This is a genomic window from Pseudomonas sp. BIGb0164, from assembly GCF_024810135.1.
In the GTDB taxonomy this organism is placed as follows: domain Bacteria; phylum Pseudomonadota; class Gammaproteobacteria; order Pseudomonadales; family Pseudomonadaceae; genus Aquipseudomonas.
Map to the genome: position 1 here is coordinate 684116 of NZ_JANUEA010000003.1, position 111956 is coordinate 796071.

General features: G+C 59.2%; 109 protein-coding genes and 2 pseudogenes (1 of these 111 cut by a window edge). 54 read left to right on the top strand and 57 right to left on the bottom strand.

The genetic code is table 11. From position 1 onward, the window contains the following. The 4 genes from trkA to def all read right to left on the bottom strand — a co-directional run. On the bottom strand, positions 1-223 hold the 5' end (the start) of the coding sequence (trkA, locus tag M2394_RS10945) for a Trk system potassium transporter TrkA (RefSeq protein ID WP_259172457.1). It extends 1151 nt beyond the left edge of the window; 223 of the gene's 1374 nt are visible here — the first part of the coding sequence; its start codon is at positions 221-223; its stop codon lies beyond the left edge, outside the window. 22 nt (positions 224-245) lie between these two features. After that, entirely contained in the window at positions 246-1556 is a 1311-nt protein-coding gene (gene rsmB / locus M2394_RS10950; RefSeq protein WP_178920904.1) for a 16S rRNA (cytosine(967)-C(5))-methyltransferase RsmB, read from the bottom strand. Then, the gene (gene fmt / locus M2394_RS10955; RefSeq protein WP_259172458.1) at positions 1553-2503 is read right to left on the bottom strand and encodes a methionyl-tRNA formyltransferase; all 951 of its coding nucleotides are present in this window, start codon (positions 2501-2503) and stop codon (positions 1553-1555) included. The genes rsmB and fmt overlap by 4 nt, the downstream gene beginning before the upstream one ends. Before the next feature lie 69 nt (positions 2504-2572). After that, on the bottom strand, positions 2573-3079 hold the full coding sequence (gene def / locus M2394_RS10960) for a peptide deformylase (RefSeq protein WP_016978734.1): 507 nt from the start codon (positions 3077-3079) through the stop codon (positions 2573-2575). 135 nt (positions 3080-3214) lie between these two features. On the opposite strand from def, the gene M2394_RS10965 reads away from it, so the two are divergent. The 3 genes from M2394_RS10965 to M2394_RS10975 all read left to right on the top strand — a co-directional run bounded on the left by M2394_RS10965 (position 3215) and on the right by M2394_RS10975 (position 5777). Continuing rightward, positions 3215-3991, top strand: a complete 777-nt coding sequence (locus M2394_RS10965) for a peptidoglycan-binding protein (protein ID WP_259172459.1) — start codon at positions 3215-3217, stop codon at positions 3989-3991. A gap of 63 nt (positions 3992-4054) precedes the next feature. Beyond that, on the top strand, positions 4055-5158 hold the full coding sequence (dprA, locus tag M2394_RS10970) for a DNA-processing protein DprA (RefSeq protein ID WP_259172460.1): 1104 nt from the start codon (positions 4055-4057) through the stop codon (positions 5156-5158). A gap of 61 nt (positions 5159-5219) precedes the next feature. After that, positions 5220-5777 (top strand): L-threonylcarbamoyladenylate synthase, encoded by a 558-nt coding sequence (locus M2394_RS10975; RefSeq protein WP_178925952.1) that lies wholly within the window; start codon positions 5220-5222, stop codon positions 5775-5777. A 121-nt stretch (positions 5778-5898) separates the two neighbouring features. Here the strand turns inward: M2394_RS10975 and M2394_RS10980 are convergent, their stop codons facing one another. Beyond that, positions 5899-6876, bottom strand: coding sequence for a quinone oxidoreductase (locus M2394_RS10980; protein WP_259172462.1), 978 nt, complete (start codon positions 6874-6876; stop codon positions 5899-5901). 160 nt (positions 6877-7036) lie between these two features. On the opposite strand from M2394_RS10980, the gene hemF reads away from it, so the two are divergent. Together hemF and aroE are read left to right on the top strand one after the other, a co-directional pair. Continuing rightward, positions 7037-7969 (top strand): oxygen-dependent coproporphyrinogen oxidase, encoded by a 933-nt coding sequence (hemF, locus tag M2394_RS10985; RefSeq protein ID WP_178925954.1) that lies wholly within the window; start codon positions 7037-7039, stop codon positions 7967-7969. Continuing rightward, positions 7969-8787, top strand: a complete 819-nt coding sequence (gene aroE / locus M2394_RS10990; protein WP_259172463.1) for a shikimate dehydrogenase — start codon at positions 7969-7971, stop codon at positions 8785-8787. The genes hemF and aroE overlap by 1 nt, the downstream gene beginning before the upstream one ends. Before the next feature lie 114 nt (positions 8788-8901). On the opposite strand, the gene M2394_RS10995 is transcribed toward aroE, so the two are convergent. From M2394_RS10995 to betC, 3 genes are all read right to left on the bottom strand, one after another. Next, on the bottom strand, positions 8902-10470 hold the full coding sequence (locus M2394_RS10995) for a SulP family inorganic anion transporter (RefSeq protein ID WP_259172464.1): 1569 nt from the start codon (positions 10468-10470) through the stop codon (positions 8902-8904). A gap of 158 nt (positions 10471-10628) precedes the next feature. Further along, a complete protein-coding gene (gene choX / locus M2394_RS11000) occupies positions 10629-11543 on the bottom strand; it encodes a choline ABC transporter substrate-binding protein (protein WP_178923989.1) in 915 nt (304 codons plus the stop codon). An 18-nt stretch (positions 11544-11561) separates the two neighbouring features. Then, complete coding sequence (gene betC / locus M2394_RS11005) at positions 11562-13076, bottom strand: choline-sulfatase (protein ID WP_259172465.1); 1515 nt, start codon at positions 13074-13076, stop codon at positions 11562-11564. 103 nt (positions 13077-13179) lie between these two features. On the opposite strand from betC, the gene M2394_RS11010 reads away from it, so the two are divergent. From M2394_RS11010 to M2394_RS11035, 6 genes are all read left to right on the top strand, one after another. Then, on the top strand, positions 13180-14130 hold the full coding sequence (locus tag M2394_RS11010; RefSeq protein WP_259172466.1) for a choline sulfate utilization transcriptional regulator: 951 nt from the start codon (positions 13180-13182) through the stop codon (positions 14128-14130). A 31-nt stretch (positions 14131-14161) separates the two neighbouring features. Beyond that, entirely contained in the window at positions 14162-14491 is a 330-nt protein-coding gene (locus tag M2394_RS11015) for a DOPA 4,5-dioxygenase family protein (protein ID WP_178923983.1), read from the top strand. 96 nt (positions 14492-14587) lie between these two features. Further along, positions 14588-15547: a 2-dehydro-3-deoxygalactonokinase gene (locus M2394_RS11020; protein ID WP_178923981.1), complete on the top strand. Its 960-nt coding sequence runs from the start codon at positions 14588-14590 to the stop codon at positions 15545-15547. Position 15548: 1 nt separating this feature from the next. Then, positions 15549-16169 carry a 2-dehydro-3-deoxy-6-phosphogalactonate aldolase gene (locus M2394_RS11025; protein WP_259172467.1) on the top strand — a complete coding sequence of 207 codons (621 nt, stop codon included), beginning with the start codon at positions 15549-15551 and terminating at the stop codon, positions 16167-16169. A gap of 48 nt (positions 16170-16217) precedes the next feature. Continuing rightward, positions 16218-17366, top strand: a complete 1149-nt coding sequence (gene dgoD / locus M2394_RS11030; RefSeq protein WP_178923977.1) for a galactonate dehydratase — start codon at positions 16218-16220, stop codon at positions 17364-17366. A 118-nt stretch (positions 17367-17484) separates the two neighbouring features. Next, entirely contained in the window at positions 17485-18789 is a 1305-nt protein-coding gene (locus tag M2394_RS11035) for an MFS transporter (protein ID WP_178923976.1), read from the top strand. Between the two features lie 38 nt (positions 18790-18827). On the opposite strand, the gene M2394_RS11040 is transcribed toward M2394_RS11035, so the two are convergent. The 4 genes from M2394_RS11040 to trpB form a co-directional block, all read right to left on the bottom strand. After that, complete coding sequence (locus M2394_RS11040) at positions 18828-20486, bottom strand: BBE domain-containing protein (RefSeq protein WP_259172469.1); 1659 nt, start codon at positions 20484-20486, stop codon at positions 18828-18830. A 171-nt stretch (positions 20487-20657) separates the two neighbouring features. Continuing rightward, a complete protein-coding gene (locus tag M2394_RS11045) occupies positions 20658-21095 on the bottom strand; it encodes an anti-virulence regulator CigR family protein (RefSeq protein ID WP_178923972.1) in 438 nt (145 codons plus the stop codon). Positions 21096-21233: 138 nt separating this feature from the next. Beyond that, the gene (gene trpA / locus M2394_RS11050; RefSeq protein ID WP_178923970.1) at positions 21234-22043 is read right to left on the bottom strand and encodes a tryptophan synthase subunit alpha; all 810 of its coding nucleotides are present in this window, start codon (positions 22041-22043) and stop codon (positions 21234-21236) included. Continuing rightward, a complete protein-coding gene (trpB, locus tag M2394_RS11055; RefSeq protein WP_178923968.1) occupies positions 22043-23269 on the bottom strand; it encodes a tryptophan synthase subunit beta in 1227 nt (408 codons plus the stop codon). The genes trpA and trpB overlap by 1 nt, the downstream gene beginning before the upstream one ends. A gap of 110 nt (positions 23270-23379) precedes the next feature. Here trpB and M2394_RS11060 point away from each other — a divergent pair, with 110 nt between their 5' ends. Next, complete coding sequence (locus M2394_RS11060; protein WP_259172470.1) at positions 23380-24276, top strand: LysR family transcriptional regulator; 897 nt, start codon at positions 23380-23382, stop codon at positions 24274-24276. On the opposite strand, the gene M2394_RS11065 is transcribed toward M2394_RS11060, so the two are convergent. Continuing rightward, on the bottom strand, positions 24273-24599 hold the full coding sequence (locus tag M2394_RS11065; RefSeq protein ID WP_003170746.1) for a YqjD family protein: 327 nt from the start codon (positions 24597-24599) through the stop codon (positions 24273-24275). The genes M2394_RS11060 and M2394_RS11065 overlap by 4 nt on opposite strands. A 156-nt stretch (positions 24600-24755) precedes the next feature. Between M2394_RS11065 and M2394_RS11070 the strand changes: the two genes are divergently transcribed. Both M2394_RS11070 and M2394_RS11075 read left to right on the top strand, forming a co-directional pair. After that, positions 24756-24971 (top strand): dodecin, encoded by a 216-nt coding sequence (locus M2394_RS11070; RefSeq protein WP_007953919.1) that lies wholly within the window; start codon positions 24756-24758, stop codon positions 24969-24971. A 116-nt stretch (positions 24972-25087) separates the two neighbouring features. After that, a complete protein-coding gene (locus M2394_RS11075; RefSeq protein WP_178923964.1) occupies positions 25088-25315 on the top strand; it encodes a DUF1161 domain-containing protein in 228 nt (75 codons plus the stop codon). A 151-nt stretch (positions 25316-25466) separates the two neighbouring features. Here the strand turns inward: M2394_RS11075 and M2394_RS11080 are convergent, their stop codons facing one another. Further along, a complete protein-coding gene (locus M2394_RS11080; RefSeq protein WP_021491416.1) occupies positions 25467-26468 on the bottom strand; it encodes an LLM class flavin-dependent oxidoreductase in 1002 nt (333 codons plus the stop codon). Positions 26469-26685: 217 nt separating this feature from the next. On the opposite strand from M2394_RS11080, the gene M2394_RS11085 reads away from it, so the two are divergent. Together M2394_RS11085 and M2394_RS11090 are read left to right on the top strand one after the other, a co-directional pair. Next, complete coding sequence (locus tag M2394_RS11085; protein ID WP_169876331.1) at positions 26686-27117, top strand: OsmC family protein; 432 nt, start codon at positions 26686-26688, stop codon at positions 27115-27117. Positions 27118-27323: 206 nt separating this feature from the next. Further along, positions 27324-27563 carry a DUF1161 domain-containing protein gene (locus tag M2394_RS11090; RefSeq protein WP_178923962.1) on the top strand — a complete coding sequence of 80 codons (240 nt, stop codon included), beginning with the start codon at positions 27324-27326 and terminating at the stop codon, positions 27561-27563. On the opposite strand, the gene M2394_RS11095 is transcribed toward M2394_RS11090, so the two are convergent. Next, positions 27564-27986: a hypothetical protein gene (locus M2394_RS11095; RefSeq protein WP_178923960.1), complete on the bottom strand. Its 423-nt coding sequence runs from the start codon at positions 27984-27986 to the stop codon at positions 27564-27566. It abuts the gene before it with no gap. 139 nt (positions 27987-28125) lie between these two features. Between M2394_RS11095 and M2394_RS11100 the strand changes: the two genes are divergently transcribed. Next, positions 28126-29169 carry an aminopeptidase gene (locus M2394_RS11100; protein ID WP_259172471.1) on the top strand — a complete coding sequence of 348 codons (1044 nt, stop codon included), beginning with the start codon at positions 28126-28128 and terminating at the stop codon, positions 29167-29169. A 95-nt stretch (positions 29170-29264) separates the two neighbouring features. On the opposite strand, the gene M2394_RS11105 is transcribed toward M2394_RS11100, so the two are convergent. Both M2394_RS11105 and M2394_RS11110 read right to left on the bottom strand, forming a co-directional pair. After that, positions 29265-29924: an HAD family hydrolase gene (locus M2394_RS11105; RefSeq protein ID WP_178923956.1), complete on the bottom strand. Its 660-nt coding sequence runs from the start codon at positions 29922-29924 to the stop codon at positions 29265-29267. Then, complete coding sequence (locus M2394_RS11110) at positions 29921-30463, bottom strand: gamma carbonic anhydrase family protein (protein WP_099550173.1); 543 nt, start codon at positions 30461-30463, stop codon at positions 29921-29923. Before M2394_RS11110 ends, M2394_RS11105 begins: the two co-directional genes overlap by 4 nt. 54 nt (positions 30464-30517) lie before the next feature. On the opposite strand from M2394_RS11110, the gene prlC reads away from it, so the two are divergent. The 3 genes from prlC (at position 30518) to M2394_RS11125 (ending at position 35018) form a co-directional block, all read left to right on the top strand. Then, the gene (gene prlC / locus M2394_RS11115; RefSeq protein WP_259172472.1) at positions 30518-32617 is read left to right on the top strand and encodes an oligopeptidase A; all 2100 of its coding nucleotides are present in this window, start codon (positions 30518-30520) and stop codon (positions 32615-32617) included. Then, complete coding sequence (locus M2394_RS11120) at positions 32614-32889, top strand: YheV family putative zinc ribbon protein (protein WP_010207776.1); 276 nt, start codon at positions 32614-32616, stop codon at positions 32887-32889. Before prlC ends, M2394_RS11120 begins: the two co-directional genes overlap by 4 nt. A gap of 125 nt (positions 32890-33014) precedes the next feature. Further along, on the top strand, positions 33015-35018 hold the full coding sequence (locus M2394_RS11125; RefSeq protein ID WP_259172473.1) for a M3 family metallopeptidase: 2004 nt from the start codon (positions 33015-33017) through the stop codon (positions 35016-35018). Positions 35019-35020: 2 nt separating this feature from the next. Here M2394_RS11125 and M2394_RS11130 read toward each other — a convergent pair whose 3' ends face one another. Continuing rightward, positions 35021-35668 carry a dual specificity protein phosphatase family protein gene (locus M2394_RS11130; RefSeq protein WP_178923950.1) on the bottom strand — a complete coding sequence of 216 codons (648 nt, stop codon included), beginning with the start codon at positions 35666-35668 and terminating at the stop codon, positions 35021-35023. A 273-nt stretch (positions 35669-35941) separates the two neighbouring features. Here M2394_RS11130 and M2394_RS11135 point away from each other — a divergent pair, with 273 nt between their 5' ends. The 6 genes and pseudogenes from M2394_RS11135 to M2394_RS11160 all read left to right on the top strand — a co-directional run bounded on the left by M2394_RS11135 (position 35942) and on the right by M2394_RS11160 (position 41861). Next, a complete protein-coding gene (locus M2394_RS11135) occupies positions 35942-36694 on the top strand; it encodes a gluconate 2-dehydrogenase subunit 3 family protein (protein WP_178923949.1) in 753 nt (250 codons plus the stop codon). Between the two features lie 2 nt (positions 36695-36696). Beyond that, the gene (locus tag M2394_RS11140; RefSeq protein WP_259172475.1) at positions 36697-38481 is read left to right on the top strand and encodes a GMC family oxidoreductase; all 1785 of its coding nucleotides are present in this window, start codon (positions 36697-36699) and stop codon (positions 38479-38481) included. Positions 38482-38493: 12 nt separating this feature from the next. After that, positions 38494-39792: a cytochrome c gene (locus M2394_RS11145; protein ID WP_259172476.1), complete on the top strand. Its 1299-nt coding sequence runs from the start codon at positions 38494-38496 to the stop codon at positions 39790-39792. Positions 39793-39873: 81 nt separating this feature from the next. Next, positions 39874-40110, top strand: a pseudogene (locus M2394_RS11150) (radical SAM protein); the annotation flags it as partial. 131 nt (positions 40111-40241) lie between these two features. Further along, on the top strand, positions 40242-40856 hold the full coding sequence (locus tag M2394_RS11155; protein ID WP_259172478.1) for a hypothetical protein: 615 nt from the start codon (positions 40242-40244) through the stop codon (positions 40854-40856). A 9-nt stretch (positions 40857-40865) separates the two neighbouring features. Beyond that, positions 40866-41861 (top strand): DUF4868 domain-containing protein, encoded by a 996-nt coding sequence (locus tag M2394_RS11160; protein WP_259172479.1) that lies wholly within the window; start codon positions 40866-40868, stop codon positions 41859-41861. Positions 41862-41988: 127 nt separating this feature from the next. On the opposite strand, the gene M2394_RS11165 is transcribed toward M2394_RS11160, so the two are convergent. From M2394_RS11165 to M2394_RS11185, 5 genes are all read right to left on the bottom strand, one after another. Beyond that, a complete protein-coding gene (locus tag M2394_RS11165; RefSeq protein WP_259172480.1) occupies positions 41989-42369 on the bottom strand; it encodes a hypothetical protein in 381 nt (126 codons plus the stop codon). A gap of 77 nt (positions 42370-42446) precedes the next feature. After that, positions 42447-42650 carry a hypothetical protein gene (locus M2394_RS11170; protein ID WP_259172481.1) on the bottom strand — a complete coding sequence of 68 codons (204 nt, stop codon included), beginning with the start codon at positions 42648-42650 and terminating at the stop codon, positions 42447-42449. Further along, entirely contained in the window at positions 42647-43297 is a 651-nt protein-coding gene (locus tag M2394_RS11175) for a replication/maintenance protein RepL (protein WP_259172482.1), read from the bottom strand. The genes M2394_RS11170 and M2394_RS11175 overlap by 4 nt, the downstream gene beginning before the upstream one ends. Positions 43298-43584: 287 nt before the next feature. Continuing rightward, positions 43585-45045 carry a hypothetical protein gene (locus M2394_RS11180; protein WP_259172483.1) on the bottom strand — a complete coding sequence of 487 codons (1461 nt, stop codon included), beginning with the start codon at positions 45043-45045 and terminating at the stop codon, positions 43585-43587. A gap of 377 nt (positions 45046-45422) precedes the next feature. After that, positions 45423-47174, bottom strand: a complete 1752-nt coding sequence (locus M2394_RS11185) for a recombinase family protein (RefSeq protein WP_259172486.1) — start codon at positions 47172-47174, stop codon at positions 45423-45425. A gap of 20 nt (positions 47175-47194) precedes the next feature. Between M2394_RS11185 and M2394_RS11190 the strand changes: the two are divergent. The 3 genes and pseudogenes from M2394_RS11190 to M2394_RS11200 form a co-directional block, all read left to right on the top strand. Beyond that, a pseudogene (locus M2394_RS11190) lies at positions 47195-48031 on the top strand (PA0069 family radical SAM protein); the annotation flags it as partial. Positions 48032-48261: 230 nt separating this feature from the next. Then, positions 48262-48993: a carbonic anhydrase gene (locus M2394_RS11195; RefSeq protein ID WP_178923945.1), complete on the top strand. Its 732-nt coding sequence runs from the start codon at positions 48262-48264 to the stop codon at positions 48991-48993. 85 nt (positions 48994-49078) lie between these two features. Further along, the gene (locus M2394_RS11200) at positions 49079-50620 is read left to right on the top strand and encodes a SulP family inorganic anion transporter (protein ID WP_259172487.1); all 1542 of its coding nucleotides are present in this window, start codon (positions 49079-49081) and stop codon (positions 50618-50620) included. 292 nt (positions 50621-50912) lie between these two features. On the opposite strand, the gene M2394_RS11205 is transcribed toward M2394_RS11200, so the two are convergent. Further along, positions 50913-51560, bottom strand: a complete 648-nt coding sequence (locus M2394_RS11205; RefSeq protein WP_178923943.1) for a hypothetical protein — start codon at positions 51558-51560, stop codon at positions 50913-50915. A gap of 369 nt (positions 51561-51929) precedes the next feature. On the opposite strand from M2394_RS11205, the gene coxB reads away from it, so the two are divergent. The 4 genes from coxB (at position 51930) to M2394_RS11225 (ending at position 56310) form a co-directional block, all read left to right on the top strand. After that, positions 51930-53057, top strand: coding sequence for a cytochrome c oxidase subunit II (coxB, locus tag M2394_RS11210; protein ID WP_178923942.1), 1128 nt, complete (start codon positions 51930-51932; stop codon positions 53055-53057). Between the two features lie 58 nt (positions 53058-53115). Beyond that, positions 53116-54699, top strand: coding sequence for a cytochrome c oxidase subunit I (ctaD, locus tag M2394_RS11215; protein ID WP_178923941.1), 1584 nt, complete (start codon positions 53116-53118; stop codon positions 54697-54699). A gap of 136 nt (positions 54700-54835) precedes the next feature. Then, the gene (locus M2394_RS11220; protein ID WP_176994625.1) at positions 54836-55387 is read left to right on the top strand and encodes a cytochrome c oxidase assembly protein; all 552 of its coding nucleotides are present in this window, start codon (positions 54836-54838) and stop codon (positions 55385-55387) included. Between the two features lie 35 nt (positions 55388-55422). Then, positions 55423-56310, top strand: a complete 888-nt coding sequence (locus tag M2394_RS11225; RefSeq protein WP_176994626.1) for a cytochrome c oxidase subunit 3 — start codon at positions 55423-55425, stop codon at positions 56308-56310. 6 nt (positions 56311-56316) lie between these two features. On the opposite strand, the gene M2394_RS11230 is transcribed toward M2394_RS11225, so the two are convergent. Continuing rightward, positions 56317-56520 carry a twin transmembrane helix small protein gene (locus M2394_RS11230; RefSeq protein ID WP_176994627.1) on the bottom strand — a complete coding sequence of 68 codons (204 nt, stop codon included), beginning with the start codon at positions 56518-56520 and terminating at the stop codon, positions 56317-56319. Positions 56521-56565: 45 nt separating this feature from the next. Here M2394_RS11230 and M2394_RS11235 point away from each other — a divergent pair, with 45 nt between their 5' ends. Genes M2394_RS11235 through M2394_RS11255 form a run of 5 tightly spaced genes read left to right on the top strand, consistent with a single transcriptional unit; the run spans position 56566 to position 60498 of the window. Continuing rightward, complete coding sequence (locus tag M2394_RS11235) at positions 56566-57330, top strand: SURF1 family protein (RefSeq protein WP_259172496.1); 765 nt, start codon at positions 56566-56568, stop codon at positions 57328-57330. Further along, positions 57296-57889 (top strand): hypothetical protein, encoded by a 594-nt coding sequence (locus M2394_RS11240; protein WP_178923939.1) that lies wholly within the window; start codon positions 57296-57298, stop codon positions 57887-57889. The genes M2394_RS11235 and M2394_RS11240 overlap by 35 nt, the downstream gene beginning before the upstream one ends. A 10-nt stretch (positions 57890-57899) precedes the next feature. Then, a complete protein-coding gene (locus M2394_RS11245; protein WP_178923938.1) occupies positions 57900-58979 on the top strand; it encodes a heme A synthase in 1080 nt (359 codons plus the stop codon). Next, a complete protein-coding gene (gene cyoE, locus M2394_RS11250; RefSeq protein WP_178923937.1) occupies positions 58967-59866 on the top strand; it encodes a heme o synthase in 900 nt (299 codons plus the stop codon). Before M2394_RS11245 ends, cyoE begins: the two co-directional genes overlap by 13 nt. Then, complete coding sequence (locus tag M2394_RS11255; protein ID WP_259172497.1) at positions 59863-60498, top strand: SCO family protein; 636 nt, start codon at positions 59863-59865, stop codon at positions 60496-60498. Before cyoE ends, M2394_RS11255 begins: the two co-directional genes overlap by 4 nt. A gap of 143 nt (positions 60499-60641) precedes the next feature. On the opposite strand, the gene M2394_RS11260 is transcribed toward M2394_RS11255, so the two are convergent. The 3 genes from M2394_RS11260 to M2394_RS11270 are packed head-to-tail and all read right to left on the bottom strand — an operon-like array spanning position 60642 to position 63145. Next, a complete protein-coding gene (locus tag M2394_RS11260) occupies positions 60642-61412 on the bottom strand; it encodes a MetQ/NlpA family ABC transporter substrate-binding protein (protein WP_092241435.1) in 771 nt (256 codons plus the stop codon). Positions 61413-61463: 51 nt separating this feature from the next. Then, complete coding sequence (locus M2394_RS11265; RefSeq protein ID WP_178923934.1) at positions 61464-62138, bottom strand: methionine ABC transporter permease; 675 nt, start codon at positions 62136-62138, stop codon at positions 61464-61466. Then, on the bottom strand, positions 62138-63145 hold the full coding sequence (locus M2394_RS11270; RefSeq protein WP_259172499.1) for a methionine ABC transporter ATP-binding protein: 1008 nt from the start codon (positions 63143-63145) through the stop codon (positions 62138-62140). Before M2394_RS11270 ends, M2394_RS11265 begins: the two co-directional genes overlap by 1 nt. A gap of 229 nt (positions 63146-63374) precedes the next feature. Between M2394_RS11270 and katE the strand changes: the two genes are divergently transcribed. Further along, a complete protein-coding gene (katE, locus tag M2394_RS11275) occupies positions 63375-65504 on the top strand; it encodes a catalase HPII (RefSeq protein ID WP_259172500.1) in 2130 nt (709 codons plus the stop codon). A gap of 106 nt (positions 65505-65610) precedes the next feature. Here the strand turns inward: katE and M2394_RS11280 are convergent, their stop codons facing one another. From M2394_RS11280 to M2394_RS11295, 4 genes are read right to left on the bottom strand one after another with little or no spacing between them, the layout of a single operon-like run. After that, complete coding sequence (locus M2394_RS11280; protein ID WP_178923928.1) at positions 65611-66330, bottom strand: PA5502 family lipoprotein; 720 nt, start codon at positions 66328-66330, stop codon at positions 65611-65613. A 37-nt stretch (positions 66331-66367) separates the two neighbouring features. After that, positions 66368-67156 (bottom strand): zinc ABC transporter permease subunit ZnuB, encoded by a 789-nt coding sequence (gene znuB, locus M2394_RS11285; RefSeq protein WP_016969536.1) that lies wholly within the window; start codon positions 67154-67156, stop codon positions 66368-66370. Further along, positions 67149-67934 (bottom strand): zinc ABC transporter ATP-binding protein ZnuC, encoded by a 786-nt coding sequence (gene znuC / locus M2394_RS11290; RefSeq protein WP_178923926.1) that lies wholly within the window; start codon positions 67932-67934, stop codon positions 67149-67151. The genes znuB and znuC overlap by 8 nt, the downstream gene beginning before the upstream one ends. Next, positions 67934-68416: a Fur family transcriptional regulator gene (locus M2394_RS11295; protein WP_372339939.1), complete on the bottom strand. Its 483-nt coding sequence runs from the start codon at positions 68414-68416 to the stop codon at positions 67934-67936. Before M2394_RS11295 ends, znuC begins: the two co-directional genes overlap by 1 nt. 58 nt (positions 68417-68474) lie before the next feature. On the opposite strand from M2394_RS11295, the gene M2394_RS11300 reads away from it, so the two are divergent. Further along, positions 68475-69404 (top strand): zinc ABC transporter substrate-binding protein, encoded by a 930-nt coding sequence (locus M2394_RS11300; protein WP_259172502.1) that lies wholly within the window; start codon positions 68475-68477, stop codon positions 69402-69404. A 128-nt stretch (positions 69405-69532) separates the two neighbouring features. Here M2394_RS11300 and M2394_RS11305 read toward each other — a convergent pair whose 3' ends face one another. Together M2394_RS11305 and M2394_RS11310 are read right to left on the bottom strand one after the other, a co-directional pair. Beyond that, positions 69533-70486 (bottom strand): homoserine kinase, encoded by a 954-nt coding sequence (locus tag M2394_RS11305; RefSeq protein ID WP_259172503.1) that lies wholly within the window; start codon positions 70484-70486, stop codon positions 69533-69535. A gap of 56 nt (positions 70487-70542) precedes the next feature. Beyond that, positions 70543-70833, bottom strand: a complete 291-nt coding sequence (locus tag M2394_RS11310; protein WP_016969541.1) for a DUF2782 domain-containing protein — start codon at positions 70831-70833, stop codon at positions 70543-70545. Between the two features lie 74 nt (positions 70834-70907). Between M2394_RS11310 and polA the strand changes: the two genes are divergently transcribed. Continuing rightward, entirely contained in the window at positions 70908-73691 is a 2784-nt protein-coding gene (gene polA, locus M2394_RS11315) for a DNA polymerase I (RefSeq protein WP_259172505.1), read from the top strand. A gap of 269 nt (positions 73692-73960) precedes the next feature. Here the strand turns inward: polA and yihA are convergent, their stop codons facing one another. Further along, entirely contained in the window at positions 73961-74602 is a 642-nt protein-coding gene (yihA, locus tag M2394_RS11320) for a ribosome biogenesis GTP-binding protein YihA/YsxC (protein WP_025854318.1), read from the bottom strand. A gap of 192 nt (positions 74603-74794) precedes the next feature. Between yihA and M2394_RS11325 the strand changes: the two genes are divergently transcribed. The 6 genes from M2394_RS11325 to M2394_RS11350 all read left to right on the top strand — a co-directional run bounded on the left by M2394_RS11325 (position 74795) and on the right by M2394_RS11350 (position 80371). Continuing rightward, the gene (locus M2394_RS11325) at positions 74795-75097 is read left to right on the top strand and encodes a cytochrome c5 family protein (protein ID WP_259172507.1); all 303 of its coding nucleotides are present in this window, start codon (positions 74795-74797) and stop codon (positions 75095-75097) included. 35 nt (positions 75098-75132) lie between these two features. Further along, positions 75133-75738 (top strand): cytochrome c, encoded by a 606-nt coding sequence (locus M2394_RS11330; protein ID WP_259172509.1) that lies wholly within the window; start codon positions 75133-75135, stop codon positions 75736-75738. Positions 75739-75906: 168 nt separating this feature from the next. Next, entirely contained in the window at positions 75907-76542 is a 636-nt protein-coding gene (gene dsbA, locus M2394_RS11335; protein ID WP_178923910.1) for a thiol:disulfide interchange protein DsbA, read from the top strand. Between the two features lie 7 nt (positions 76543-76549). Next, positions 76550-77431 carry an endonuclease/exonuclease/phosphatase family protein gene (locus M2394_RS11340; RefSeq protein ID WP_178923993.1) on the top strand — a complete coding sequence of 294 codons (882 nt, stop codon included), beginning with the start codon at positions 76550-76552 and terminating at the stop codon, positions 77429-77431. Continuing rightward, positions 77428-79506, top strand: a complete 2079-nt coding sequence (locus M2394_RS11345; protein WP_259172510.1) for a diguanylate cyclase — start codon at positions 77428-77430, stop codon at positions 79504-79506. The genes M2394_RS11340 and M2394_RS11345 overlap by 4 nt, the downstream gene beginning before the upstream one ends. 88 nt (positions 79507-79594) lie before the next feature. Further along, positions 79595-80371 (top strand): N-acetylmuramoyl-L-alanine amidase, encoded by a 777-nt coding sequence (locus tag M2394_RS11350; RefSeq protein ID WP_259172512.1) that lies wholly within the window; start codon positions 79595-79597, stop codon positions 80369-80371. Between the two features lie 123 nt (positions 80372-80494). Here M2394_RS11350 and M2394_RS11355 read toward each other — a convergent pair whose 3' ends face one another. Further along, the gene (locus tag M2394_RS11355; protein ID WP_259172514.1) at positions 80495-82282 is read right to left on the bottom strand and encodes a KinB sensor domain-containing domain; all 1788 of its coding nucleotides are present in this window, start codon (positions 82280-82282) and stop codon (positions 80495-80497) included. Between the two features lie 10 nt (positions 82283-82292). Next, a complete protein-coding gene (algB, locus tag M2394_RS11360) occupies positions 82293-83639 on the bottom strand; it encodes a sigma-54-dependent response regulator transcription factor AlgB (protein WP_078740007.1) in 1347 nt (448 codons plus the stop codon). A gap of 391 nt (positions 83640-84030) precedes the next feature. On the opposite strand from algB, the gene M2394_RS11365 reads away from it, so the two are divergent. From M2394_RS11365 to M2394_RS11385, 5 genes are all read left to right on the top strand, one after another. Beyond that, positions 84031-84315 (top strand): hypothetical protein, encoded by a 285-nt coding sequence (locus M2394_RS11365; protein WP_259172516.1) that lies wholly within the window; start codon positions 84031-84033, stop codon positions 84313-84315. 75 nt (positions 84316-84390) lie between these two features. Next, entirely contained in the window at positions 84391-84555 is a 165-nt protein-coding gene (locus M2394_RS11370; protein ID WP_003170804.1) for a DUF1328 domain-containing protein, read from the top strand. Positions 84556-84557: 2 nt separating this feature from the next. Further along, a complete protein-coding gene (locus M2394_RS11375) occupies positions 84558-85025 on the top strand; it encodes an inhibitor of vertebrate lysozyme family protein (RefSeq protein WP_176994649.1) in 468 nt (155 codons plus the stop codon). 717 nt (positions 85026-85742) lie between these two features. Then, positions 85743-87074, top strand: a complete 1332-nt coding sequence (gltP, locus tag M2394_RS11380; RefSeq protein ID WP_178923900.1) for a glutamate/aspartate:proton symporter GltP — start codon at positions 85743-85745, stop codon at positions 87072-87074. Between the two features lie 98 nt (positions 87075-87172). After that, complete coding sequence (locus tag M2394_RS11385; protein ID WP_178923898.1) at positions 87173-88402, top strand: nucleoside recognition domain-containing protein; 1230 nt, start codon at positions 87173-87175, stop codon at positions 88400-88402. Positions 88403-88442: 40 nt separating this feature from the next. Here the strand turns inward: M2394_RS11385 and M2394_RS11390 are convergent, their stop codons facing one another. The 20 genes from M2394_RS11390 to M2394_RS11485 form a co-directional block, all read right to left on the bottom strand. Next, on the bottom strand, positions 88443-89054 hold the full coding sequence (locus M2394_RS11390) for an ABC-type transport auxiliary lipoprotein family protein (RefSeq protein ID WP_259172521.1): 612 nt from the start codon (positions 89052-89054) through the stop codon (positions 88443-88445). Further along, positions 89051-89989, bottom strand: coding sequence for an MlaD family protein (locus tag M2394_RS11395; RefSeq protein WP_176994653.1), 939 nt, complete (start codon positions 89987-89989; stop codon positions 89051-89053). Before M2394_RS11395 ends, M2394_RS11390 begins: the two co-directional genes overlap by 4 nt. Before the next feature lies 1 nt (position 89990). Continuing rightward, complete coding sequence (locus M2394_RS11400) at positions 89991-90794, bottom strand: ABC transporter ATP-binding protein (protein WP_259172523.1); 804 nt, start codon at positions 90792-90794, stop codon at positions 89991-89993. Continuing rightward, entirely contained in the window at positions 90791-91939 is a 1149-nt protein-coding gene (locus M2394_RS11405) for an ABC transporter permease (protein ID WP_178923890.1), read from the bottom strand. Before M2394_RS11405 ends, M2394_RS11400 begins: the two co-directional genes overlap by 4 nt. A gap of 54 nt (positions 91940-91993) precedes the next feature. Beyond that, a complete protein-coding gene (locus M2394_RS11410; RefSeq protein ID WP_178923888.1) occupies positions 91994-93025 on the bottom strand; it encodes a DUF5924 family protein in 1032 nt (343 codons plus the stop codon). Positions 93026-93094: 69 nt separating this feature from the next. Beyond that, on the bottom strand, positions 93095-94477 hold the full coding sequence (locus tag M2394_RS11415; RefSeq protein ID WP_259172524.1) for a pitrilysin family protein: 1383 nt from the start codon (positions 94475-94477) through the stop codon (positions 93095-93097). Between the two features lie 58 nt (positions 94478-94535). After that, positions 94536-96194, bottom strand: coding sequence for a Na/Pi cotransporter family protein (locus M2394_RS11420; protein ID WP_178923884.1), 1659 nt, complete (start codon positions 96192-96194; stop codon positions 94536-94538). A gap of 212 nt (positions 96195-96406) precedes the next feature. Next, positions 96407-97174, bottom strand: coding sequence for a TerC family protein (locus tag M2394_RS11425; RefSeq protein ID WP_176994658.1), 768 nt, complete (start codon positions 97172-97174; stop codon positions 96407-96409). 65 nt (positions 97175-97239) lie between these two features. Then, complete coding sequence (locus tag M2394_RS11430; RefSeq protein ID WP_259172526.1) at positions 97240-98547, bottom strand: CitMHS family transporter; 1308 nt, start codon at positions 98545-98547, stop codon at positions 97240-97242. A 377-nt stretch (positions 98548-98924) separates the two neighbouring features. Further along, the gene (locus M2394_RS11435; protein ID WP_259172528.1) at positions 98925-100886 is read right to left on the bottom strand and encodes a DUF4105 domain-containing protein; all 1962 of its coding nucleotides are present in this window, start codon (positions 100884-100886) and stop codon (positions 98925-98927) included. Further along, on the bottom strand, positions 100883-101203 hold the full coding sequence (locus M2394_RS11440) for a DUF2388 domain-containing protein (protein ID WP_259172529.1): 321 nt from the start codon (positions 101201-101203) through the stop codon (positions 100883-100885). The genes M2394_RS11435 and M2394_RS11440 overlap by 4 nt, the downstream gene beginning before the upstream one ends. Positions 101204-101242: 39 nt before the next feature. Continuing rightward, complete coding sequence (locus M2394_RS11445) at positions 101243-101551, bottom strand: DUF2388 domain-containing protein (protein ID WP_176994662.1); 309 nt, start codon at positions 101549-101551, stop codon at positions 101243-101245. 106 nt (positions 101552-101657) lie between these two features. Then, positions 101658-101978 carry a DUF2388 domain-containing protein gene (locus M2394_RS11450; protein ID WP_178923876.1) on the bottom strand — a complete coding sequence of 107 codons (321 nt, stop codon included), beginning with the start codon at positions 101976-101978 and terminating at the stop codon, positions 101658-101660. Between the two features lie 159 nt (positions 101979-102137). Beyond that, entirely contained in the window at positions 102138-102323 is a 186-nt protein-coding gene (locus tag M2394_RS11455) for a DUF1127 domain-containing protein (protein WP_176994664.1), read from the bottom strand. Positions 102324-102586: 263 nt separating this feature from the next. Next, complete coding sequence (locus M2394_RS11460; protein ID WP_010168694.1) at positions 102587-102802, bottom strand: DUF1127 domain-containing protein; 216 nt, start codon at positions 102800-102802, stop codon at positions 102587-102589. A gap of 318 nt (positions 102803-103120) precedes the next feature. Further along, entirely contained in the window at positions 103121-104614 is a 1494-nt protein-coding gene (locus M2394_RS11465) for an acetyl-CoA hydrolase/transferase family protein (RefSeq protein WP_178923875.1), read from the bottom strand. Between the two features lie 179 nt (positions 104615-104793). Next, positions 104794-106230, bottom strand: coding sequence for an NAD(P)(+) transhydrogenase (Re/Si-specific) subunit beta (locus M2394_RS11470; protein WP_123716752.1), 1437 nt, complete (start codon positions 106228-106230; stop codon positions 104794-104796). Further along, positions 106230-106550 carry an NAD(P) transhydrogenase subunit alpha gene (locus tag M2394_RS11475; RefSeq protein WP_003220416.1) on the bottom strand — a complete coding sequence of 107 codons (321 nt, stop codon included), beginning with the start codon at positions 106548-106550 and terminating at the stop codon, positions 106230-106232. Before M2394_RS11475 ends, M2394_RS11470 begins: the two co-directional genes overlap by 1 nt. Before the next feature lie 15 nt (positions 106551-106565). Next, on the bottom strand, positions 106566-107687 hold the full coding sequence (locus tag M2394_RS11480) for a Re/Si-specific NAD(P)(+) transhydrogenase subunit alpha (RefSeq protein ID WP_259172534.1): 1122 nt from the start codon (positions 107685-107687) through the stop codon (positions 106566-106568). A gap of 452 nt (positions 107688-108139) precedes the next feature. Further along, positions 108140-109039, bottom strand: a complete 900-nt coding sequence (locus M2394_RS11485; RefSeq protein WP_178923871.1) for a LysR family transcriptional regulator — start codon at positions 109037-109039, stop codon at positions 108140-108142. Between the two features lie 156 nt (positions 109040-109195). Between M2394_RS11485 and M2394_RS11490 the strand changes: the two genes are divergently transcribed. After that, the gene (locus M2394_RS11490; protein WP_003187423.1) at positions 109196-110377 is read left to right on the top strand and encodes an acyl-CoA dehydrogenase; all 1182 of its coding nucleotides are present in this window, start codon (positions 109196-109198) and stop codon (positions 110375-110377) included. Positions 110378-110390: 13 nt separating this feature from the next. Further along, positions 110391-111611, top strand: a complete 1221-nt coding sequence (locus tag M2394_RS11495) for a CaiB/BaiF CoA-transferase family protein (protein WP_259172536.1) — start codon at positions 110391-110393, stop codon at positions 111609-111611. Positions 111612-111956 lie beyond the last annotated feature (345 nt).

The window sequence follows — 111956 nt, forward strand, 5'->3', positions numbered from 1 at the left end:
TGTTGGTCACCGCCACCAGCATGTCGGCGTCGTCGGCACCGGCTTGGCGCAGCACGGTCGGGAACGACGCGCGGCCTTGTACAGTGCGGATGTCCAGGCGGTCGCCGAGGTTGCGCAGGCGCTCGCTGTCGGTGTCGACCACCGTGATGTCGTTGGCTTCGCTGGCCAAATGTTCAGCCAGCGTGCCGCCGACCTGCCCTGCCCCAAGGATGATGATTTTCATCCGGTCACTCCCTTAAAACCGTTCAGCCGCGAGCGGCGGCGATCTTGATCAGTTTGGCGTAGTAGAAGCCGTCGTGGCCGCCTTCTTGGGCGAGCAATTGGCGACCGTGGGGCTGCTTGATGCCGGCCGTGGTAGCCAGGTCCAGTTCGCGTGCGCCGCTGGTACGGGCAAGGAAGGCTTCGATGACCTCAGTGTTCTCGGTCGGCAGCGTGGAGCAGGTGGCGTAGAGCAGGATGCCGCCGACTTCCAGGGTTGGCCACATCGCGTCGAGCAATTCGCCTTGCAGCACAGCCAGGGCGGCGATGTCGTCGGGTTGGCGCGTGAGCTTGATGTCCGGGTGACGGCGAATCACGCCGGTGGCGGAGCACGGCGCGTCCAGCAGGATGCGTTGGAAGGGTTTGCCGTCCCACCAGGTGGCGGTGTCGCGGCCGTCGGCAGCGATCAGCTCGGCGCTCAGGCCCAGGCGTGCAAGGTTCTCACGCACGCGCACCAGGCGCTTGGCTTCCAGGTCGACCGCGACCACACCGGCGAGGTCTTTTTCGACTTCCAGAATGTGACACGTCTTACCGCCCGGAGCGCAGCAGGCGTCGAGTACGCGTTGGCCGGGTGCCAGGTCGAGCAGATCGGCGGCCAGTTGCGCCGCTTCGTCCTGCACGCTGATCCAGCCTTCGGCAAAGCCCGGCAGGCTGCGCACATCGGTGGCGGCTTCGAGCACGATACCGTCGACGCTGTACACGCATGGCGTGGCGTTGATACCGGCGTTGGTGAGCAATTGCAGGTAGGCGTCGCGGCTGTGATGACGACGGTTGACCCGCAGGATCATCGGCGGGTGAGCGTTGTTGGCGGCGCAGATGGCTTCCCATTGCTCAGGCCAGAACGCCTTCAGCGATTTTTGCAGCCAACGCGGGTGGGAGGTACGCACCACCGGGTCATGCTCCAGCTCGGCCAGCAGCGCTTCGCTTTCGCGCTGGGCGCGGCGCAGCACGGCATTGAGCAGGGCCTTGGCCCACGGCTTTTTCAGTTTGTCGGCGCAACCCACGGTCTCGCCGATGGCGGCGTGGGCCGGCACGCGGGTGTAAAGCAGTTGGTAGAGGCCGACCAGCAACAGCGCTTCCACATCAGCATCCGCCGCCTTGAACGGTTTTTGCAGCAGCTTGGCTGCCAGCGCCGACAAGCGTGGCTGCCAACGGGCGGTGCCAAAGGCCAGGTCCTGGGTGAAACCTCGATCGCGGTCTTCAACCTTATCCAGCTGGGTGGGCAACGAACTGTTCAGCGAAGCCTTGCCGTTGAGGACGGCAGCCAAAGCCTTGGCGGCGGCCAGACGTGGGTTCATTGGGCCGCACCCAGGACGGTGCCTAGGGCAAATTTCTCACGACGGCTGTTGAACAAATCGCTGAAGTTAAGCGCCTTGCCGCCAGGCAATTGCAGACGGGTCAGGCACAGCGCCTGTTCACCGCAGGCCACCAACAGGCCCTCTTTGCTCGCGCCGATGATCTCGCCGGGTGCGCCTTTGCCTTCTGCCAGGGTCGCGGCCAGTACTTTCAAGGCTTCGCCGTTAAGGGTGCTGTGGCAGATTGGCCACGGGTTGAAGGCGCGTACCAGGCGCTCCAGCTCAACGGCCGGGCGGCTCCAATCGATGCGTGCTTCGTCCTTGTTCAGCTTGTGGGCGTAAGTGGCCAGGCCGTCGTCCTGCACTTCGCCTTCCAGGGTGCCAGCCGCCAAGCCGGCAATGGCCTGGATCACGGCGGGCGGGCCCAGCTCGGCGAGGCGGTCGTGCAGGCTGCCGCCGGTGTCTTGGCCGGTGATCGGGGTGGTCACCTTGAGCAGCATCGGGCCGGTGTCCAAACCCGCCTCCATGCGCATCACAGTCACACCGCTTTCGCTGTCGCCAGCTTCCACGGCGCGTTGGATCGGTGCCGCACCACGCCAGCGTGGCAGCAGCGAGGCGTGGCTGTTGATGCAGCCCAGGCGCGGGATATCCAGCACCGCTTGCGGCAGGATCAGGCCGTAGGCCACGACTACCAACAGGTCGGGTTTCAGAGCCGCCAACTCGGCCTGGGCCTCGGCGTTGCGCAGGGTCGGCGGTTGCAGTACGGGGAGGTTGTGTTCCAGCGCCAGTTGCTTGACCGGGCTCGGCATCAGTTTTTGCCCGCGACCGGCCGGGCGATCCGGTTGGGTGTACACCGCGACGATGTCATAAGGGCTGGCAAGCAGGGCCTTGAGGTGTTCGGCGGCAAATTCGGGAGTGCCGGCAAAAACAATGCGCAGTGGCTCGGTCATGGGAGGTCTCGGTTAAAAACAGTCACAAAAGAAAAAGGCTTGCCGCAGCAAGCCTTTGGAAGAGAGGCATCAAGCTTGCTGGCGATGCTTTTTTTCCAGCTTCTTCTTGATCCGGTCACGCTTGAGCGTGGACAGGTAATCGACAAACAGCTTGCCGTTGAGGTGGTCGCATTCGTGCTGGATGCACACCGCCAGCAGGCCTTCGGCGATCAGCTCGAACGGCTTGCCATCACGGTCCAGGGCCTTGATCTTCACGCGCAGCGGGCGTTCGACGTTCTCGTAGAACTCTGGCACCGACAGGCAGCCCTCCTGGTATTCACCCATCTCGTCGGTCAGCGGTTCGAACTCGGGGTTGATGTACACCATCGGTTCGCTGCGATCTTCCGACAGGTCCATGACCACGACACGCTGATGCACGTTGACCTGGGTCGCGGCGAGGCCGATGCCCGGGGCTTCATACATTGTTTCAAACATGTCATCGACCAACTGACGAACCTTGTCGTCCACTACGGCCACCGGTTTGGCGATCGTGCGCAGGCGCGAGTCGGGAAATTCGAGGATGTTCAAAATAGCCATAAGCGTAATTGCTGCACATGTGAGGTAGAGGCAAATCGGCGTTGGGATGGACCCAGACAGCCGGTGTGAAACGCCCAAAAGCCACGAAGGCACGGGGATTTCACGCGAACGCACATAATAAAGGAGATTCACCCCATGAGGAAATCGCTACTCGTCTTGCTGCTGTGGGCCCCTTTCGCCATGGCCCTGCTGCCCCCGCCCGCCCAGCGTCTGGATCAACCGACGCAACAGGCGATCCAACGCTTCCTGCTGCACAACCGCATTCTCGATACCCCGCAGGATTTGGACAATGCGCCGTACATCGTCGCGGCGGACGCCGGGCGTGTCCTGGGCGCCCATGACGAACGGGTGCATGCCCGGGGCCACCTGGACCCGGCCCTGCCCACCTATGGGATCTTTCGTCGGGGCAAGACCTACACCGACCCCGATACCCAGGAACTGCTGGGCGTAAACGCCGATGACGTCGGAACGGCTCGCTTTGTGACCGCGGGCGATCTCACCACCCTGGCGGTGCAGCGGGTGACACAGGAGGTGCGCCCCGGCGACCGCTTGCTGCGAACCGAAACCCCCATTGCGTTGGCAGATCTTGAAGTCGCGCAACGTGCGCCCTTCATCGAAGGAAAAATCATCGACATCCCCAAGGGCGTAACCCAGATCGGCGTGCTGGATGCCGTCACCCTGAACAAGGGTCGCCGCGATGGCCTGGTCGAAGGCCAATTGCTCACGGTGATCAAGGCCGGCGCCACCGTGCGCGACACCCTCACGGGCGCTCCGGTGAAGCTGCCCGACGAGCGCGCGGGCACCCTGCTGGTGTTTCGCATCTACGAAAAGCTCAGTTACGGCCTGGTACTCAGCGCCTCACGGCCACTGGCAGTCATGGACCGCTTCGAGACTGCCCATCAAACACAATAAATAGGCTGCTAAATAAGTTACCAACAGAGTTATCCACAGCTTGTTCCGGTCAAGGATGATCAGATGTATCCGATAAACAGCCATGAAATTTCTCCGTCAGAACTGGAAGCTCGTCTACGCTTGCACAGGCTGCCGGAACTGGGTCCGAAGCGTTTTCGCCTGTTGATCGAAGCGTTCGGCTCGGCCTCCAAGGCGATCAGCGCGCCGGCCAGTGCCTGGCGTTCCCTTGGGTTGCCCGCGATCAGTGCAGAGGCACGGCGCAGCCATGCAATACGCGACGGTGCCAGTGCTGCATTGGCCTGGCTGGCCCGCCCGGCCCAGCATTTGCTGATGTGGGACCAATCCGACTACCCGGCACTGCTCGCTCAGATCGACGATGCGCCACCGCTTTTATTCGTGGCCGGCAACCCCGCCATCCTCGAAAAACCGCAGTTGGCGATGGTCGGCAGCCGCCGTGCTTCTCGCCCTGGGATGGACACAGCCGCTGCGTTTTCTCGCAGCCTGGCGAGTGCCGGTTTTGTGATTACCAGCGGGTTGGCGCTGGGCATCGACGGGGCCGCGCACCAAGCGGCATTGGATGTCGGTGGGCATACCATCGGCGTGCTCGGTACCGGGCTGGAAAATTTTTATCCACAGCGCCACAGAAAGCTCGCCGACGCGATGATTGCCCAGGGCAGCGCCGTGGTTTCCGAGTTTCCGCTGGATGCCGCACCCCAGGCGGGCAACTTTCCACGGCGCAATCGGATCATCAGCGGCTTGTCCCTGGGTGTGCTGGTGGTGGAGGCCAGCATGGCCAGCGGTTCGTTGATCACCGCGAAGCTGGCGGCCGAGCAAGGGCGCGAGGTGTATGCGATTCCGGGCTCCATCCATCATCCTGGGGCCAAGGGCTGTCATCATCTGATCCGCGAGGGTGCGGTGCTGGTGGAAACCATCGAACACATTCTTGAAGGGTTGCGCGGTTGGCAGGCGCTGTCCCGCCCGGCGCCAGTGCCGGTGACCCATCCGCTGGTGGCCCTGTTGCATGCCGCACCCCATACCAGCGAAGCCTTGGCGATGGCCAGTGGGCGGCCTTTGTCCCAGGTGTTGGCAACCCTTACGGAACTGGAGCTTGAAGGTCAGGTGATCTGCGAAAGCGGGCGCTGGCTGGCGCGCTGTGCGCTTTCGTAGGGATGGGTTTTGTAACGAAGATCGGTAAACTGCGCAGAGCTTTAAGTCCGGAGAGTGAGCAATGGTCAACAGGTGGCGTGTGCTGGAAGCCGCACGAGAAATTCGCGCAGGCGCGGTGATTGCCTATCCGACCGAAGCGGTCTGGGGCCTGGGCTGCGACCCGTGGAATGAAGAAGCGGTGGACCGGTTGCTGGCGATCAAGAATCGCTCGGTGGACAAGGGCCTGATCCTGGTGGCGGACAACATCCGTCAGTTCGACTTCCTGTTCGAAGACTTCCCGGACGCCTGGATCGAACGCATGGCCAGTACCTGGCCGGGGCCGAACACCTGGCTGGTGCCCCATCAAGACTTGCTGCCCGAGTGGGTGACCGGTGTGCATGACACCGTGGCCCTGCGGGTCAGCGATCACCCGTTGGTGCGGGATTTGTGTTCGCTGGTCGGGCCGCTGATTTCGACGTCGGCCAACCCCCAGGGGCGGCCGTCTGCGCGCACGCGGCTTCGCGTGGAGCAGTATTTCCGCGGCCAGCTTGACCTGGTATTGGGCGGTGCTTTAGGTGGGCGCAAGAACCCGAGCCTGATTCGGGATTTGGCCACGGGTGAGGTGGTGCGCCCTTCCTGAGACCGAGGCGCGGCCATCGCGGGCAAGCCCGCTCCCACATTTTGACTGTATTCACAGATCCAAATGTGGGAGCCGGGCTTGCCCGCGAAGAGGCCCTCACAGACGCCGAAAACCCATAGTCTTAAGGCAGCAGAATGGTCGACCCCGTCGTCCGCCGCCCCGACAACTCCGTCTGTGCCTTCGCCGCATCCGCCAGCGCATACCGCTGGTTGATATCGATGCGTACCTTGCCGCTCTTGATCATCGAGAACAGATCATCGGCCATCGCCTGAAGGTTTTCCGGGTTATTGGCGTAAGTCGCCAGGGTTGGGCGCGTCACATACAACGAGCCTTTCGCCGCCAGGATCCCTAGGTTCACCCCGTCGACCGCACCCGACGCATTGCCAAAGCTCACCACCAACCCACGGGGTGCCACGCTGTCCAGCGAGGTCAGCCAGGTGTCCTTGCCGACGCCGTCGTACACCACCGGGACTTTCTTGCCGTCGGTCAATTCCAGCACGCGCTGTGCGACGTTTTCCTTGCTGTAGTCGATGGTTTCCCACGCGCCCAGGGATTTGGCCAGCGCGGCTTTTTCCGGCGAGCTGACGGTACCGATCAGCTTCACGCCCAGCGCCTTGGCCCACTGGCAGGCCAGGGAGCCCACGCCACCGGCAGCAGCATGGAACAGGATGGTTTCACCGCCCTTCAACTCATAGGTCTGGCGCAGCAGGTACTGCACGGTCAGGCCCTTGAGCATGGCGCCAGCGGCTTGTTCGAAGCTGATGTCGTCTGGCAGGTGCACCAGGTTGGCGGCAGGCAGCACGTGCAGTTGGCTGTAGGCTCCCAGTGGGCCACTGCCGTAGGCCACGCGGTCACCGACCTTGAATTGGGTGACTTCGCTGCCGACCGCGTCGACCACACCGGCGCCTTCTGCGCCCAGTCCCGACGGCAAGGCGGGCGGCGCGTACAGGCCGCTGCGGAAATAGGTGTCGATGAAGTTCAGGCCGATGGCCTCGTTACGCACGCGAACCTGTTGTGGGCCAGGCTCCGCTGGGGTGTAGTCCACATACTCAAGCACGTCGGGGCCGCCATGGGCACTGAACTGGATACGTTTGGCCATCTGCACTTCTCCTGGGTTCGAATTCGCGTAGCCCCCTATCGGACTCCTAAGCTTGATCTTCGTCAACTGCGGCACAGCGGGGTGCGGTGGTATCCTGTGCGCCCATTTGCCGCCGACGCCCAATGGCCTCGCGTAGCTTTGCCCGATTCAAGGTGATGCCATGACTACCCGCACCGAGGCTGTAAAGGCCTACCTGCTTGACCTGCAAGACCGCATTTGCAGCGCCCTGGAAACCTTCGAGACGGACACTCGCTTTATCGAAGACGCCTGGACCCGGCCTGCCGGTGGCGGTGGTCGCACCCGCGTGATCGCAGACGGTTCGGTGATCGAAAAAGGCGGCGTTAACTTTTCCCACGTGTTTGGCAGCGGTCTCCCACCGTCTGCCAGTGCCCATCGCCCCGAGTTGGCCGGCCGTGGTTTCGAAGCCTTGGGCGTATCGCTGGTGATCCACCCGCATAACCCGCACATACCTACTTCCCACGCCAACGTGCGCTTTTTCATCGCCGAAAAAGAAGGCGAAGAGCCGGTGTGGTGGTTCGGTGGCGGCTTCGACCTCACGCCCTACTACGGCAACGAAGAAGACTGCATTCACTGGCACCGCGTGGCCGAGCAGGCCTGTGCGCCGTTCGGCCCGGACGTGTATTCGCGCTACAAGGCCTGGTGCGACACCTACTTCCACATCAAGCATCGCAACGAACCGCGTGGCATCGGCGGCCTGTTCTTCGATGACTTGAACGAGTGGGACTTCGACACCTGCTTCGCCTTCATTCGCGCCATCGGTGACGCCTACATCGACGCCTACCTGCCGATCGTGCAGCGCCGCAAGGCCACGCCCTATACCGCGCAGCAGCGCGAGTTCCAGGAGTTCCGCCGTGGCCGCTACGTGGAATTCAACCTGGTCTACGACCGTGGCACGCTGTTCGGCCTGCAATCGGGCGGGCGCACCGAATCGATCCTGATGTCGCTGCCGCCGCAAGTGCGCTGGAGCTACGACTGGAAGGCCGAAGCCGGCAGCGAAGAAGCGCGACTTACCGACTACTTCTTGCAAGACCGTGACTGGCTGGGCCTCGCTGCGCCTAAGGCGGCTGTCTAATGGACCGTTATGTCGTGTTCGGCAACCCCATTGGCCACAGCAAATCGCCGTTGATCCACCGTATGTTCGCCGAGCAGACCGGCGAGCAACTGGACTACAGCACTTTGCTGGCGCCGCTGGAGGATTTCACCGGATGTGCCCGTGCCTTTTTTGCACAAGGCCGTGGCGCCAACGTCACCGTGCCGTTCAAGGAAGAAGCCTACCGCCTGGCCAACACCCTCACCGAGCGTGCTCAGCGCGCAGGCGCGGTGAACACCCTGAGCAAGCTGGCCGACGGCAGCCTGTTGGGTGACAACACCGACGGTGCCGGCCTGGTGCGCGACCTCACGGTGAATGCGGGGTTGAGCCTGCAAGGCAAACGCATCCTGTTACTGGGCGCCGGTGGGGCGGTACGTGGCGCGCTGGAGCCGTTGCTGGCCGAGCAGCCGGCTTCACTGATCATCGCCAACCGCACCGTGGAAAAGGCCGAAATGCTCGCTGAGTTGTTCGACGACCTGGGCCCGGTGTCTGCCAGCGGTTTCGACTGGCTGCGTGAGCCGGTGGACGTGATCATCAATGCCACGTCCGCCAGCCTGTCAGGCGATGTACCGCCGATTGCAGGCAGCCTGATTGAACCGGGCAAGACCTTTTGCTACGACATGATGTACGCCAAGGAACCGACGGCGTTTTGTCGCTGGGCCACTGAACAGGGCGCAGCCGTGGCAATGGATGGCCTGGGTATGCTGGTTGAGCAAGCGGCGGAAGCCTTCTTCCTGTGGCGCGGTGTGCGCCCGGAATCGGCGCCCGTACTGGCTGAACTCCGCCGCCAACTGGGCTGATACAGAACTAAATGTGGGAGCGGGCTTGCTCGCGAATGCGGTATGTCAGCCAAAAATTACTTAGCTGAACCACCGCATTCGCGAGCAAGCCCGCTCCCACATGTTTAACTGCGTTCAATCCTGAAAATTGATAGGGCAGCTGTCGGCCCCTTCCAGCTTTTTCAACTCTTCTACTACCTGCGGCCGCGCCCGCCGCAACGTCAGGCTGCGCCCCAGCCCACGCAACCGTCGCGCCTCCTGGTGCAGCATCTCCACCCCGGAGTAATCGATAAAGTTGATCTGCTGGGCCTCAATCACCACCCGCTCACCCTGCAGGCTCTGCAGGCGCACCTGCAGGTAGTGGCTGGCGCCGAAGAAGATCGACCCCCCTACCCGCAACACATCTTCATCGCCGTCACGCCATTGCTGCACTCGGGGTTGCGACGTGCGCTTGAGATAGAAAAACAGCGACGCCAGCACGCCCGCATAAATTGCTGTTTGCAGTTCCAGCAGCAAGGTGGCGATGCAGGTCAGGCTCATCACCACAAATTCGGCGCGACTGACGCGGAATAAGGCGCGAATGCCGCGACGGTCAACCAGCCCCCAACTGATCAGCAAGATGCTGGCGGCCATGCTCGGGATCGGAATGTGGGCGATCAACGCCGCGCCAAACAACGCAAACAGCGCCACCCACAAGGCAGAAAAGACGCCGGCCAACGGCGAACAGGCGCCCGCCTCGTAGCTCAGGCCGGAGCGGGTAAAGGAACCCGCTGACAAATACCCGGAGAAAAATCCGCCGACGATGTTGGATAACCCCTGCGCACGCACTTCCTGGTTGGCGTCGAGCAGCTGTTGCGAACGCGCCGACAGCGAGCGGGCGATCGACAGGCTGGTGACCAGCCCCAACATGCCCACCGCCACGGCGCTCGGCAGCAGGCGCAGGATCACATCCAGGTCCATGGGCAACGGGCTGAACGGCGGCAGTTTGCCGATAAACGAACTGACCAGTGCCACATGCCCGAACATCGCCGGCCATAACCAGGCGACCAGGCTGCCCAGCGCCAGCGCGATCAACAGGGTTGGCCAGCGTGGTACGAGGTATTTGAGCAGCGCGCCCACCAGTAACGTGCCTACTCCGAGGAGGAGTGAGGCATGGTCCCATTCGCCGCTGTGATGGACCAGTGCCAGCAGGCTGTTGATTGCTGTGGCCTGGCTCGGCAAATCCAGCCCCAGCAGATTGGGTAACTGTCCGAGCGCAATCACCACGGCTGCACCCAGGGTGAACCCGAGCACCACCGAATGGGAGACAAAATTCACCAGCGCGCCAAAGCGCAGCATGCCCAACAGCCACTGGAAAACCCCGGCGAGGAATGTCAGCAACAGGATCAAGGTGATGTAGTCCTGCGACCCCGGCACGGCCAATGGGCTGACGCTGGCGTAAAGAACAATGGAAATCGCCGCTGTGGGCCCACAGATCAGGTGCCACGACGAACCCCACAGGCACGCGATCAGCACCGGGATAATGGCCGCGTACAAGCCATATTCGGGTGGGAGACCGGCGATCAATGCGTAGGCAATCGACTGCGGCAGGGCGAGCACCGCGCCGCTGAGGCCGACGATTGCGTCCCGCCCCACGCTGGCGCGGGTTTGGCGCGGCAGCCAGCGCAGGAAGGGGAAAAGAGTGTGGCGGGTGGGCCGGGGCATCAGGGTCTCGGTTTGAAGGTTTTACGCAGAATATCAGTACATACAAAACCCTGTGGGAGCGGGCTTGCTCGCGAATGCGGTGGTTCAGCTAAGCAATTGTTGACTGACACGCCGCATTCGCGAGCAAGCCCGCTCCCACATTTGAATTGCATCAGGTCTTAGAGTTTTGCTTTAACTGCGGGCAATGCATCCTTGCCATCCACGGTCTTCACCCCCTCCAACCACTTATCCAGCACCGCCGGGTTAGCCTTGATCCACGCCTTCGCCGCGTCGGCGTTACTGACCTTGTTGTTGGCCACCTCGGCCATGATGCTGTTTTCCATGTCCTGGGTGAAACTCAGGTTGGTCAGCAGTTTGCCGACGTTCGGGCAGGCCTGTGCATAACCCTTGCGGGTCAGGGTGTACACGCTGCCTTTGTCACCAAAGTACTTTTCGCCACCGGTGAGGTAGTGCATTTTCAACTGCACGTTCATCGGGTGCGGCGTCCAGCCGAGGAAGGTGACGAACTTCTGTTTCTTCACTGCTCGCGACACTTCGGCCAGCATTGCCTGTTCACTGGACTCGATCAGCTTCCACTGGCCCAGGTCGAAGTCGTTTTTCTTGATGATGTCCTGCAACGAGATATTCGCTGGCGCGCCGGAGCCGATGCCGTAGATCTTTTTGTCGAACTTGTCGGCAAATTTGTTCAGGTCGGCGAAGTCATGTACGCCGGCGTCCCACACGTAGTCGGGCACGGCGAGGGTGAACTCGGTGCCTTCGAGGTTTTTCGCCAGTTGCACCACATCGCCATTGGCCACGAACTTGTCATAGAACCCTTGCTGCGCCGGCATCCAGTTGCCCAGGAACACATCCACCTGGCCGTCCTTGAGCCCGCCAAACGTGATCGGCACCGCCAGGGTGTCGACCTTGGCCTTGTAGCCCATGCCCGTCAGCAGGAAACCGGTGATGGCATTGGTGGCTGCGATATCGCTCCAGCCCGGATCGGCCATTTTCACCGTGTCACAGCGGGTGTCCGCGTACACATTGGCGCTGCTCAACGCCAGGGCTGCGAGTATCACCGTCAACTTTTGCATGGCCTTCCCTCTGTTTATTTATTGGTTTTGGCAGGGTTGTGGATAACGTGCCATGCGCTCCAGGTCGTCGAGGTCGATATGGTTGCGCATGTATTGCTGACTGGCGTCGACCAGTGGCTGGTGATCCCAGCTCTTCAGCTCTCCTTCGGTCAGTGCTTCAAACACCAGGCGACGGCGGCGTTGGCTGGCGAGCACCTGTTGGTGGATCGCCGGGATGTCCCATTTGGCTCGCGCCTCATTCAAAAACGCCTCGAACAGTGCCCGGTGTTCCGGTGACTGGCTGAGGTTCTCCCGCTCGTGCGGGTCGTTGTGCACATCGAACAGTAGACAAGGGTCGTCTTCGCTGTAGATGAATTTGTAGGCGCCACGGCGAATCATCATCAGCGGGCTGATGGTGCCTTCGGCCATGTATTCGCCAAAGACCTCGTCGTGCCCGCCCTGCCCTTGCAGGTGCGGCACCAGCGAGCGGCCGTCCAGCGGCAGGCGTGGGTCCAGCTCGCCACCGGCCAGTTCCACCAGCGTCGGCAACAGGTCAGCGGTGGACACGGCTTTGCCCACGCGGCCCGCCGCAAATTGCCCCGGTGCACTCACCAGCAGCGGCACGCGGGCGGCCATCTCAAACCAGTGCATTTTGTACCAGAGGCCACGCTCGCCGAGCATGTCGCCGTGGTCGCCGGAGAAGATGATGATCGTATTGTCCGCCAGGCCCGTGTCTTCTAGCGTTTGCAGCAGCTTGCCGACATTGCTGTCGATGTAGCTGCAGGCGCCGAAGTAGGCGCGCCGCGCATCGCGGATCTTGTCCACCGGCAGCGGTTTGTCCCACAGGTCGTAGACCTTGAGCAGACGCTGGGAATGCGGGTCGAGATCGGCTTGGTCGGGCGTCGTAGGCAAAGGGATATCGGCGTCGTCGTACAGGTCCCAGAACGGCTTCGGAATGGTGTACGGGTCGTGAGGATGGGTCATGGAGACGGTCAGGCAGAACGGTTGATCGCCGTCCTTGCGGATATGGTCGAACAGGTACTGCTGGGCCTTGAACACCACCTCTTCGTCGAAATCCAGCTGGTTGGTGCGCACGCATGGGCCGGCCTGCAACACCGAGGACATGTTGTGGTACCAGCTGGGGCGCACGTCCGGCTCATCCCAGTTCACTGCCCAGCCATAGTCGGCGGGGTAGATGTCGCTGGTAAGGCGTTGTTCGTAGCCGTGCAACTGGTCCGGGCCACAGAAGTGCATCTTGCCTGACAGCGCGGTGCGGTAGCCGAGACGGCGCAGGTAGTGGGCGTAGGTCGGCACATCGGCGGGGAAATCGGCGGCATTGTCGTAGGCGCCGATCTTGCTCGGCAGTTGGCCACTCACCAGGGTAAAGCGCGACGGCGCGCACAGCGGGCTGTTGCAATAAGCGGCGTCGAACACCACGCCTTGCTCAGCGAGGCGGCTGAGGTTGGGCAGCTTGATGGGTGAAGAGCCGTAGAACGGAAGCAACGGCGCGGCCATTTGATCGGCCATGATGAAAAGAATGTTCTTGCGCTTCATGATCTATCGGCATTCCATAGGCAGTGTTTATGCCAATGAGCATGCAGCCCATGAAAAGTGGGGTAAAGCCCATGAAAAGCAATGTCTAGGATAAGCACAGCTTATGTATGAAGCCCTCGGCGATTTATCCCTCGATTTGCTGCGCGCGTTCGAAGCGGCGGCGCGTCACCGCAGCTTTACGGCGGCGGCAATGGAGCTGGGCACCACCCAGCCGGCCATCAGCCAGCAGATCAAGCGCCTGGAAGAACAGTTGGCGATCCGCCTGTTTGATCGCATCTATCGCGGCATCGAACTGACCGACGCCGGCGCGTTGCTGTTCGAGCATGTGCAAGGCGGTTTGCAGGGGATCAACCAGGGCCTGAGCCTCATCACTCAGCAGGATCAGCATGAAGTGCTGCAAGTCGCCACCGACTTCGCCTTCGCCGCCTATTGGCTGATGCCGCGCCTGCATCGCTTCCATAAGGCCAACCCGCAGGTGGATGTGAGCCTGGTGACGAGCGAGCGCAACCACGCCACCTTGCGCAGCGATATCGACGTGGCCGTTCTGTTTGGCGACGGCCGTTTCAAACAAGGCGACAGCCTGTGGTTGTTCAATGAGGAAGTGTTCCCGGTGTGCAGCCCGCAATGGCTCAAGGAACAGATCTCCGCGCTGACTGTGCAAAATTTGCACGATTTTCCCCTGCTGCACCTGCGCCAGGAAAACAACAGCCAGTGGTTCGATTGGGCCGGCGTGTTTCGTGAGCTGGGCATCAGCGCCGCGCCCACTCCGGGCCAACTGCGTTTCGACAACTACACCTTGCTGATCCAGGCGGCGATTGCCGGCCAGGGCGTGGCCATTGGCTGGCGCCACTTGGTGGATAATCTGCTGGAGCAAGGTTGGTTGTGCCGGCCGGTCAGCGACACCGTGATCTCGCGCTTCGGCTATTACGTCGTGCAGCCTCAACGCAAACGCCGAGGGCAGTTGGTCGAGCGCTTTGTCGACTGGCTGGTGGCCGAGCAAGCCAGCAGCGCGCAGTCGTTGACCGGGCTGGCCCTGCCGTCCATTGCGGTCTAGCATCTGGCGCATAGTGGATCCGGAGTCCGTCATGCAACGTATCAAGGGCTATCACGCCCATATCTACTTCGACGCCAGCACCCTCGAACAGGCGCGCACCCTGTGCGAAGACGCCGCCAAACTTTTTCCGCTGCGCATGGGCCGCGTGCACGAACGCCCGGTGGGGCCGCACCCGGATTGGAGCTGCCAATTGGCGTTCGACCCTGAATACATCGGTGTTGTGCTGCCGTGGTTGGTGATCCATCGCAATGGCCTGGTGGTGTTTCTGCACCCTGAAACCGGTGATGACCTGAAGGATCACACCGACTATGCCGTCTGGATGGGGGCAATGCGGGAGCTGAACCTGTCAGCCTTTTCTTAAATGCTATCCCTAAATATGGGATTGATATTTATATATTGAGACTTGCGTCCGCGTAGGTTTATATTCGCTGCATCCGCTCAAAACTCAGGTGAAGCGATGCAGGCGCAATTGATCGCGCTCGATTGGGGGACCAGTTCCCTTCGTGCTTATAAACTCGGCTGCGCAGGTGTGGTGCTGGAACAGCGCTCGCTGGCGTGGGGCATCATGCATTTGCCTGATGAGCCCCGGGACATTGCCGGTGTGCGTTGCAGCAATGGCTTCGAGTTGGCGTTCGATGCCGCGTGTGGCGACTGGCTTGACGCCGAACCCGGGTTGCCCGTGATCGCCTGCGGCATGGTCGGCAGCGCCCAGGGCTGGAGCGAAGCGGCCTATCGCACCACCCCTGTCGATGTCGCCAGCCTCGGCCAGGCGTTGCACCGGGTGCGCAGCCTGCGCGGTGTGGACGTGCATATCGTGCCTGGCGTGATCGAGCAGGTCGGCTTGCCCAATGTGATGCGCGGCGAAGAAACCCAGGTGCTGGGCGTGCTCCAAGGGTTGGGTGCCGACGCGTTGATCGGCCTGCCTGGCAGCCATTCCAAATGGGTCGAGGTGGTCGAAGGTCGCATCACGCACTTCGATACCTTCATGACCGGCGAGGTGTTTGCGGTGTTGAGCAGGCACAGCATCCTGGGGCGCACCCAGCAACCGTGCGAACACTTCCAGGCCCAAGCCTTTGATCGCGGCGTGCAGGTGGCGCTTTCCAACGATGGCCAGCGCGGCGTGCTATCCACCCTGTTCAGCGCCCGCACCCTTGGGCTCACCGGTGAGCTTGCCCCTGACCAGCAGCCCGATTACCTGTCCGGCTTGCTCATCGGTCATGAACTTGCCGGCCTGCCCGACAGCGCCAAACACCAGCCGATCATCCTGGTCGGCGCCGCCCCGCTCTGTGCCCGTTATCAACGCGCCCTCGCCCTCTTCGGCTTCGCCCATGTCAGCCTGGCGCAGGAGGCCACCGAGCGCGGCCTGTGGCAACTGGCCGTGGCCGCCGGGCTCACTCAACCTGTATCGGAGGCCTGACATGCTCAAGCAAGCACTCGCGCAAAACGGTTTGATCGCCATCCTGCGTGGCATTCGCCCGGACGAAGCCGAGGCCATCGGCCACGTGCTGTACCAGGCCGGTTTTCGCGTGATCGAAGTCCCGCTCAATTCGCCCGACCCTTACACCAGCATCCGCACCCTGCGTGACAGCCTGCCCGCCGATTGCCTGATCGGTGCGGGCACGGTGTTGACGCCAGAGCAGGTTGAGCACGTGAAGGCGGCCGGTGGCCAGGTGATCGTCATGCCCCACAGCGATGCCAAGGTGTTGCGTGCCGCCAAAGCCGCTGGCCTGTTTCTGTCGCCAGGCGTGGCCACGCCCACCGAAGCCTTCGCCGCACTGGCCGAAGGCGCCGACGTGTTGAAGCTGTTCCCTGCCGAGCAAATGGGCCCGGCGGTGATCAAGGCATGGTTGGCTGTATTGCCAGCCGGCACCTTGCTGCTGCCGGTGGGCGGCATCACCCCGGACAATATGCAGGTGTTCATCGACGCCGGCGCCAAAGGGTTCGGGCTGGGTTCCGGGTTGTTCAAGCCGGGCATGACCGTGGAACAGGTAGCCAGCCGTGCCCAGGCCTATGTCGCCGCCTGGAAAGCCCTGAGCTGATTTCAAGTCTTGCGCCTGCAGGCGCCGCATCTACAAGAGAGATAACAGATGAAAATCACCAAACTCACGACCTTTATCGTCCCGCCGCGTTGGTGCTTCCTGAAAGTTGAAACCGACCAGGGCGTGACCGGCTGGGGTGAACCCGTGGTCGAAGGCCGCGCTCACACCGTCGCCGCTGCCGTCGAAGAACTGTCCGACTACCTGATCGGCAAAGACCCCCGCAACATCGAAGACATCTGGACGGTGCTCTATCGCGGTGGTTTCTATCGCGGCGGCGCCGTGCACATGAGTGCCCTGGCCGGTATCGACCAAGCGCTGTGGGACATCAAGGGCAAGGCCCTCGGCGTGTCCGTCAGCGACCTGCTCGGCGGGCAGGTGCGTGACAAGATCCGCGTGTATTCCTGGATCGGCGGCGATCGCCCGGCCGACACTGCCCGCGCTGCCAAGGAGGCCGTGGCCCGTGGTTTTACTGCGGTGAAAATGAACGGCACCGAAGAACTGCAATTCGTCGACAGCTTCGAAAAAGTCGACCTGGCCCTGGCCAACGTCGCCGCTGTGCGTGACGCGGTTGGCCCGAACGTCGGCATAGGCGTGGACTTCCATGGCCGGGTGCACAAGCCCATGGCCAAGGTACTGATGAAGGAGCTCGACCCGTACAAGCTGATGTTCATCGAAGAGCCGGTGCTCAGCGAGAACTACGAGGCGCTCAAGGAGCTGGCGCCGCTGACCAGCACGCCGATTGCCCTGGGCGAGCGGCTGTTCTCGCGTTGGGACTTCAAGCGTGTACTCAGCGAAGGCTACGTCGACATCATCCAGCCGGATGCGTCCCACGCAGGCGGCATCACCGAAACCCGCAAGATCGCCAACATGGCTGAAGCCTACGACGTGGCCCTGGCCCTGCACTGCCCGCTGGGCCCGATTGCCCTGGCCGCGTGCCTGCAACTGGACGCGGCTTGCTACAACGCGTTCATCCAGGAGCAAAGCCTGGGCATTCACTACAACGAGAGCAACGACCTGCTCGACTACGTGCGCGACCCCGGCGTGTTCGACTATGACCAGGGCTTCGTGAAGATCCCCAACGGGCCGGGCCTGGGCATCGAGATCAACGAGGAATACGTGATCGAACGCGCGGCCATCGGCCACCGCTGGCGCAACCCGATCTGGCGCCACGCCGATGGCAGTTTTGCCGAGTGGTGATAACCCTTCCCCTGACGAAACCGAATCCACTGTAGGAGCTGGCTTGCCAGCTCCTATAGTCGGGCGTGTTCTGTCAGCCAATATCCGTCCTCAATAAACATAAAAAGAGGCAACCCCCATGCACCCTGAATCCTTCACCGGGCAGGCTTCTTTAGTCACGCCTACGAGAAAGCGCTACTTCATCATGGTGCTGCTGTTTATCACCGTGGTGATCAACTACCTCGACCGTAGCAACCTGTCGATTGCCGCCCCGGCGCTGACCAGCGAGCTGGGCATCGACCCGGTGCATGTCGGGCTGATCTTCTCCGCGTTCGGCTGGACCTACGCCGCCATGCAGATCCCGGGCGGCTGGCTGGTGGACCGCGTGCCGCCACGCATTCTCTACACGGCGGCTTTGCTGCTGTGGTCTATCGCGACCGTCATGCTCGGCTTTGCCGCCAGCTTTATCGCCCTGTTCGTGCTGCGCATGGCGGTGGGCGCATTGGAAGCGCCGGCGTATCCGATCAACAGCCGAGTGGTCACCACCTGGTTTCCCGAGCGTGAGCGTGCCACGGCGATTGGCGTCTACACCTCCGGGCAGTTTGTCGGGCTGGCGTTTCTCACGCCGGTGCTGGCGTGGCTGCAACACGCGTTTGGCTGGCACATGGTGTTTGTTGTCACCGGTGGTGTCGGCATCTTGTGGGCGGTCATCTGGTACGCGGTGTACCGCGAGCCAAAGGATTTCAAGGGTGCCAACAGCGCGGAAATCCAGCTGATTCGTGAAGGTGGCGGCCTGGTGGACATGCAGGAAAAAACCGCCAAGGCGCCGTTCAGTTGGGTCGACCTGGGGATCGTGCTGAGCAAGCGCAAGCTCTGGGGCATCTACCTCGGGCAGTTCTGCCTGAACTCCACGCTGTGGTTCTTCCTGACGTGGTTCCCCACCTATCTGGTGAAGTATCGCGGCATGGACTTCATCAAGTCCGGCCTGCTGGCATCGCTGCCGTTCCTTGCTGCGTTTGTCGGCGTGCTGTGTTCCGGGATCTTTTCCGACTGGCTGATCCGTCGCGGCGCGTCGGTGGGGTTTGCGCGCAAGCTGCCGATCATCGGCGGGTTGCTGATCTCTACGGCGATCATCGGCGCCAACTATGTGGATTCGACGGCCTGGGTGATTGCGTTCCTGGCCGTGGCGTTCTTTGGTAATGGCCTAGCGTCGATCACCTGGTCGCTCGTCTCGACCTTGGCACCGGCCCGGTTATTGGGGCTGACGGGGGGCGTGTTCAATTTCATCGGCAATTTGTCGGCGATCGCCACGCCCATCGTGATTGGCTTTTTGGCCAGCGGCGACTCGTTTGCGCCGGCGATTACCTACATTGCCGTGTTGGCATTGCTCGGCGCGCTCTCTTACGTGTTGCTGGTCGGTAAAGTCGAGCGGATCGAGTTGTAGGAATCGGGCGACCTTGAGGTCGCCCTTTTCATTCTGGATTACGGCACCGACATCTCGTTACGGAACACATTCAATGGGTCCCAACGTTGCTTGGTGCGCCGCAGACGGCTTTCGATAATGAGGTCGGGGAAGAAAACCTTGTACCACTGCGGGTTCGGTCCCTTGTTGGGGTCACCGTCGATAAACAGCATGTCGCGGTCGGGGTAATTGATATAGCACCCCTGGAATTGGGCATTGATGGGAACACCAGAGTCATTGGCGAAGGCGGCGAAGAACAAGCCTTGAATCCACTGTGCGTGTGCCTGATCTGATGCGGTGCTTTCATCACGCCAGTAGCATTGCGGCTGCCACTTAAGATACGACGAGCGCTGCGCCACCGATGACTCCCGGCGTACTGCGGCGCTGGCCTCATTGATCTGCCCGCCAAATGACTGGATCTGGATCAGGCTCTGAGTCAGTTGTTTACCTGGGTCATTCCAGGTCAGTGTGTCCCAGATCGCCTGCAGTACCGTTGGTGTGAAAATACCTGTCTGGTAAGCCGACTTATATCGGCCACGCTGGTTCGGGCCGGAACCGTTGAGCGTCTGTTGGCAATGCAGCCAATCCATCTGGCGCGTCGCTGCTAGTGCAGACTCCACGGAGTTGATCGTGCGCCCGGTCGGGTTGCTGCGTGGCAGGTGGGTCGTTGGGAAAGGGCTCAGGCATTCGGTGGCAGGAATACCGATGGCATTGAGCATTGAGCTGACAAAGTCCTCGAATGGGGCTCGGTCGTTCACCTCACCGTTCTTATCCACGTAATGAACATCCATCGTGACGTTGCCGGTGTTCTGATGCCGCATTTCCAGCTTGGTCGCCAAGCCCCACGTGTCGGGGTTGGCTTGATTGCGAGAAAACCAGTCCTGATAGGCCGTCAGCAACTTGTCGAGTGCCGGCTTGGTCAGCAGCGACCAGTCCCACTCCAACACCAACCACAGCACTTCCTTGGGGGCTTCGGGCAACGCTTCGAAGTAATAGCTGGTGATAATCCCGAACTGTCCGCCGCCTGCCCCGCAACACGCGGCAAACAGGTCCCGCTCGTCCTGATCGGTGCTGTTGCGGGAGACGTGTACAGGTGCAAGGCCATTGCCTTGAGCATTGGGCACCAGAATATCGACGCCACTCAACCAGTCACATACCAAGCCATCCTTGCGCGACAGCAATCCATAGCCACCGCCGCAAATATGGCCGCCCAGCCCGACGGAGTAACATGAGCCGCCTGGCAGGCTCTTGTTGGCTAATTTGTACAGTGCCACGTAGGCATCCCAGTTCTGGCCGCCAGCCTCCAAGCGGAATCCGTAGCGATGTGGCGAAGTGGGGACCAGTTCCGAAGCGATCTGCCCTTTGTGGTCGTAGACCACTTGGTTGAGTTGGCTGATATCGAGGATCGACAACACTTCATTGGGATTGCCGGGCATTTTGTTGGCGACGAAACCTTCGTAGCAATGACCGCCGCTGCGCACGGTGATACGGCCATCGGGCACTGCCAGCGCCTGGGCGGCGGCATCGATAATGTCTTGGGTGCTATAGCACAGGTAAATCAGGTTGGCGCCGTTGGGCGAGGACTGGCCTTGGACATTACCCAGGGGCCAGCGAAGGTTGAAGCCTTTTTGCAGGGTTGAATGACGACGGTCCGACGGGGTGACGAGATCAAATGCCATGATGTACTCCAAAGAGCCAAGGATGACTTCTGATGCGACTAACTTAACAACCTCGAGGCAAGGAATGCGTGGCTTGCAGAGCTGTTAGAAGGCAATAGGCATGAAGTGGATTGAAGGGTGAACATACGTTCACCCTTCAAGCCTAGCGGAAGAAATACAAATGCAGAGGGCTTAGTTCAGGACGCCATCGAGGATTTCGTAGACGATCCCCGTGCCCACGGCGATCAACACCACGTCAGGCCCGGAACGGCGCCATTCGTAGCCTGGGTACTGCGGCAGGCGGCCCAGCGCTCGGTTGTCCAGGCGTTCGCCATAATAGCCGCGTGGCAGGGGCTGGCCACGCACTAGGCGTACGTTTGGGGGCGGCGGTGCGCCACGGGCGAACTGGCCGTGGTTGTCGTGGATGATCTGGCGTACCGGGCCGAAATCCTGCGGTGGGCCACGGCGGTTGTCTGGCGGGCCGCGATGGTCGTCGCCGCGCTGCTCGTGCTGGCCTTGCGGGCCGCCACGGTCGGGGCCGCCCTGATCGTAGGGCGCCGCGTGTGCCAGGGCAGTGGCACCCAGCATCAGCACGCCGAGACCGGCGATCAAGCGTTTAGGCATTTTCATGGGGGCTTTCCTCAGTACTGCACGAACAAAAAAGGGATTTCGAACGAGGTTCGAAATCCCTTGGTCTTGTCAGTTTAGGTACTGAGTTTTCAGTTTGATTCCTCTGTATCAGGAACTTTACCTACTGCTACACGGCGTTTACTTACGGGCGTTACGGACACCTTCCGACAGCGCCGCGCACAAGCTCAATACGCCATCAATCGCTTGCTGATCATTTTTCGCAGTGGCGATGTGGTCGATTAATGCCGAACCTACCACGACACCGTCCGCCAACCGCGCGATGGCTGCCGCTTGCTCCGGCGTGCGAATACCAAAACCGATGCTGATCGGCAGGTCGGTATGCCGACGCAGGCGGGTCACGGCCTCTTCGACGTGTTCCAGGGTCGCGGCGCCGGCACCGGTCACACCGGCCACCGACACGTAGTACACAAAGCCGGAGCTGCCGTTGAGCACGGTGGGCAAGCGCACGTCATCGGTGGTCGGCGTGGTCAGACGGATAAAGTCAATGCCAGCGGCCTGGGCCGGGTCGCACAGCTCGCCGTTATGCTCTGGGGGCATGTCGACCACGATCAGGCCATCAACGCCGGCCTCTTTGGCGTCGGCGATGAACTGCGGCACGCCGTACTTGTGGATCGGGTTGAAGTAGCCCATCAGCACCAGGGGCGTGTCGTTGTTGTCCTTGCGGAACTCACGCACCATCTGCAGGGTTTTCACCAGGTTCTGCTTGGCGTTCAGCGCACGGATATTGGCCAGCTGGATCGCCGGGCCGTCGGCCATCGGGTCGGTGAAGGGCATGCCCAGCTCGATCACGTCGGCACCTGCGGACGGCAGGCCTTTGAGGATGGCCAGCGAGGTGTCATAGCCCGGGTCGCCAGCGGTGACGAAGGTCACCAGGGCGGCGCGGTTCTGTTCTTTAAGCTGTGCGAAGCGGGTGTGCAGGCGGCTCATCAGTGTTTCTCCTGCTGAGAGGTTTCCATGTGGTGCATGACGGTCTGCATGTCTTTGTCGCCACGGCCGGACAGGTTGACCACCATCAGGTGATCTTTCGGCAAGGTCGGTGCGCGTTTGAACACTTCGGCCAGGGCGTGGGCGCTTTCCAGTGCAGGAATGATCCCTTCCAGGCGGCAGCATTTGTGGAAGGCGTCGAGGGCTTCGTCGTCGGTCACCGAGGTGTACTGGACGCGACCGATGTCATGCAACCAGGCGTGTTCCGGTCCGATGCCGGGGTAGTCCAGGCCGGCAGAGATCGAGTGGGCGTCGATGATCTGGCCATCGTCGTCCTGCAGCAGGAAGGTGCGGTTGCCGTGCAACACGCCCGGTACGCCGCCGTTGAGGCTGGCGGCGTGCTTGCCGGTCTCGATGCCATGGCCGGCTGCTTCAACGCCGATGATTTCAACGCGGGTGTCATCCAGGAATGGGTGGAACAGGCCCATGGCGTTGGAACCGCCGCCGATGCACGCCACCAGGCTGTCTGGCAGACGGCCTTCCTGGGCTTGCAACTGGTCGCGGGTTTCCTTGCCGATCACGGCCTGGAAGTCGCGGACCATCGCCGGGTACGGGTGCGGGCCGGCCACGGTGCCGATCAGGTAGAAGGTGCTGTCGACGTTGGTCACCCAGTCACGCAAGGCTTCGTTCATCGCGTCCTTTAGGGTGCCGGTGCCGGCAACCACCGGGATCACTTCGGCGCCCAGCAGCTTCATGCGGAACACGTTGGCCTGCTGGCGCTCGATGTCGGTGGTGCCCATGTAGATCACGCATTGCAGGCCGAAGCGCGCAGCCACGGTGGCGGTGGCCACACCGTGCATGCCGGCGCCGGTTTCGGCGATGATGCGTTTTTTGCCCATGCGTCGCGCCAGCAGGATCTGGCCGATGCAGTTGTTGATCTTATGCGCGCCGGTGTGGTTCAGCTCTTCGCGCTTGAGGTAGATCTTGGCGCCGCCGCAGAACTCGGTCAGGCGTTCAGCGAAATACAGCGGGCTTGGACGGCCCACGTAGTCGCGTTGGAAGTAGGCCAGTTCTTCTTTGAATGCTGGATCTTCCTTGGCCGCTTCGTATTCGCGGGCCAGGTCGAGGATCAACGGCATCAGGGTTTCAGCGACGTAGCGGCCGCCGAACGCGCCAAACAGGCCGTTGGCATCTGGGCCGTTGCGTAGATCGGTCTGGGACTGAGTCATGGGACGCTCCAGGAAGGAATGGGTGTGGGAAGCAATGAGGGCCACTCTACCCCTGACCTTCTGCGCTGAAAACCGATAAGATCGCTGCAACCTGTCAGGAAAACTCACAGATGAGCCGAGACCTTCCCCCTCTCAATGCCCTGCGTGCCTTTGAAGCCACTGCGCGATTGAACAGCGTCAGTCAGGCCGCAGAGCAATTGCATGTGACCCACGGTGCTGTCAGCCGGCAGTTGAAGGTGCTGGAGGAACAGTTGGGTATCAGCTTGTTCGCCAAGGATGGGCGCGGCCTTAAACTCACAGATGCGGGCGTACGTCTCCGTGATGCCACCACCGATGCGTTCGAGCGGCTCAGAGACGTGTGTGCGGAACTGACCCAGGCCAGCGCCGACGCACCTTTCGTGCTCGGTTGTTCGGGCAGTTTGTTGGCGCGCTGGCTGATCCCGCGTTTGGGCCGCTTGAATGCAGATTTGCCGGACCTGCGTTTGCACCTGTCGGCGGGTGATGGTGATCTGGACCCGCGCCGCCCAGGCCTGGACGCGCTGTTGGTGTTCGCGGAGCCGCCATGGCCGGCGGACATGCAGGTGTATGAACTGGCCAGTGAACGCATCGGCCCGGTGATGAGCCCGCGCTTTGCCGGTTATGAACGCTTGCGCGAGGCGCCGGCTGAAGCTTTATGTGGTGAAAAGCTGTTGCACACCACCTCACGTCCACAGGCCTGGCCCAGTTGGGCCACGCAGCACGGCATCGAACCCGGCGCGTTGAAACACGGCCAGGGCTTTGAACATTTGTATTATTTGCTGGAGGCGGCAGTGGCAGGGTTGGGCGTGGCGATTGCCCCGCAGCCACTGGTGGCCGAGGACCTGCGGGCAGGCCGCCTGGTGGCGCCATGGGGCTTCAGTGAAACCCCGGCGCACCTGGCGCTGTGGCTACCCAAGCGTGCCGCAGATGGGCGCGCCGGGCAGCTGGCGCAGTGGCTCAAGGCTGAGCTACTGCGCGAACCGGTTTAATCGCCGCGTTTGCACAGCAGGTAAGCGGCGAGCAGACCCAATGCACCGACGGCGACGCCGGCTGTGGTCCACGGGTGCTCTTGTGCGTAGTCCCGGGTGGCAACACCGGTTTCGCGGATTTTGACTTTGCTTTCTTCGTAGGCATCGCTGATCAAGTGGCGGGAATGCTTGAGGGCATTCTCGGCATTGCTTTTCAGGGCCTTCAAGGTTTTGCGCGACTCGTCGGATGCATCGTCCTTGAGGCTTTCCAGCGATTTGAGCAGGCTCGAAATCTCGGCTTCCATGCTTTCCAGCGACGCTTTGCGTAAAGAAGTGTTGGCCATGTGGACTCTCCTGAAGTGATTGAGTGGCAGGTGTAGATACCGACTGCGGCGGTTTCAGAAAGTGCAGTAAATCTGAACTTTCACCCAGGAACGGTCGCCAGAAGCAGTAAGAACATTGACTGCTACGCTTGCTTAACGACCCTTAGGAGAACTGCAATGAGTGATCATCACACCTACAAGAAAGTCGAACTGGTGGGCTCGTCCACCTCCAGCATCGAAGACGCGATCAACAATGCCCTGGCCGAGGCCAACAAGAGCATCAAGCACCTGGAATGGTTCGAGGTGACTGAAACCCGCGGCCACATCAAGGACGGCAAGGCCGCGCACTTTCAGGTCACGCTCAAGGTGGGGTTCCGAATTGCCAGTAGTTGATGGCATCGGTTGAACTTTGCCGACTGGCCGATTGCCATAACCTGCGCTACAACCTTAGGGTGCCGACGCGACGCGCGCCGGCACGCTCTTTTCGATCAGCGCAAGGAAAGTAACGGATGAAGAAGTTCCTGTTAGCGGTAGGTTTGTTGAGCATTGCGGGCACAGCCCTGGCGGCGGGCAAGCCATGTGAAGAGCTGAAAAGCGAAATTGCTGCGAAAATCGACGCCAAGGGCGCCAAGCATTACTCGCTGGAAGTAGTGGACAAGGGCGCTGTAGCCGAAGGTTACAAAGTAGTCGGTAGCTGCGAAGCCGGTACCAAGGAAATTGCTTACAAGCGCGGTTAATCCCGTGTTGCAGACATAAATTCGACGCACTTGTGGCGAGGGAGCTTGCTCCCGCTGGAGTGCGTAGCGCTCCCATTTTTTGGGGCCGCTACGCAGCCCAGCGGGAGCAAGCTCCCTCGCCACAGGTGCGTCGTTTTTTTGCCTGAGGGGGTCAACCCTTCATCAATTGCGCCAGCAACTCGTAGGAATGAATCCGGTCGGCGTGCTCGTACAGGTCACAGGTGAAAATCAGCTCATCGGCGCCGGTTTGTTCGATCAGCACTTCCAGCTTGGCGCGGATCTTCGCCGGGCTACCCACCATCGCTAGGCCCAGGAAGCTGCCCACAGCGTCTTTTTCATGGGGCAGCCACAGGCCGTCCATGGTTTTCACCGGTGGGCGCTGCACCAGGCTCTGCCCGCGCATCAGGGCGAGAATGCGCTGGTACACGGAAGTCGCCAGGTAATCGGCCTGCTCATCGGTGTCGGCGGCCACCAGCGGAATGCCAAGCATGACGTAGGGCTTGTCCAGCACGGCTGAAGGCTTGAAGTGGTTGCGGTAGACGCGGATCGCCTCGTGCATCAGGCGTGGTGCGAAATGGGAGGCGAAGGCGTAGGGCAAGCCTCGCTCACCTGCCAGCTGTGCGCTGAACAGGCTGGAGCCCAGCAGCCACACCGGCACGTTGGTCCCGGTGCCGGGAACCGCAATCACCCGCTGGTCGGGGGTGCGCGGGCCCAGGTAGGCCATCAGTTCGGCGACATCTTCAGGGAAATCGTCAGCACTGCCGGAACGCTCACGACGCAGGGCGCGGGCGGTCATCTGGTCGGAGCCGGGCGCACGGCCCAGGCCCAGGTCGATACGGCCGGGGTAGAGGCTTTCAAGGGTGCCGAACTGCTCGGCAATCACCAGCGGCGCGTGGTTGGGCAGCATCACGCCACCGGAGCCGACGCGGATGGTCGACGTACCGCCCGCCAGGTAGCCCAACAACACCGAAGTGGCCGAGCTGGCGATGCCGTCCATGTTGTGGTGCTCGGCCACCCAGAAGCGGTTGTAGCCGAACTTTTCCACGTGCTGGGCCAGGTCCAGGGAGTTGCGCAACGACTGTGCCGGGCTGCCGTTGGCGCGCACGGGCACGAGGTCGAGGGTCGAGAACTTCACGTCGGACAGCGATTTCATAAGCCTGCTTCTCCATTAGGTGCGCAGGCTTATAGACGAACCAAAACCTGCCGCTTCATGTGCATGGTTAATGAGATGTGGGCATATACCCGAGATTCAATAGCGAGGATGGAAATTTCCTACTGCATTGCTAGGTTTCTCCGACAAGATGAACTTTGGCGGGGCGTCTATCCTCAGAACCCTTACTGACGCAAAACCACCGTTCGAGGAGACCGCTATGAGTATCGTGAAAAAAGCATCCGCGCATTGGGAAGGTGACCTGAAGACTGGCCTGGGCTCCATCTCTACGGAAACCGGCGTATTGCGCGAAGCGCCCTACGGCTTCAAGGCGCGTTTCGAGGGCGGCAAGGGCACCAACCCTGAGGAATTGATTGGCGCGGCCCATGCCGGCTGCTTCTCCATGGCCTTTTCCATGATTCTGGGTGATGCCGGCCTCAAGGCTGACAGCATCGACACCCAGGCCGAAGTCACCCTGGATCAAGTCGAGGGCGGCTTCGCCATTACCGCTGTGCACCTGATCCTCAAGGCCAAGATCCCCGGCGCGAGCCAGGCGCAGTTCGATGAACTGAGCAAAAAGGCCAAGGAAGGTTGCCCGGTCTCCAAGGTGCTGAATGCAAAAATTAGCCTGGATGCCACTCTCGTAAACTAACGCAACAGAACCCCTGTGGGAGCGGGCTTGCTCGCGAATGCGGTGTAACAGTCACAGATTTATTGACTGACACACCGCATTCGCGAGCAAGCCCGCTCCCACATTTGGTTTGTGTTAAATCAGAACTCGCATTTACAAACTGTGGTCGAATAGCCATTACTGCCTAGGCGCACACCCGTGCGCAGTGCATTCAGGGAGCTTCACACATGAAACGTTTTGCCTTGGCGATCATCTGCGGTGTTCTGGCCACGTCGGCCGTGGCCGCTCCAAAAGATTGTGAAGAGCTCAGGAAAGAGATTGAAACGAATATCCAGGCCAAGGCGATTCCTTCGTACACCCTGGAAATCATCACCGCCGAAGAAGCCAAGAATCACGACAGTGCGATGATTGTCGGTTCTTGCGAAAACGGCTCCAAGCGCATCCTCTACCAGAAAAACAACGACTGATCAGAGGCAGTTCACACTGCGCTCTTCGGCCAGTAACTTGCCAGCAGCGTCATACAGCCGGATGTTGGGCGTGAACGCCAGCGAGCGTCCTTCCAACTGATAGTGCTGCCCCGCCTGGAAATTGTCGTACTGCAGGGTCATGAAGCAGGTGCGGTCGCGCGTCTGGTCCAGCCCGCCGATCCCCGTGCCGGTATTTACCTCGAAATCGAAGCGCACCATCAGCTCATGGCTGCCCGGTGGCACCTGGAAGAAACGCCCGTCGTTGAGGTTCTTGCCGTCCAGGCGCTGGGCCATTACCAGCTTGGCACCGGGTGTCGGGGTGATGAAGTCGACCCAGGCCTGGTGCGGGTCCGCTGGCGGGATCGGCGTGGTTGCGCACGCTGTGAGGAACACGGCGGCGAGGGGAAGCAAGAGCTGGCGCATGGCAGGCACTCAACGGTTGGAAAGAATTGAGCCTGGCGCGGATGGCAGCAGACTCCCTATGAGTATAAACACGCCACGCCATGGAAAAATTCCGTGCGGGCAGGATAGTCTGGCGAATCAATAACCCAGGAGTCGGGGCATGGTCAGGCGTTTTCTTCCAGGGTTGCTGGCGGTGCTGCTCAGCGGTTGTTCCAGCGTCAGCTATTACAGCCAGTTGGCCAGCGGCCAATGGCAGTTGCTGCGTGCGCGTGAGCCGGTTGCCGAGGTGATCGCCGACCCTTCCCGCCCCCAGGTTTTGCGTGAGCACCTGGTGCAATCGCAGAAAGCGCGCACCTTTGCCAGCGAACACCTGCACTTGCCCGACAACCAGAGTTACAGGTTGTACGCCGACATTGGCCGGCCTTACGTGGTCTGGAATGTCTTCGCCACGCAGGAATTTTCCCTTTCACCTGAAACCCATTGCTTTCCGATTGCCGGTTGCGTGGCCTATCGCGGTTATTACAACCAGGGCGCGGCGCGTGGCGAAGCGGCGTTGTTGCGGCAACGGGGCATGGACGTGTCGATTGGCGGGGTGGAGGCCTATTCGACCTTGGGTTGGTTTAACGACCCGATCATGAGTTCGATGATGAACTGGGGCGATGAGCGCCTGGCCACGCTGATCTTCCATGAATTGGCGCACCAGCGTTTTTATGTGAAGGACGACACCGAGTTCAACGAGTCCTACGCCAACTTCGTTGAGCAGGAAGGCACCCGCCAATGGCGTGCTGCACGCGGCCTGGCGCCGGTCAGCGACGCGGCATTGAAGCAACGCGACCAGTTCATCCGGCTGGTGCTCGACACTCGCAAGCGCCTGGAAACGCTGTACGCCCAACCGTTGGCCGCCGATGTGATGCGCCAGGCCAAAGCCGCAGAGTTCGAACGCTTGCGCCGTGATTACCGGCAGATGCGCGACAGCCAGTGGGCGGGGGATAAACGCTATGACGTTTGGATTAACCAGCCGATGAACAATGCGCGACTGTTGCCGTTCGGGCTGTATGACCAGTGGGTGCCGGCGTTTGCGGCGTTGTTTCGGCAGGTGGATGGGGATTGGGTGAGGTTTTTTGCGGCGGTGGAGAAGATGGGTGGGTTGCCGGTGGCGCAGCGCAAGGCGGCGTTGAAACAGTTGGAGGGTGGTGGGCCTTAGGGCCTCATCGCCGGCAAGCCAGCTCCCACAGTTGACCCCGTTTCAAATTTGGAACCCAGTCAACTGTGGGAGCTGGCTTGCCGGCGATGGCAATCTCAAGGCCGCTGCAAAAACGCCTGATGCATCTGCGCCAACGTCTCAAAATGCCAGGTCGGCGCCTCGGCACTCAACTCCTCGAAGCTGCCAAACCCATACCCCACCGCTGCTGAATCCAGGCCATTGCTGCGCGCGCCGATCAGGTCGTGCTTGCGGTCACCAATCATCAAGGTGGTGGCCGGGTCCAGGCCTTCTTCGCGGATCAAGTGCGCGATCAGCTCAACCTTGTTGGTACGCGTGCCATCCAGCTCGCTGCCGTAGATCACCTTGAAATGCTTGGCGAAATCAAAATGCCGGGCGATTTCGCGGGCAAACACCCAGGGCTTGGACGTGGCCACGTAGAGCTGGCGGCCTTGGCTGCTCAGGTCTTCCAGCAACGGCATCACGCCTTCGAACACACGGTTTTCATACAGGCCGGTGACCTTGAAGCGTTCGCGATAAAAATTCACCGCCTCCCACGCCTTGGCCTCATCAAAGCCGTAGAACTGCATGAAGGCTTGCAGCAGCGGCGGGCCGATGAAGTGTTCCAGCTTCGTCAGGTCCGGCTCGTCGATGCCGAGCTTGCCGAGGGCGTATTGGATCGAACGGGTGATGCCTTCACGCGGGTCGGTGAGGGTGCCGTCCAGGTCGAACAGGACGGTGGTGTAGTTCAGGGTCATTGATCGAATCCTTCGGCCAGGTGCAGGTCTTTGAGCTTCACGTAGTTCGCTGCGCTGTAGGTGAAAAAGGCACGCTCCTTGTCGGTCAACGGACGGATTTGTTTAACCGGGCTGCCCACGTACAAAAAGCCGCTCTCGAGTTTCTTGCCCGGTGGCACCAGGCTGCCGGCGCCGATGATCACGTCATCCTCGACCACCGCGCCGTCCATCACGATGCTGCCCATGCCGATCAAAATGCGATTACCGACGGTGCAGCCGTGCAGCATGACCTTGTGGGCGATGGTCACGTCGTCGCCGATCAGCAGCGGGAAACCGTCCGGATTGAACGGGCCGGCATGGGTGATGTGCAGCACGCAGCCGTCCTGCACGCTGGTGCGGGCACCGATGCGGATGCGGTGCATGTCGCCGCGGATCACCGTGAGCGGCCAAACCGAGCTGTCGGTGCCGATTTCGACATCGCCGATCACCACCGCCGAAATATCGACAAAAGCCCCGGCGCCCAGGGTTGGCGTGTGGTTCTGATAGGTGCGAAGGGTCACGATAGCCTCTCTCTCTTCTGCTGATAGCTGCGGTGGGCATTGATTGTAATTAAGATGGCCCCATCTTTGTTCTTACATGTTTCTTCAGCCAAGGTACCCACCGTGAGCGCGAACAACCCACTTTTGCAGTCCTACGACCTGCCGCCGTTCTCGGCGATCCGTGCCGAGCACGTCCAGCCGGCCATCGAACAGATCCTCGCCGACAACCGCGTCGCCATCGAAGGCATCCTGCAAAGCCAGGGCAAAAACCCTACGTGGGCTGGCCTGGTGCTGGCCATGGACGAGTTGAATGATCGCCTGGGCGCTGCCTGGAGCCCGGTCAGCCACCTCAACGCCGTATGCAACAGCGCCGAACTGCGTGAAGCGTACGAAAGCTGCCTGCCGGCCTTGAGCGCCTACTCCACCGAGATGGGCCAGAACCGTGCGCTGTTCCAGGCCTTCGAAGCCTTGGCCAACAGCCCGGAAGCCGCGGGTTTCGACGTGGCGCAGAAAACTATCCTGGAACATTCCCTGCGTGACTTCCGCCTGTCGGGTATCGATTTGCCGCCCGAGCAGCAAAAACGCTATGCCGAAGTGCAGAGCAAACTGTCCGAGCTGGGCAGCAAGTTCTCCAACCAATTGCTGGATGCCACCCAGGCCTGGACCAAACACGTTACCGATGAAGCCACCCTCGCCGGCCTGACCGACTCGGCCAAGGCGCAGATGGCCGCCGCTGCCCAGGCCAAAGGCCTCGACGGCTGGCTGATCACCCTGGAGTTCCCGAGCTACTACGCGGTGATGACCTACGCCCAGGACCGCGCGCTGCGTGAGGAAGTTTACGCGGCCTATTGCACCCGCGCGTCGGACCAAGGCCCGAATGCCGGTCAGAATGATAACGGCCCGGTGATGGAACAAATCCTCGACCTGCGCCAGGAACTGGCTCAGTTGCTGGGCTACGCGTCCTTCTCCGAACTGAGCCTGGCCACCAAGATGGCCGAGTCCAGCGACCAGGTCCTGAGTTTCCTGCGCGACCTGGCCAAGCGCAGCAAGCCGTTTGCCACCCAGGACCTGCAACAGCTCAAGGCCTACGCCGCCGAACAAGGCTGCGCGGACCTGCAAAGCTGGGACAGTGGTTTCTACGGCGAAAAACTGCGCGAGCAGCGCTACAGCGTGTCCCAGGAAGCCCTGCGCGCCTACTTCCCCATCGACAAAGTACTGAGCGGCCTGTTCGCCATCGTGCAACGCCTGTACGGCATTGAAATCGCCGAGCAAAAAGGCTTCGACACCTGGCACCCGGATGTCCGTCTGTTTGAAATCAAGGAAAACGGCCAGCACGTGGGCCGCTTCTTCTTCGACCTGTACGCCCGCGCCAACAAGCGTGGCGGCGCGTGGATGGACGGCGCGCGTGACCGTCGCCGCACGATCGACGGCGTACTGCAAAGCCCGGTGGCCAACCTGGTGTGCAACTTCACACCTGCCGACAGCGGCAAACCTGCCCTGCTGACCCACGATGAAGTGACCACGCTGTTCCATGAGTTCGGCCACGGCCTGCATCACCTGCTGACCCGCGTTGAACACGCCGGCGTTTCCGGTATCAACGGGGTGGCTTGGGATGCGGTGGAGCTGCCGAGCCAGTTCATGGAGAACTGGTGCTGGGAGCCGGAAGGCCTGGCGCTGATCTCCGGCCACTACGAAAGTGGCGAACCGCTTCCACAAGACCTGCTGCAAAAAATGCTCGCCGCCAAGAATTTCCAATCCGGCCTGATGATGGTGCGCCAGCTGGAGTTCTCGCTCTTCGACTTCGAGCTGCACGCCACTCACGGCGACGGCCGCAGTGTTGCTCAGGTATTGGAGGGTGTGCGTGATGAGGTGTCGGTGATGCGTCCGCCCGCCTACAACCGCTTTCCCAACAGCTTTGCGCATATCTTCGCGGGCGGTTACGCGGCGGGGTACTACAGCTACAAGTGGGCCGAAGTGCTGTCGGCCGATGCCTTCTCCAAGTTCGAAGAAGACGGCGTGCTCAATGCCGAGACCGGTCGCGCCTTCCGCGAGGCGATCCTGGCCCGTGGCGGTTCCCAGGCGCCGATGGTGCTGTTCGTCGATTTCCGCGGACGCGCGCCGTCGATTGACGCACTCTTGCGCCACAGCGGCCTGAGTGAGGACGCGGCAGCATGAGTGAAGGGCCTGTGATTACCAAGAAACAATTTATCGCCGGGGCGGTTTGCCCGGCGTGCAGCGAGCCGGACAAGTTGAAGATGTGGACCGAAGACAACGTGCCACACCGTGAGTGCGTGGCCTGCGGTTATACCGACACGCTGAATGACCAGGGCTTGTCGGTGCCCAAGGAATTGGGCACGCGGGTGAATACGTCGGCGTTGAAAGCGCCAGCGGACCCGAAGGTGCAGGCGGTGCAGTTTTTCCCCAATCCGAAGCTGAAAAAGGACTGACTGATGTGATGTTTTTTGCCCTGAAACACAGGTTTCAGGGCGAAGAGCATTAAGCATCTACGCCCCTCAATTCTGTCGCGTGTTCCAGGATGGCTGCCCCCTTTTGCGGTTATCAAGGAAGCACCATGCCGGACCTCAACCCTCTGTTGCAGGACTATCACCTGCCGCCTTTCTCGGCCATCCGTGCCGAGCACCTTGTGCCTGCCATCGACGCGATTGTGCTGAGCAGTCGCGCCGAAGTAGCCCGTATCATTGCCAGCCAGCGACACCACCCAAACTGGGATGATTTGATGTTGGCGATGGAAGCCGTTACCTCCCGCATTGACGAGGTGCTATCGGTGATTTACATCCTCGACAGCACCACTACCGACCCAAGATGGTTGGAGGCCAGTGCGCTGGCCACTTTTCGGGCTTCAGCGTTCACCCAAGAGCTGACAGGTAATCAAGGGCTGTACGACTGCTACAAAGCGCTGGCCGCGAGTTCATCTGCGGCGCTGTTTGATGCGTCCCGCCAGAGTTTGCTGAAGCGCACGCTGAAAAAATTTCGGCTGGCCGGCATTGAGCTGGAACCGGCTATGCAGAAAAAACGGGTGATGCTCGACCATAAAATTGCCGGTCTCCAGCAATTGTTCCTGACCCGACTGGAACAGGCTAACAACGCGTGGCGCAAACACATCACCGATGAATCGCGATTGCAGGGACTCACCCCGACCCTCAAGGCACGGATGGCGCAAAAGGCGCGAGCGGCTAACGTGCAGGGTTGGCTTATTACCCTGAATGACGAGATTTACCGGGAATGCATGGCTTACGCGCAGGATCGAACATTGCGAGAGGAGATTTTCGTTGCCTACAACACGCGTGCTTCTGACCTGGGCCCGCACGCTGGGCAGTTCGACAATGGCCCCTTGTTGCAAATGCTGAGGGTCAGCCGTCATCAGAAAGCCATGCTATTGGGTTACGCCAATTTTGTTGAATTGGCACTCGAGCTGCAAATGTTGGAGACCAGGGATCAAGTCCTGGATTTTATTCGTGACCAAATTGCGTCATCACGCACAGTCTTTGCACATGACAAACAGGTGCTTGAGGCGTTGGGGCATGAGCTTGGACTGACAGGCCTGCAGTCCTGGGATTTCGCGTTCCTGGCGCAAATCATCCGGCAAAGAATCTGCGGGGTTTCCGAAGATGATCTGCGCGTCTATTTTCCTCTCGAGAACACCTTGTCTCAGCTATTTGCGCTCGTAAAGCAACTGTTTGGTATCGAAATCAGCGAGCTTTATGGCTTCGATGCTTGGGCTTCCGGGATCCGTCTCTTTCAGATAACAGAACATGGTGAAGTGCTGGGGCAGATCTTTTTTGTGCCGTATCGGCAAAATGACGGGGGTTACCCCTACGCAATATCGTTGAGAAACCGCTGGACCACGGCTGAAAGTCGCAGGGTGCAACCGATGGCTGTGCTGTTCACTCAGTTTGAAGGTACCCCCGATGAGACGTGTTTGCTCGGACATCGGCAACTCAAGATCCTTTTTCATGAGTTCGGTCATTGCTTGCAGCAACTATTGGTGGGCATCGGTTACCGCACCAAAATGGGTACTGATGACTCAGGTATCGACAGCGCGGAATTTTTCGGCCAGTTCTTCGAACGCTGGTGTGACTCGCCGGATTGTCTCGCATGGCTTTCCAGCCATTTCAAAACGGGGGCGTCTTTGCCCATGGCGATGGCTCGGCAACAAGCCCTGTATACCGATACCCAGTCTTCCTGGGAGCAGGCAGAGTCGTTGACGCTTGCATTGTTTGATATCGAAGTACACGGCTCACAGGACGATGGACGTACCATTGAACACGTATTTGCGAGCGCCAACCGTGAAGTCGGTCACCTGCCGTCGCTGGACACTGTGCGTTATGCCAACAGCTTCAGCCATTTGGTATCGGGATATGAAGGTGGGTATTACGCCTACCAATGGTCTGAGGTGCTGGCGCGCAGAGCCTTCAAAAGGTTTGAGCGCGAAGGTGTTTTCAATGCCGCGACGGGTCGGGCGTTTCGCGAGCAGGTGCTCGCTCCCGGCCACTCTCGTTCATTGCTTGAGTCGGTGCGGTTGTTTTCAGAGGAACCCTCGGGACGCGCGCCCTGAAGTCAGGTGTCGGAATTGGCCGTGTTCATCCAGCTTTTCATTGAACACAGGGCAAAGGCGCTGGTGCTGCACTCTCCGTTCTGCAGTGCCGTGCGTAACTTGGCGACATCCGCTTTCATCATGTAGCGAACACCGTCCTTGAAGCCGTTGCTGCTGCCGAAGCCGCCTTGGGTCATCTCGTTCAGCGCATCTTCTTTGCTCCAGCCTTGCACCACCACGCGGTACATCGCCGCCATCAGGCCGGTGCGGTCAGAGCCATGTTTGCAATGCATCAACACCGGGCCGTTGGCTTCGGCTTCCTGAATCGCCCTAAGCGCCGCGAGCACGTCGGAATCATCGACATGGTTGGTGCGATAAGACAACTGTACCTGTTTGATATCAGATGACTTCAGCCACGCCGAATCAGACTCCGGCAAGAAGTTGATCACCGTGCCGATTTTCAGTTGGTCCAACACGGGCAGCGCATTGCTGTCTGGCAAGGCGCTGCGATACAGCGTGGGCGTCATCTGATGCAGATTGAATTGGTCGCCTACTGGCTGAGCCCACTCGGGTGGTCGGATAGACGTGGCATCGTCGGCCTGGGCAGGGGCGCCGATAAACATCGCAAGGAGCGCCAGGCTGAGGGCCGGTAACAATCGAAGAGTGAACATGCGTGACGTGACCCGATAAGGGAGTGGTAATGGCGCCCAGAGTGGTCTTGAGGGGGTGAATGGGGTGTGAGGTGTGCGTCAAAGGATCGTGAACCGGCGCATCTGATCCGCTGTTTTTGAAGCTGAATCGATTCCCTCGATGCTTAGCCTGCTATCATTTGTAACTATTGATTGCCAGTGTGTTCTATCCCCTTGGATCCCATGCCTTGGCAAACCTTCACGCTGCTCCCAGAAGCGGCTGATCAACCCGTGACTTCATGATGAGGTGCCTCTATGTCTGATCAAGATCAAGACAACCCCCGGCGTGACTTTTTGCGCAAATCCTTGACCTTGATCCCGGTGGTCACGGTTGCCAGCACGGGCCTGGGTGGCTCGATGCTGATGGCCACGCCCGAGCCGGCCCAGGCTGCTCCCGCCCCGTCGGCCGCCAGCGACAAGCCCTACGAACCGACCTACTTCACGGCCGAAGAGTGGGCCTTCATCAACGCTGCTGTTGCGCAGTTGATTCCCGCGGATGAGCAGGGCCCGGGTGCGCTGGAAGCCGGCGCGCCGGAATACATCGACCGCCAGATGAACACGCCTTACGCCAGTGGCGCACTGTGGTTCATGCAAGGCCCGTTCAACGCCGACGCCCCGCCAGAGATGGGGTGGCAGTCCAAATTGGTACCCAAGGAAATCTATCGCCTGGGTATCGCCGCCACGGATGCGTGGTCGAAGGCGTTCAACGGGAAAGCTTTTGCTGCGCAAGACAGCGCTACCCGAGACGATATGTTGCGTCGTTTGGAGGCTGGCGGCAGTGAGGTCAGCGCGCATTTCGCAGCAGTACCTCCGAAAATGTTCTTCAACCTGTTGCTGCAAAACACCAAGGAAGGGTTCTTCTGCGACCCGATCCACGGCGGCAACAAAGGCATGGTCGGCTGGACCATGATTGGTTTCCCCGGCGCCCGCGCCGACTTCATGGACTGGGTTGAACGCAACGAGCAATACCCCTTCCCGGCTGTTTCCATTCGCGGCGAGAGGGCATAAACGTGGCGACCATCATGAAGAAAGTGGATGCGGTGATCGTAGGTTTCGGCTGGACCGGCGCAATCATGGCCAAGGAGCTGACAGAAGCAGGCCTTAACGTGGTAGCGCTGGAGCGCGGCCCGATGCAGGACACTTACCCGGACGGCAACTATCCCCAGGTCATCGACGAGCTGACCTACAGCGTGCGTAAAAAACTCTTCCAGGACATCTCCAAGGAGACGGTGACCATTCGCCATAGCGTGAATGACGTCGCTCTGCCCAACCGTCAGTTGGGCGCATTCCTGCCGGGCAATGGCGTGGGTGGCGCAGGTTTGCATTGGTCGGGCGTGCACTTTCGTGTCGACCCGATTGAGCTGCGCATGCGCAGCCATTACGAAGAGCGCTACGGTAAAAACTTCATTCCCAAGGACATGACCATCCAGGACTTCGGTGTCAGCTATGAAGAGCTGGAGCCGTTTTTCGACTACGCCGAGAAGGTGTTCGGCACCTCGGGCCAGGCGTGGACGGTCAAGGGGCAGTTGGTGGGTGAAGGCCGTGGCGGTAACCCGTATGCGCCGGATCGCTCCAACCCGTTCCCGCTGGAGTCACAGAAAAACACCGTCTCCGCACAGCTGTTTCAGAAAGCTGCGACCGAAGTGGGCTACAAACCCTACAACCTGCCGTCCGCCAATACCTCGGGGCCGTACACCAACCCCTACGGCGCGCAGATGGGCCCATGCAACTTCTGCGGTTTTTGCAGCGGCTACGTCTGCTACATGTACTCCAAGGCTTCGCCGAACGTGAACATCCTGCCGGCCCTGCGCCAGGTGCCGAACTTCGAGCTGCGGCCCAATTCCCACGTGCTCAAGGTCAACCTCGACAGCACCAAGAGCAAGGCCACCGGCGTGACCTACATCGACGGCCAGGGTCGTGAGTGCGAGCAGCCGGCCGACCTGGTGATCCTCGGGTCTTTCCAGTTCAACAACGTGCGGTTGATGCTGCTGTCGGGTATCGGCAAACCTTACGACCCGATCACCAATGAAGGCGTGGTGGGCAGAAATTTCGCCTACCAGAACATGGCGACCATCAAGGCGTTCTTCGACAAGGACACCCACACCAACAACTTCATCGGTGCGGGTGGTAATGGCGTGGCCATCGACGACTTCAACGCCGACAACTTCGACCACGGGCCGCATGGCTTTGTCGGCGGCTCACCGATGTGGGTCAACCAGGCGGGCAGTCGGCCGATTGCCGGCACCTCCAACCCACCGGGCACCCCGGCCTGGGGCAGTGCCTGGAAGCGCGCTACCGCCGATTACTACACCCACCAGGTGTCGATGGACGCCCACGGTGCCCATCAATCCTACCGGGGCAACTACCTGGACCTGGACCCGGTGTACCGCGATGCCTACGGCCTGCCGTTGTTGCGGATGACGTTCGACTGGCAGGAAAACGACATCAAGATGAACCGCTTCATGGTCGAGAAAATGGGCAAGGTCGCGCAGGCGATGAACCCCAAGGCCATCGCGCTGCTGGGCAAGAAAGTCGGTGAGCACTTCAACACCGCCTCGTACCAGACCACCCACCTCAATGGCGGCGCGATCATGGGCACCGACCCGAAAACCAGCGCGTTGAACCGCTACCTGCAGTGTTGGGATGTGCACAACGTGTTTGTCCCGGGCGCGTCCGCTTTCCCACAAGGCCTGGGCTACAACCCGACCGGCTTGGTGGCGGCGCTGGCCTATTGGTCGGCGCGGGCGATCCGCGAGCAGTACCTGAAAAAACCCGGCCCACTGGTTCAGGCATAAGGAGCGATGACCATGAAAGCATTCGTTATCGCCTCCCTGGCGCTCTTCAGCAGCTGTTCCGGCAGTGCGGCTGACACCGACCTGATCAAGCAGGGCGAATACCTGGCCCGCGCCGGCGACTGCGTGGCCTGCCACACCGCCAAGGGCGGTAAACCCTTCGCCGGTGGCCTGCCGATGGAAACGCCCATCGGCGTGATCTATTCCACCAACATCACCCCGGACAAGACCGGCCTGGGCGACTACAGCTTCGAGGACTTCGACAAGGCCGTGCGCCATGGCGTCGCCAAGAGCGGTAGTACGCTTTACCCGGCGATGCCCTACCCGTCTTACGCACGCGTCAGCGACAGCGATATGCAGGCGTTGTATGCGTACTTCATGAAGGGTGTGGAACCGGTTGCCCAAGAGAACAAGGACAGCGATATTCCTTGGCCCCTGAGCATGCGCTGGCCGTTGGCAGCATGGCGCTGGATGTTCGCGCCGACGGTTGCAGAGGTGCAACCACAGGCGGCTGCCGACCCGGTGATCAGCCGCGGTGCGTACCTGGTGGAAGGCCTGGGCCACTGCGGCGCGTGCCATACGCCGCGTGCCCTGACGATGCAGGAAAAAGCCCTGAGCGCCACTGACGGCAATGCATTCTTGTCCGGCAGTGCGCCGCTGGAAGGCTGGATCGCCAAAAGCCTGCGCGGTGACCATAAGGACGGCCTCGGCAGTTGGAGCGAGGAGCAACTGGTGCAATTCCTCAAGACCGGTCGCAGTGACCGCAGCGCGGTGTTCGGCGGCATGAGCGATGTGGTGGTCCACAGCATGCAGTACATGTCGGAAAATGACCTGACCGCTATCGCCCGTTACCTCAAGAGCCTGCCGGCGGTGGATCCGAAAGATCAGCCGCACCTGTACGACAAGCAGGTGGCTGACGCGCTGTGGAAAGGCGATGACAGCAAGCCGGGCGCCTCGGTGTATATCGACAACTGCGCGGCTTGCCACCGCACCGACGGCCACGGCTACACGCGTGTATTCCCGGCGCTGGCGGGCAACCCCGTGTTGCAGACGGCGGATGCGACGTCCTTGATCAATATCGTGTTGAACGGCGGCACCTTGCCGGCCACCCACACGGCGCCGTCTACCTTCACCATGCCCGCGTTTGCGTGGCGCCTGTCGGACCAGGAAGTGGCGGATGTGGTCAGTTTCGTGCGTGGCAGTTGGGGTAACAAGGGCACGCCTGTGAAGGCCAGTGACGTGGCGGACCTGCGCAAGAATGATATGCGCACCACCTCGGGCGATGACCTGGGCCAAGTGACGCAAAAACACTGACGCGTACTTGACCGCCAAACGGCACTGGTCAGAACCCTTGCGCCTCGATACTGTATATAAAAACAGTATCGAGGCGTTTTCATGTCTACTCCGTTGCCGCCCCGTGGCCGGGGCACTGCCACCAACCTGCACAACCGCTTCGCGCCCACCGTCAGCGTGGTCGAGGACGACGGCTGGTACCAGGAAGTGCCACCCACCCAGGGCACTGAAGTGCGCATTGAAACGGCCAAGACCATCATCACCCGCAACAACTCGCCGGACCTGCCGTTTGATCGCTCAATCAACCCTTACCGAGGTTGCGAGCATGGCTGTATCTACTCTGTGAAAGGATACTCAAGTGAAACAATCTGAAAAATGCTGTGCGTATCGTCCCAGTGCTGGTTTGACTCAATGCGCTTTGCTATCAAATAGCTATCAGCTATGCTGACTCGACCAAAGGAGATGGTGATATGGCTAGTCACACACGGCGACACGGATTGAAGCGCGGAGCGAGATTCTCTTTGTTCATCGTGTCGTATACACCTTTATTTGCCATAATGATTTTTCAACAGATTTATCAAAACAAAGATTACCTACACCCAGTTGAAATAACGAAAGAAACAGCCTTAAACTTTTTTCGGTATTTCGGAGTGTCTTCGTTTCTAGTCATAATCTCCATTATTAGTTTTATTGGTCTTCTTATCTTGCTGCGAAATTTAGAGAGAAGAGCAAGCGAGAGCGGTGAGGAAATTACCGTCACAGACGTAGAAAATAAAAATAGCGAAGCTATTGCATACTTATTCACATACATAATTCCTTTCGTATTTCAGGACTTATCAAATATAAGTCAGTTAGTTCCGATAATCGCTTTGATGTCGGTGACTTATGCTATTTATTCTAATTCCTCTATGATGCTGATAAATCCTACGTTAAGCTTTTGGTACTCGTTATATCAAATTGAATATAAAGACAATACAGGCAAGGCAAAGAAAACAATTGTTTTAACCAAGGAGCGATTTTTGGAGGAAGGGGATATCCTTCGACCTAAGCGAATCGCACATAAACTTAGCTATGGTGTAGCTTAGGAGAAACGGATGAGTATTCAGCAGTTGATAGCGGAAGATGGTCTTCTCAATGAGGACGGTTTGGTAGTACAACTTTTTTTCATTCAGAGGCGCACCAAAAAAGTCAACAAAGTTCAAACATTTACATATGACGTTAAAAAAACAGATTCTTCAGACAAGCTGAATAAGTTTTTTATTAAAAGTCTAAAAACTCAGATCTGTAAAGTCGTCGGCAGACCAGATGTAAAGTTTGAAGATTATAAAGTTATTGCCGATGACTCACCTAATGTTGTGCATAAGTATCCTGACGCAAATGCAATGAAAGTAGCCCCATCAGTTTGGGGTATAATTGATGCTGGCGCGGCTGAAAATATAAAATCACTACACGATGTCAAAGACAAACTTTGGGCATATTGCGTGAAGTTTAGTAAAGGGAATAAGTCTGTTTTGGCTTTTAGAAAAACAGCGCCAACTAAAATCGCTACTGACGAAGCGCAAACTTCGGGGGAGAAATTCGTAGCGTGGTTTGACTCTGATGATGCCCGACTGGTGGAAGTAAAGTTAGAGTCAATCAGTTTCGACAATAAAGCAGACTGTGTCTTGTTAGATAATACATTTTATATCTTTGGGAAAGGGGCTTTCGAAAAAATCGTAAGCCTTGAAGACGAATTTGTAGAAAATGCTAATGCAGTGGTTGCAGAAATGACACAGCAAGATATTCTCGAAGGAATTGAGTTATTACAAGAAGAAATAAGTGCAAAACCATCCTTGATGAGGATGGTTGCGAACATTGCTCGTAAGCAAAACCATACGGGTATTGGGCAGTTAGAAATTGAGAATATGAAGAACGTTTTACATACGTTTGAAAAAAAGGAATTGAAATTTACCGCTGACGGTAAGATTCTCATCGAAAATAAGGATGATGTTGAGAATTTCTTAAAATTACTTAATGACTATCATAAAAAAGGAATGGTCAGTGGGAAGTTTTATGGTTCGAGTAGTGGTCATGTAATCACTGCTCAGTAACTCCTGATTTGACCGTCAGACGCTCTTAGGAGCGTCTTTTTGAGACGGTCAATGGAAACAGCTAACTCAACCTCAGAGCACCGTCAGGTGCTAGCGAAATGGCTTTAAACCGCTTTTGATTTTGCTCTTATTGTCGATACACAAGCATATAATCCCGCAATTCGCTACGAACAAAATCAGTTTCATAAGTGATTTTAAAATTATCTCTATACATACCTTCAGTACCCTTCGTTAAATCTCCTTCCATCGTTGTTTTGTAGCATGTCTTATCATAAGAATTGAATGAATACTCAACAGATATTGCGCTTGTTGAACCATATTTCGACCATGATTTTCCGTTACAGTCTTTATAAGCTTGGGCGTAACTTTCTTTTATTTCTGCCGCTTCTTTTACCAGGTTTTCAACTCGCTTTTTTTCTTGTTCTTCGTTTCTTATTGCTTCCTGACGTGTAACTACAATAGCTTTTCCAAAGCCGTCTTTTGCCATTCCGTTAGTGAACGGCGGCATGAATGGGTATTTCACATTCAAAAGAAACATAAACATGATGAGAAAAGGCACCAATATACAGTCAAACCCTCTTCCACTCATTCTGTTACCTCATCAGATAAATCATCTTCTTGATAAGCTAAGCAGTTGATAAAAGCTGATTCAATAAGAGTTTCCACTGTGTATTTCAAGCTTTTCGTTTCTAAAATCCTAGCCATATATTCAAGCTGTAACTTTTGTTTAGAAGCAAGTCTTACAACATAATAATCATAGTCAATTTGATATTCATTAATCTTACTCATACTGCATCACCATCATCATATTCTTCTAAATCATCAAACGGTGATGGACCATCAAAATTAATTTCTTCAATATGGTTTATTTCGGCTAATAGTTCATCACTCGTAATGCCTCTAAGATTCGCTTCTAATAGAATGGCTTCTGGGTCATCAACCAGTTCAGTTTTTACCGTTCTTTTAGCTTGTTTAGACCCCGAATATTCTATTGTCATTTTTAATTTCTTGTATTTAGCTCTGTCCTTATAAACTTCTACCCATGGACCTTTACCAAACAATTCAGGATTTACCATGTAGCAGCCTCTGTCTTTTTGCCTGATGATGTCAGATTTTTTTAAGATAAGAAGAGTGTTGTCAAATGTTCCGATAGAAGTATTCAGAAAGGCGCAAATGCGTTTTTTTACAGCTGCGTTAAGGATTATCTCACCGCCATAGTTTGTGATTTTTAATAGCTCATTCAGAACTGAATGGTTTGAAGAGTTGAGCTTATATATTGCTTGTATACCATCTAAGTATAACTTTACAAAAGCAGGCTCAGAAGACACTGAAAAAGCGGTCACTTCCTCTTGTTTTGTTAATTCCCCGGTTACACTGTCGTAAGTTTCTTTGACACTGTGTTTGAGGATTTTCTTGGTTTTATTAGGTTGATTCATTGTAGTTTTATGTTGTTATATATCTATTATACATAATCCTCACTGAAGTCAATGAGGAAACTACATTTATTTACTAATTATTTTTGATGAGGAAAACTCCTCATCTGATAGATGAGAAAACCCCATCTGCCAGATGAGAAAATCTAACTCATAGAGTGAGGAAAAACGGCTGTAAGCCACGTTATCCGTGATGTCTCCTTTCTATTATATTTACATAGGGGTTTTAATGCCCCCCTAACCCCCAAGGGGGAATTGGCTTAAAGCCATTTCAGCTAAAAGCAAAAGCATCAAATGCCCGGCAGTTTCAAACTTCTTACTTTCTCTTGGGTTGAAAAACCTTGGACATTATCAGCCATTTCATCAATTATTTCATTAACTGGGTCAAGTGTCTCAAACTGCTCATAGAACAAGTTTTGCTTTGCTTCAATTTCGTATCTGGATTTTTCAGAATTTACTTTTTTCATTAAATCTATTACATAATCACTAATTGAAGCGGCAATGCTTGCAAGGCTGTTAGTCATAGCTTTAAATCTATCGGACAAGCTTTGAACATCACTTGTGAGTTTTTTATTGTCTTCGATGAGTTTGAAATTCGCAAATTTTAGTTTTTTGTGCTTGAGCGACTCTAACTCATAATCTTTCTTTGATGATGATAGTTCTTCATTCGTTGCGGCAAGCTCTGTTTTTAATTCTGAGATTTCCTCTTGCTGTTCTTTTAAGCGTAAATTGTTAAGATTAAACTGACGCTGAATTTTGGGCAATTTTGCATCTTTTTCAATCTCCCTTAAACGGGCTTTGTTCTCTTCTGTCTTTTCCAATACAGTTGCTTCAAGGTTGTAGTTGTGTAAATAGCTATTTGCGTGTTTATAGAAAAGGACTTGAAAATATTCAGCCTGTAATTTCTTCCTTTTATAATCACTTGGCTCATTGTTCAAAACTTCCAACCTCTCCTTGTCAATATTTTTTTCAACAAATGCATATTGGGCTTTTAGCAAATCATATTTATTAGTCTTATTGTTTTTGGTCGAAACAAATATATGGCTGTGAGGGTCTGCTTCATCGCAATGAACCACCAATGCTTTCAAAGAATAATCTGGAAAGTTTCTTTTATAGAAAGAAGCTTGAATCTGTATCAGGTCTTTTAGTGGAATTTCTACGTTGTTTCGAGATGGGATTTTAAAAAAAGCTTCTTGAATAACTGCCTCATTCAAAACAAATTCTTTCTTGTTGCTTGGTGTGAGAACCTTGTTGTGTAACTCAATAAATTTACCAAGACAATTGATTTTGTCTTTCATTCGGCTCATTTGAAATTGACCAAATTTAGTTTTTTCTTCATCAGCGTCAAGATTGGTCTTTGCAGAAATTATTTGATTCAGGTATGAACATAGCTCAGGATTATCAACTGACTGTTTGATTATCTTATTGAGCTTGGCTCTGTACTTGCTCAAATCATTTTTGTTTGTTGTGTCAATATTATTGGCTTTAACATTTATTTTTACATCATCAACAATCGATTTAATAAGAGCGATTCTTTCATCTTGTGATAAAGAATCCAGCTTCTTTATTTTATTTGATTCAAAGTCATAAATCTGATTTTCGCTTGATTTATCTTCGTCCCATTCTAATTTTTTTGTAGGATTACTTGGGGTGATTCTCAGTGAATGTTTTAAAGACTGTCTAAGTGAACCTATGCCCTTATCAGCATTTTTGTAGTTGATTTGTCTATAAAGTATTGTGATTTTTTTCATAACTTTCTCTTTTTTGTTTTAGTGTGGTGTTAGAAAAGTTGGCAAGTTGCCAAGTTTTTATAACCCTCACGGCTAAACAAATCGGAAAAAATATAAGCGACAGCGATAATTTTTTAGATTTTTTTAGTGCATTTGCCTTTGATTTTGTTTCTGTCTCAATGACCAATTGCGAGCCACTATTCCCTCACTTTCCAGCGAAGCGCCAGAAAGTGTGGGGATAGTGTAGCGAGTTACTTAAAATATTCACTTCCTACTAATTCACTTCCTAACACTTAGTTATATATTAGCATATTGAAATTGAAATCAAGTTTTAAGCTGACCTTAATAGAAGTACTTTCAGTTAGACAATTTTAAATTGTCTAACTGAAAGGGCTAACCTAATATTTGGTGTCAGCCAGAGAATTAAATTGAATCAACTCATCATGCATTTCTTTGAAACTCTCTACAAAAGTTCTTGCTCCAACATCTTCTTCGTCCCGAATCATTTCTTTTTCAATGATGATTCTTGTTGTGCCATTTTTGAATCTGATAAATAAAGCAGGTTCACCAGCAGAACGCTTATCTGACTTTCCAGTAATTAAATCTTTCTTGGAAAAACCACGCCAGAAGATTTTTATTTCTTCCACAATTTGAGAAAGGTGATTATTTATCGAGATCCGTTTTCGGATTCCTTCATCACTCCTGTCATTCAACAGTTCAAGAATATTTTGCTGAGTGAAGCTTCTGGAAATTTCCAACCGTGTTATGTATTGATTTTTTTCAACACGCAATAAATCTATTTTTGAAGAAAGTTCTTTTTGAAGATTCTCAAACTCTATCATCATTTCATTTAGTGTTGACGAAATGTCTTTCCCTTGAATCAGAATTTCTTTAATTTGAGTTTTGAGACGTGCCAGTTGTAATGAGTTATTCTTTTGGTCTCTCTCATGTTTTTTTAGTTCTGTGTTTAATCTGAGCAAGTCAGAATCATTTTCAAAAATTTCAGACAAGTTTAGCTTGTCAGTTTTTTCAAAGAAATATTGCATTGTCTGACTTGCACTGTAAGACAAGCGCCACTTAACTTGGCATTTGTTTGTCATTGAATTAGTACAAACGAAATATTGTTTGTTGCTTCTTCCTTCACCTGATTTGTCCATGAACCTGACAGTACCATTGCAGTGATAGCACTTTATAAATCCTTGAAATATGTTCAATCGGGATTTATTGAATCGTCCCGAGAATGGTTTTCGTCCAGATATTTTCTCTTGTACTTCTTCAAAAATTGACTTATCTATAATGGCAGGATAATAGTCGTGTATAGTCGGACCTTCTGGTATGAGCTTCATTTCACCTGTTTCACCTTCGTGAAACTTCATTGGCTGATGTTCGCCTATGACCTTCCTGTTTTTAAGAAGATATTGAATTTGATGAATGGAGTATTTAGGTTCTGATGATTCTAACCACTCATTCACAGCTTTGGCTGTTTCGCTCAATCCTCTTGATAATGCTAAATCGAAAATTTTCCTAATTTTATTAGCTTCATTTTCAATCACGAAAAATTTTGCAGGTTCATCACCTGGACGTGCCTTAACAACTCCTGAAACACCTATCCAAGAAGGCGTTTTGCGAGTTTTTACGGCTTTGCTATTTCTCATTTCATTACGATGAATATTCCAAGCCGAACTTGTGAAATCGCTTTTGCGTGAAGATTCTGCGTTTGCTCTCTCAAACTCAATAACAGCAATGAAGAAATCTGACGTAAGAAGATTGTTCTTGGAGTAGATTTTTCCTGTATCTAATACAGCAATATCAATATCACGGTTAAGAAGGTTAAGAAATATCTGCGTTGATTTAATAATCTTCTGTCTTGATAAACGGTCAAAGTTTTCAATCAGCAGAATTGAATTTGGTTCAATCAACCCCCCTTCTACAAGGTCAATAAATCCACCTAATTGACCCTGCTTGGCATTTTTGCCTCGAAAAGCAGAAACGCCCAAATCCTCCAAGGTTGTATCTACTATAAGGTTGTGCTTATCAACGAAATGCTGAATATCGCTTTGTCTGGCAAAGGACGTCCCAAGTTCCTGTTTTTTTTGAGAAAAACGAACGTATGAGTAACATTTTCGTTGCATGGCAGGTGGACCGGACATGTGAGGGTCTTATAGCGTACCACAGGTGTATCTACTGCTACGCGCGGCCCAGCCATGCCTATTGGGACATGTCCCCCGGGCTGGACTTTGAGACCAAGTTGATTGCCAAGAGCAACGCCGCCGATGTGTTGGAGCAGCAGTTGTCGAAACCGGGCTATATGTGTGCGCCGATCAACCTGGGCTCCAATACCGACCCGTACCAGCCCATCGAGCGCGAATACAGGATCACCCGTCAAACCCTTGAAGTGCTGCTGCGCTACCGGCATCCGGTGACGATCATCACCAAGGGCTCGCTGATCCTGCGCGACCTTGATTTGCTCACTGAGCTGGCCAAGCAGCGACTGGTGGCGGTGATGATCAGCCTCACCAGCCTGGATGACGAACTCAAGCGCATCCTGGAGCCGCGCACGGCGGCGCCCAAGGCGCGGTTGCGGGCGATCCGGGTGATGCGTGAGGCGGGTATCCCGGTGGGGGTGCTGTGTTCGCCGATGATCCCCATGATCAACGACAGCGAGCTCGAAAGCCTGCTCACGGAAGCCCACGCAGCCGGTGCTCAAAGTGCAGCCTACATGATGCTGCGCCTGCCCCTTGAGGTGGCGCCGCTGTTCGAGGAATGGCTGGCGGCGCATTACCCGCAGCGAGCGGCCCATGTGATGAGCCTGGTGCGGCAAGTGCGGGGTGGCGAGGTGTACGACAGCCGCTTTGGCGTGCGCATGCGTGGCGAGGGGCCGTTTGCCGATTTGCTGGCCCAGCGCTTCAGCAAGGCGATCAAACGCCTGGGGCTCAATCGTCGGGAGGGGTTTAATCTGGATTGCACAGCGTTCTGCCCACCGGGCAGGCAGATGGCATTGTTATAGGTAGACTAGTCAGGATAAGAGCGTTCTTATGTAGGAATGGTCGCACATTGATATCACTGAAACCTGCGACCTAGAGCGGTTTGTTCAGTTTGAATTAAGTTTAGATGGTTACCTTGTTCAGCGAGTGACTGATGGGTCGGAAGCCTGCTCTGTGGCATTTCACAACTATTGCCCTGAGCCGGCGTCGAACTGGCCTGAATATTCCCCCGCCTTAATCAAGAGGATGAATCATGAGTGACAAGGATAAACAGCCGTTGGCTGCGTCGGCATCAGCCCCTCAGGTGGCTGAAACCGCCGATGCAGCGCTGAAGCATATTGTTGACGGCTTTTTGCATTTCCATCACGACGTCTTCCCCCAGCAGGAAGAACTGTTCAAGAAACTCGCCACGGCCCAGAGCCCGCGGGCGATGTTCATCACCTGCGCCGACTCGCGCATCGTCCCTGAGCTGATTACCCAAAGCTCTCCAGGCGATCTGTTCGTAACCCGTAACGTCGGCAACGTGGTGCCGCCCTACGGGCAGATGAACGGTGGTGTTTCCACCGCCATCGAGTACGCGGTACTGGCCTTGGGCGTGCAGCACATCATCGTGTGCGGGCATTCCGACTGCGGTGCCATGCGTGCGGTGCTCAACCCTGCCAGTCTGGAGAAGATGCCGACGGTCAGGGCCTGGCTGCGCCATGCCGAGGTCGCCAAGTCGATGGTTGAGGACAACTGCGACTGTGCCAACGAAGGCGAAAGCATGAAGGTGCTGACTGAAGAAAACGTCATCGCCCAGTTGCAACATCTGCGCACCCACCCTTCCGTGGCTTCGCGCATGGCCAATGGTCAATTGTTTATCCACGGCTGGATCTACAACATCGAGACCAGTGAGATCCGCGCCTACGACGCCGACCAGTCGGCCTTCCGCTCGTTGAGCGGCGACGGGCCGATCCCATGCGCGACGCCTAAAGCGCGCTTCTAAAACACTTCCTTGCCGGGTAACGCGATGGCTGCCATTAGAGCAGCCAGGCGTTGCCACGCCCGGCGAATGCCTCGGGAGAGTCATCATGCGTGCTGCTCAATTGAAAGCTGTACTGCCGCGGGAGCTGCTCGCCTCTGTGGTGGTGTTTTTGGTCGCCCTGCCCTTGTGCATGGGTATTGCGATTGCGTCCGGCATGCCGCCGGCCAAAGGCCTGATTACCGGGATCATCGGCGGCCTGGTAGTGGGTTGGCTGGCGGGGTCGCCCCTGCAGGTCAGCGGCCCGGCTGCCGGGTTGGCGGTGCTGGTGTTCGAGCTGGTGCGTCAGCACGGCATGCTGATGCTGGGGCCGATCCTGTTGCTGGCGGGTTTCCTGCAATTGGTTGCCGGGCGCTTGCGCCTGGGCTGCTGGTTCCGGGTCACGGCGCCCGCCGTGGTGTACGGCATGCTGGCGGGGATCGGTGTGCTGATCGTGCTGTCACAGGTCCACGTGATGCTCGATGGTGCGCCCAAGCCTTCGGGGTTGGACAACCTGGCCGGGTTCCCGGCGGCTCTCGCTGAAGCCATTCCCACCCTGGGTGGTGGCCTTGGCTGGCAAGCGGGGCTGCTCGGCTTGTCGACGATGTTGGTGATGTACCTGTGGGATAAATTACGCCCGCAGAGCCTGCGTTTTGTACCGGGCGCCTTGTTGGGTGTTGGTCTGACCACGGTGGCAAGCCTGGTGCTGGCCTTGCAGGTCAAGCGCGTGGAAGTTCCGGAAAACCTTGCGGACGCCATCGACTGGCTGCGTCCCAGTGACTTGCTGAATCTGGCCGACCCACAACTGCTGATCGCCGCCTTTGCCGTGGCGTTTATCGCCAGTGCCGAAACCCTGCTCTCCGCCGCCGCGGTAGACCGCATGCACAGCGGTCAGCGTTCTGATTTCGACAAGGAGTTATCCGCTCAAGGTGTAGGCAATATGCTGTGTGGCCTGGTCGGCGCCTTGCCGATGACGGGGGTGATCGTGCGCAGTTCGGCCAACGTGCAAGCCGGGGCGACGACGCGCCTGTCGGCGATGTTCCACGGCCTGTGGCTGCTGGCGTTCGTGCTGTTGCTGTCGAGTGTGCTGCAGAGCATTCCGGTGGCGAGCCTGGCGGGCGTGCTGGTGTACACCGGGATCAAGTTGGTTGACCTCAAGGCATTCAAGGCGCTGGGGCGCTATGGGCGGATGCCGATGCTGACTTATTCGGCGACGGCACTGGCGATCGTCTTTACCGACTTGCTGACAGGTGTATTGATCGGCTTCGGGTTGACGTTGGTCACGTTGGCCCTCAAGGCTTCGCGGCTGAAAGTCAGCTTGATCGACCTGCCCCAGGAAGGCGAGATGGAATTGCGGTTGGTCGGTGCGGCGACCTTTCTGAAAGTGCCGGCGTTGACTCAAGTGCTGGCGACGGTGCCTGCGGGGACTACCGTGCATGTGCCACTGAGCAACCTGAGTTACATCGACCACTCCTGCCTGGAGTTGCTGGAGGAATGGGGACGGGCGAATGTGGCGAAGGGCTCGACGCTGGTGATCGAGGCGCGCGGCTTGAAGCGACGGCTGGAAGGCCGTGAGCGGACGACGACAGGCCTGGGCTCCGCGCCCGCCTGACACCACAACCCACCCTGTAGGCGCTGGCTTGCCAGTTAGTTAAGGAACCAAAGGGCGGCCAAGCTCTTGTAGTGAGCGGGCTTGTCCCGCGCTGGGCTGCGAAGCGGCCCCGAAACCAGACAACTGAGTTCTGTCTGGAAGAGCGCGGCGACCGGATTAGGGCGGCTGCGCCACCCAGCGCGGGCGGTGCGACGATTCGACAAGCCCGCTCACTACAGAGGTCGTGTTGCGCTTAACTGACTGGCATTAGGGCAAACCAGCTCCCACAGTTGATCGTTTGCGGCCCGGAAAATTAAGCCGGTTGATCCAGCGCCAACTCAACCCCTAGCTGGCGCGACAGGCACGGCCAACGCTTCCACGCTGCTTCCGTATCCGGGCTCTTGAGGGTCTCGCGGTACGCTTCAACCGACTCCAGTGCAAAACTGTCTTCGTTCAACATTTCATCCACGGCCAAGTGCACCGCTTCATCCAGCTGGTTGGCAAACTGCTCGCCAATCAATTGGTGCGCGATCAGGTTGGCAACCGTGGTATCCGCCGGAATCAACGGCTGGCCGAAATGCTTGATGTACAGGTCGTTGACCTCTTCCACCAGGCGATGGGCCAGGTAGGCCTCGTCCAGCAGGCCGTCGAGCCCTTCGTGGCCGGCCAGGATCGCAGGCGGCTGCAGGAAGAAATGCTCGGCGATTTTCAGTACCGGCTTGATCTGGCTTTCGATGCCGGCTTCGCGGGCCACGTCATTGGCGGCGTCCAGCAGGTCGGGGACGAGGTCGATGTAGGCGGTGACAAAGCGGGTCATGACAATGTTGCGATCACCGTCAGCCAGGGAGATGGCCGAGTGCAGGTGCGGCAATTGTTTTTCCAGTTGCTGGGCAAGCTGGCCAGTGCTGGCTTCGTGTTGATGGGCACGGGAAATCTGCTCGCGCAATGCGGCGGTGTTCATGAAAGCTCCAGTGATGCAGGCGTAGGAAAAGGGAGAGGATAAGGTAGCTCGTTTATACGAGCGCCTCAGACGCATTTGTCATAATTATTTCATGGTTATGCGCCTCCGTTATATCGAATTGCCATCGTTCGTCGGATAAACGATTCCGCTCCCGGTTTTATTGGCTCCGGCCGTCTGTTTTTACTCATTTGCCCCTACACATTGCGGGGTTGCAAGGCGTGTCTATACTCGGATTTGTACGCAATTAGCTGATGACGCCCAACTGCATGAAGCAGGCAAGGCAAGGCGGTTGTAAGCAGTATGGAAGCCGCTCCCTTCGCCGCAGGTGCAAACCGGCGGGATAACAAGAAACATAAAGGGGAACCCGCAATGACGCGACATCCACACGTTTGGATGGGCCTACTGTTGTGGTCAGTATTCGGCCAGGCGCAAGCCGCCTGGACAACGAATATGGCGCCAGGGGCTACTGAAGTCAGTCACGCCGTGTTTGACCTGCACATGACCATTTTCTGGATCTGTGTGGTAATCGGCATTGTCGTGTTTGGCGCGATGTTCTGGTCGATGATCCTGCACCGTCGGTCTACGGGCCAGGTGGCCGCCAAGTTCCACGAGAGCACGACCGTGGAAATCCTCTGGACCGTGGTGCCCCTGCTGATCCTGGTGGCCATGGCTATTCCGGCGACCAAGACCCTGATCAACATCTACGACAGCAGTGAGTCGGATATCGATATCCAGGTCACCGGCTATCAGTGGAAGTGGCACTACAAATACCTGGGCCAGGACGTGGAGTTCTTCAGCAACCTGGCCACGCCCGCCGAACAGATCCACAACCAGGCCACCAAGGGCGAGCACTATTTGCTCGAAGTCGACCAGCCGCTGGTGCTTCCGGTGGGCGCCAAGGTGCGCTTCCTGGTGACGGCGGCCGACGTGATCCACTCCTGGTGGGTGCCGGCCTTTGCGGTCAAGCGCGATGCCATCCCCGGTTTTGTCAACGAGGCCTGGACCCGTATCGAGAAGCCCGGCATCTACCGGGGCCAGTGCGCCGAGCTGTGCGGCAAGGACCACGGCTTCATGCCCATCGTGGTCGAGGTCAAGTCCAAGGCCGACTACGACACCTGGCTCGGCGAGCGTAAGGAAGAAGCCGCCAAGCTCAAGGAGCTGACCTCCAAAGAGTGGACGCTGGACGAACTGGTGGCCCGTGGAGACAAGGTCTACCACACCACCTGCGTGGCCTGTCACCAGGCCGAGGGCCAGGGCCTGCCGCCGATGTTCCCGGCGCTCAAGGGCTCGCCAATCGCCATTGGGCCTAAGGAAGACCACCTGCACCGTGTCTATTTCGGCAAGCCCGGCACCGCCATGGCGGCGTTTGGCAAGCAGCTTTCGGAAGTGGATATCGCCGCCGTGGTGACCTACGAACGCAACGCCTGGGGCAACAACAAAGGCGACATGGTCACGCCCAAAGACGTGCTGGCTCTGAAACAGGCGCAAAGCAAATGACAGCCCTCACAGCGTATGCCCTGAACCGCCCCGCCCACTCGCTTGCAGGAGAACGGCCATGAGCACTGTGATCGACCATGGTCATGCCGACCATGCCCACGGCCCCGCCAAAGGATTGATGCGCTGGGTGCTGACCACCAACCATAAAGACATCGGCACGATGTACCTGTGGTTCGCCTTCACCATGTTCCTGCTCGGCGGCTCGTTCGCCATGGTGATTCGTGCCGAACTGTTCCAGCCGGGCCTGCAGATCGTGCAACCGGCGTTTTTCAACCAGATGACCACCATGCACGGTTTGATCATGGTGTTCGGTGCAGTAATGCCGGCGTTCGTCGGCCTGGCCAACTGGATGATCCCGCTGATGATCGGCGCGCCGGACATGGCTCTGCCGCGCATGAACAACTTCAGCTTCTGGCTGTTGCCGGCCGCGTTCCTGCTACTGGTGTCGACCCTGTTCACCCCCGGGGGCGGGCCGAATTTCGGCTGGACCTTCTATGCCCCGCTCTCCACCACCTATGCACCGGAAAGCGTGACGTTCTTTATTTTCGCCATCCACCTGATGGGCATCAGTTCGATCATGGGCGCGATCAACGTGGTCGCCACCATCCTCAACCTGCGTGCGCCCGGCATGACGTTGATGAAAATGCCGCTGTTCGTGTGGACCTGGCTGATCACCGCCTTCCTGTTGATCGCGGTGATGCCGGTGCTGGCGGGCTGCGTGACCATGATGCTGATGGACATCCATTTCGGCACCAGTTTCTTCAGCGCGGCCGGTGGCGGTGACCCTGTGCTGTTCCAGCACGTGTTCTGGTTCTTCGGTCACCCGGAGGTGTACATCATGATCCTGCCGGCGTTCGGTGCCGTCAGTTCGATCATCCCGACCTTCTCGCGCAAGCCGCTGTTCGGCTACACCTCGATGGTCTACGCCACGGCGAGCATCGCGTTCCTGTCGTTCATCGTGTGGGCGCACCACATGTTTGTGGTCGGCATCCCGCTGGTGGGCGAGCTGTTCTTCATGTACGCCACCCTGCTGATCGCCGTGCCCACGGGGGTGAAGGTGTTCAACTGGGTCAGCACCATGTGGCAAGGCTCGCTGACCTTCGAGACGCCGATGCTGTTTGCCGTAGCCTTCGTGATTTTGTTCACCATCGGCGGCTTCTCCGGGCTGATGCTGGCGATTGCGCCCGCCGACTTCCAGTACCACGACACCTACTTTGTGGTGGCGCACTTCCATTACGTACTGGTGCCTGGCGCGATCTTTGGCATCTTCGCCTCGGCGTACTACTGGCTGCCGAAATGGACCGGCCACATGTACGACGAAACCCTGGGCAAGCTGCACTTCTGGCTGTCCTTCGTGGGCATGAACCTGGCGTTCTTCCCGATGCATTTCGTGGGGCTGGCCGGTATGCCGCGCCGGGTGCCGGACTACAACCTGCAGTTCGCCGACTTCAACATGGTTTCGTCGATTGGCGCGTTCATGTTCGGCGCTACGCAGATCTTCTTCCTGTTCATCGTGATCAAGTGCATCCGTGGCGGCCCGCCTGCGCCGGCCAAGCCGTGGGATGGGGCTGAAGGGCTGGAATGGAGCATTCCTTCGCCGGCGCCGTACCACACCTTCACCACGCCGCCGGAGGTCAAATGAACACCTCTGTACAAATCCCTTGTAGGAGCTGGCTTGCCAGCGATAGCGGTGTGTCAGTTGCCGGAAATGGTCGCTGGGACACCGCCATCGCAGGCAAGCCAGCTCCCACAGAAAATCAACAGCGAGGGGGTGTGTGATGGCTGAATCGGTGCCGATCAGGCGGCTGGTCACCCGCCTGCTGATCCTGGTGGTGGCCATGTTCGCCTTCGGCTTTGCCCTGGTGCCGATCTACGACGTGATGTGCAAAGCCTTCGGTATCAACGGCAAGACCGCCGGGCAGTACGAGGGTGAGCAGGTGGTGGATCCCACGCGCCAGGTGCGGGTGCAGTTCCTGTCCACCAATGCCATCGACATGGTCTGGGAGTTCCATTCCAAGGCCGATGAAGTGGTGGTCAATCCCGGTGCGGTCACCGAGATGCTGTTTGTGGCCTACAACCCTACCGATAAACCCATGACCGCCCAGGCCGTACCGAGTATTTCCCCGGCGGAAGCGGCGATGTATTTCCACAAGACCGAGTGTTTTTGTTTCACCCAGCAAGTGCTGCAGCCAGGCCAGCGCATCGAAATGCCGGTGCGTTTTATTGTCGATCGCGACATGCCCAAGGATGTGAAGCATTTGACCCTGGCGTACACGCTGTTCGATATCACTGCGCGCCAACCGCCGGTGGCTGTCCACACCGGGGGCTAGCTACTGTTTGCCCCCTCAATCAGGAGAGCGAATACATGTCGTCTCATGATACGTACTACGTACCAGCGCAAAGCAAATGGCCAATAATTGCTACGTTTGGCATGTTGATCACGGTGTACGGCCTGGCCGTGTGGTTCAACGACCTGAAGGCGGCGCGCCCGGAATCCCACGGCCCGTGGATTTTCTTCGTCGGCGGCCTGTTGCTGGCCTACATGCTGTTCGGTTGGTTTGGCGCGGTGATCAAGGAAAGCCGCGCCGGTTTGTACAGCCCGCAGATGGACCGCTCGTTCCGCTGGGGCATGACTTGGTTCATCTTTTCCGAGGTGATGTTCTTTATCGCCTTCTTCGGTGCGCTGTTCTACGTGCGGCATATGTCCGGCCCGTGGCTGGGCGGCGAAGGCCACAAGGGCATCGCGCACATGCTGTGGCCGAACTTCGAATTTACCTGGCCGCTGCTCAACAACCCTGACCCGAAACTGTACCCGCCGCCGGAAGGCACGATCAGCCCGTGGGGCTTGCCGCTGGTCAACACGATCCTGCTGGTCAGTTCCAGCGTGACCATCACCCTGGCGCACCATGCGTTGCGCAAGGGGCACCGTGGTGCGTTGAAAATCTGGCTGGCGATCACCGTGCTGCTGGGTTGGGCATTCCTGGGCTTCCAGGCCGAGGAGTACATGCATGCCTATAAAGAGCTGGGCCTGACCCTCGGCTCCGGCGTGTACGGCGCGACCTTCTTCATGCTCACAGGCTTTCATGGCGCCCACGTGACCATCGGCACGATTATTTTGTTCGTGATGCTGATGCGCATCCTCAAGGGGCACTTCAATGCCGAACACCAGTTCGGTTTCGAGGCGGCCAGTTGGTATTGGCACTTTGTGGATGTGGTGTGGATCGGCCTGTTTTTCTTCGTCTACGTGCTGTGACGCGTCTTACCACGGCGCATGGGACACCAACTGGCCGCTGAAAAAGCCCCAGGCGATCAACGCCACGGTGATCACGGCCAGTACCACACGCACGGTCAGGGCGGTGACGAGGCGGTTGGAGTTGCCCTCGTCCTTGACCAGGAAGAACAAGCCACTGAACAGGCTCGCGACGGTCGCGATCAGCATCAGGGCAATGGCGGCTTTGAGCATGTCTGGGTTCCTGGCGCGGTGGGGCATTGAGGAGAGGGGCGGGCAATGAAAACAAGTATAGCCACCGCCATAAAAGACTTTCGCCCAGGGCTCGCACCCACATTGGTGGTGCTGGTGCTGCTGCCCTTGATGGTGGGCCTGGGGTTCTGGCAACTGTCGCGCGGCCATGAAAAGCAGCTGCTGGTGGACAGCTATGCCGAGCGCCGTGTGGCTGACCCGGTGAGCAGCGCGCAACTCGTCGACTTGACTGACCCGGCCTTTCGTCGCGTTCGCCTGCGCGGCCAGTTCGACGCCGAACACAGCGTGTTGCTCGACAATCGCATGCGTGACGGCCGGGCGGGCGTCGAGCTGCTGCAACCCTTTCATGACCAGGCCAGCGGCGAGTGGCTGTTGCTCAACCGCGGCTGGCTGCCTTGGCCAGACCGACGTGTCCCGCCCGTCTTCACCACCCCCAATCAGCCGGTGAACCTCGACGCCTGGGTCTACGTGGCTCCAGGCGAAACGTTCCAATTGCACGCCGACCCAGCCACCGCACAGTGGCCGCGCCTGCTCACTGCCCTGCACCCGGCTGCGTTGTGGGCGGAGCTGGGCCGCAACGGGTTTGCCTACGAGCTGCGCGCAGAAGCCGGCGCCGGTACGTACGACACCACCTGGGCGGTGGTCGCCATGGGCCCGGAAAAACACTTGGGGTATGCCGTGCAATGGTTTGCCATGGCAGTGGCGCTGTTGGCGCTTTACCTCTACCTCGGATGGCATAACAAAAAGGAGAAGCACCATGGGAGCGGCCATGAATCCACTCAACATGTCTGACGCGCCTGTCACGCCCGACCGACGCAAAGGCCGCTGGCAGTTGATCCTGATCCTGATGATGGTGATTGGCCCGATGGCACTGGCCACCTTCATGTACAAGCTGCAGTTCTGGGTGCCCGAGAGTCGCAGCTACCACGGCGAGATGATCGGCAATGGTCAGACGCGTGCCGACATCGGTGTGCAGGCCGATGAAGACCGCTGGCAACTGCTGGTGACTGCACCCACCGCCTGCGCCGCCGATTGCCAGCAATTGGTGTACCTCGCGCGCCAACTGCAGATCAGCCTGGGCCGCGACGCTTCCCGCGCCAGTCATGCCCTGGCCAGCGCGCTACCGGTCGGCACCGAATACGAAGCCAAGCTCAAGGCCGAATACCCGCAGTTGCAGCGCTACCCCCTGGACCTGTCGACCTTCACCAAAGACGCCGCTGCACCCGGCGACGCGCAGCTGTGGATCGTCGACCCCCACGGCAACCTGGTGCTGCGCTACGACGCCAAGGTCAAGGGCAAGGACTTGCTCAACGACCTGCGCCTGCTGCTGAAACTGTCGAACATCGGATAAGGGCATCGTCATGGCCAAACCTGGATTTCGCCTCGCGTTGTTTGCCACCTTGCTGGCGCTGTTCGTCGTGCTGCTGGGTGCCTATACCCGCCTGACCCATGCCGGCCTGGGGTGTCCGGACTGGCCGGGCTGCTACGGCTTTATCAGCGTTCCCAAGACCGAAGCCCAACTGGCCCACGCCGAGCTGCATTTTCCGGATGCGCCGGTCGAGGCCGACAAGGGCTGGGCCGAGATGACCCATCGCTACTTTGCCGGCACCCTGGGGTTGTTGATCGTGCTGTTGGCGGCGCGCTCCTGGAGCCATCGGCGTGATCCGGGCCAGCCGGTGAAGTTGCCACTGTTTCTGTTGGCGGTGGTGTTCGCCCAGGCGGCGTTCGGCATGTGGACGGTGACGCTCAAGCTGTGGCCGCAGGTGGTGACTGGCCACCTGCTGGGCGGCTTCGCGACCCTGAGCCTGTTGTTTCTGCTGACCCTGCGCTTGTCCGGCGTGTTGCCCGCGTTGATCGTGCCCAAGCGCCTGCAATATTGGGCGACGGCGGGGTTGGTGCTGGTAATCGGCCAGATCGCGCTGGGGGGCTGGGTCAGTTCCAATTATGCGGCGGTGGCCTGCATTGACCTGCCCACGTGCCACGGCCAGTGGTGGCCGGCGGCGGACTTTGCCAACGGGTTTCACCTCACCCAACACATCGGCCCCAATTACTTGGGCGGACAGCTCGACAGCGATGCGCGCACCGCGATCCACCTGACCCACCGCATCGGCGCGGTCATCGTGACTCTGGTGCTGCTGGGCCTGGCCTGGCAACTGCGCGCAGTGGGCATGACGCGGTTGGCGGGCCTGCTGCTGATCGCGCTGGCGGCGCAAATCAGCCTGGGCCTGAGCAACGTGTATTTCCATCTGCCATTGCCGGTGGCGGTGGCGCACAACGCGGGTGGCGCGGCGCTGTTGTTGAGCCTGGTGCTGGTCAATTACCACGCCCGTACCAGCCTGGTCCGGGTGCGCAACCCGTCACGCTTCGGCTGGCGCTTCATTCCGCGCAAACACGTATCGGGCCTCATCACCCTTAAAGGAGAGATGCCATGGCGACCTTGATCGGCGCACGCCACAGCCAGCCGATCTGGCGTGACTATTTGGAGCTGACCAAGCCGAAAGTGGTGGTGCTGATGCTCATCACCTCCCTGGTGGGCATGTTCCTCGCCACGCGCGCCGGGGTGCCCTGGACGGTGCTGGTATTCGGTAACCTGGGGATCGCCCTGTGCGCCGGTGGCGCAGCGGCGGTGAACCATGTGGTGGACCGGCGCATTGATGCGGTGATGGCGCGCACCCATAAGCGCCCGTTGGCCGAGGGGCGTGTGTCGCCGCTGGCCGCGTTGGCGTTTGCTTTGTTTCTGGCGGTGGCGGGACTGGCCCTGCTGCTGGCCTTTACCAACCCGTTGGCCGCCTGGCTGACGCTGGCGTCGCTGTTGGGGTATGCGGTGATCTATACCGGCTTTCTCAAGCGCGCGACACCGCAGAACATCGTCATCGGCGGGCTCGCCGGGGCCGCGCCGCCGCTGTTGGGCTGGGTGGCCGTGACCGGGCATGTCAGCGCCGAACCTTTGCTGCTGGTGCTGATCATCTTCGCCTGGACCCCGCCGCACTTCTGGGCCCTGGCCATCCACCGCAAGGAGGAATACGCCAAGGCCGACATCCCCATGTTGCCGGTCACCCATGGCGAGCACTACACCAAGGTGCACATCCTGCTCTACACCTTCGCCCTGCTGGCGGTGAGCCTGATGCCGTACGTGATCCACATGAGCGGCCTGTTGTACCTGGCCTGTGCGCTGCTGTTGGGCGGGCGCTTTCTGCAATGGGCCCTGGTGTTGTACCGTGGCGCTCAGCCGCACGCGGCGATCAACACCTTCAAGTACTCTATCTGGTACCTGCTGCTGCTGTTCATCGCCCTGCTCGTAGACCACTACTTATTGTTGAACCTATGACTCGAACTCAAAAAACCGTCTTCATCCTGGTGGCCATCGTCGCGTTGATCATGGGCCTGACCGTCAACAAAGTGCTCTCGGGCAAAGGCCAGGGCGACCCTACCGCACTGATCGACGCCGGCATTATCCTGCTGCCGCAAAGCCGCCAGTTGCCGCCAGTGAGCATGACCAATCAGGAAGGCCAGCCGGTGGTGGTCAACGAATTGAAAGGCAAGTGGAGCCTGCTGTTCTTCGGCTACACCTTCTGCCCGGATATCTGCCCTACCACTCTCGCCCAGCTGCGCCAGATCAAGAGCGAACTGCCTAAAGAGGCGGTGGACAAGTTGCAGGTGATCCTGGTCAGCGTCGACCCGAACCGCGACACCCCGGCCCAGCTCAAGCAGTACCTGGGTTACTTCGACCCGCAGTTTGAAGGTCTGACCGGCGCAAACGTGGAGGATGTGCAGAAGGTTTCGAATGCGGTGAGCATTCCGTTTATCCCGGCCGATACCAGCAAGCCCAACTACACCGTCGACCATAGCGGCAACTTGGCGGTGATTGGGCCGGACGGGACTCAGCGTGGGTTTATTCGGGCGCCGTTGAATAACCAGAAGCTAATCGCGCAACTGCCTGGCCTGTTGCAGCGCAAGTAACTAGCAACGCAAAACAAATGTGGGAGCGGGCTTGCTCGCGAATGCGGTGTATCAGTTACGAATCTATCGACTGACACTCAGCTTTCGCGAGCAAGCCCGCTCCCACATTTTTTGATCTCCGGTGTTTGGGAGATAGGGTTACATCAGAACGCTGGCTTGATCGCGCCTTTGTACTTCTCTTCGATGAATTGCTTCACTTCAGGCGTGTGCAGGGCTGCTACCAGCTTCTTCACCGCGTCCGAATCCTTGTTGTCTTCGCGGGTGACCAGGATGTTCACGTAAGGCGAGTCGCTGCCTTCGATCACCAGGGCGTCCTTGGACGGGTCCAGCTTGGCTTCCAGTGCGTAGTTGGTGTTGATCAGCGCCAGGTCGACCTGGGTCAGCACGCGCGGCAGGGTGGCGGCTTCCAGTTCGCGGAACTTCAGGCCTTTAGGGTTGGCGGTGATGTCCTTGATGGTCGACAGGATGTTGGTCGGGTCCTTCAGGGTGATCAGGCCGTTCTTGGCCAGCAGCAACAGCGCGCGGCCGCCGTTGGTGGCGTCGTTCGGGATGACCACGTTGGCACCGCTTGGCAGCTCGTCCAGCTTCTTGTATTTGCTGGAGTAGGCGCCCAGGGGCTCCAGGTGCACCGCGCCAACGCTCACCAAATGGGTGCCCTTGGCCTTGTTGAATTCATCCAGGTACGGCTGGTGCTGGAAGAAGTTGGCGTCCAGGCGCTTTTCAGCCACCTGTACGTTTGGCTGCACGTAGTCGGTGAAGACCTTGACCTGCAAATCCACGCCTTCTTTGGCGAGTGCAGGTTTCACGAATTCCAGGATTTCCGCGTGAGGCACAGGCGACGCAGCGACGGTAATGGTCTCGGCGTGGGCGGAAAACGCGGCAACGGCGGCGAAAGCAACCAGTAGTTTTTTCATCCAACAAGCTCCTTGTTCGGGCATGTGCCGGCTTGTGGCCGGCAATGGCCGTTATTTTCGAGAAAAATGCACCACCAGCTTGTCGCCGACGGTTTGCAGAATTTGCACCAGGATCAACAGCATCACCACGGTGACCACCATCACATCGGTCTGGAAGCGCTGATAACCAAAGCGGATCGCCAGGTCTCCCAAGCCACCAGCACCTACGACACCGGCCATGGCCGTGTAGGACACCAGTGTAATCGCCGTCACCGTAATCGCCGCGAAAATGCCAGGGCGGGCTTCGGGCAGCAGGGCGTTGGTGATGATCTGGCGCGTGGTAGCGCCCATGGACTGGGTGGCCTCGATGATGCCGCGGTCCACTTCACGCAGGGCGGTTTCCACCAGGCGTGCGAAGAACGGCGTCGCCCCGACCACCAGCGGCGGAATCGCACCGGCCACACCCAGCGACGTGCCGGTAAGCAGTACGGTGAATGGAATCATCACGATCAACAGAATGATGAACGGCAGTGAGCGCAGGATATTCACGATCAGCGACAGGAAGGCGTACAGGCTTTTTTGCTCGAACAGCTGGCGCGGGCTGGTCAGGAACAGCAGCACGCCCAGCGGCAGGCCGAGCACCACGGTGAAGAACAGTGAGCCAAACAGCATGGTCATGGTGTCGCCGGTGGCGAGCCAGATTTCCGACCAGTCGATATTGGCGAAGAAACTCAACAAAACGTCCATTAGCGCAGGACCTCCATGTGGACGTCTGCCGCAGTAAAGCGGGCGAACGCGGCTTCCATGTCCCCACCGGTGACGGCGAGGGTCAATTGGCCGTAGGGCGTGTCTTTGATGTGGTCGATACGACCGGCGAGGATGCTGTAGTCCACACCTGTTTCACGGGCGACGGTACCCAGCAAAGGCGCGTAGGTCGCTTCGCCCTGGAACGTCAGGCGCACGATGCGCCCCGGCACGTGGGCGAACACATCGCGCTGTTCGCCTTCGTCGACCTGCTCGGCTTCTTGCACGAAGCGCTTGGTGGTCGGGTGCTGTGGGTGCAGGAATACTTCTGCCACTGAGCCTTGCTCGACGATCACGCCAGCGTCCATCACAGCCACCTGGTCGCACACGCGGCGGATCACGTCCATTTCATGGGTGATCAGCACGATGGTCAGGTTCAGTTCGCGGTTGATCTCGGCCAGCAGTTTGAGCACCGATGCGGTGGTCTGCGGGTCGAGGGCACTGGTGGCTTCGTCGCACAGCAAAATCTTTGGCTTGGTCGCCAGGGCGCGGGCAATGCCGACGCGCTGCTTCTGGCCGCCCGACAGCTGGGCCGGGTACTTCCTGGCGTGGTCCGACAGGCCAACGCGGGCGAGCAGTTCAGCCACGCGCAGGTCGATTTCCTTGCGCGACAATTCGCCGGCCAGGGTCAGCGGCAGCGCGACGTTGTCGGCGACTGTCTTGGACGCCAGCAAATTGAAGTGCTGGAAAATCATCCCGACCTGCTGGCGGAAACGGCGCAGGCCGTTGGCGTCCAGGGCGGTGACTTCTTCGCCATCCACCGTGATCTGGCCGCCGCTTGGCTCTTCAAGGCGGTTGATCAGGCGCAGCAGGGTGCTTTTACCCGCACCCGAGTGGCCGATAAGGCCAAACACCTGGCCGTGCTCGACGCGCAGGCTGGTGGGGTGCAGCGCGGGGATATCCTTACCGGCGACGCGGTAGGTTTTATGGACGTTATGAAACTCGATCACGTAGCGAACCTTGTGGGGCGCATGGAAAAGGGATCAGCGGTTAGCCGGGCGCGCATTTTAGCCTGTCCGTATAGTCTTTCTTAGCATTTATTTCGCATTCATCCATTGATTTGGCAATAACGCGATCAAAGGTCATAAAAAAGGAACGGCCCAAAACCCCGTCAGTCACTACTTAGGCAGCCCGATCACCCAGGTGCCGTGCCTGGGTCCGAATAAGGAGTTTTGACTGATGAGCACGAAAAAGCCAACGAGCGAACTCGCCGGCACCGATACCCTGGACCGTAAGAACACCAATGCCAAACTTCAGGCTTTGGAAGCATTTCGCTCCGACGCGACCGGCCAGGCCCTGCGTACCAACCAGGGTGTGAAGATTTCCGATAACCAGAACAGCTTGAAGGCCGGCGCACGCGGGCCATCGCTGCTGGAAGATTTCATCATGCGTGAAAAGATCACGCATTTTGACCATGAACGTATCCCGGAGCGCATCGTGCATGCGCGGGGCACCGGTGCCCATGGCTACTTCCAGACCTATGAAAACCATTCGGCACTGACCAAGGCAGGGTTCTTACGCGACCCTGGCCATAAAACCCCGGTTTTTCTGCGTTTTTCCACTGTGCAAGGGCCTCGGGGCTCCGGCGACACCGTGCGCGACGTCCGCGGTTTTGCCGTGAAATTCTTCACGGATGAAGGCAACTTCGACCTGGTCGGCAACAACATGCCGGTGTTTTTCATTCAGGACGCAATCAAGTTTCCCGACTTTGTTCACGCGGTAAAACCCGAGCCTCACAACGAGATTCCCACAGGCGGTTCGGCCCACGATACCTTCTGGGACTTCGTGTCACTGCAGCCGGAATCGGCGCATATGGTGATTTGGGCAATGTCCGACCGGGCGATTCCTAAAAGCCTACGGGCCATGCAGGGTTTTGGGGTGCACACCTTTCGCTTCATCAACGCCGAAGGGCAATCCAGCTTCGTTAAATTCCACTGGCGCCCTACCGCCGGCACCTGCTCGCTGGTGTGGGACGAAGCGCAAAAGCTCGCCGGTAAAGATACCGACTACCACCGCCGCGATCTCTGGGAAGCGATTGAGATGGGCGATTACCCTGAGTGGGAATTGGGCGTGCAGGTAATTGCCGAGGAGGACGAGCATAAATTCGACTTCGACATTCTCGATCCGACCAAACTGATCCCTGAAGAACTGGTGCCCATCACCCCGCTGGGCAAGATGGTCCTGAACCGCAACCCGGATAACTTCTTTGCTGAAGTCGAGCAGGTCGCCTTCTGTCCAGGCCATATCGTGCCGGGCATCGATTTCTCCAATGACCCATTGTTGCAGGGTCGCCTGTTTTCCTACACCGATACGCAGATCAGCCGACTCGGTGGCCCGAATTTCCATGAGTTGCCGATCAACCGCCCGGTGGCGCCGTTCCATAATGGCCAGCGCGATGCCATGCACCGCACCACGATTGACAAGGGGCGTGCGGCCTATGAACCCAACTCCATCGACGGTGGCTGGCCGAAGGAAACGCCTCCTGCTGCACAGGATGGTGGTTTCGAGTCTTACTACGAGCGCATCGATGCCCATAAGGTACGCGAACGCAGTGAATCGTTTGGGGATCACTTCTCCCAGGCGCGCCTGTTTTTCCGCAGCATGAGCAAGCACGAGCAAGAGCACATCATCGCGGCCTACAGCTTTGAGCTGGGCAAGGTGGAGCGTGAGTTCATTCGCGCGCGACAGGTGAATGAGATCTTGGCCAACATTGACCTCGAGCTTGCCAAGCGTGTGGCGCAGAACCTGGGCTTGCCGGTGCCCAAAAAAGGTACGGTGCCAGAGCGCAAAACCTCGTTGTCGCGCTCACCAGCCTTGAGCCAGGCCAACCTGTTGTCGGGCGACATCAAGACGCGCAAGGTGGCGATCCTGGCGGCCAACGGCGTGGACGGCGCGGCGATCGAGGCGTTGACGAAAGTGCTCAAGGCCGAAGGTGCCCATGCCAAATTGTTGGGGCCGACGTCAGCACCGGTGACCACCGCCGATGGCAAGAGCCTGCCGGTGGACGCGTCCATGGAAGGTTTGCCCTCGGTGGCGTTCGACGCGGTGTTTGTGCCGGGCGGCGCGAAATCGGTGAAGGCCCTGAGTGAAGATGGCGTGGCGCTGCATTACCTGCTGGAGGCGTACAAGCATCTGAAGGCGATTGCGGTGGCCGGTGAGGCGAAGCAGTTGGTGGACCTGCTCAAGCTGGAGGCGGATGCGGGGTTGATCGTGGGCGGGGATGCCAAGGCGTTGAAGGCGTTTGTGGCGGCGATCGCGCAGCATCGGGTTTGGGATCGGGAGGCTAAGGCCAAGGCGATTCCGGCTTAAACTTTTGGTTGACTGCTAGATTGTCATCGCAGGCAAGCCAGCTCCCACATTTGAAGTGTGAATACATTCAAATGTGGGAGCTGGCTTGCCTGCGATGCTTTTTGCTTTATTGCGCCTTGCGCGGAATCAGCACGACCTGCGCCGGAATCTTTTTCAAGATCTGCCGGTGAATCTTCAAGTCATACGCCGAATCAATGCGCTTCACCCGTTTGGTCAGCAAAGTGGCCAACCATGGGTAATCCTCGGTGCGCGGCGCCTGGATGCTCACGTCGCACTGGTAGTTCACCACGTCGGTGGCGATGGCATCGAGCTGATGGCGAAGTTCTTCGATATCCGTGAGGTTCAGTGCCACCGTCGTGCTCTCAGCGGCAGGGTCGATGACCTTGGCGACGGGCTTGGCTTCGGCGGCCTTCAGGGCGGCCTCGGCTTTATCCAGCTCGGCTTTGCGGGCGTGGCTGATGGCGCTGTTGACGCCACCGGTGAGTGCCGGTGCCTTGGGCATTAGCGCACGGGCACGGCTGAGGGCGGTCGCGGCAGCGTTGACGTCACCTTTTTGCAACACGATCTGGCTGCGTTGCAGATAGGCTTCGGCCAATTGGCGCTGGTAGGGTTCCAGCGTCGGGTCGTTGGGCGACTGGGCTTGCAGCGCGGCCAGTTCGTCTTCGGCGGTGGCCAGCTCGCTGCTGGCCAGGTTTTGTTCCAGCTGCGCGATGGCCGCAGCGCGTGCGTCCGGGACCTCGGGGGCCGCGGGCGGTGTGCTTTGACAGGCGCCCAGCAGCAGGGAAAATGCGGCAAGGAGCAGATAACGGGAGGTGAACGGCTTCATTCCTGCGACTCTCTATTTGCGCAAAAAGCGAGCAAGTCTACACCCCTCGACGGGGCAGGACAAAACTCAGCAGAAACAGGGCGGCGGCCGTGACCACAATCGATGGCCCGGCCGGCGTGTCCTTGAACCAGGACAGCGCCAGGCCCCCGCACACGGCAAGCATCCCCAACAGGCTGGCGCCGATCGCCATTTGCTCCGGTGAGCGGGCATGGCGCTGGGCGGCGGCGGCGGGAATGATCAGCAGCGACGTGATCAACAATACGCCGACAATCTTCATCGCGACAGCGATCACCACCGCAATCAACAGCATCAAGGCCATGCGCAGGGTCGGCACGGGCAAGCCTTCGACCGTGGCCAGTTCTTCGTGCACGGTGATGGCCAGCAGTGGGCGCCACAGGGCGACCAGCAAGACCAGCACGGCCGCGCTGCCGCCGAGGATCCAGGCCAGGTCGGTGGTGCTGATGGCCAGCAGGTCGCCGAACAGGTAGGCCATCAGGTCGATGCGCACTTCATGCATGAAGCTCAGCACCACCAGGCCCAGGGACAGCGTGCTGGGCGCCAGGATGCCGAGCAGGGTGTCGGAGGCCAGCGGCTGGCGCTGTTGCAGGGTCACCAGCAGTACCGCCAGCAGCAGGCAGCCAACCGTTACGGCGATGGTCGGGCTGACATCCAGCAGGAAACCCATGGCCACGCCCAACAGCGCGGCATGGGACAACGTGTCGCCGAAATAGGCCATGCGGCGCCAGACCACGAACGAGCCCAACGGGCCCGCCACCAACGCCAAAGCCAAGCCTGCCAGCAGGGCGTACAGCAGAAAATCAGCCATGCTTGCAGCTATCTCCATGAACGTGGGTGTGGGGTGTTGCGGGATCGTCGACCACAGCGCCATGCAGGTCATGGGCGTGGTCGTGATGGTGATGATAAATCGCCAGGCTCTGGGCGTTCTTGCCGAACAGCTCGACAAACGCCGGGTCGCCGCTGACTTGCTCCGGGTGGCCGGAGCAGCACACGTGGCGGTTGAGGCACACCACCTGATCCGTGGTGCTCATCACCAGGTGCAGGTCGTGGGAAACCATCAGCACGCCGCAGCCGTGGCGGTCGCGCAGGCGGGTGATCAGGCTGTAGAGTTCGGCCTGGCCGGCGACGTCGACGCCTTGTACGGGTTCATCCAGCACCAGCAGTTCCGGTTCGCGTAACAGCGCGCGGGCCAGCAGCACGCGCTGCATCTCGCCGCCGGAGATGCTTTGCACCGGGCTGTCGATCACCTGTTCGGCGCCGACTTCCTTGAGTGCCGACAGCGCGCGGGCACGGTCCACGCCGGGCACCAGGCGCAGGAAACGCAGCACGGAGAGCGGCAGTGTCGGGTCGACGTGCAGCTTCTGGGGCATGTAGCCGACGCGCAGCTTGGGTTTGCGCCACACCGTGCCGCTGTCGGGCTTGAGCAGGCCAAGCACCGCGCGCACCAGGGTGGTCTTGCCGGCGCCATTGGGGCCGATCAGGGTGACGATCTGCCCGGGCTCTACGCTGAGCGCGATGTTATCCAGCACGTTTTGCCCGGCGAATGTGACCCCGACCTGCTCCAGGCGGATTAACGCGTTGCTCATCAAGCCCCCTGGCAGCCCGAGCACAGGCCGACCACTTCGACCGTTTGCCCTTCGACCTTGAAGCCGACCTCGGTAGAGCTTTTGATGATGGCGTCACTGATGCTTTTTTGTTCAAGCTCGATGGCGGCGTGGCACTCGCGGCAGATCAGGAACTGGCCCTGATGAGCGTGTTCCGGGTGGCTGCAGCCGACAAAGGCGTTGAGCGAGGCGATGCGGTGCACCAGGCCGTTTTCCAGCAGGAAGTCCAGCGCACGGTATACGGTCGGCGGCGCGGCGCGGCGGCCGTCCTGTTCGCTGAGCACACCCAGGATGTCGTAGGCGCCCAGCGGCTTGTGGCTCTGCCACACCAGTTCCAGCACGCGACGACGCAGGGCAGTCAGGCGCAACCCCTTCTGCGTGCAGAGGGTGTCGGCTTCCGACAGCGCGGTATGCACGCAGTGAGAGTGGTCATGGGGACGGCTGGCAAGCGGTGTTTTAGGCATGAGCGGCGACAGACATTTGATAGAGACGTTATTATGTTACCCGTTCCTACGCCATTGAGTGGTCATCGTGTCCCGACTTTTTCCCGTTTTTGTCGTATTTGTCACCAGTTTGTTCATCGCAGGTGCCGCTCAGGCTGAAGTCAAGGTACTGACCAGCATCAAGCCGCTGCAGCTGATTGCCGCTGCTGTACAGGATGGCGTGGCCATTCCGGAAGTGTTGCTGCCGCCGGGTGCTTCGCCGCATAACTATGCGTTGCGCCCATCCGACGTACGGCGTGTGCAATCGGTGGACCTGCTGTACTGGATCGGCCCGGACATGGAAAGCTTCCTGCCGCGTGTACTCAAGGGGCGCAGCCTGCCAACCGTGGCCGTGCAGGATCTGCCGGGCATGAAGTTGCGTCGTTTTGCCGAAGATAGCCACTCCCATGCCGATGATGCCGACGAACATGACCACGATCATCGCCCAGGCAGCCTGGATGCGCACTTGTGGTTGTCGACGGTGAATGCCCGAGTGATCGCGGCGCGCATGGCGGCCGACCTGAGTTCGGCCGACCCGGCCAATGCGGCGCGGTACCAAAGCAACGTGAAGGCGTTCGATGAACGACTGGATGCGCTGGATGCCCGTCTGAAGGCTCGCCTGGCAACCGTGGGTGATAAACCCTACTTCGTTTTCCACGAAGCCTTCGACTACTTCGAAGACGCCTACGGGCTCCAGCACACCGGCGTGTTCAGTGTGGCCGCCGAAGTGCAGCCTGGCGCCCAGCATGTGGCGGCGATGCGCACACGATTGCAGGAGGTGGGTAAGACGTGTGTGTTCAGCGAGCCGCCATTGCGTCCGCGCCTGGCCGAGACCTTAGTGGCCGGCCTGCCGGTGAAGCTGGCGGAGCTGGATGCGCTGGGTGGGTACACGCCCGCCACCGCTCAGGGGTATGAACAGGTGCTGGAGAAGCTGGGTAACGATTTGGCGGGTTGCCTGGAGTCGCTCTAACCGTCACTGCATGATCCTGTGGGAGCTGGCTTGCCTGCGATAGCGTCAGGCAAGCCAGCATCTCTGTTGCTGGCCCACCGCTATCACAGGCAAGCCAGCTCCCACATTTTTTGACCGAGTTGATCTTCTTATAGCGCGAACGGAAGTTGCAGAGTGACCTGCTGACGCTGCGCCAAACGGTGCTCGAACTCGGCGGGGTCATGGATCAACACATCCTGCCCGGCAAACGACTCGGCAGCGATCAGCCGTGACAGCCAGAACCGCACGCACGCCACGCGCAACATGGTCGGCCACAGCTCGGCTTCTTTCGCCGTAAACGGTCGCAGGCTCGCGTAGGCACCCAGCAACGCGCGGGCACGCGGGCCATCGATCACGCCGTTCGCGTCCGAACACCAGTCATTGAGGGCGATTGCCACGTCGTACAGCATCGGACCTGAGCAGGCGTTGTAGAAGTCGATCAGGCCTGTGAGGTGCGTGCCTTCGAACATCGCGTTGTCGCGGAACAGGTCCGCGTGCACGTTGGCGCGTGGCAGGGCGAGGATTTCGGCCTTGTGCGCATCGATTTCGGTCAGCGCGTCTTGCAGCAGTCGCTGCTGTGCATCGTTGAGGTGTGAAATCAACTGCGCACCTTCACTGAGCATCCAGTCGAGCCCGCGATCCGTCTTGCGCTCCAGCACTTTCTCGCCTTGGGTGGCCAGGTGCAGGTGGCCGAGCAGGTCACCGACCTGGGCGCAATGCTGGGCGTTGGCGTCCTTGATGTGCTTGCCGGCCAAGCGCGGTTGCAGCAGCGCCGGTTTGCCTTTGAGTTCGCGCAATGCCACGCCGTCGGTGGTGCGCAGCGCGTAAGGCACGGGCAAGTCGGCGTCGTGGAGCACGTCGAGCAGTTCGATGAAGAACGGCATTTCCGCGACCGGGCCGCGTTCAACCAGGGTCAGGACGAACTCGCCCTGTTCCAGGCTGACGAAAAAATTGGTGTTTTCGCTACCGGCGGCAATTCCCTGGAAATCAAGCAGGCGGCCGAGCCCGTAAGGGGCGAGAAAGGTTTCCAGCTCGGGCCGAGCCAGGGGGGTGAACACAGACATGGTTAAAACTGCCAGTACGGGCGCCGCGGTGCGCGGCGCCAATTGAAGTTAAGAAATCATTTCCATTCGAAGATCTTCCATGACGGGATCAGCATATCCGGCTGGTCAGAGCGGATGAAGTTCGCATCCGTTCCGTCCGCGCGTACCAGGAAATACGGAGGTGCGCCTTTTGGGGTTACCTTGATCGCATACAGGAAGCCGTTTTGGCGGTATTCCCGGATTTCCTTGTCGCCTTCGGTGCGGATCGTGACATCCGGGTCTCCCGAGGGCGCGCTGTCGGCTGCCGTGGCGGCCAGCGGCAAGAATGCAATCAAGCCGGTCAACAACAAGCGATTCGCTGTACGCATGATAACCTTGTCCCTTTGTCGTCATTGGTCCGGCTATTCTAGCGCCTGACCCGCCGAAAAGGTTGATCCTGCTCATGAGCCAAGCCCCCCTCGTCCTGGTGGACGGTTCTTCATATCTGTACCGCGCCTTCCACGCGTTGCCACCGCTGACCACCTCCAAAGGCCTGCCGACCGGTGCGGTCAAGGGCGTGTTGAACATGCTCAAAAGCCTGCGCAAGCAGTACCCGGACAGCCCGTTCGCGGTTGTGTTCGACGCCAAGGGTGGGACCTTTCGCGACGACATGTACGCCGAATACAAGGCCAACCGCCCGAGCATGCCCGATGACATGCGTGTGCAGATCGAGCCGCTGCACCAGAGCGTGATCGCACTGGGTTTCCCATTGCTGTGCGTCGAAGGCGTTGAGGCCGATGACGTGATCGGCACCTTGGCCCGCAGCAGCGCGGCGGCCAGCCGGCCGGTGGTGATTTCCACCGGCGACAAGGACATGGCGCAACTGGTCGACGGGCACATTACCTTGGTCAACACCATGACCGGTAGCTCGATGGACATCGAGGGCGTAAAGGAGAAATTTGGCGTCGCTCCGGAGCAGATCATCGACTATCTGGCGCTGATGGGCGATTCCTCCGACAACATCCCGGGTGTTCCGGGTATTGGTCCCAAGACGGCGTCCGGCTTGCTGGTGGGCGTGAATGGCGGGATCAAAGAGCTGTATGAGCAGCTGGATATCGTGCCGACCCTGCCGATCCGGGGTGCCAAGACGCTGCCGGCCAAGCTGGAAGAACACAAGGAAATGGCGTTTCTTTCCTACCAGTTGGCGACGATCAAGTGCGATGTGGCGCTGGACGTGGGCCTGGACGATCTGCATCTGATTGAGCCGGATCGGGAAAAACTGCTGGAGCTCTATACGCTGCTTGAGTTCAAGAGCTGGATCGATGAGGTTCAGCGCGATGCCAAGCGTGTAGAGCTCAGCGCGGCACCAGCAGCCGAGGCGGTTGTTGAAGAGGTTGCGGCGGCGCCTGTCGAGGCGAGCTACACCACGATCCTTGATCAGGCGACGTTTGATCGTTGGCTGAAGAAGCTCAACGACGCCAAATTGTTTGCCTTTGATACCGAAACCACCGGGATCGACGCGCAACAGGCGCAGTTGGTCGGGGTTTCCTTTGCTGTACAGCCCCATGAAGCGGCCTACATCCCGCTGACCCATTCCTACATCGGCGCGCCGCAGCAGTTGGATCGCGACACGGTATTGCTGGCGCTCAAACCGCTGCTGGAAGACCCAGCCAAGCTCAAGGTTGGCCAGCACGCCAAGTTTGACATGAACATTTTAGCCAACTGCGCCATCGGTGGTGACCCTGCGCAAGGCATTACCGTGCGCGGCATCGCGTTCGACACCATGCTCGAATCCTACGTGCTGAATTCCACCGCGACCCGCCATGACATGGACAGCCTGGCCAAGAAGTACTTGGACTACGATACCGTTGCCTTCCAGGACATCGCGGGCAAAGGCGCCAAACAGCTGACGTTCGACCAGATCGCGCTGGAACAAGCTGGCCCGTATGCGGCGGAAGACGCCGATGTCACTTTGCGCCTGCACCAAGAGCTGTTTGCGCAACTGTCAGCCATCCCGAGCCTGGCGAGTGTGCTCACGGATATCGAAGTCCCGTTGGTGCCCGTGCTGGCGCGTATCGAGCGCCAGGGGGCGCTGGTCGACAAGGATCTGCTGGGCATCCAGAGCGTTGAGTTGGGCAACAAAATGGTCGAGCTGGAGCGCGAGGCGTTCGAGATCGCCGGCGAAGAGTTCAACCTAGGCTCGCCCAAGCAACTCGGTGCGATTCTCTACGAGAAGCTGGGTTTGCCCGTCTTGAAGAAGACCGGCAAGGGCCAGGCCTCCACAGCCGAAGAAGTGTTGGCCAAGCTGGCCGAGGACGACTTCCTGCTGCCCAAGGTGCTGATGCAGTACCGCAGCATGAGCAAATTGAAGAGCACCTACACCGACCGTCTGCCGGAGCAGATCAACCCGCGTACCGGGCGTATTCATACGTCCTATCACCAGGCTGTGGCGGCGACCGGGCGTTTGTCTTCCAGTGATCCGAACCTGCAGAACATTCCGGTGCGCACCGCCGAGGGCCGGCGGATTCGCCAGGCGTTCGTCGCGCCCAAGGGTTACAAGCTGTTGGCGGCGGACTATTCGCAGATCGAGCTGCGCATCATGGCCCACTTGTCCAAGGACGAAGGGCTGATGAATGCCTTCCGTAACGACCTGGACGTGCACACGGCGACGGCGGCGGAAGTGTTCAAGGTTGAGCTGGCCGAGGTCACCTCCAATCAGCGTCGCAGCGCCAAGGCGATCAACTTTGGCCTGATCTATGGCATGGGTGCGCAGAAGCTGGGCAAGGACATTGGCGTTGACACCAAGACGGCCAAGGCCTACATCGACGTCTACTTCGCCCGCTACCCGGGTGTGCGTGAGTACATGGAGCGCACCCGCGCCCAGGCGGCCGACCAGGGTTATGTCGAGACCTTCTTCGGGCGTCGCCTGTATCTGCCGGATATCAACTCCAACAAACCTCAGGAGCGCGCCGCTGCGGAGCGCACGGCGATCAACGCGCCGATGCAGGGCACGGCGGCTGACATCATCAAGAAGGCCATGGTGCGGGTGGATAACTGGCTGACTGAGTCAGGCCTGGATGCCAAGGTGATCCTGCAGGTGCACGATGAGCTGGTGCTTGAGGTGCGTGAGGATCTGGTCGAAGAGGTGAACAAGAAGATTCGCGAGCACATGAGTGCCGCAGCAGCGCTGGACGTGCCCTTGGTGGTGGACGTGGGCGTTGGTGATAACTGGGACGAAGCGCACTGATTCAGGGGATTTGCCACCACCTGGCGTGGTGGCAGAGTGCTTTAGATCAGATATCGCCGTCAGTTATTTCCAATAGTTTTTTGAACCTGCCGGAACTTAACCCGTGAACTGCTACTCAGAGTTACTGAATGGGTGGTGAAGCCCTTCAATGCTCCTATGTTGTGTTAAGTGTTGGCAGATATCTGGACCCCGCCCTAGCGGTCCGGAACTTGAACCCCGAACTTCCCCTCCCCATACGAAGTCCGGGGTTTTTTTTGCCCGCAGAAAAGTTATTCCGCGATTTCAGCGCCTTTGTCTGCCAATTCCATCCAGCCGGCCAGCACGGTGTAAGCCTCTTCCAGGCCCATGCGTTTTGGCGCCGAGAACAGCTGGATGGTGATCGCATCACCCCACCCTTTACGGATTTCGGACTGCACTTTGAGCAAGGTGTTCTTGGCAGCGCCGTAAGTGAGCTTGTCGGCCTTGGTCAGCAGAATATGCATCGGCATGCCGCTGGCGACGGCCCAGTCGAGCATCAGCAGGTCGAAGTCGGTCATCGGGTGGCGGATGTCCATCATCAGGATCAGACCCTTCAAACTCTCGCGGCCACCCAAGTAAGCCTCCAGGTGACGCTGCCAGTGCAGCTTCAACGGGATAGGTACTTTTGCGTATCCGTAGCCCGGCAGGTCGACCAGACGCCGATCATCGTCTAGCTTGAAGAAATTGAGGAGTTGCGTGCGGCCTGGGGTTTTCGAGGTACGGGCCAGGCTGGCGTGGGTCAGGGTGTTCAATGCGCTGGATTTGCCAGCGTTGGAACGACCGGCAAAGGCGACTTCAAAGCCTTCGTCATCGGGGCATTGGTCAACTTTGGCGGCGCTGAGCATGAACGTGGACTGTTGGCACAGGCCGAGGATGGGATTCTTGAGTTGCATGAGATTTCCGATGTGGGCGGTGCCGAGAAAGGGTGCGGCAAGCGGTGTCGTTTCCGTTTCAGTAGCGCCAGTATATAATGCCGCAGATTTTGTGTGTGCTTTGTCCCAGCGAAGGATGAAGTTCACGGGAGCGATAGACCTTTATTGCGCATTAGAACGCAAAACGCTCTCAAACCCTGAACTGGTCGACGTATGACCAAGTGGTTGCTTGCTGTCGGTGTCCTGATTCCGCTTTACGGCGCTCAGGCTACACAGGATCCCGAAGCGGTGTACAACCGAGTTTGCGTGGCTTGCCATGCCGGCCAGTTGCCCAACGCCCCCAAACGGGGTGACCAGGCAGCGTGGGCGCCAAGATTGGCGCAGGGCATGGACACGCTGGTGCAACACGTGACCCAGGGTTTCAAGGCGATGCCGCCGCGTGGTTTGTGCATGGACTGCAGTACTGAGGATTACCAGGCCATCATTGAAATGATGGTGAGTAAACCCGGTAGATAACTCTATAAACCCCTTAGCCGTAGTTGGATTAGCTGATGAACAAACTGATCGTGAGTCTGCTGTTGACCCTGGGCATCACCGGTGTTGCCCATGCTGCAGGCGACGCTACAGCGGGCCAGGCGAAAGCCGCCGTATGTGGTGCTTGCCATGGACCGGATGGCAACAGCCTGGCGCCGAACTTTCCCAAACTGGCCGGCCAGGGCGAGCGTTACCTGACCAAGCAGATGCACGACATCAAGGACGGCAAGCGCACGGTACTGGAAATGACCGGCTTGCTGACCAACCTCAGCGATCAGGACCTGGCAGATATCGCGGCGTATTTTGCCAGCCAGAAAGGCAGTGTGGGAGCTGCCGATCCAAAAGTCGTGGCCCACGGTGAAGAACTGTTCCGTGGCGGCAACCTGGAAAAAGGCATGCCTTCGTGCATCGGTTGCCACTCGCCTAACGGCGCAGGCCTTGCCGCTGCTGGCTTCCCGCACTTGAGCGGCCAGCACGCGCAGTACATCGCCAAGCAGCTGACGGACTTCCGTGAAGGCAATCGCACCAACGACGGCGATGCCAAAATCATGCAAACCATCTCCAATAAAATGAGCAACAAGGACATTGAGGCGGTTTCCCAGTACATCCAGGGTCTGCACTGATACAAATACGACGTTAACGCTCGATTAATCCGTCGATGCAAGCATAAAAAGGGTGGCTTAGGCCGCCCTTTTTTGTGGCCGGTGCCGTTACACTAACGAACTCATGCCCGCGTAGACCTGTCACAACAAAGGTCGCGTGAGGCGACTTTATTTGTCCAGGAGTAAAGCATGCGTAATCTGATCCTCAGCGCCGCTCTCGTCACTGCCAGCCTCTTCGGCATGACCGCACAAGCTGCCGACGTGCCGCTTGAAGCCGGTAAAACCTACGTTGAATTGGCCAACCCGGTGCCGGTCTCGGTGCCTGGCAAGATCGAAGTGGTAGAGCTGTTCTGGTACGGCTGCCCGCATTGCTACGCCTTTGAGCCGACCATCAACCCTTGGGTCGAAAAACTCCCGTCCGACGTCAACTTCAAGCGCATCCCGGCCATGTTCGGCGGCCCATGGGACGCCCACGGCCAACTGTTCCTGACCCTGGAAGCCATGGGTGTTGAGCACAAGGTCCACAACGCGGTGTTTGACGCGATCCAGAAACAAGGCAAGCGCCTGACCAAGCCGGAAGAGATGGCTGACTTCGTTGCCACCCAAGGCGTCGACAAGGACAAGTTCCTCGCCACCTTCAATTCCTTCGCTATCCAGGGCCAGATCAAGCAGGCCAAGGAACTGGCGCAGAAGTACGGCGTGCAAGGCGTACCGACCATGATCGTCAACGGCAAATACCGTTTCGACCTGGGCACCTCCGGTGGTCCTGAGCAGACGCTGAATGTTGCCGACCAGCTGATCGCCAAAGAGCGCGCAGCCAAGTAAGGGGGCCATCATGCGCCGCTGGGGGACTGAACGCGTCGTCGGCCTGCATGACCCGCAGGTCAACGAGCACCACCTGGAGTCCACGGGCCTGCCGGCAGACAGCCGTCTGCGCCTGCTCAGCTTCAATATCCAGGTGGGCATCAGTACCGAGAAGTACCGGCATTACCTCACCCGTGGCTGGCAGCACCTGCTGCCCCACAACGGACGTGCCGGCAACCTGCAAAAGATCGGCAACCTGTTGAGCGACTTCGACCTCGTCGCCTTGCAGGAAGCCGATGGCGGCAGCATCCGCTCGGGCTACATCAACCAGGTGGAACACCTGGCCCAGCTCGGCGCATTCCCTTACTGGTACCAGCAACTCAATCGCAACCTCGGGCGCCTGGCGCAGCACAGCAATGGCGTGCTCAGCCGCTTGAAGCCATGGGCTATCGAAGACCACCCGCTGCCAGGCCCGAAGGGCCGGGGCGCGATCCTCGTGCGCTTTGGCGAAGGCCCGGAAGCCTTGGTGGTGGTGATGATGCATCTGGCGCTCGGGGCGCGTACCCGCACGATGCAACTGGCCTACATCCGAGAGCTGATCGGCAATTACAAACACCAGGTGCTGATGGGGGACATGAACACCCACGCCAGCGACCTGCTACAGAATTCCCCGCTGCGAGACCTTGGGTTACTGGCGCCGCAAGTCGAAGCCACCTTTCCCAGCTGGCGCCCGCAGCGCTGCCTCGACCATATCCTGCTCAGCCCGACCCTCACGCTCGAAAGCGTGCAGGTCCTGGCGCAGCCCATCTCCGATCACCTGCCGGTCGCGGTAGAGATTCGTCTGCCGGGTTCGCTCACGGCTGATGCATTGCCCGCGTTGAGCCCCGGCCCTCGCGGACCCCTTGCATGAGCGACGACGCCCAGCGCTGGAAAGAAAAATACCTCAAGAGCATCGAGCAGCAGGACAAGCTCGAACGCCGCTGGGCTGCCCGCCTCGACCTGCTGCGCCGAGGGCTGGTACGCAGCACACTGGCCGCTGAGGGCACCGACCGCGCCGTTGATCAGTGCATGAAGGAGATGCGTGATGTTGTCCGCACCGACGACATGGATGCCGCCCTCGCCGCCCTGCTGCCACGCCTTGAAAAAGCCGTGCTCGACTCTGAACAGCGCCGCGAAACCCGGGTTGACCAGATCAGCACCGCGCTCACCGCACTGGTTGCACAGTTGCAGAAGCTGCCACTGCCGCGCGAAGTGGCCCGGCCGCTGAAAACCTTCGCCAAGCAGTTGGACGGGCGCGTCGGCCAGGCGCGGGAGATCCCGCTGCTGCTCAGTGAGCTGAGCAGCCTGCAAGGGCAAGCGTTGGATAACCTGGAGCCAGACGGCGAAACCCCACGCTCGGGGCCTGGTTTGCTGCAGCGGTTGTTTGGTGCAAAAGAGGTTGCCAATGACCCCCCGGCAGTCGAGCCGGCATCAGATCCTGCGCCGAAGCCCGCGTCTTCCAAGCTGCACTCGGAGCCTGAGCCTCAGGCACCTGCACAATCCGAAGAGTTGACCCAAGCGTTGCGCGCCTTTGCGCCTTTGCCGCAGGCAGCCGTCGCCGCGCCGCCTGAGCCGCCTACGCCTGTCAGTGTGGCTGCGCCCCCCAAGGTGCTAGAGGCAGCCAGTGAAGCATTGGCCTTCGAGGCCCCCGCGCAAGCGGCGCCCAAGGCTGCGCCTGTCGAGGCACCTGAACCCGAGGTGATTGAACCTGCGGTCGAAGATCCCGCCCCCGAAAGTGCCCTCGCGGCGTTTATCGAACCACCGCCGGTTCAGGACGATGCGCCGGATGAAACCTCAATCGGCAGCCTGTCGCTTCCGCCTGTTCTGGAAAGCGCCGAGCCTGACCCTGACGCGTTGCAGTCGGACGGCGTGTACGCCTTGCCCGACTCGCCCGAGCCGTCCTACAGCTCGGTGGCCAAGCATATCGAAGACACCTTGCTAGGCCTGCTGGAAGACCTCTCGCTGCCCGAACGCCACCGTCCCCAGGCCGAAGCCATGCGTGAGCGCCTAGCCCATGGTTTGAACTGGTATGAACTGCTGCCGATCCTCGATGATTTGGCGGTGTTGATGCTGGCAATCACCGACAGTGGCCAGCATGAGTTCGAGGCCTATCTCAAGCAGCTCAACGAACGACTGGAAGCCTTCCAGGGCCATCTGCAGGTTGCCAGCGATGGTCATGCCGACAGCCGCTCGGCTGCACGGGAGCTGGACACGCAGATTCGTGAGCAGGTCGACGGTTTGCAAAGCAGCGTGCAGGACGCGGCCGACCTCGACAGCCTCAAGCAGGTGCTGGAGAGCCACCTCGAAGGCTTGCTTGGCACCATGGACCAACACCAGCAGCAGCGTGACCAGCGTGAGCAGGAAGTGGCGGCGCGCTTGAAAGGCTTGGCTGAGCGCGTGGCGAATATGGAGCAGGAGGCCCAGGGCTATCGCGAGCACCTGGAGGTGCAGCGCCAGAAGGCCTTGATCGACCCGCTGACCGGGCTGCCCAACCGTGCGGCGTGGAGCGAGCGCCTCGACCATGAGGTCAATGCCTGGCACCAGCGTGGCAACAGCCTGTCGCTGGCCATGCTCGACCTGGACCACTTCAAGCGCATCAACGATGGCTACGGCCACCTGGCGGGCGATAAAGTGCTCAAGATCATTGCCAGTGTGCTGCGCAAACGCCTGCGACCCACCGATTTTATTGCGCGCTTCGGCGGTGAAGAGTTTGTGTTGCTGATGCCCAACTCATCCCTGGCCGATGCGCTGGCGGCCGGTGAGATGTTGCGCCAGGCCATCGAAGCGTGCCCTTTCCACTTCAAGGGTGAGCCGGTGACGATCACGGTATCCATGGGCGTGGCACAGTTCCAGCCCGGTGAGCGCAGCGACTTGGCGCTCAAGCGTGCCGATGAGGCGTTGTATCGGGCCAAAGCGGCAGGGCGCAATCAGGTGCAGGCGGCCTAAAAGATGTTCCATTTTGTAATTTGACCGCCCGGCCACAAACGGTACGTTACACTGTTGCATTATCGCCTTCAGTGTAATGTCTCCTGCCATGAAATCCTTTTGCTTTGTCTTTGTGTTCCTACTGCTCGCCGGCTGCGCCAGCGGCCCGCGCCTGAATACCAGCCATCCCTCGGTGAACCACGACAATCGCGTGCAGTTCGTCGTTGTTCACTACACCTCCACCAATCTCGAGCGCTCCCTGGCCTTGCTCACGCACGGCCAGGTCAGCAGCCATTACCTGATCGGTGACGACGCGTCGGGCACTATCTACAAGCTGGTGGATGAGAGCCAGCGCGCCTGGCATGCCGGAGAAAGCGAGTGGATGGGCCGCACCTGGCTCAACTCCAGCTCCATCGGCATCGAAATCGTCAACCCCGGGTACCAGGACACCCCCACCGGCCGTGTGTGGTTCCCCTACTCCGAGGCGCAGTTCCAGTCCCTGGTGGTGCTGCTCAAGGACATCAGCAAACGCAACGGTATCGACCCCAAGAACATCATCGGCCATAGCGACATCGCACCACTGCGCAAGCTTGACCCCGGTCCGCTGTTTCCCTGGAAGCGCTTGGCGGCTGAAGGCTTAGGGGTTTGGCCGGACGCTCAGGCTGTCGCCCGGTTCCAGGTACAGTACGCCGCTGACCTGCCGAGCATCACGTGGTTCCAGGAAGAGCTGGCGCGGTTGGGCTACCAGACGCCGCAGACGGGGGAATTGGATGTGGCCACGCGTCATGTGATCGCGGCCTTCCAGATGCACTTCCGCCCTTCGTTGTTTGACGGCACCCCCGATGCGGAAAGCGCCGCGATCCTGCGAGCACTCAACCGCAGCTAACTGTAGGAGCCCGGCTTGCTGTGGCGAGGGAGCTTGCTCCCGTTCGACTGCGCAGCAGGCGCCGGCTGTCATGAGCACCATGCACCCAGAGGGGACAAGCACCCTCGCCACCTACGGTTGCCGCTACAAAGGCAACGCCATATAAAACTGCGTACCCTGCCCCGGCCGTGAATACACACCCATGCGGCCGCCGTGCAACTGCACGATTTCCTTGCACAGCGCCAACCCCAGGCCCGCGCCGCCTTTCTTGCGGCCCACCTGCACGAAGGGTTCGAAGATCCGCCCTTGCTGGCCATAGGCGATGCCCTCGCCGTTGTCTTCGACACTGATGATCACCCGTTCGCCATGTCGGCGCGCCTGCAGGCGAATCTGACCGCCCTCGGCAGTGTGGCGCAGGGCGTTGCCCAGCAGATTGTCCAGCACCCGTTCCAATTGCGCGCGGTCGGCATACAGGCGAGGTAAGTCAGACTGGGCTTCCACCAGGAGCTCAATGTGCTGGGCATTGGCCGGTTCGGCAAAGCGGGCGCGAGCGTGATCCAGCAGGTCGGTCACGTCACAGGGCCCCAGGGTGAGTTTTTGCAGGCCGTTCTGGTAGCGCGAGAAGTTGAGCAGGTCGTTGATCAACTGCATCAGGCGCTGCATCTCTTCATTGACCGTATCCAGCAAGTCCGCTTCGCGAGACTCCGCAGGAAACTTCGCCCGTTCACGAAACAGCCCGAACGCCATGTGCATGCCGGTCACGGGCGTGCGCAATTCATGGGAAGCACGCAGCACGAACTCGCTGCGCACCCGCTCGAAGGCACGCTGTTCGGTAACGTCATGCAGCACCATCACGGCCCCGAGAATATGCCCTTGGGTGTGGCTGACGGGGGTGAGGCTGTAGGTCAGCAGGCGCAGTTCACCCTCGACCTCCACTTCCAGATCTTCCGGCGCCCGCTCCAGGTTGCCGCCGCGCAGTACCAGTTGAAGCTGTTCATCCAGTTCCGGTCGCACCAGGGCTTCGCCCAGCCCTTGGCCAAGACGGTCCTCGTCCCAGCCTAATTGGCGCTGCGCCACCGGGTTGAGGTGTTCCAGGCGGCCTTGGCGGTCGATCATCAGCAGGCCATCGTCGATACTGTCGAGCACCGCCTGCAGGCGTTGCTGGCCCGCCAGCAGTTCATCAACGTTGGTTGCCTGATGCTGGCGCAGCGCTTCGGCCATGATGCCGAAGCGTCGGGTCAGCTGGTTCATTTCGGCTGCCGAAGAGATGGGCAGCGTGACTTCAAAATCCCCCTGCCCGATCTTGTCGGCTGCCTTGGCCAGGGCTTCGATTGGCCCACCAAAACGCCGGGCGATGCCGTGGGCGGTCACGAACCCGATGATCAGCACCGCCAGTCCGACCAGCCCCAGCAGCCCCGCGATCAGCAAAGCACGCTCGCGCGATTTGTGCTCGCTGGTACTGATGTTTTCCAGGGCGCGCTTGTGTTCGGCGATCAGGCCGTTACGCAGCACATTGAAGGTCTCGGTCAGTTTTTCCTTGCTACCGGGGGGCGGTGAGGCTTGCTGGGATTCGTCGAAAGCCTCCAGCAGGTGCTGGTAGTCGGTGCGGGCCTGGCTGAAGCCGCTGCCACTGGCATCTCGCTGCTCGTGGGCGATGCCTTGGTCCAGGAGCTCGAAATAACGCTGCTTGGAGGCTTGCAGTGCCTGGGGATCGGGGCGCTTCTCCAGCATCATGATCAGCTGGTCGCCCAGGCTCTGGCGCAGCTTGAGCCCCAGGTCCAGAGTCACGAAGTTGCTGCGTATCAATGATTCCTGGGTCTTGGCCATCTGCATCACGCTGACCAGGCCCAGGATCAATCCCAGCAGGGCTACGGTGATCAGCGCGGAGATACTCAGGAACAACCGAGTGCGCAGTTTCATCGCAAGCTTCATAAGGTGCCGCTCACAGGTTGTACTGTTTGCGTTTGCGGTACAGGGTCGACGCGTCGATGCCCAGGGTGCGAGCTGCCTGATCCAGGGTGTCGCTGGTGGCGAGCACGGCGCCGATATGGGCCTTCTCCAATTCATCCAGGCTCAACGCGGCGCCAATCCTGGGCGCATTGTTGGTAGGTTGCTCGGCCATGCCGAGGTGGCTGATCTCCACCTTTTCCTGTGGGCAGATGATGCTGGCACGTTCCACCACGTTACGCAGCTCGCGGATGTTGCCCGGCCAGCGATAGTTGAGCAGCGCCTCGCGTGCTTCGTCGCTGAATCCCCGTGCCGGCCGTGCGTACTCCTTCACGAAGCGCGCCAGGAAGCGATCGGCGAGGGTCAGGATGTCTTCACTGCGTTCACGCAGCGGTGGCAGGTGCAAGGTGATGACGTTGAGGCGGTAGAGCAAATCCTCACGGAAGCGGCCATCGCGCACCATGTCTTCCAGGTTCAGGTTGGTGGCCGCAAGGATGCGCACGTCGGCGCGACGGGTGACCGGGTCGCCCACACGCTCATATTCCTTGTCCTGGATGAAACGCAGCAGTTTTGGCTGCAAAGTGAGCGGAAAGTCGCCGATCTCGTCGAGAAACAGCGTGCCGCCGTCTGCCTGGTTGACCCGGCCCAAGGTGCTCTCGCTGGCCCCAGTAAAGGCACCGCGGCTATGGCCGAACAGCTCGCTTTCCATCAATTCCGCCGTCAGCGACGGGCAGTTAATGGTCACGCAGGATTTTTTCGAGCGCTTGCTCCAGCCGTGAATCGCCCGGGCCAGTTCGCCCTTACCGGTGCCGGACTCGCCGAGGATCAGGATGTTAGCGTCAGTGCCGGCGACCTGGCGTGCAGTCTCCAGTACCACCATCATGGCCGGGCTGTGGGAGTCGAGGCCGTCCTTGGGCTGGCGCACCTCGCCTTCCAGCGCTTCAAGGCGCGCGGACAGTTGGCGCACTTCCAGCTGCTTGGCGGTGGCCAGGCGCAGTTGGTCCGGGCTGCAAGGTTTTACCAGGTAGTCGGCGGCGCCTGCCTGGATCGCGTCTACGGCTGTATCGACAGCCGAATGAGCGGTGACGATCACCACGCGCATCCATGGCGCCTGGATGCGCATCTGGGCCAGTACATCCAGGCCATTGTCCTCGCCCAGACGCAGGTCGAGGAAGCACAGGTCGAACACCTGGCGTTGCATCAGGGCGTCCGCCTGGGCGGCGCTGTTGGCAGTGGCTACGGTGTAGCCTTCATCTTCCAGGCAGTAACGGAAGGTGCGAAGGATCGCGGATTCGTCATCCACTAAAAGAATGCGGCCTTGAAGTTCCTTGGCTGATTCCATCTGTCCCGCGCTCCTTAAAGTATGAATGATGGTGTTTAGTCCCGGAATAATCGGGCAAGTTGCATGGTTTATTCTGATTGATAAACGGCATCTTCGCGCAGCTATCTGCACGGTCTCCTACAAATACGCCGATTGCTGGCGTTTTCATGCCTTCTTGCCACTTCGGCAACTCGCCAGGCGCTTTCGATCCCTTGATCCGACCACTGACCATCGTGCATTTCGCACGGCTCATCCAGGGCCATCGTGCAGGATGCTGGTCGTCATCTGCTGCATGCATTTATAACTAATTGATTTTATTGGGTTTTATTTTGTAAAAAACCTGGCATGCGCTCTGCAATACCTCTCCCAACAGTGTCATGAACCAATAATCAGAATGCGGGAGAAACACAGCATGACTCGCCAAAGCCTCAGCCAATTGCCTGTATCGCCACTGCGCTTGCAGCAAGGCTTGTTCGCCAGCCTGGCCCTGATGGTCACCTTGGTTATTGGCCAACAGATGCAGCATTGGCAGCAGAGTCAGCAACACGCCCCGCAATTTGAAAGGCCAGTCATGACGCAAACCCATTTCCGTTCCGTTGGCAGCGCTACTGCCGATGTAACCGCCCCGCAACTGAGAGTGGCTGACCAGGATTCCACCCCTGGCGATCTGCCAATCCAAGAGCGCTGGGTGTTCTAGGCAAGACAAAGCCGCTGTTGAGCGGCTGCACGGCAACACCGCTGTTACCCCTATAAAAGCGTAAGGAGAATCACCATGTTGAGCTGGGCTATCACATTTCTGATCATCGCCATTGTGGCCGCCGTCCTGGGCTTCGGTGGTATCGCGGGCACTGCCACGGGTATCGCCAAGATCCTGTTTGTCGTCTTCCTGGTGATGTTCATCGCTTCGTTCTTCTTTGGTCGTCGCGGCCGAGGCTGAATATGACCACTCTGCCCTTTAAAGCCATGGCTGCCGCCCTGCTCCTGGGCGGCAGCGGCCTGGTGATGGCCGCCAACGACGGCCAAAGCCGAGCCAACGAATTGCTGACCTCGGACCCTCAGTTCCGTGAGACCTGGCAAGGCGTGGTGAAGAAAGAAGAGCGCCTGCCGGAATGGGTGATGAACCTGTCCGGTACGGCCGAACAAATGAATGCCGTGGAAGAAGACGGTGACAAGTACTTGGTGGGGCCGCTTTGCGAAACTGCAGATACGTGCCTGAACAAGCGCCTGATCGTTGCCTTCAGCTACGACAAGAAAGATGCCTACGCCATGTTGGTGGAAGTCCCGGCCGGCCTGCCGGCGGACAAATCCCCGACGCGTCACGCCGATTATCGGTTCCTCGGTAAGCCGGACGAAGGCATGCAGAAGCTGCTGATGGAGCAGCTCAAGAAAGACCCCAATTGGTACTAGGTTCCGCTTGGCGCATCGCGCTTGTGGAACCAGCGTCCATAGAAAGAAGCCCAGCTGCTTTTTTCTGTTTGCATCGCCCGCCAAGGGCGGTGCATGACCAGGGGGCCGGGTTGCTCTGATCAATCGGGATCGGCGTGACCTACGGGTACAGGGAGTGCCTGCGCAAGGGCCGGGTCAGGCGAAAAGCTGCGACGCAGGTTCACAAGCCCAAGGCTTGCTGAACTTGCGACGGGCTTATACCTCCCTCCTATGTCTTCCATAGTCGCTAATTCCGTTTTTGCTCATTCCCAACCATTACTTGGTATGTCGGGTTGACCATCTATCGATAAAATTTGTGTGGGCCTATAAGACATTTCCGACACTAAACGACGGAATTCACAGGCATTTCTGCCAATGCTCTCTAGACGTCCTGAATCTCTGAGCGAGCCGGGTTTGGCCGGTTCACGGCATGTTTGTCGGACAAAATGTCACATTTGAACTGACCGTTCGGACAGTTATTATTAAAAAAAGCCATGCCGATTCGGCATAGGGTAGGCGTTTACGGCATTAGACGTCGCTCCCTTGCATGGGAATAGTTGCGCCTTTTTTCGCCTGCCAGTAAGCCATTTCGGCCATGCGGCGGTGACCTTCCATGGAGGCAGATGCTCACACTTTTTCGCTCTCGAGCGTTCCAGCTGGCGCATTTGCCTTAAGTCCACTTGAAGTAAGGGTAATGACATGAAGAAGGCAAAGCTAAGCCTCGCCTGGCAGATCCTCATCGGTTTGGTGTTGGGGATCGCAATCGGTGCAGTGCTCAACCATTTCAGTGCTGAAAAGGCCTGGTGGATCAGCAATGTGTTGCAGCCAGCGGGCGATATCTTTATCCGCCTGATCAAGATGATCGTGATCCCGATTGTGATTTCCTCGCTGATCGTCGGCATTGCCGGTGTCGGTGACGCGAAAAAGCTCGGCCGCATCGGCGTCAAAACCATCGTTTACTTCGAAGTGGTCACCACCATCGCCATCGTGGTCGGCTTGCTGTTGGCCAACCTGTTCCACCCGGGCGCTGGCATCGACATGAGTACCCTGGGTACTGTCGATATTTCCAAGTACACCGCCACCGCCGCTGAAGTGCAGCACGAGCATGCGTTCATCGAGACCCTCCTCAACCTGATCCCTTCGAACATCTTTGCCGCCGTGGCTCGTGGCGAAATGCTGCCGATCATCTTCTTCTCGGTGCTGTTCGGCCTGGGCTTGTCGAGCCTCAAGCCTGAACTGCGCGAGCCGCTGGTGACCATGTTCCAGGGCGTGTCCGAGAGCATGTTCAAAGTCACCCACATGATCATGAAGTACGCCCCGATCGGCGTATTTGCCCTGATCGCCGTGACGGTCGCCAACTTCGGCTTCGCCTCCTTGCTGCCGCTGGCCAAGCTGGTGATTCTGGTTTACGTGGCCATCCTGTTCTTCGCCTTTGTGGTACTGGGCCTGATCGCCCGCCTGTTCGGCTTCTCGGTGATCAAGCTGATGCGCATCTTCAAGGATGAGCTGGTCCTGGCCTACTCCACCGCCAGTTCCGAAACCGTGCTGCCGCGCGTGATCGAGAAGATGGAAGCCTACGGCGCGCCCAAGGCGATCTGCAGCTTCGTGGTGCCGACCGGCTACTCGTTCAACCTCGACGGCTCGACCCTGTACCAGAGCATCGCGGCGATCTTTATCGCTCAGCTGTACGGCATCGACCTGTCGATCGGTCAGCAGTTGATGCTGGTACTGACCTTGATGGTCACCTCCAAAGGCATCGCCGGTGTCCCGGGTGTGTCCTTCGTGGTGCTGCTGGCCACCCTGGGCAGCGTGGGCATTCCACTGGAAGGCCTGGCCTTCATCGCCGGTGTCGACCGTGTGATGGACATGGCGCGTACCGCACTGAACGTGATCGGCAACGCCCTGGCCGTATTGGTCATCGCGCGTTGGGAAGGCATGTACGACGACGCCAAGGGCGAGCGCTACTGGAATTCCCTGCCGCACTGGCGCAGCAAGGAAGCCGCACCGACCGCTCAAGCGACCCGCAGCTGACAGGCTGACGGCGCCCAGACAAACCCCGGATAATTCCGGGGTTTGTCGTTTCTGCCAGCCCCGCTATCATTCGCCCCATCTTTCGGGGGATTCAACTGATGCTCAATGGCCTGTGGCTTGGCTTCTTTGTCGTGGCAATGGTGTCAGCACTGGTGCAATGGCTGGTCGGTGGCAACGCCGGCATTTTTGCGGCGATGGTCGAAAGCATTTTCGCCATGGCCAAACTGTCGGTGGAAGTGATGGTGCTGCTGTTCGGTACTCTCACCCTTTGGCTGGGTTTCCTGCGCATCGCTGAAAAAGCCGGCATTGTCGACTGGCTGGCCAAAGCCCTGGGCCCGCTGTTCCGCCGCCTGATGCCGGAAGTGCCTGCCGGGCACCCGGCGATCGGCCTGATCACGCTCAACTTCGCCGCCAATGGCCTGGGGCTGGACAATGCGGCCACGCCCATCGGCCTGAAGGCCATGAAGGCGCTGCAGGAACTCAACCCCATCCCCAACACCGCCAGTAACGCGCAGATCCTGTTCCTGGTGCTCAACGCGTCCTCGCTGACGCTGTTGCCGGTGACGATCTTCATGTACCGCGCCCAGCAAGGCGCGGCGGACCCGACGCTGGTGTTTCTGCCGATCCTGCTGGCGACCAGCGCCTCCACTTTGGTAGGCCTGTTGTCGGTGGCGATCATGCAGCGCCTGCGCTTGTGGGACCCGGTGGTGCTGGCTTACCTGATTCCCGGTGCGCTGGTGCTCGGCGGTTTCATGGCCTTCCTGGCGACACTGTCGGCCACGGCGCTGGCGGGCTTGTCTTCGATACTCGGCAACCTGACGCTGTTCGGCTTGATCATGCTGTTCTTGGTGATCGGTGCGCTGCGCAAGGTGAAGGTGTACGAGGCGTTTGTCGAAGGCGCCAAAGAAGGTTTTGACGTTGCCAAGAACCTGCTGCCGTACCTGGTGGCGATGCTGTGCGCGGTGGGTGTATTGCGCGCTTCGGGCGCGCTGGATTTCGGCCTGGAAGGGATCCGCCATGTGGTCGCCTGGACCGGCATGGACACGCGTTTTGTCGATGCGTTGCCCACGGCCATGGTCAAACCGTTTTCCGGCAGCGCGGCCCGGGCGCTGTTGATCGAAACCATGCAGACCCAAGGCGTGGACAGCTTCCCGGCGCTGGTGGCGGCGACGATCCAAGGCAGTACCGAGACGACGTTCTATGTGTTGGCGGTGTACTTTGGGTCGGTGGGCATCCAGCGGGCCCGGCATGCGGTGGGGTGTGCGCTGCTGGCGGAGTTGGCGGGTGTCGTTGCGGCTATTGCGGTGTGCTACTGGTTCTTTGCTTGAGGCTTAAATGGCTATCGCCGGCAAGCCGGCGATAGGGCTCTCACCGTTTCGCAGCACTATTGCCTTGCTGCACAACCCAATCCACCACCTGCCTGTTCAACTGATCCCCCGCCAGCCCAAACCCGGCCACCACCGCCGGCACCTTGGTACCCGTCACTGGCTGGTGAATTTCAAACCGCCGGCTGGCAATAATCCGCTGATCGCTCCCGCGCACCAATCGCGCGTCGAGGCGGATCACCACGTCCACCGCGCCTCCACGGTATTCACTCTGGAACGCCTGCAACTGCCCGCCCAGCTCGTAGTCGGCCTGCAGGTTGGTCTCATCGGTGCTCAACAGCGTCACGCGGCCATCACGTTGGAAGCCGTCCATGAAGCGGTTGCGCAACAGCACTGGCGACGGGTCGCTCCAACGGGCGTTCGCATAGCTGCTGATTAAGTTGCCGTCCGGCACCACGGCAATGCGCGGGCTGTCGAGAAACTCGCTGGTCTGCGGCTTGGACACGCGCAGCGACCAGCTCACCGGGGCGCCCTGGCTTGCGGTTTGGGCTGGCACCAGACGGTACACGTCCGAAGGGTCGGCCTTGGGCAGGATCGAGCACGCGCTCACGAGCGCCAATGCCACGGGGGCGATCATCTGGTAAGCACGCTTCATGGCGTGAACTCCTTGTTCTTGTCGCTGCCCAGCAAGTAGCCACTGGGGTTGGCTTCCAGGCGGCGGGAGATGGCGCGCAGCGAACCGAGGGTTTCGCGCAGTTCGCGCACCGCCGGCGCCAGTTCATTGAGGCCCTGCATGCCGCTGTTCACCGAGTCCTTGTTGTTAGTGAGCAAGGTGTTGATGGTGGCGGTGCTTTGCTCCAGGGATTTCATGGCCTGTTCGGCACTGCCGAAGGCCTGCTTGCCTTGATCGTTGAGCAAGCCATTGGCGTTGCGCATCAAGGTGGTGGTTTGCTCCAGGGCGGCGCTGGCCTGCTTGCTCACTTGCATCAGTTGCTGCATCACCACCTTGATATCGCCGCGTTGGTCGGCGATGGCGCCGGTGGTTTGCTGCAGGTTGTCCAGGGTGTTGCTCAAGCGCTCGACGTTTTCACGGGAGAACATGTGGTTGGCGTTGTGCAGCAGCAGGTTGATGCTGGTCATCAGGTCGTTGCTGTTATTGAGCAGGCGCGCAATGGGCGAAGGCGAGGCGATGATTTCCGGCAGGTTGCCGTCCTTGCCCTTGAGCTCCGGGCTTTGGGGTGTGCCGCCGCTGAGCTGGATGATCGAGGTGCCGGTGATGCCGGTGAGGGCTAGCTTGGCCTGGGTGTCTTCCTTGATCGGCGTCTGCCCAGCCAAGCGAATGCGTGCCAGCACGCGGCGGGGGTCGTTAGGGTCCAGGCGCAGGCTGGTGACATCGCCCACCTTGATCCCGCTGTATTGCACCGGGCTGCCTTGGGACAGGCCGCTGACCGCCTCGTTGAACACCACTTCATAATCCTGAAAGGCGCTGTCGACGCTGGATTTGGCCAGCCACAGGCCGAACAGCAGGGCGCCGACCACCACAATCACGCTGAACAGACCGATCATCACATGATGGGCTCGGGTTTCCATGTCATACCTCGTCTAGCGATTGAGCGGCATCCAATGCCGCGCGGCCCCGGGGGCCGTGGAAATATTCGTGAATCCACGCGTCGTCCGTTTCCGAGACGACATCGATGGCGTCGGCCACCAGCACTTTTTTCTGCGCCAGCACCGCCACGCGGTCGGTGATGGTGTAGAGCGTGTCGAGGTCGTGGGTCACCAGGAACACGCTCAGGCCCAGCGCGTCGCGCAGAGTCAGGATCAACTGATCGAATTGCGCCGCACCAATCGGGTCAAGGCCGGCGGTGGGTTCGTCGAGAAACAGGATGTCCGGGTCCAGGGCCAAGGCGCGTGCCAGGGCGGCGCGCTTGATCATGCCGCCGGACAGCGAAGACGGGTATTTGTCGGCGGCCGAGAGCGGCAACCCGGCCAGGGCCAGTTTCACCGCGGCCAAGTGCTCGGCGTCACGGCGGCTGAGGCCGGCATGTTCGATCAGCGGCAGGGCGACGTTTTCGGTGACGGTCAGCGAGGAAAACAGCGCGCCCTTCTGGAACAGCACGCCAAAGCGTCGTTCTACCAGCGAGCGCTCATGTTCCGACAGGCTCGGCAGGTTTTTGCCGAACACCCGCACCTCACCCTCGCTGGGGCGGCGCAGGCCGACGATGCTGCGCAACAGCACCGACTTGCCGCTGCCCGAGCCGCCGACCACTGCCAGGATTTCGCCTTTGTACAGATCCAGGTCGAGGTTCTCGTGCACGCTCTGCCGGCCAAAGCGGTTGCACAGGCCGCGCACTTCAATCACCGCCTCACTGGGCGCACGGTGTAGACGGCTCACCAGCCCATCTCCATGAAGAACATCGCGGCCACCGCATCCAGCACGATCACCACAAAGATCGATTGCACCACGCTGGAGGTGGTGTGGGCGCCGACCGACTCGGCACTGCCGCTGACCTTGAAGCCTTCGAGGCAGCCAATGGCGGCGATCAGGAAGGCGAAGATCGGCGCCTTCACCATGCCCACCAGGAAATGTTGCACGCCAATGTCCGATTGCAGCAGCGACAGGAACATCGCCGGCGAAATGTCCAACGCCACGGCGCACACCACGCCACCCCCGACAATCCCCGAGAGCATCGCCAGGAACGTCAGCATCGGCAGCGACACCAGCAGTGCCAGCACGCGCGGTAATACCAGTAGCTCCATGGGGTCGAGGCCCAGGGTACGGATCGCATCGATTTCTTCGTTGGCCTTCATCGAGCCGATTTGTGCGGTGAACGCACTGGCGGTGCGCCCGGCGATCAAAATGGCCGTCAGCAACACGCCAAATTCCCGTAGGAAAGAAAACGCCACCAAGTCCACGGTGAACACCGTCGCACCAAAACTCTTGAGCACCGTTGCACCCAGGAAGGCCACCACGGCGCCGACCAAAAAGGTCAGCAGCGCGACGATGGGCGCGGCGTCGAGCCCGGTCTGTTCGATATGGGCGACCATCGGCGTGATGCGCCAGCGTTTGGGGCGCCAGATGCCGCGCGCGAAGGTTTCGAGGATCAGGCCAATAAAACCAAGCAGCTTCATGCTGTCTTGCCACACGGTGTCGACCGCCCGGCCAATGCGCGCCAACACCTGGATGCCGGCCGCCTCTTCCGGGGCTTTTTCCGGCACACAGAAATCATTCAGCGAGCGGTAGACGGTCTTGAGCAATGCGCGGTCGGCGGCAGAGAGGCTACAGTCGGTCTGTTCGGCCGAGTGTTCGATCCTGGCGGGGCCCAGCAGCTCCACCAGCAGTGACGCTCCGGCGGTATCCAGCGCGCCCAGGCCATTGAGGTCGATGCGGGCGCCGGCGTCGTATTGGCCGTCGAGCTTGTCCGACAGCTTCTTCAGGTTTGCGTAGTGGGCAAGCGTCCAGTCCCCCGTAATCCTGAGTAACGGAGGCGTCGTGGACGTATCGAGATGGGCGGCACCGGCCGTCGTACGTGTGGTCATAAGCTCCGAGCTTGTTTGGCTATCCACAATTCCTACGTAATAGCACGATACAGCCTACTTTGGGTTGTCCGTTTGTGCTGGGTCAGTGACTTTGAAACGCAGCACACCAATCACCTGGCCGTCCTCGGTCAACACCCGCACTTGCCAGCGGCCTACTGAATCGGCCGGGAAGTTCTGCTTGTGGGTCCAGGCGCGGTAACCCTCCTTGCGCCCGCCATGGATATCCAGCGCGATGCGGTCGACTTCTTTGCCGTTGAATTTCCACACGTGGTAGATCCGCTCATCCAGCCCGCGCGGGGCATTGATCGCGGTGTAGGCGTACAGCCCGCCGCTGCGTAGCTGGGCAGCCGTGACTTCCTTGAGGTCATCGCCCGGGGTGCGGTCTTGCAGCTGGGTGCTGATGGCCACTTCGGTCATCCATAGGGTGGCCGGTGGCACCCAACTGCGCAGGAACCAGCCGGCACAGCCAATCGCCGCCGTGACTCCCAGCAACATTGCCCAGCCCTTGACGCTGCGCAGTGGCAGGCTCACGGCCAGGCTGGGGATCGACAGCAGCATGGCGACGCCGAGGGCGAGCTTGTAACTTTCGGCGGTGGTCAGGTGCAGGATGATCGGCAGCGCGGTGAGCAGCGCCGCGAACAGGGTCAGGGTGTGCAGCGCCAGGAACAGCGAACGCTTGGGCGCCAGCCATTTGTAGTACAGCGGGTCAGTAATCGAGACCAGCGCCGCCGCGCCCAGCAGGCCGGTGAAAATCGATTGGCCGCTGTTCCAGGTGGTGGTGACGAAAAAGAACGGCAACACAAAAAACAGACTTTCCTGGTGGATCATCTGGGTGGCGTAGCGCAGCAGGGGTTCGGGGATTTCCCGCTTGAAGACCCGAGTGAACAGTTGGGTAAAGCTGTTTTCCAGCATCAGCCACAACCAACTCACCAGCATGATGACCGCGATCCAGCTGGCCATGCCTTGCTGACGGTCCACCAGGATGAAGCTGCACACCCCCGAGATAAAGCCGCCGAGTGCGATCACCCCCGGGTAGCGCTTGATCAGTTCGAGGATGCGCTGGATGAGGGGTGGCAGGCTTGGCATGGGAATTCACAATTCGTATAGGAAAAAACCCACACAGAATAACGTCTTAGCCCTGAGTACGGTGCTGCATTACGCAATCCGTTTGCGATAAAACCGCAGGCCGATCAACACAAGTGCGATCAGTCCAAGCACGCCGGCACCTATCCAGCTGAGCAGGTCGTAGCTGAACAAGGGTTTTTCGATGCGCCAATAGCCCGACTGGTTGAACACCTGGCGCATGGCCTCGTTGGTTTGCTTCAGGCTCACGGCCTTGATGCGCTTTACCGGATCGCTGAAATGGCCGTTGGCGTAGTCACCGGAGGCACTCCAGTAATAGTCGGCCAACGCGCTGTTGCCTTGCACCGCCCACGACTGGCGTGCAATGGCGGCTTGCTGCAGGCGGGTAAAGGTTGCCGGGTCGAGGCCGTCCTTGAGCAGTTGGGCCTTGAGGTCCTGCAGTACCTGTTCGGCTTCGGGCAGGTCGTCGCGTTCGAGGTCGGCGTTCAGGCTCAGGAAGCCGACACCGCCGAGCACCTCGCGCTCGCTCCACGGGCCGTAGGACAAACCATGCTTGAGGCGCAGTTGACGGTAGAGCGCCCAGTCGAGGTAGTCCTTGAGCAGGTCGTAGGTTTCATCGTGCTGATCATCCAGCACCGGCTCGGGGAACAGCCAGTGCAGTTTGGCACTGTCACCGATCCAACCGTGCACCAGTTCGCGGTGGCTGGCGGCGGCGTGCTGGATCTCTGGCAGTGGTCGATGTTCGCTCGGCTCGACGGGTTCGAGCTGGCCGTAGGTGCGTTCCAGGTAGGCCGGCAGCAATTTGTCGAGGTCGCCGACGATGATGAGGGTCATATTGTTGGGGGCGTACCAGTTCTTGCGCAGCGCCTCCAGCTGGTCGCGGGTGAGGTGATTGACCTCGGCACGTTCGGCGCATTTGAGCCTCAGTTCGATGGCCAATTGGTTGCTGGCGGTGTGGCCCAGGTCCTGGCGGTCAAGCAGGCGTTGCAGGTGCGAGTAGTGGCCGCCGTCTTCGCGTTCGACCACTTGTTTGGCGGCGTTGATGTTGGCGTCGGTCAGTTGGGTGCGGGTGAGGATGGCCAGCAACAGGTCGAGCACCTTGCGCTGATTTTGCGCGGGGGCTTCGATCACGAAGGTGGTGTCGGCATTGCTGGTGTAGGCGTTCCATTCGCCGCCCAGGGCTTGCATGCGGTCTTCAAGGTCGCCCTCGCCGCCGCCGTCGATGCCGCTGAACAGCAAGTGTTCGAGCAGGTGCGGCAGCTCTTTTTCGTCGCAGCTGAAGTCATCCAGGCCGACCCCTACCACCAGGCGGATGGCCACATGGCCCCGCTCGGTGCCGGGTTTGAGCAGCAATTGCAGACCGTTGGGCAAGGTGTAGCCTTCGACTTGCAGGCGGTCAAAGGCAAAGACATGTGCAGAGCCCATGAGCAGGCAGGCGAATAGCAGGCGACGCATAACAAGCTTCCTGGCGAGTGAGGTCCATTGTTAACTGACTTCACTCGCCGTCTTACGTTCAGGGGGAATGGGTGATGTCGGCAATATCTTCGGCGGAGAGTGCACCGGTGTCGGACGTTTCCAAGACTACATAGGCGCTGCTGCAAAACAATGAATTGAGGCGCTTCATGTCGGCAATCAGCTCCAGGTGCAGCGAGCTGGTTTCCAGGCTCTGCACGATCTTGCGCTGCAGGCGGCTGACGTGGGCATGGGCCAGGCGGCGCTCCTGGGCGCGGAAGCGGCGCTTCTCGCGCAGCAGTTGGCGGGCGCTTTCGGGATCGGCGCTGAGAAACACCGACAGCCCCAGGCGCAGGTTGGCAATCAACTGGCTGTGCAGGCCAGTGAGCTCTTCCAGGCCGACTTCAGAGAACTGGCGGCGTTGGGAGGTCTTCTGCTGCTGCACCTTGCGCAGCATGCGTTCGATCAGGTCGCCGGCCAGTTTCAGGTTGATCGACAGCTCGATGATTTCGGCCCAGCGGCGGTTGTCCTGTTCACTGAGGTCCTCGCGGGGCATCTGCGCCAGGTAGAGCTTGATCGCACTGTACAGGGCTTCGACGTCGTCGCTGAGGCTGCGCATTTCCTGGGTGATGGCGGTTTGTTTGCCGCGCAGCACTTCCTGCATCGCGGTGAGCATGTTGTCGATCAGGTCACCCAGGCGCAGGGTTTCGCGGGCGGCGTTGGCCAGGGCCAGGCTCGGCGTGTTGAGCGACGCCAGGTCCAGGTGACGAGGCTTGGCTTTGCCGTTGGTTTCCTGCTGTTCCGGCAGCAGCCAGGCGCACAGGCGGGCCATCGGGCCGATGGACGGGAGCAGGATCAGGCAGCGGCTGACGTTGTAGAGCACGTGGAAGGTAATGACCATGCCCTGGGCGCTGTAGTCCAGGCCGTCCATCCAGCGTACCAGCGGGTCGAGTACCGGGATGATCAGCAGCAAGCCGATCAGTTTGTACAGCAGGCTGCCCAGGGCGACCTGGCGACCGGCCGAGTTCTGCATGCTGGTGCTGAGAAAGGCCAGCACACCGCTGCCGATGTTGGCGCCGATCACCAGGCCGATGGCCACATGCAGGCCGATTACGCCGGCGCCGGCCAAGGTGGCTGTGAGCAGGACGGCGGCCAGGCTGGAGTAGGAAATCATCGCAAACAATGCGCCCACCAGGGCGTCGAGCAAGATATCGCCGGTCAGCGAGGCGAAGATGACTTTGACGCCTTGGGCATGGGTAATCGGCCCGGCTGCCTCGACGATCAATTGCAGTGCCAGAATGATCAGGCCCAGGCCGATCCCGACCCGGCCCATCTGCCCTGCCCGCGTCTGCTTGCGGGACAGGAAGAAAATCACCCCAAGGAAAATCAGCAGCGGTGACAGCCACGACAAGTCGAAGGTCAGTACCCGCGCCATCAAGGCCGTACCGACGTCGGCGCCGAGCATGGTTGCCAGGGCCGGCGTGAGGCTCATCAGGCCCTGGCCGACAAATGAAGTCACCAGCATGGCCGTGGCGTTGCTGCTCTGCACCATGGCCGTCACCAGGATACCGGCGACAAACGCCAGCCAGCGCTTGGACATGTTCTGCCCGATGACTTGGCGCAAGTTGGAACCGTAGACCCGCAAGATGCCGGTACGGACGATGTGCGTGCCCCAGATAAGCAGGGTCACGGCGGAAAGCAGATTGAGCAAGGTCAGCATGCTCGGCCCCCCGTGTGGGTACGCTCCAAAAAGAGCGAAGGAAGTTTGCCGCGTGCCGTTCTACGTCTTGTAGTTAAGCTGTAGTTGGCGAATGGGCTCTGCGCCAGCATCGCATAGCTAAAGTGGGGATTGAAACAAAACTGTCATGAAATCAGCTGAGTGCGAAATGAAAAAAGGGGCCTGCATAGGCCCCTTTTTGGTCTGGCTCGGGTTTATTGACCCGGAATGTCCTTGCGCAGTTTCACAGGATCCTGCTGTTTCTTCTTTTTCGCGATGGCGGTGCGCATCTTGATGTTCACCGCTTCTACCGCCAGCGAGAACGCCATGGCGAAGTAGACGTAGCCTTTAGGCACGTGCACGTCGAAGGATTCGGCGATCAGCACCGTACCCACCACCAGCAGGAACGACAGCGCGAGCATCTTCAGCGACGGGTGCTTGTCGATGAATGCGCTGATGGTGCCGGCGGCCAGCATCATCACCAATACCGCCACGACAATCGCTGCGACCATGACCGGCACATGGGAGACCATGCCGACGGCCGTGATGACCGAGTCCAGGGAGAACACGATGTCGATGATGGCGATCTGGATGATGGTGTAGATGAACTTGCCACCGGCGCCCTTGGGCTCGTCGTGGGTTTCGTCTTCACCTTCCAGGGCGTGGTACATCTCCTGGGAGCTTTTCCACAGCAGGAACAGGCCACCGAAGAACAGGATCAGGTCGCGACCGGAAATGCCCTGGCCGAACACCACGAACAGGTCGGCGGTCAGTTGCATCACCCAGGTGATCGACAGCAGCAACAGGATGCGCGTGACCATGGCCAGGGCCAGGCCGAAGATCCGGGTGCGTGCCTGCATATGCTTGGGCATGCGGCTGACCAGGATCGAAATCATGATGATGTTATCGATACCCAGGACGATCTCGAGGGCCGTCAGGGTGAAGAAGGCAATCCAGATTTCCGGATTGGTCAGCCATTCCATGTGTATTCCTTTGAGCAAGTGTTAAACCGCGCAAGCTGCAGCGCCGCGCGGTTGGGTTGATACGATTATAGAGTACTGAACAGCGGGAAAATCCCCATCAGCAAAGCGGCGAACATTATGCACAGGCATACCAGCACTGCCCACTTCAGGGTGAAGCGTTGGTGATCGCCAAATTCGATACCGGCCAGGGCCACCAGCAGGTAAGTCGATGGCACCAGTGGGCTGAGCAAGTGCACCGGCTGGCCAACGATGGACGCCCGCGCCATTTCGACGGCGGTGATGCCGTAGTGGCTGGCGGCCTCGGCGAGTACCGGCAGCACGCCATAGTAGAACGCGTCGTTGGACATGAAGAAGGTAAACGGCATGCTCACCAGGGCGGTGATCACCGCCAGGTACGGGCCCAGTGCGTCAGGAATGACCGCCAGCAGGCTCTTGGACATGGCGTCGACCATACCGGTGCCCGACAGGATACCGGTGAAGATACCGGCCGCGAAGATCAGGCCGGTCACCGCCAACACGCTGCCGGAGTGGGCGGCGATGCGGTCTTTCTGCATTTGCAGGCATGGGTAGTTGACGATCATCGCGATACTGAACGCCACCATGAACAGCACCGGCAGCGGCAGCAGGCCGGCGATCAGCGTGCACATCAGGGCGAAGGTCAGCGCGCCGTTGAACCAGATCAGCTTCGGACGACGGGCGTCAGGGTACTGCGACACACTGATTTCACTGTGGTCGATTTCATCGCCCGCCAGGTGCAGTTCACCCAGGCGTGCACGCTCGCGCACGCCGTACAGGTAGGCGATCACCAGGATCGCGACCACACCGACGGCCATGGCCGGGATCATCGGCACGAAGATGTCCGACGGGTCCACATGCAGCGCACTGGCGGCACGGGCGGTCGGGCCACCCCAAGGGGTCATGTTCATCACGCCACCGGCAAGGATGATCAGGCCGGCCATGATCCGCGGGCTCATGCCGATGCGCTGGTACAGCGGCAACATGGCGGCGACGCAGATCATGTAGGTGGTGGCGCCGTCACCGTCCAGGGACACGACCAGCGCCAGCACGGCGGTGCCGACCGAGACTTTCAGCGGATCGCCCTTGACCATCTTGAGGATCTTGCGCACAGCCGGGTCGAACAGGCCGGAGTCGATCATCAGGGCAAAGTAGAGAATGGCGAACATCAGCATCACGCCGGTCGGCGCAAGCTTGGTGATACCGGCCAGCATCATCGGGCCGATCTCGGGCGCGAAGCCGCCGAACAGCGCGAACAGGATCGGCACGATGATCAAGGCGATCAGCGCAGACAGGCGCTTGGTCATGATCAGGAACATGAACGTGATGACCATGGCAAAGCCAAGGAAAGTCAGCATAGGAATACTCCAGGCGTAGCGCGGCTAGGGAATGGCGAACCGAGTGGGGTCAGCGCAGATCGAAAGGCACGAGGCGTACGGGTGGAGTGGGGGCGAACAGGCGGGTACGAGCGGACATCGGGAATCACCATTGTTGTTGTTAACAGCCGGTCTGTTGCCGACAGTGGGGGCGATCCTAGACGGGTAAGCTTTCAGCCAGCTTTCGCTGGAAAAACAGGTGACGAAGGGGAAAGGCACATTCTTCAAGTATGTGGAGATTCAATGTGGGAGCTGGCTTGCCTGCGATAGCGGTGGGCCAGGCAACAAAGATGTTGAATGTGCCGGCGCCATCGCAGGCAAGCCAGCTCCCACATTCGGATTGTGCTTGCAGGGAATTATCAGGGCAGCTCGAGGCCGCCGGCGGCCTTGTGCAAGGCGCGCAAGTGCTCGCCGACCTGCTTGAGGTTGGCTTCGCAGGCGGCAATCTCGGCGGCGCGGGAAGGTTCCAGCAGCACCCTCACCTCTTTATCCAGATCGCCGGTCAGCGTTTGCAGCTGCTTTTGACGTTGGGCGCTTTCCGATTCGAGGCGCTTGGACTCCGACGGTTGCGGCAGGCCGTAGCCGCCACTGCCCAGTAGTTCAGCCGGGCGGCTGAGGAAGCCGCTGTTGGCGAGGATTTGTTGCAGGGTGTTGTTGGCTTTTTCCATGCCGCCGTTTTTCAGCTCGCGGGCGCCAAGGTAGCGTTGCTTGACCTCATCCTGGGCCAGCATCAGTTGTTTGCGGTAGCTGGCCTGCTCCAGCAACAACAGGGCGGCACTGGTGCGCAGATCGGCCTGGCCAAACCACTGGCGGCGTTCTTCTGCGCTGAGTGACAGCCAATCTTCGACCTGAGTCTGCTTTATCGGCAGGTGTTTGCGCAGGACGTCGAACATCGCCTGGTAGCGTTCGCGGAATGAATCAAAGTGATAACCCAGGCGCAGCGCTTCGCGCTTGTCCTTGAGGACGCTGGTGTCGGCCAGGCCGCGGGCGCTGAGGACTTCCAGCAAACCGTTGGGGGTGATGTTGTCCAGCCCGGTGAGTTGTGGGTTGGCGCTGCCGCTGCGCAACAGTTTCAGGCTCTCTACCGCACAGTTGTTGGAGATGAAGAAGTAGTTGCCGTCGTAGCTCCAGTGCATCTCGGCGGCGTGCTCGACGGTGTCGTTGATTTCCTGGCGTGTGAGTTTGAGCGGCACCGAGGCCAGGCCGCGCAGCTCGGTCTTGGTGTATTCATCGATCACCTGGGCCAGGGGCAGCACGAACAACCGCGACGGGTACTTGCCCACCAAGCCGTCCCAGCTCGACAGCTGTACGTCACCGACGAACGCGCGGTAGGACAGGACCAGATGCTGGTCTAGGTCGAGCCGACAGTCCGGGCCGCGTGGCCGGCCGGGTGCACAGATCACCAGGCGTAACATGCTGTGGCCCCAGCGACTGACCAGGTTCTCGTTGGCTTCGGCCAGTAGGTAGTCAATTTCGTAGACGCGCTCCGGGTCGATCTGGCCCAGCGGCGTCTTGGCAAAATCATTGCCTGCGTTCAGGAAGGCGTAGGTCTTGGCGCAAGTGTCTTGCTCGGGCGGTGCCCAGCCGAAGTGTTCCTTGTAATAGCGAAACAGCGCCGGGCGGCGGCAGGCGTAGCTCGGGTCAAGGAGGAAATACTCCATGTTGACCGCGACGAACTCCAGCGGGCTGGTGGTTTCGTAGATGTCCGGGCTGCGCGCTACCTGGTGGTTGTGTTGCTCGCGCTCGCCGCGACGGCCGACGTATTGCGGCCAGCCGGCGAGGTCCAGCAGGCGCGGGTCATCGCTGAGGGTAAAGCGGCGGTCATTCTGGCCACGGCACTGGTCGGGCAGGCCGATCAGGCCGGTGATGTTGTTCTGGCGACTGCAACGGTTGATGAGCGCGCGGTCTTCTTTGGACCACAGGCGCGCACGGTCATAAATGTGAGTCAGCTCATGCAGCACAGTGGCGAGCATTTCGCGGCGCACGGTGCCGTGGGGGCGGTTGGTCTTCTGGGTCGCGGCGCTGCCGTCGGTCAGGCTGGCGAGCAGGTTCTGGTTGAGATCCAGTTCGGAAACCAGGGAGGCCTGGCCGTAGGCGTTCTCGGGCATCTTGTCGGTCCAGCCGACATCGATGGTGCGGTCCAGTTGTTCGATGAAGCGCGGCGGCAGAGAGCGCATCGCTTCATCGAGCAACGCCTGGCTGGCCTGCTGTTCGGCCGGGCTCAAGCCGTCGGACTTGAGCCGCAGTTGCAGGCTGGCCTGGGCTGCGCTTGCACTGAGCAGCACAGCCACGGCCAGTAGCCAGGCGTTGAGGCGCCTCACAGTGCGAGGATGGCTTCGGCGAGGCTCTGGTCGCTGGCGTCGCGCGTTTCCGGCATGCGCGTACGAATGGTGTCGAAGGCGGCTTCCAGTTGTGCGCCACGGATCTCGCCATTGGTGGCGACGAAGCTTGCGGCGTCATCGTGGGCTTCGCGCACGACTTTGGAGTCGCGGATGGACGTGGTGGTGTCCGAGGTGAAGTCAATGGTACGGGCCGACGCACGGACGATGATGTTACTGGTGGCCTTCAAGGTTTGCGCGTGGGCAACATCGGCCAACAACAGCAGGCCGAGAGCGGCGGCGATCAGCGGGCTACGCATGGAATAACTCCAATTACAAAGACGGAAATACAAAGATGATTATTGGACGAGAATTGCTTGCGCCAGTTCAAGGTCGCTGGCGTTAAGTTTTGGCTGGGTGCGGCGCAGGTAATCCAGTGCGGATTCCAGGCGAGCCCCCCGCCATTGGCCGTCAGTGGCTACAAACGCGGCAGCGTCATCCTGGGCGGCCAATACCAGTTTCTTGTCAAAGGGCGCGGAAGTCACCTTGCTGGTGGCGTACACACTTATGACGGTGCTCTGGGTGGTCACGTCGAAGGCCGAAGCCAATGGCGACCAGACGACGGAAAACAGAACAGGAACGATCAACAGGCGGTATGAAAAAGCCATGGGACTCGACAACTGAAAGCGAGCGCCAAGGCTAGCGCAATGCCCGGGCGAGAGCCAGCGTTGAGGCATGTGGGAGCGGCTGGCGCTCCCTTACACCGAGCTGAAGTCAGATCGCCAGGATGGCCTGGGCCAGTTGTGCGTCTGTTGCGGCATTTAGTTGTGGGGCTTGTTGGCGGATCTGTACCAGAGCGCTTTCCAGCTTGACGCCACGGATGGCGCCGTCGCTGGCGACAAAGCTGGCTGCGTCGTCACGGGCAGCTCGCACAACCTTGTTGTCACGCAAGGACGACGTGGCATCGGAACTGGCGTCCGACGTGGCTTTGAGTGCGCCGACGATTGCGTCGGTGGTCACGATGAGGCTGGTGGCATTGGCATTGGCAGCCACGGCCAACAAGGCAGCAGCACTCAGCAGGCGAAAACGGGACATGGAAAAACTCCTGTAGATGAACAAATAAGGTGGCGCAGAACGGCCACTGTGAAACGGGTGTTGTTGCTGTTGAGCATCAGACGCCCGTTCTACAAGGTTCGCCACGTGGTAACGGGATCTTAAGCCGCCGCTTATCTGTTCGAAAAGCCTCTCGACCCGTTAGTCACGCCAAAAGGGTTTAGACAGTTCGGCCATTCGGTCGCCGGCGCTGATACCGGCGTCAGACAGTTCGCGTGGATCAAGTTGCGCCAGTTGGCGGCGTTCGTGGGCCTGTCGCGCCCATCTGGCCAGTGCACGGGCTATACCTGCGATCAACTGTTTATAGCGTGGGGTTTGGGTGGTCATGAGTGAGGCCTTCCATGAGGTCTTGGAACACCATGTTGGGCGGCGCGGGTTTACCGGTACAGATACACCAGACTTAAATTGTACCGTTTAATTGTTATGTTTTTTAAACTGTACCTGTCATGAAGTTGACCTTCTGTTTTTATCCTCAAAACCCAAACCCCGGAAACAACAAAGCCCGCCTCCGGTTTCCCGGGGCGGGCTTTGCTTTGATAAATCAGGGTGCTGGCGGTGGACCCGGTGGGTCAGGGCCAGCGGGCGCTACATTAGCGCCAGAACGGCTTGCTCAGCTCTTCGTAGCGTTGAGCTTCGCTGATACCGGCGTCAGCCAGCAGACGCGAATCCAGACGAGCCAGTTGGTGGCGGCTGGAGATGCGGCGCTGCCACAACATCAGGTTGGCGATAACGCGCAAAGGCAGGGAGGCCTGGGTGTTTACAGCTTTTTCTTCGAAGAACAGATCGGAACTGAGTGTACGTTCCATGATGACATCCTTCCGCTTGTGGCGGGATTAGGTAGTGGTTTAACTGATGCCAATGATCCTCTTCCGGCGCAAGACTCTCTAGATACAGTTCACCTGTATTGTGAGGGGCCAGTTAACTGTTTATAGGTGCTGTACTGTTCGGAAATGGGGCAACTGTACCTGTCTGCACTGAAACAGTGCGAAATAGGAGTTTTCGACGGAGTATGTGGGATATTTCGGTAGGAAATGACCGGTACAGCAGTACAGTTTTTTTCAGTTTGCTAAGAAGTACAGCCGAGCTGATGAAACTGCCGTTGCATCAGCCCGGATCTGTATCAATCAAGCCTTGAGCATATGCCCGGTTTCTTCCAGGTTGATGTGCCAACTCAGTGCTTCGCGCAGGATGTGTGGCGTATGCCCGCCGATGGCACAGGCTGCGTCGAAGTAAGTGTTCAGCGCATCGCGATATGCCGGGTGCACACAGTTGTCGATGATAACCCGGGCGCGTTCGCGGGGCGCGAGGCCACGCAGGTCGGCCAGGCCGACTTCGGTCACGAGGATGTCCACATCATGCTCGGTGTGGTCCACATGGCTGACCATCGGCACCACGCTGGAAATCGCGCCACCCTTGGCGATCGATTTGGTGACGAAGATCGCCAAGTGAGCGTTGCGCGCGAAGTCCCCGGAGCCGCCAATGCCGTTCATCATCCGCGTGCCGCAGACATGGGTGGAGTTGACGTTGCCGTAGATATCGAACTCCAGCGCGGTGTTGATCCCGATGATACCCAGGCGGCGCACCACTTCCGGGTGGTTGGAAATTTCCTGCGGGCGCAGCACCAGTTTGTCTTTGTAGCGCTCCAGGTTGCCGAACACGTCGGCATTGCGTCGTTCTGACAGGGTGATCGAACTGCCCGAGGCGAAGCTCAGTTTGCCGGCATCGATCAGGTCGAACGTCGAATCCTGCAACACTTCCGAATACATCGTCAGGTCTTCGAACGGCGACTCGATCAGGCCGCACATCACTGCGTTGGCGATGTTGCCGATGCCGGCCTGCAGCGGGCCGAGCTTGTTGGTCATGCGCCCGGCGTCCACTTCCTGCTTGAGGAAGTTGATCAGGTGGTTGGCAATGCCTTGGGTGTCGCTGTCGGGCGGTGTCACAGTGGAGGCGGAATCCGCCTGGTTGGTGACCACGATGGCGACAATTTTTTCCGGCGGAATGGGAATGGCCGTGCTGCCGATGCGGTCATCGACCTTCACCAGCGGAATGGGCGTGCGGGTTGGCCGGTAGGTCGGGATATAGATGTCGTGCAGCCCTTCCAGGTTCGGGTTGTGCGCCAGGTTGATCTCGACGATCACCTGCTTGGCGAAAATCGCGAAGCTGGCCGAGTTGCCCACCGATGTCGTCGGCACGATGTGCCCCTGTTCGGTGATCGCAACGGCTTCGATCACGGCAATGTCCGGCAGCTTGAGCTGGTTGTTGCGCAATTGCTCGACGGTTTCCGACAAGTGCTGGTCAATAAACATCACCTCGCCGGCATTGATGGCGCGGCGCAGGGTGCTGTCGACCTGGAACGGCATGCGGCGGGACAGCACGCCGGCCTCGGTCAGTTGCTTGTCCAGGTCATTGCCCAGGCTGGCGCCGGTCATCAAGGTGATTTTCAGCGGGGAAGTCTTGGCGCGTTCGGCCAGGGCGTGGGGGACGGCCTTGGCTTCACCGGCGCGGGTGAAGCCGCTCATGCCGACAGTCATGCCGTCCTCGATCAGTGCGGCGGCGTCTGCCGCGCTCATGACCTTGTTCAACAACGAAGGCAAGCGGATACGATCACGGTACATGGATTGTTATCTCAGGCTACGGAAGCAAGGTGCGCAGTTTAGTGATTTCAAAAAAATTCGGCCCGCTACCATGGTCGAATGCCGGGCAGCGATTTAGAGCCTTTGGTCGGGTTTCATGCGGCAATAAAAAACCCCAGCCTACAAGAGGCCGGGGTTTCGAGTATTGCGCTGAAGCAGTGTTACTCGACGGCCTTCACCATGTCTTCGATGACTTTCTTGGCGTCGCCGAAGACCATCATGGTCTTGTCCAGGTAGAACAACTCGTTATCCAGGCCGGCATAACCGCTGGCCATCGAGCGTTTGTTGACGATGATGGTCTTGGCCTTGAAGGCTTCGAGAATCGGCATGCCGGCGATCGGTGAGTTCGGGTCGTTTTTGGCAGCCGGGTTGACCACGTCGTTCGCGCCGAGCACTAGCACCACGTCGGCCTGGCCGAACTCGGAGTTGATGTCTTCCATTTCGAACACCTGGTCGTAAGGCACTTCGGCCTCGGCGAGCAAGACGTTCATGTGCCCGGGCATACGGCCGGCCACCGGGTGGATCGCGTACTTCACGGTGACGCCGTGGTGGGTCAGCTTCTCGGTCAGTTCCTTGAGCGCATGCTGCGCCCGTGCCACTGCCAAGCCATAGCCCGGAACGATGATCACGGTGTCGGCGTTGGTCAGCAGGAAGGTGGCGTCGTCAGCGGAGCCGGACTTCACTGGCCGCGCTTCTTTAGAGCCGGTTGCCGCAGCGGCATCCGAGGTATTGCCGAAACCGCCGAGCAATACATTAAAGAAGGAACGGTTCATCGCCTTGCACATGATGTACGAGAGGATCGCGCCGCTGGAGCCCACCAGGGAGCCGGCGATGATCAGCATCGAGTTGTTCAGCGAGAAGCCGATACCTGCCGCCGCCCAGCCGGAGTAGCTGTTGAGCATCGACACCACCACCGGCATGTCGGCGCCGCCGATTGGGATGATGATCAGCACGCCGAGCACGAAGGCCAGGGCCAGCATCAGGGCGAAGGCGGTGAGGTTACCGGTGAACATGAACGCCAGGCCTAGGCCCAGGGTAGCCAGGCCGAGCACCAGGTTCAGTTTGTGCTGGCCGCCGAACTGTACCGGTGCGCCCTGGAACAGGCGGAACTTGTACTTGCCCGACAGCTTGCCGAACGCGATCACCGAACCGGAGAAGGTGATGGCACCGATGGCTGCACCGAGGAACAGTTCCAGGCGATTACCAGCAGGGATCGAGTCGCCTAAATGTTTGACGATGCCCAGGGATTGCGGCTCGACCACTGCGGCAATCGCAATGAACACTGCCGCCAGGCCGATCATGCTGTGCATGAACGCGACCAGCTCCGGCATCTTGGTCATTTCTACGCGCTTGGCCATGATCGAACCGGCGGTGCCGCCGATCAGCAGGCCGACAATCACATAGCCGATGCCGGCAGTTGCCAGCTCAGCGCCCAGCTTATAGATGAGGCCTACGGTGGTGAGCACCGCCAGCGCCATGCCGAGCATGCCGAACAGGTTGCCGCGCCGCGAAGTTGTTGGGTGCGACAGGCCTTTGAGAGCCTGAATGAAGCAGATCGACGCGATCAGGTAGAGCGTTGTTACGAGATTCATGCTCATTACTTCGGCGCCTCTTCTTTTGCTTTCGGGGCTTTCTTCTTGAACATCTCAAGCATCCTGCGAGTGACCAGGAAGCCACCGAACACGTTTACCGCTGCGAGCGCCACGGCCAGGGTGCCCATTGTCTTGCCCAGTGGGGTCACGGTGAGGGCCGCAGCCAGCATGGCGCCAACGATCACGATTGCGGAAATGGCGTTGGTCACGGCCATCAAGGGCGTGTGCAGCGCGGGTGTCACGTTCCAGACCACGTGGTAACCGACATAAATCGCCAGCACAAAGATGATCAGGTTGTAGATACCGGGGGAGATAAGCTCTTCCATCGTCTGAATCCCTGCTTAGGCGTTTTTGCGGATGACTTGGCCGTCGCGGCACATCAGGCACGCGGCGACGATGTCGTCTTCGAGGTTGATTTCAAACTGCCCTTCCTTGGTGAAGACCAGCTTCAGGAAGTCCAGCAGGTTGCGTGCATACAAGGCCGAGGCGTCGGCGGCGACAGCGCCGGCGAGGTTGGTCGGGCCGCAGATGATCACGCCGTTCTCCACCACCACCTGATCGGCGACGGTCAGCGGGCAGTTGCCGCCTTGGGCGGCGGCAAGGTCAATGACCACCGAGCCGGGCTTCATCTGCGCGACGGTGTCGGCGCTGAGCAGGGTCGGAGCCTTGCGGCCCGGGATCAGTGCGGTGGTGATCACGATATCGGCCTGTTTGGCGCGCTCGTGCACGGCCAGGGCCTGGCGCTGCATCCAGCTGGTGGGCATCGGGCGGGCATAACCGCCGACGCCGACGGCGCATTCACGCTCTTCATCGGTCTCGTAGGGCACGTCGACAAACTTGGCGCCGAGGGATTCGATCTGTTCCTTCACGGCCGGGCGTACGTCAGACGCTTCGATCACAGCACCCAGGCGTTTCGCTGTCGCAATCGCCTGCAGACCCGCGACGCCGGCGCCGAGGATCAGCACGCGTGCAGCCTTTACGGTGCCGGCGGCCGTCATCAGCATCGGCATAAAGCGTGGGTAGTGATGAGCGGCGAGCAGCACGGCCTTGTAGCCAGCGATGTTGGCCTGGGAGGACAGCACGTCGAGGCTCTGGGCGCGCGAGGTACGTGGCGCGGCTTCGAGCGCAAAAGCGGTTATGCCGCGTTCGGCCAGCTTGGCGATGGTTTCGTTGCTGAACGGGTTGAGCATGCCCACCAGTACGGTGCCGCTTTTGATCAGCGCAAGCTCGCTGTCGCTGGGGGCAACTACCTTGAGAATCAGCTCTGCGTCAAACGCATCGCTGGCACTGCCAATGGTTGCGCCTGCCGTTTCATAGGCACTGTCGACGACACTGGCTTTAACGCCGGCTCCGCTTTGAACAGTGACCTTATGGCCCTGGCCGATCAGCTTCTTGATGGTTTCCGGGGTGGCAGCCACCCGCGTTTCACCGGTCTGGGTTTCGAGAGGAACACCAATGTGCACGTCAAATCTCCTGCATGATCTTTTTGCTTTTGATCTTTTTGTAAAAAGGCCAGTGCACCGTGAGTGGCGCATCTGGGGCGGCCGATCAGCACGATCCCGCTGAAATGACAGCGGGGCGCGGCATTTTGCAGGCGAACTTTACGGCCTTCAAGGGATTATGACGGGTGACGAAAAATTAACTACAAGTCACCCTGTGACTGATTGTCGCAATGCGATGAAATAACCTCTTTAAATACAGGTGTTTAAAGGACTGTAGCCGAATATTGGGTGTTTCTTCATCGTTGGTGTGAATGGTCGTGCATTGGCTTGCCGTAGTCGCTACACGCCTTGAAAATCATGGCTCTTAGCCTTAATTCGAACAGATAAGTACAGTCTGCTTAAACGCGACATATACGTATATCTGTAGGTCTTGATTTTATTTGACTACAGGGTCAATAAGCGGGCTTTGTCCTTTAAATGCTGGGGCTATAGCGTTGGGATTGATCAACCAACCAGTCCCTGAAAGCGTGTAATGACGCCGATTCGACTTTTCTGTCGGGAATCATCAGGTAGTACGCCTTCGCGCTGCTCAGCGTTTCGGGGTTGGCGATCACCAATTGGTGCTCGTCGAGTTCGCGCTGAATCAAGAACGGCGGGATCAGCGCGATGCCCATGTCATGCATGGCTGCCTGAGACAACATCGAGAATAGCTCGTAACGAGGGCCTGTCATGTCGCGAGGAATGTTCAGATGTTGCGCGTTGAACCATTGGCGCCAGGCGTAAGGCCGCGTGGTCTGCTGCAGTAGCGGCAGTTCGGCAATTTCCTGGGCGCTGAAGTGGGTACGTGTGCCCAATAAGCGAGGGCTGCAGACGGGAACGGGGTTCTCGCCCATCAGTCGGTGTGATTCGGTACCCGACCAGTCGGCATCACCAAAGTAGATCGCAGCGTCGAACTCGGTGTCTGCAAACAGGAATGGGCGGGTACGGTTAGTGAGGTTGACCGTGACTTCCGGGTGCTTGTGTTGGAAATCCTTCAGGCGGGGGATCAGCCATTGGGTGCCGAAGGTGGGTACCACCGCGAGCTCGATGACATTGGCGCCCTGTTGCCCCATGACCGACAGGGTGTCACGTTCTACTGCGTCCAGCTGCATGGCGACGCGGCGGCTGTACGACAACCCCGCCTCCGTGAGTTTTACCCCGCGTCGCGAGCGCCGAAATAGCTCGACACTCAAAAACTCTTCGAGACTCGCGATTTGTCGGCAGATAGCGCCTTGAGTGATGGAAAGCTCGTGCGCGGCCTTGGTAAAGCTCTCGTGGCGGGCTGCCGCTTCAAAGCTGACCAGGGCGGTGGTGCTGGGGATCTTTCTGCGCATGTAACTTGTCCTCACTTATAAAACGCATATACGTCGTCTATGGCGCTTTCGAAGTGAGAAATTAGCACAACCCTATGCGGAAACCTCGTTTGCCCTCTGCGTTTGCCCGGCCTAGTCTGCATCCACGACTTCTGATTTTTCCGCGAGGACTTATTCATGGCTGGCAAGGCAAGCTTCAACTGGATCGATCCACTGCTGCTGGATCAACAGCTCACCGAAGAAGAGCGCATGGTGCGCGACAGTGCTGAGCAATTCGCCCAGGACAAGCTGGCGCCCCGTGTGCTCGAAGCTTTTCGCCATGAAAAGACCGACCCTGCCATCTTTCGCGAGATGGGCGAGACCGGCTTGCTGGGCGCGATGATTCCCGAGCAATACGGCGGCAGTGGTTTGAACTACGTCAGCTATGGGTTGATTGCCCGTGAGGTCGAGCGTGTCGACTCCGGTTATCGCTCGATGATGAGTGTGCAGTCGTCACTGGTGATGGTGCCTATCAATGAGTTTGGCACTGAGGCGCAGAAGCAGAAGTACCTGCCGAAGCTGGCTTCCGGCGAGTGGATCGGTTGTTTCGGCCTGACCGAGCCTAATCACGGCTCCGATCCGGGCGCGATGATTACCCGGGCGCGCAAGGTGGATGGCGGCTACAGCCTGACGGGCGCCAAGATGTGGATCACCAATAGCCCAATCGCCGATGTGTTTGTGGTGTGGGGCAAGGATGATGCGGGTGACATCCGTGGATTTGTCCTGGAGAAAGGTTGGAAGGGGCTGAGCGCTCCGGCGATCCACGGTAAGGTTGGCCTGCGTGCCTCGATTACCGGCGAGATCGTAATGGACAACGTCTTTGTGCCGGAAGAGAACATCTTCCCGGATGTACGGGGTTTGAAGGGGCCGTTTACCTGTCTCAACTCCGCACGTTACGGCATTTCCTGGGGCGCGTTGGGAGCCGCTGAGTTCTGCTGGCATACCGCCCGCCAGTACACCCTTGATCGTCAGCAGTTCGGTCGCCCGTTGGCAGCGACCCAACTGATCCAGAAGAAGCTGGCTGATATGCAGACCGAGATTACCCTGGCGCTGCAAGGTTGCCTGCGCCTGGGGCGCATGAAGGACGAAGGGACGGCGGCAGTGGAGATCACGTCGATCATGAAGCGCAACTCGTGCGGCAAGTCCCTGGACATTGCACGCATGGCGCGGGACATGTTGGGCGGAAACGGGATTTCGGATGAGTTTGGTGTGGCGCGTCACTTGGTCAACCTTGAGGTGGTCAATACCTACGAAGGCACCCATGACGTGCACGCCTTGATCCTTGGGCGCGCGCAAACCGGTCTTCAAGCGTTCTATTAATAGGAGCACGACCATGGGCGCGCTTTCGCATCTGCGGGTACTGGATTTGTCGCGAGTACTGGCGGGCCCCTGGGCCGGGCAGATTCTTGCGGACCTTGGGGCTGAGGTGATCAAGGTCGAGCGACCGGGTAATGGGGATGATACGCGGGCGTGGGGGCCGCCTTTCCTCAAAGATGCCTATGGTGAAAACACCAGCGAGGCGGCGTATTACCTGTCGGCCAACCGCAATAAGGAGTCAGTCACCATCGACTTCACGCGACCGGAGGGGCAAAAGCTGGTGCGAGACCTGGCTGCCAAGTCCGACATCCTGATCGAGAACTTCAAGGTGGGTGGTCTTGCGGCGTACGGGTTGGACTATGAGTCGCTGAAGGAGATCAACCCGGAGCTGATCTATTGCTCGATCACGGGGTTTGGTCAAACCGGACCATACGCCACGCGTGCGGGTTATGACTTCATGATCCAGGGTTTGGGCGGTCTCATGAGCCTGACCGGCCGCCCTGAGGGTGATGAGGGCGCGGGGCCGGTGAAGGTCGGGGTGGCGTTGACCGATATTCTCACCGGGCTCTACTCGACGGTGGCGATCTTGGCGGCCCTGGCTCATCGAGATCATGACGGTGGCGGGCAGCACATCGATATGGCATTGCTGGACGTGCAGGTCGCATGTTTGGCTAACCAGGCGATGAATTACCTGACGACAGGAGTGCCTCCGAAACGTCTGGGTAATGCTCATCCGAATATTGTGCCTTATCAGGATTTTCCCACGGCTGACGGCGACTTCATCCTTACGGTGGGCAACGATGGTCAGTTCCGTAAGTTTGCTGAGGTGGTCGGGCAGCCGCAGTGGGCGGATGACCCGCGCTTCTCTACTAATAAGGTGCGGGTGGCTAATCGCGCAGAGCTGATTCCGCTGATTCGCCAGGCCACCGTGTTCAAGACGACAGCGGAGTGGGTGGCACAGCTAGAGCGAGTGGGTGTGCCATGCGGGCCTATCAATGATCTGGCGCAGGTGTTTGCTGATCCGCAGGTAAAGGCGCGCGGACTTGCACTGGAGCTGCCACATGCTTTGGCTGGCGTGGTGCCGCAGGTTGCCAGCCCGATTCGTTTGTCCAAGACGCCTGTTGAGTATCGCAGCGCTCCTCCCCTATTGGGTGAGCATACGGCTCAGGTGTTGCAGGACGTGTTGGGGTTGGGGGCTGCCAACGTGGCCGATTTGAGGGCGTTGGGTGTGATCTGAGTGTTTCCTTCTATATATAGGTTTCTGGCTGTTTATTGGTTGCTTTTTAATCAATTCTAACTAATTGATAGAGAAGACAAATTAAGGGTTGACGGCAGATTCTGGAAGCCTATAATTCGCCCCACTTCCGGCGCAGTCGAAACGGAAAACTCCTTGAGTTTCAATGAGTTAAGTAGGTTTCGATAGTGAGTTGCTTCAGTTCATCGAAGCCCAGAAGGAGTTGATAGGGCGGTGTAGTTTGGCTCTATTGACGTTTCGATCTTCTCGGTCGAAAGCGGAGAAAAAGAGGTGTTGACAGCAGCGTGTAACGCTGTAGAATTCGCCTCCCGCTAACGAGAGATCGGA

Bases quoted from the DNA above. Each gene is read 5' to 3' on its own strand.
- rsmB (WP_178920904.1), bottom strand. From the start codon at position 1,556: ATGAACCCACGTCTGGCCGCCGCCAAGGCTTTGGCTGCCGTCCTCAAC.
- fmt (WP_259172458.1), bottom strand. From the start codon at position 2,503: ATGACCGAGCCACTGCGCATTGTTTTTGCCGGCACTCCCGAATTTGCC.
- def (WP_016978734.1), bottom strand. From the start codon at position 3,079: ATGGCTATTTTGAACATCCTCGAATTTCCCGACTCGCGCCTGCGCACG.
- M2394_RS10965 (WP_259172459.1), top strand. From the start codon at position 3,215: ATGAGGAAATCGCTACTCGTCTTGCTGCTGTGGGCCCCTTTCGCCATG.
- dprA (WP_259172460.1), top strand. From the start codon at position 4,055: ATGTATCCGATAAACAGCCATGAAATTTCTCCGTCAGAACTGGAAGCT.
- M2394_RS10975 (WP_178925952.1), top strand. From the start codon at position 5,220: ATGGTCAACAGGTGGCGTGTGCTGGAAGCCGCACGAGAAATTCGCGCA.
- M2394_RS10980 (WP_259172462.1), bottom strand. From the start codon at position 6,876: ATGGCCAAACGTATCCAGTTCAGTGCCCATGGCGGCCCCGACGTGCTT.
- hemF (WP_178925954.1), top strand. From the start codon at position 7,037: ATGACTACCCGCACCGAGGCTGTAAAGGCCTACCTGCTTGACCTGCAA.
- aroE (WP_259172463.1), top strand. From the start codon at position 7,969: ATGGACCGTTATGTCGTGTTCGGCAACCCCATTGGCCACAGCAAATCG.
- M2394_RS10995 (WP_259172464.1), bottom strand. From the start codon at position 10,470: ATGCCCCGGCCCACCCGCCACACTCTTTTCCCCTTCCTGCGCTGGCTG.
- choX (WP_178923989.1), bottom strand. From the start codon at position 11,543: ATGCAAAAGTTGACGGTGATACTCGCAGCCCTGGCGTTGAGCAGCGCC.
- betC (WP_259172465.1), bottom strand. From the start codon at position 13,076: ATGAAGCGCAAGAACATTCTTTTCATCATGGCCGATCAAATGGCCGCG.
- M2394_RS11010 (WP_259172466.1), top strand. From the start codon at position 13,180: ATGTATGAAGCCCTCGGCGATTTATCCCTCGATTTGCTGCGCGCGTTC.
- M2394_RS11015 (WP_178923983.1), top strand. From the start codon at position 14,162: ATGCAACGTATCAAGGGCTATCACGCCCATATCTACTTCGACGCCAGC.
- M2394_RS11020 (WP_178923981.1), top strand. From the start codon at position 14,588: ATGCAGGCGCAATTGATCGCGCTCGATTGGGGGACCAGTTCCCTTCGT.
- M2394_RS11025 (WP_259172467.1), top strand. From the start codon at position 15,549: ATGCTCAAGCAAGCACTCGCGCAAAACGGTTTGATCGCCATCCTGCGT.
- dgoD (WP_178923977.1), top strand. From the start codon at position 16,218: ATGAAAATCACCAAACTCACGACCTTTATCGTCCCGCCGCGTTGGTGC.
- M2394_RS11035 (WP_178923976.1), top strand. From the start codon at position 17,485: ATGCACCCTGAATCCTTCACCGGGCAGGCTTCTTTAGTCACGCCTACG.
- M2394_RS11040 (WP_259172469.1), bottom strand. From the start codon at position 20,486: ATGGCATTTGATCTCGTCACCCCGTCGGACCGTCGTCATTCAACCCTG.
- M2394_RS11045 (WP_178923972.1), bottom strand. From the start codon at position 21,095: ATGAAAATGCCTAAACGCTTGATCGCCGGTCTCGGCGTGCTGATGCTG.
- trpA (WP_178923970.1), bottom strand. From the start codon at position 22,043: ATGAGCCGCCTGCACACCCGCTTCGCACAGCTTAAAGAACAGAACCGC.
- trpB (WP_178923968.1), bottom strand. From the start codon at position 23,269: ATGACTCAGTCCCAGACCGATCTACGCAACGGCCCAGATGCCAACGGC.
- M2394_RS11060 (WP_259172470.1), top strand. From the start codon at position 23,380: ATGAGCCGAGACCTTCCCCCTCTCAATGCCCTGCGTGCCTTTGAAGCC.
- M2394_RS11065 (WP_003170746.1), bottom strand. From the start codon at position 24,599: ATGGCCAACACTTCTTTACGCAAAGCGTCGCTGGAAAGCATGGAAGCC.
- M2394_RS11070 (WP_007953919.1), top strand. From the start codon at position 24,756: ATGAGTGATCATCACACCTACAAGAAAGTCGAACTGGTGGGCTCGTCC.
- M2394_RS11075 (WP_178923964.1), top strand. From the start codon at position 25,088: ATGAAGAAGTTCCTGTTAGCGGTAGGTTTGTTGAGCATTGCGGGCACA.
- M2394_RS11080 (WP_021491416.1), bottom strand. From the start codon at position 26,468: ATGAAATCGCTGTCCGACGTGAAGTTCTCGACCCTCGACCTCGTGCCC.
- M2394_RS11085 (WP_169876331.1), top strand. From the start codon at position 26,686: ATGAGTATCGTGAAAAAAGCATCCGCGCATTGGGAAGGTGACCTGAAG.
- M2394_RS11090 (WP_178923962.1), top strand. From the start codon at position 27,324: ATGAAACGTTTTGCCTTGGCGATCATCTGCGGTGTTCTGGCCACGTCG.
- M2394_RS11095 (WP_178923960.1), bottom strand. From the start codon at position 27,986: ATGCGCCAGCTCTTGCTTCCCCTCGCCGCCGTGTTCCTCACAGCGTGC.
- M2394_RS11100 (WP_259172471.1), top strand. From the start codon at position 28,126: ATGGTCAGGCGTTTTCTTCCAGGGTTGCTGGCGGTGCTGCTCAGCGGT.
- M2394_RS11105 (WP_178923956.1), bottom strand. From the start codon at position 29,924: ATGACCCTGAACTACACCACCGTCCTGTTCGACCTGGACGGCACCCTC.
- prlC (WP_259172472.1), top strand. From the start codon at position 30,518: ATGGCCCCATCTTTGTTCTTACATGTTTCTTCAGCCAAGGTACCCACC.
- M2394_RS11120 (WP_010207776.1), top strand. From the start codon at position 32,614: ATGAGTGAAGGGCCTGTGATTACCAAGAAACAATTTATCGCCGGGGCG.
- M2394_RS11125 (WP_259172473.1), top strand. From the start codon at position 33,015: ATGCCGGACCTCAACCCTCTGTTGCAGGACTATCACCTGCCGCCTTTC.
- M2394_RS11130 (WP_178923950.1), bottom strand. From the start codon at position 35,668: ATGTTCACTCTTCGATTGTTACCGGCCCTCAGCCTGGCGCTCCTTGCG.
- M2394_RS11135 (WP_178923949.1), top strand. From the start codon at position 35,942: ATGTCTGATCAAGATCAAGACAACCCCCGGCGTGACTTTTTGCGCAAA.
- M2394_RS11145 (WP_259172476.1), top strand. From the start codon at position 38,494: ATGAAAGCATTCGTTATCGCCTCCCTGGCGCTCTTCAGCAGCTGTTCC.
- M2394_RS11155 (WP_259172478.1), top strand. From the start codon at position 40,242: ATGGCTAGTCACACACGGCGACACGGATTGAAGCGCGGAGCGAGATTC.
- M2394_RS11160 (WP_259172479.1), top strand. From the start codon at position 40,866: ATGAGTATTCAGCAGTTGATAGCGGAAGATGGTCTTCTCAATGAGGAC.
- M2394_RS11165 (WP_259172480.1), bottom strand. From the start codon at position 42,369: ATGCCGCCGTTCACTAACGGAATGGCAAAAGACGGCTTTGGAAAAGCT.
- M2394_RS11170 (WP_259172481.1), bottom strand. From the start codon at position 42,650: ATGAGTAAGATTAATGAATATCAAATTGACTATGATTATTATGTTGTA.
- M2394_RS11175 (WP_259172482.1), bottom strand. From the start codon at position 43,297: ATGAATCAACCTAATAAAACCAAGAAAATCCTCAAACACAGTGTCAAA.
- M2394_RS11180 (WP_259172483.1), bottom strand. From the start codon at position 45,045: ATGAAAAAAATCACAATACTTTATAGACAAATCAACTACAAAAATGCT.
- M2394_RS11185 (WP_259172486.1), bottom strand. From the start codon at position 47,174: ATGTCCGGTCCACCTGCCATGCAACGAAAATGTTACTCATACGTTCGT.
- M2394_RS11195 (WP_178923945.1), top strand. From the start codon at position 48,262: ATGAGTGACAAGGATAAACAGCCGTTGGCTGCGTCGGCATCAGCCCCT.
- M2394_RS11200 (WP_259172487.1), top strand. From the start codon at position 49,079: ATGCGTGCTGCTCAATTGAAAGCTGTACTGCCGCGGGAGCTGCTCGCC.
- M2394_RS11205 (WP_178923943.1), bottom strand. From the start codon at position 51,560: ATGAACACCGCCGCATTGCGCGAGCAGATTTCCCGTGCCCATCAACAC.
- coxB (WP_178923942.1), top strand. From the start codon at position 51,930: ATGACGCGACATCCACACGTTTGGATGGGCCTACTGTTGTGGTCAGTA.
- ctaD (WP_178923941.1), top strand. From the start codon at position 53,116: ATGAGCACTGTGATCGACCATGGTCATGCCGACCATGCCCACGGCCCC.
- M2394_RS11220 (WP_176994625.1), top strand. From the start codon at position 54,836: ATGGCTGAATCGGTGCCGATCAGGCGGCTGGTCACCCGCCTGCTGATC.
- M2394_RS11225 (WP_176994626.1), top strand. From the start codon at position 55,423: ATGTCGTCTCATGATACGTACTACGTACCAGCGCAAAGCAAATGGCCA.
- M2394_RS11230 (WP_176994627.1), bottom strand. From the start codon at position 56,520: ATGCTCAAAGCCGCCATTGCCCTGATGCTGATCGCGACCGTCGCGAGC.
- M2394_RS11235 (WP_259172496.1), top strand. From the start codon at position 56,566: ATGAAAACAAGTATAGCCACCGCCATAAAAGACTTTCGCCCAGGGCTC.
- M2394_RS11240 (WP_178923939.1), top strand. From the start codon at position 57,296: ATGGGAGCGGCCATGAATCCACTCAACATGTCTGACGCGCCTGTCACG.
- M2394_RS11245 (WP_178923938.1), top strand. From the start codon at position 57,900: ATGGCCAAACCTGGATTTCGCCTCGCGTTGTTTGCCACCTTGCTGGCG.
- cyoE (WP_178923937.1), top strand. From the start codon at position 58,967: ATGGCGACCTTGATCGGCGCACGCCACAGCCAGCCGATCTGGCGTGAC.
- M2394_RS11255 (WP_259172497.1), top strand. From the start codon at position 59,863: ATGACTCGAACTCAAAAAACCGTCTTCATCCTGGTGGCCATCGTCGCG.
- M2394_RS11260 (WP_092241435.1), bottom strand. From the start codon at position 61,412: ATGAAAAAACTACTGGTTGCTTTCGCCGCCGTTGCCGCGTTTTCCGCC.
- M2394_RS11265 (WP_178923934.1), bottom strand. From the start codon at position 62,138: ATGGACGTTTTGTTGAGTTTCTTCGCCAATATCGACTGGTCGGAAATC.
- katE (WP_259172500.1), top strand. From the start codon at position 63,375: ATGAGCACGAAAAAGCCAACGAGCGAACTCGCCGGCACCGATACCCTG.
- M2394_RS11280 (WP_178923928.1), bottom strand. From the start codon at position 66,330: ATGAAGCCGTTCACCTCCCGTTATCTGCTCCTTGCCGCATTTTCCCTG.
- znuB (WP_016969536.1), bottom strand. From the start codon at position 67,156: ATGGCTGATTTTCTGCTGTACGCCCTGCTGGCAGGCTTGGCTTTGGCG.
- znuC (WP_178923926.1), bottom strand. From the start codon at position 67,934: ATGAGCAACGCGTTAATCCGCCTGGAGCAGGTCGGGGTCACATTCGCC.
- M2394_RS11295 (WP_372339939.1), bottom strand. From the start codon at position 68,416: ATGCCTAAAACACCGCTTGCCAGCCGTCCCCATGACCACTCTCACTGC.
- M2394_RS11305 (WP_259172503.1), bottom strand. From the start codon at position 70,486: ATGTCTGTGTTCACCCCCCTGGCTCGGCCCGAGCTGGAAACCTTTCTC.
- M2394_RS11310 (WP_016969541.1), bottom strand. From the start codon at position 70,833: ATGCGTACAGCGAATCGCTTGTTGTTGACCGGCTTGATTGCATTCTTG.
- polA (WP_259172505.1), top strand. From the start codon at position 70,908: ATGAGCCAAGCCCCCCTCGTCCTGGTGGACGGTTCTTCATATCTGTAC.
- yihA (WP_025854318.1), bottom strand. From the start codon at position 74,602: ATGCAACTCAAGAATCCCATCCTCGGCCTGTGCCAACAGTCCACGTTC.
- M2394_RS11325 (WP_259172507.1), top strand. From the start codon at position 74,795: ATGACCAAGTGGTTGCTTGCTGTCGGTGTCCTGATTCCGCTTTACGGC.
- M2394_RS11330 (WP_259172509.1), top strand. From the start codon at position 75,133: ATGAACAAACTGATCGTGAGTCTGCTGTTGACCCTGGGCATCACCGGT.
- dsbA (WP_178923910.1), top strand. From the start codon at position 75,907: ATGCGTAATCTGATCCTCAGCGCCGCTCTCGTCACTGCCAGCCTCTTC.
- M2394_RS11345 (WP_259172510.1), top strand. From the start codon at position 77,428: ATGAGCGACGACGCCCAGCGCTGGAAAGAAAAATACCTCAAGAGCATC.
- M2394_RS11350 (WP_259172512.1), top strand. From the start codon at position 79,595: ATGAAATCCTTTTGCTTTGTCTTTGTGTTCCTACTGCTCGCCGGCTGC.
- M2394_RS11355 (WP_259172514.1), bottom strand. From the start codon at position 82,282: ATGAAGCTTGCGATGAAACTGCGCACTCGGTTGTTCCTGAGTATCTCC.
- algB (WP_078740007.1), bottom strand. From the start codon at position 83,639: ATGGAATCAGCCAAGGAACTTCAAGGCCGCATTCTTTTAGTGGATGAC.
- M2394_RS11365 (WP_259172516.1), top strand. From the start codon at position 84,031: ATGACTCGCCAAAGCCTCAGCCAATTGCCTGTATCGCCACTGCGCTTG.
- M2394_RS11370 (WP_003170804.1), top strand. From the start codon at position 84,391: ATGTTGAGCTGGGCTATCACATTTCTGATCATCGCCATTGTGGCCGCC.
- M2394_RS11375 (WP_176994649.1), top strand. From the start codon at position 84,558: ATGACCACTCTGCCCTTTAAAGCCATGGCTGCCGCCCTGCTCCTGGGC.
- gltP (WP_178923900.1), top strand. From the start codon at position 85,743: ATGAAGAAGGCAAAGCTAAGCCTCGCCTGGCAGATCCTCATCGGTTTG.
- M2394_RS11385 (WP_178923898.1), top strand. From the start codon at position 87,173: ATGCTCAATGGCCTGTGGCTTGGCTTCTTTGTCGTGGCAATGGTGTCA.
- M2394_RS11390 (WP_259172521.1), bottom strand. From the start codon at position 89,054: ATGAAGCGTGCTTACCAGATGATCGCCCCCGTGGCATTGGCGCTCGTG.
- M2394_RS11395 (WP_176994653.1), bottom strand. From the start codon at position 89,989: ATGGAAACCCGAGCCCATCATGTGATGATCGGTCTGTTCAGCGTGATT.
- M2394_RS11405 (WP_178923890.1), bottom strand. From the start codon at position 91,939: ATGACCACACGTACGACGGCCGGTGCCGCCCATCTCGATACGTCCACG.
- M2394_RS11410 (WP_178923888.1), bottom strand. From the start codon at position 93,025: ATGCCAAGCCTGCCACCCCTCATCCAGCGCATCCTCGAACTGATCAAG.
- M2394_RS11415 (WP_259172524.1), bottom strand. From the start codon at position 94,477: ATGCGTCGCCTGCTATTCGCCTGCCTGCTCATGGGCTCTGCACATGTC.
- M2394_RS11420 (WP_178923884.1), bottom strand. From the start codon at position 96,194: ATGCTGACCTTGCTCAATCTGCTTTCCGCCGTGACCCTGCTTATCTGG.
- M2394_RS11425 (WP_176994658.1), bottom strand. From the start codon at position 97,174: ATGGAATGGCTGACCAATCCGGAAATCTGGATTGCCTTCTTCACCCTG.
- M2394_RS11430 (WP_259172526.1), bottom strand. From the start codon at position 98,547: ATGCTGACTTTCCTTGGCTTTGCCATGGTCATCACGTTCATGTTCCTG.
- M2394_RS11440 (WP_259172529.1), bottom strand. From the start codon at position 101,203: ATGCGTAGCCCGCTGATCGCCGCCGCTCTCGGCCTGCTGTTGTTGGCC.
- M2394_RS11445 (WP_176994662.1), bottom strand. From the start codon at position 101,551: ATGGCTTTTTCATACCGCCTGTTGATCGTTCCTGTTCTGTTTTCCGTC.
- M2394_RS11450 (WP_178923876.1), bottom strand. From the start codon at position 101,978: ATGTCCCGTTTTCGCCTGCTGAGTGCTGCTGCCTTGTTGGCCGTGGCT.
- M2394_RS11455 (WP_176994664.1), bottom strand. From the start codon at position 102,323: ATGACCACCCAAACCCCACGCTATAAACAGTTGATCGCAGGTATAGCC.
- M2394_RS11460 (WP_010168694.1), bottom strand. From the start codon at position 102,802: ATGGAACGTACACTCAGTTCCGATCTGTTCTTCGAAGAAAAAGCTGTA.
- M2394_RS11465 (WP_178923875.1), bottom strand. From the start codon at position 104,614: ATGTACCGTGATCGTATCCGCTTGCCTTCGTTGTTGAACAAGGTCATG.
- M2394_RS11470 (WP_123716752.1), bottom strand. From the start codon at position 106,230: ATGAGCATGAATCTCGTAACAACGCTCTACCTGATCGCGTCGATCTGC.
- M2394_RS11475 (WP_003220416.1), bottom strand. From the start codon at position 106,550: ATGGAAGAGCTTATCTCCCCCGGTATCTACAACCTGATCATCTTTGTG.
- M2394_RS11485 (WP_178923871.1), bottom strand. From the start codon at position 109,039: ATGCGCAGAAAGATCCCCAGCACCACCGCCCTGGTCAGCTTTGAAGCG.
- M2394_RS11490 (WP_003187423.1), top strand. From the start codon at position 109,196: ATGGCTGGCAAGGCAAGCTTCAACTGGATCGATCCACTGCTGCTGGAT.
- M2394_RS11495 (WP_259172536.1), top strand. From the start codon at position 110,391: ATGGGCGCGCTTTCGCATCTGCGGGTACTGGATTTGTCGCGAGTACTG.